Here is an 83,304-nt window from a genome sequence, read left to right on the forward strand (position 1 = left end):
CCACGACGACGTGCTGTTCCAGCCGGTGCTGACCGCGCGCAAGCGCTGACGGCGCTCAGCCGCGGCCGGCCGCCGCGGCGTGCAGGTGCGCGTCGGGCACCACGATCTCCATCAGCCGCTCCGGGTGCGCGATCGGCGTGAACTGGAACGCCGCGTACAGCCCGTGCGCATCGCGCGTGGCCAGCATGAAGCGGCGCAGGTGCTGCAGGTCCGGGTGGGCCTGGACCGTCTGCATCAGCCACTTCGACAAGCCCTGCCCGCGGTGCGCTTCGAGCACGTAGACATCGCACAGGTAGGCGAAGGTGGTGCAGTCGGTGACCACCCGGGCATAACCGACCTGTTCAGCGGCATCGTAAAGGCCGAAGCACAACGAATGCGCCGCCGCCCGCTCGACCAGCGCCCGCGAGATGCCGGGTGACCAGTAGCTGCGCGTCAGGTAGGCGTGGATGGCCTCGACATCCAGCCGCGCGGGGTCGGTCGAGATCTCGTAGCCACCCTGGCCCACCACCAGGGCCGGTGCGGCGCTCATTCGGCCAGCGGCGAGGTGATCGCCTCGATGCGCTCGATCACATCGGGGGTGAGCTTGTCGGCCACCGCGAGGGCGCCAAGGTTGCTGCGCAGCTGCTCGACCTTTGACGCGCCGGTGATCACGCTGGACACGCGCGGGTTCTTGCTGACCCAGGCGATCGCCAGCTGCGCGGTGGTGGCGCCGAGCTCGCGTGCGATCGGCGCCAGCTCGGCGACGGCGGCGTTCTTGGCGGCGTCGGTCAGGCCGTCGCGCAGGAAGCCCATGCTTTCCATCGCGCCGCGCGAGCCGGCCGGGATGCCGCTGCCGTACTTGCCGCTCAGCAGCCCCGAGGCGAGCGGGCTCCAGGTCGTCAGGCCCAAGCCCAGGTCTTCGTACAGGCGGGCGTATTCCTGCTCGACGCGCTCGCGGTGGAACAGGTGGTACTGCGGCTGCTCGACCACCGGCTTGTGCAGGTGGTGGCGCTCGGCGATCTCCCAGGCGGCGCGGATGTCGGCCGCGCTCCATTCGCTGGTGCCCCAGTACAGCGCCTTGCCCTGCGTGATCATGTCGCTCATCGCCCAGACGGTCTCTTCGACCGGCGTCTGCGGGTCGGGCCGGTGGCAGTAGACGAGGTCGATGTGTTCGAGGCCGAAGCGCTTCAACGAGCCGTCGATGGCCTGCATCAGGTACTTGCGGTTCAGCGTGTTGCGGCGGTTGACGGTCACCGCGTCGGGCAGGCCCCAGTAGAACTTGGTCGAGACGACGTAGTTCAGCCGCGGCCAGCCCAGGCGCTTGATCGCCTGGCCCATCAGTTCTTCACTGCGCCCGCCCGCGTAGGCCTCGGCGTTGTCGAAGAAGTTGATGCCGGCATCGAAAGCCGCGGCCATCATCTCGACCGCCGCGTCGACATTGACCTGGTTGTGGTAGGTGACCCAGGAGCCGAGCGACAGCTCGCTCACCTGAAGGCCGGCGCGGCCGAGGCGGCGGTAGCGCATGGGGGCAGCGGCGGGGGTGGGCATGGGGCGCTCCTTGTTCGACTCTGTCGTGAAGCGACAAGGTTAGCGTGACTGTGTGGCAGGACTGTGCGGTGTGGCCATTCGGCACGGCAGAGGCGCATTTGGAGAGCGAGCGAAGCGTCGCTCTTCTTCAAGTGGCGTGCGCGGATCCGGCTTGGCCGGGCCGCTGCGCGGTCTTGCAGACCGCGGCGGGCCAGTGGCCCGCCCCTTCGCCAGGCATGAAAGGTCCACTGGACCTTTCATGTCCGGGCTCAGCCCCTTCGGGGGGCAGCCCCCGGAAGGGGGCGTGGGGGCTCAAACTGCATCAGCCCAGGGGGCGGACAGCTGCATTGCGCCGTTGATGATGCCGACCATCGAATAGGTCTGCGGGAAGTTGCCCCACAGCTCGCCGGTGTTCGGGTCGAGGTCTTCGGACAGCAGGCCGACGTGGTTGCGCCGGGCCAGCAGTGCTTCGAAGGCCTCGCGCGCCTCGTCGCGCCGGCCGGTGCGGGCCAGTGCGTCCACGCGCCAGAAGGCGCAGACGTTGAACGCGGTCTCGGGCCGGCCGAAATCGTCGGGCGCTTCGTAGCGGCGCATGAAGGGGCCGTCGCACAGCGTGCGCTCCATCGCGTCGACGGTCTTCATGAAGCGCGGGTCGGACGCCGGCAAGAAGCCGACCTCGGCCATCAGCAGCACGCTGGCATCGAGCTCGCGGCCACCGAAGCTCTCGACAAAGGCCTGGCGCTCGTCGCTCCAGGCTTCGGTCAGGATGCGGTGGCGGATCAGGTCGGCCCGCTCGCGCCAGAAGGTCACCCGTGACGGCTGCTTCAGCACCTGGGCGATCTTGGCCAGCCGGTCGCAGGCGGCCCAGCACATCAGCGACGACGAGGTGTGGATGCGCGCGCGGGTGCGCAGCTCCCACATGCCGGCGTCGGGCTGGTCGTAGAGCGCGAACGCACGCTCGCCGACCTGCTCGAGCTGCGCGAAGTCGCTCGCATCGGCGCGGCGGAACAGCCGGTGGTCGTGGAAAGCCTGCGACGAACCGAGCACGATGTTGCCGTAGACGTCGTGCTGGAAATGCTCGAAGGCCTGGTTGCCCACGCGCACGGGCCCCATGCCGCGGTAGCCGGGCAGCTGCTTCTCGATCCGCTCGGTCAGCTGGCGTTCGAGGTCGATGCCGTACAGCGGCTGCACGTGGCCGTCGGCGCCGCGCACCACGTCGTGCATCCAGCGCAGGTAGTCTTCCATCGTGCCGACTTCCGACAGGCTGTTCAGCGCGCGCACGACGAAGAACGCGTCGCGCAGCCAGCAGAAGCGGTAGTCCCAGTTGCGGCCGCTGTTCGGCGCCTCGGGCAGGCTGGTGGTCATCGCGGCGACGATCGCGCCGGTCTCTTCGAACTGGCACAGCTTGAGCGTGATCGCGGCGCGGATCACCGCGTCCTGCCATTCGAGCGGCACCGCGAGCCGGCGCGTCCACTGCTGCCAGTGCAGCATGGTCTGCTCTTCGAAGTCGCGTGCGGTCTGCTCGATGCTGCCTTCGAAGGTCTCGTCGGGCCCGAGGATCAGGCTGACCGGCGAGTGCAGCGAGAAGAAGCGCTCGGCGGCGACATAGGTTGGCGGCGCGCTGGTGTTCAGCCGCAAGGTCTGGGCGGGCAGCACATAACGCAGATGATTGCTGCCACGTGTCAGCACCGGCGCCACCGCGCCCCATTCGCCGCGCGGCCGCACGATGAAGCGCACGCGCGGGTGGCCGTGCAAGGGTTGCACGCGGCGCACCAGCTGCGTCGGGCGGAACATGCGACCGTGGTGCCAGAAGCGCGGGCAGAAGTCGGTGATCTCGATCGCCTGGCCCTTGTCGTCGTACAGCCGGGTGCGCACGATCGCGGTGCCCGGCACATAGGCCTGCTCGCTGCGCACCATGTTCTCGAGCTCGATCGCCATCCGGCCGTCGGCGCGCTCGCCGGTGGGGGCGCCGAGCAGCGCGTGGAACACCGGGTCGCCGTCGAAGCGCGGCATGCAGCACCAGACGATGTCGCCCTCGCGCTCGATCAGCGCGCTGATGGCGCAGTTGCCCGTCAGGGCCAGGTCGAGCGTGCTTGTTCTTGATTCGATATGCATTGACACAAACCCAAACGCTTAAAAGGTGCGGATCGACCTACCCTGACCGACCCCGCCGAAGGCACCAGGCACGCCGATTGCCCCTGGTTGCCAATGTTCACCATGAAAACCCTTCGTCTCCAACTTCGCTTTCTGGTTCCGCTGTTGCTGACCCTCACAGTGGCAGCGCTGGTGGCGCTGCCATTGATGGACAGGCTGACGCTACGCTGGTTTGCGCGTGATCTCAACACCCGCGATGCGTTGGTGGCGAACACGCTGTCCGATGCGATCAACGAAGCCCAGGCTGACGGCAAATCCTGGCGCATCCAGTCCCTGTTTGACCGTGCCGTGCAAGACGAACGTTTGGTTGCGATTGCCTTGTGCGGCCCCGGCGGCGAGATGCTGCGCCGGACCGAGGGCTACCCCAGGACCCTCGGCTGCACCCGGGCGAACGAGCTGGCCGAGCAGGCCGTGCCACGGCTGCCGCTCGAATCCGGGTCGGTGCACGTGGGCGTGCAGCCGCTGAAGGCCGACGACGCTGACGGCAGCAGCCTGGTGCTGCTGCACGACATGAGCTTCATCGACAAGCGCAGTGCCGACACGCGGCGCTACCTGGTCGGCTTCATCGTGCTGCTCGGCCTGGCGATCGCGCTGATCACGGTGATCGTTGCGCAGATCAGCTGGCGCGGCTGGGTCTCGGGCATGCAGGGCATCTTGCGCGGCGAGGGGCTGCTGGTGCCGCTGTTGCCGCCGCCCGAGTTGCAGCCTTTTGCCAGCGAGGTGCGCGCGCGCCTGCGCGACCTCGAAGACGAATACCGCCGCGGCCTCGACCTCGTCACGGTGTGGAACCCCGAGCGGTTGCGCTCGCTGCTGCAGACGCAGCTGCGTGGTGACCAGGTCATCGTCGTGTCCAACCGCGAGCCCTACCTGCACGAGCGGCTCGACGACGGCCAGGTGATCGTGCGCCGCCCGGCCAGCGGCCTGGTGACCGCGGTCGAGCCGGTGATGCGCGCCTGCTCGGGCACCTGGATCGCGCACGGCAGCGGCAGCGCCGACCGCGACTTCGTCGACCGGCACGACCGCATCGCCGTGCCGCCGGGCACCAACGAGTATTCACTGCGCCGCGTCTGGCTGACCAAGGAAGAAGAAGAGGGTTACTACAACGGCTTCGCCAACGAAGGGCTGTGGCCGCTGTGCCACGTGGCCCATGTGCGGCCGGTGTTCCGCGAGGCCGACTGGCAGATGTACAAGCATGTGAACGAGCGCTTTGCCGACGCGGTGGCGGCCGAGGCGCGCGGCGACGACCCGGTGGTGCTGGTGCAGGACTACCACTTCGCGTTGCTGCCGGCGATGATCCGCGAGCGCCTGCCGCGCGCGACGATCCTGACCTTCTGGCACATCCCCTGGCCCAACCCCGAGTCGTTCGGCATCTGCCCGTGGCGGCGCGAGATCCTGCAGGGCATGCTGGGCAGCACGATCCTCGGCTTCCACACGCGCTTTCACTGCAAGAACTTCATCGAGACGGTCGACCGCAGCCTCGAAGCGCGCATCGAGCACGAGCACTCGACGATCTCGTTCCACGACAAGGAGACGCTGGTCGAGAGCTACCCGATCTCGATCGACTGGCCCGAGGGCGACCGCGGCTGGGCGCCGGTCGACGAATGCCGCCGGCGTGTGTTCGAGCGCCTGGGCCTGGGCCCCTTCACCTGCCTGGCGGTGGGGGTCGACCGCTTCGACTACACCAAGGGCATCCTCGAGCGGCTGCATGCGGTCGAGCGCCTGCTCGAGAAGCGGCCCGAGTGGGTCGGCAAGTTCGTCTTCGTGCAGGTTGCCGCGCCCACGCGCAGCGCGCTGGAGGAATACCGTGCCTTCCAGCAGCGCATCCACAGCGTGGCCGACCGCATCAACACGCGCTACGGCCAGCCCGGCTACCAGCCGGTGCGGCTGCTGGCCGAGCACCACGAGCACGAGGCCGTCAACGAGCTGTTCCGCGCCGCCAACATCTGCGTCGTCACCAGCCTGCACGACGGCATGAACCTGGTCAGCAAGGAGTTCGTCGCCGCGCGTGACGACGAACAAGGCGTGCTGGTGCTGAGCCGCTTCGCCGGTGCCGCGCGGGAACTGTCCGAAGCGCTGATCGTCAACCCGTACCACGTGGAAGAAACGGCCGATGCGCTGCACCTGGCCGCCACGATGCCGGCGGCCGAGCAACGCGAGCGCATGGCCAGCCTGCGCATGACGGTGCGCGAGAACAACGTCTTCCGCTGGGCCGGCCGCATGCTGGCCGATGCGGGCCGCTACCGCCTGCGCGAGCGCATTGCCGCCCGGGTGCAACGTCACAAGAACACCGACCTGGATGAAACGACTCTTCACGCCTGAAGGAGAAGCCGCGCTGCACGACACGATGCAGCGCCGCCCGCTGCTCGCCTTTGATTTCGACGGCACACTGGCCCCGATCGTCGCCCGGCCGGGCGACGCGCGTGTGCCGGCGCCAGTGGCACACCGCCTGCAACGCCTGGCCAACCGCTTGCCGGTGGCGGTGGTGTCCGGGCGCCAGGTGCAGGACGTGCGGCCGCGGCTGCTGTTCACGCCCTGGCGCGTCATCGGCAACCACGGCGCCGAGGACGAAGCCGAGCGCTCGGCGACAGACGCTGCGCTGGACCTGGCGCCAGCCCGCGAGCGGCTGAACCTCAGCGCCCACACCTTGCGCACCGCCGGCGTGGTGGTCGAAGACAAGGGGCTGTCGCTGGCACTGCACTACCGGCTGGCCAGCGACCGCGACGCGGCCCAGCGCGCGATCGCCGAGGTGGTGGGCGCCTTGCCGCCATCGCTGGCGGTGTTCGGCGGCAAGATGGTGGTCAACATCGTCGCCGCACAGGCGCGCGACAAGGCCGACGCGGTGGCCTCGCTGGTGGCCGCTAGCGGCGCCGACGCGGCGGTGTTCGTCGGCGACGATGTCAACGACGAGCCGGTCTTTGCGCGGCCCGAGCCGGGCTGGTTCACGGTGCGCGTCGGGCAGGACGACCCGGCCTCGCAGGCCCGCTACTTTCTCGACGGCCCGGCCGACCTGCCGCGCCTGCTGGATCGCATGCTCGATTCGCTGCCCGACACCTTTTTGGATCCGCTGGACGGGCCCTGACGCGCGGCACTTACGCGCGGCACCTGTCACAAAACGTATCAAGCGAGGGCTGGGCGCTTTAACGGCGCCCGATTTGGCCGATGGCGGGGTCGCCTGCCGATGACACCCGCTGCCCGCTCCCCCTTGTCCCGTGTCCGCCAGCCCCTGCTGTGGGGGCTGTGCCTGTCCGCGCTGGCGCCGCCGGGCGCCAAGGCGGCCGGTTGCATGAACATGCGCGGCGGCGAGCTGGTGATCAGCGCGTCCGACGACTGCGTGGCGCAGATGCGGCGCGACCCGGCCACCCGGCAACAGGTGGCCCGTCACATCAGCCGCCAGGTCGGCGGCCAGGCCGCCAACGGGCCCGTGGTCGCTGCCGCGGCCCCGGTGGCCACCCCCGCGCCGGCCGACCCGCGCAGCCACGGCCGCGGCCTGGACCACCCGCTGGCGCGGCTGTCGATGCTGAATTCGCAAAGCCGCTACCTGTGGTCGCTGGGCAACCCGGCGCCCGTCTACTACGGCCAGACCCAGGCGCGCTGAGGCCGGCCGACGCCGCGGGCGCTACCAGGCCCCGACGTTGGGCATCGAGGCCCACGGCTCGGCCGGCGCCAGCGCCTCGCCGGCCTGCAGCAGCTCGATCGAGATCTGGTCGGGCGAGCGCACGAAGGCCATCCGGCCATCACGTGGCGGCCGGCTGATCGTCACGCCGTGTTCCATCAGCCGGCGGCAGGCGGCGTAGATGTCGGGCACCGCATAGGCCAGGTGGCCGAAATTGCGGCCACCGGTGTAGACCTCGGGGTCCCAGTTGTAGGTCAGCTCGACCTGCGCCGCGGTGTCACCCGGCGCAGCCAGGAACACGAGCGTGAAGCGCCCGGCCGGCACCTCTTTGCGCGAGACGACTTCCAGCCCGAGCGCATCGCAGTAAAAACGCAGCGACGCATCGAGGTCCGTCACGCGGACCATGGTGTGCAAATACTTCATCCGGTGAGTCTCGCAAACCTGCGGCGGGCCTGCCAACGCCGGGGTCTCTGCCTGGCCCGAGCGATCAGGCCGCGTCGCGGCCGGCCGCGGCGAACGCAGCGCGCAGGCGCTGCAGCACGGCGCGGTTCAGCTCGCGGGTGTGGCGGTTCCAGCGGGCCGTGGCCTGCTGGATCTCGGCGTCGAGCTGGGCCGCGAGGGCGCGTTCGCCGTGGGTCACGGCCCAGATCGCGTACTCGGCGCGGGCTTCGAAGCTGCCGAAGCGTTGCACCGCCGATTCGAACTCGGCGCGGGCCTGGGCCGCCTGGCCGGCGCCGGCGAGCGCTCGGCCCAGCGCCAGGGTGATCGCTTCGGCGCGGAAGGCCGGGTCTTGTGCGCGGATCGCCTGCAGCTGGCTCACCGCCTGGGCGTGGCGACCGCAGGCGAGCCAGGCCTGCGCGGCGCCCCAGCGCATGTCCAGGTCGCTCGCGAACGGGCCTTTCAGGCAGGCCTCGTAATTGGTCGCGGCCTCTTCGGCCTGGCCGGCGTTCAGCAGCGCGGCGGCCAGGCGCATCTGGTGCTGCGCGGTCGGCGTGTAGTCGAAGGCGGCGCGGGCTTCGCGCAGCTCGCGCCCCGGGTCCAGCGCCTTGGCGGCGATGGTCACGGCCTTGCGGGCACCGCGGTCGAGCCGCGAATCGGGCAGGTAGATGGCGAAGAAGTAGACGATGCTGCCGAGCAGCGGGAACGAGAACAGGATGATCAGCCAGTACATCTGCTGGCCGCTGCGAACGACGTGGATCGCGAAGAAGATCGCGACCAGGATGTGAAGACCGAGGCCGACGAACGGCATGTGGAACCCTCCCAGGTGATGGCGCGACTGTGGCGCGCTCGGAGCGCCGTATTGTCGATGCGGCGCGGCCGGGGGCAAGCCCGGTGGCCCCTCTCAAGCCGGGGGTGGCGCGCGGCGCCGGGCGGGTGGTCTCAGGCGCTGCCGGCGGCCAGGGCCTTGAGCCGCAGCGAAGGATGCTCGGCGGCCAGGCGCTGCAGCGCCTCGGGCCAGGGCGCGTCGGCCGACTGGCAGTACAGCTGCCCGACGCCGGCCGGCGTGATCACGCGGGCCAGCAACGGGCTGTAGGCCTGGGCCCATTCGGCTTCGTCCAGCCCGCAGGCGGGGTCGATCTGCAGCAGCAGCGTGACGATGCGGTAGCGGCGGCCACCGGCCGCGTCGACGTCTTGCTGCAGCCACAGCGCCTGCCGCACCGCGTGGTCGGCGGCCAGCGCGTGCTGCAGGGCCCGCACCCGCCAGGCGTCGGCCTGCACCGGCTCGGCGCCGGCCCAGGCGTGGGTGTCGGCCTGCTGGCGGGCCTCGTTGCGGCGTTGCCGCGCATCGGCCAGCGACTGGCGGACTTGCGTGCTCAGCGGCGCCCGGCCAGGCATCGGCTCGAGCAGGCGCAGGCAGGCCGGCGCTTCGAGCCCGGCGCTGTGGCGGGCCGAGGCCTGCAGCCACAGCGTCGCCTCGGCCGCGTCGTGCCCCTGCCAGGCGACACCGCGCCAATACGCCTGCAGCGGCGGCACGGCGTCTGGCGTGCCGCCGTCGTCGGGCGGTGGTGGCAGGGCCTGGCCCAACGCATGGGCGCATTCGAGCCGGTGGTCGGCCACAGCGGCGCCGGGCTGGCGCAGCTCGGCGGCGCAGGCTTCGCGCCAGCTGGCCTCGGCGCGCCAGGCGCGGGCGTTGGCGGCCTGCCAGCGTTGCTGCTCGCTGTGCAGGCGCCGGGCCCAGGCGGGGGGGCTCCACCAGCGGGGGCCGGCGGTGTCCTGGGCGGGCACGGCGGGCAGTGCCGCGGGGGCTGGCCAGCCCAGGGCCTGCAGGCGCGCCGCGGCCGATGGGTGCGAGCGGCGGGCGTCGGTCTGGCGGGCGTGGCGCTCGGCATCGGCCTGCAGCGCGCGGGCCAGCTCGGCCGCGTCGACGGCGGCGCCCAGGCCCGGCGCGGCGCGGCGCCAGGGTGCCTGCGGCAACGGGCCGTCGCCGAAGGTCGGGGTGGGTTTCGACGAGGCCACCGCCAGGCGCAGCAGCGCCTCGCCCAGTGCCTGGGCCGAGGTGACCTCGGCGGCCCACGCGTCGGCTTCGAATTCGGCCCGCGCCGCGGCGTTGGCCGCCGGGCCGTCGAGCAAGGGGCCGAACCAGCGCGCGCCACCGGCGGTGCTGGCGCGCCAGCCGCCATCGGCGGCGCGGCCGCGCCAGACGCGCCGCCCGGCCTGCAGCAACCAGGCCATCCAGTAGCCGAACCAGCCGAAGTGACGCGAGAAGTGCACCATCTCGTGCGCCATCACCGCCTGCATCTGCGCCGCCGACAGGCCGGCCAGCAAGGGCAGGCCGAGCGCCAGCGTGCGGTGGCGCCGCCACGGGCGGCCGGGGTGCTGGTGCTCGATCGCCGCGGCACCCGGCTCGGCGATCAGCACCACGCGCTCCAGCCGCGGCATGCGCAGCCGGCCGGCGAGCGCATCGAGCACCTGCCACAGCGCAGGGGCTTCGTCGCGGCCGATCTCCTGGCCGGTGAGCGGGGTCGGGTGGTCCATCAGGTGGCGGGCGAGGGGCTCGCCGGCCGGCATGCCCGCGCCCGGTGGCCTGGGGCCGGCGTGGACAAGACGGCGCCGAAGTCGCCGAGCGGCATGAGCGGGTTCCCCTCTTTTCTTGTTCGTGGGTGTGCAGGGCACAAAGGTGGTGCCCTGCCCATCCACAGTATCGGCAGAATTGTCGATCGTTGTCGGCGCCGCGTGGCCCCCCAGTTCCCCGCATGGGGATGTCAGGGATATGTCAGCGCCCGACGGGGCGGTATGCACCTGTCGGGTGCAAGCCTCAAGGGGCGGTGGCCAGCGCGTACAAGCGCCCGTCGGTGCCGCCGACGTAGATGACGCCGTCGACCACCAGCGGTGTCGACAGGAACGAGCCGAGGCCGAACTGGCGCGCCGCGCCGATCGCCATCGCGTCGTGCCAGCCGCTCGGGAACAGCATCGGCGCGTTGAGCTGGCGCTCGCTGGTCAGGGCCCAGCCGAGGTTGGCCTGCGAGCCCTCGGTCTGGAAGTCCCACAGCAGCTCGCCGCTGGCCAGGTCACGCGCCTGCAGGCTGCCGTTGAGCACGCCCTGCAGCAACACCTCGCCGGCCAGGCTCGGCGACGCGAACATGTAGGCCGGCGCACGCTGCTGCCACACCGGCTGGCCGGTGGCCGCGTCCAGCGCGTGCACCAGGCTGCTGTCGGAGGTGGCGAAGTAGACCCGGCCGGCGTGGACCGCCGGCGAGGTGATGACCCAGCTGGCGCCGGTGGAGAAGCGCCATTTCTCTTGCCCGCTGCGGGCGTCGAAGGCGTAGAGGTTGGCGTCGCGGCTGCCGGTGTAGACGATGCCGCCGGCCACCGCGGGCGACGATTGGAAACCCTGCTGGTTGGCCATCAAGGGGTCCAGCCCGCCTTGCGCGTGCCACAGCTCGCGGCCGGTCTTCGCATCGAGCGCGTAGAAGCGGCCGTCCCAGCTGCCGACGAAGACGCGGCCGTCGGCGTAGGCGGGTGACGCGTGCACCACGTCGCCGGTCTTGAAGGCCCAGCGCTGCGTGCCGGTGGCGGCGTCCACCGCGTAGACCTGGCCGTCGCCGCTGCCGAAGATCACCAGGCCTTCGGCCAGCACCGGGCTCGACAGGTAGACATCGAACGGGTCGGCAAAGGTCTGGGTGCGCGGCTGCATGCCGTGCAGGCCTTTGGCCTCGAAGCGGCGCTCACCCTGGGTCGCGAATTTCCACTGAACTGCGCCGGTGGCCGCGTCCAGCGCGTGCAGCCGGCCGTCGTAGCTGACCACGTAGACGCGGCCGCCGCCGACCGCCGGGCTCGACGCGACCGGCCCACCGGTGCGGTGCATCCAGCGCTGGCGGCCGGTGGCCGCGTCGACCGCATACAACTGCCCGTCGTCGCTGCCGACATAGACGATGCCGTTGGCATAGCTGGGCGACGAGCTGATGCGGTCGCCGGTCGGGAACGTCCACCGGATGCGCGGCAGCGTGCGCGGCGCGGCGCTGGTCTGCACGCCCGTGTGGGCCGCATCGCCGCGAAAGCTGGCCTGCGCGACGGCCGGGCCGCAGGCCACGGTCAGCCCGGCGGCCAGCAACGCAGCCAGCGTGACCGCGACCACGGTGGTGGCCGACGACGGGCGATGCCGGTGAAGGGGGGGGTGTGTCATGAGCCGCTCCCGCTGCGGGCGTCGGCGGCGTCGCGCTGCAATTTCAGCGGCGCTTCGAACGGGCCTTGGAAGAAGCTGCCGTCGAAGGCGCCGGCGGCGGCGTCCCACCGCCCCTCGAGCCTGATGCCTGCGGCGCTGGCCTCGAGCGTGACGAAACGCTCACCGGCGTTGACGCGGTCGATCACCAGCTGCGAGTGGCGCTTGCCGACGATCAGCAGTTCGCCGGCGTGGGCACTCGGGTGGGTGGTGGCCTGCAGCGTCAGCGTGACCTCGCGTGGGTAGCCGCCTAACTCGTAACGTCCGCGCCAGTTGCCGGCCAGCGCGGCGGGCAGCGTGGTGCGCGCCGGTGGCGGGTCGACCTGCGCGTCGCCGCTGCGGCGCAGCGCCAGCACCGCGGAGTGGCCACCCTGGCGCCATTCGCCTTCGAGCTGGCCGCCCGGCTGCGGGCGCAGCACCAGCTGGGTCGGCAGCTCGCTGGGCGGGCCGCCGAACGCGCCGGCCGCATCGGCCTGCACGCTGCCGTCGGCGCCGACCTGCAGGCTGCCCAGCGGGGCCCCCTTGACGCCTCGGCCTGGCAAGGTCAACGAACCGGCCCACTCGCCCGAGGGGCCGGTGGCCAGGTCCAGCACCATGCGCTGCGGTGCGCCGGGGATGCGCGCTTCGCCTTCCCAGCGCCCTGCCGGGCCGGCCGCGGCCACGGCACCCAGTGACACCGCCAGCAGCGATGCGGCGAGCGGGGGGATGAGCGAAGGCGGCGGCGGCATCGGCGGTCTCCTGCAGGGCCCCGCCCCGGCGACATGGCGAGACGGCATGTCGCGCAGCGTAGGCAGGCCGGCAGGCGCCGTGCGCGCCGTGCGACGAAGCCGGCCCGCCGCGGCGCGAAGCCGGCCGGCGGCGGGCGAATCGGCCCGGCAACGTCAACGTCAACGTCAGCGCTGCCGCACGCCGGGGCCGGTCAAAGCGCGCGGCGCATCAGCCACTGGTGCAGCGCCTGCGGCGCGAAGCCGGCGCGCTGCAACGCGTCGCCGCCCAGGTCGGGCCGCTGCAGTGCCGGCACGCGCAGCGTGTGGCCGGGGTGGCGCGCCGCCAGGGCCTGCGCCAGGGCCAGCGCGCCCGGCTGGGCCGGGTCGAGGTCGACTAGGCTGTGGACGGCCACGGCCTGCTGCGCCGGCTGTTCGGCGAACACCAATTGCGCGTCGCCGTCGCGCCAGGCCTGCAGCGGCGCGCCGGCCGGTGCGGCCGCCGCAGCGACCCGCAACACCTGCGACGTCACCTGCAGCGGCAGGTCGGCGATGCGCGCGTCGGCGGCGTCCAGCCAGGCCCAGGCCTCGTCGAGCGTCACCGCCTGCACCGGCGGCGCTTCGCCCGCGGCGGGTCCCGGCGCCCGCTCATGGCCGCGCAGCGGGTGGATGGTCTCGAAGCCGCGGCCCTGGTACAGCCGCAGCGCCCGCTCGTTGGCCGCGAAGACCTCCAGCTCCAAGGTGCGGACACCGGCCTGGCGAGCGCGCGCAATGAAGTCGTCGAGCAAGGCCGGCGCCGCGCCGCTGCCCCGCGCTGCGGGCAGCGCCCCCATCGTGCCCAGGCGCCAGCGGCCGCGGACGGGCCGGGGCGCCACGAGCGCGAACGCGACCAGCGCGCCGTCGACCACCGCGGCGCGGCTCAGCGCCAGGTCAACGCCCTGGCGGGCCAGGAAGGCCGGCCACTGGGCCAGCGTCAGGTTGAACGGGCCGATCAGGTAGTCGGCAAACGCGGCGGTGAAGGCGGCGTGCCAGTCGGCGGGTGACCGCTCGGTCGCGGCCACGAGCGTGGCCGCCGTGGTGTGCGTGGTGTGGTGGGGCATCGCGGGGGTTGTCAGGTCGCGCCGCCGTCTGCCAGCACGCGCTGGTAGACCATCAGGTCGGCTTCGGAGAAGCAGCAGAACAGCACCTCGTCGATGCCGGCCAATGCCGGCTCGGCCAGGCTGCTGCGCACGGTGGCCGTGGCCACGCGGGCGGCCGGCTCCAGCGGGTAGCCGTAGATGCCGGTGCTGATGCAGGGGAAGGCGATGCTGCGCGCGCCCTTCGCCGCAGCCTGCTGCAGCGCGTGGCGATAACAGGCCGCGAGCAGGTCGGGCTCGCCTTGCAGGCCGCCGCGCCAGACCGGCCCGACGGTGTGCACGATCCAGCGTGCCCGCAGCCGGAAGCCCGGCGTCAGCTTGGCCTCCCCGGTCTTGCAGCCGCCCAACAGCCGGCAGGCGGCGAGCAACTCGGGCCCGGCGGCGCGGTGGATTGCGCCATCGACGCCGCCGCCGCCGAGCAGCGAGCTGTTGGCGGCGTTGACGATCGCGTCGGTGTCGAGCTGGGTGATGTCGGCGCGCAAGGCGCTCAGGCGGGCAGGCATGGCGTCAGTATCCCGCCGCCGGCCCGGTCCGGGTCAGGACAACAACCGCACCAGCGCCTCGGGGTGCAGCGCCCAGCCGGTCAGCCCAGCCAGGCCCATCAGCACGCCGAAGCCGGTCGGCACCAGCGCGACGAAGTACAGCGCCCACAGCTGCGTCAAGGCCGTGACCGCCAGCATCGCGATCGCGATCGCCAGCAGCGCGTCGCACAGGTCGAACTGGTCGTCGCGGTAGTTCAGCGCGTCGTAGTGGCGCTGGTCGTCCTCGGCCTGATTCTTCAGCTCATCCTTCTTGCGCGCCTGGTCGGCCCCAAGCTGCCGGTAGCGCTCGATCGCCTGGTCATAGGCGGCGGCCTGCGACGCACCGGCCACCGCCGGGCGGGCCAGCTCGAGCTGCACCGCGGTGGCTTCGGCCACCTCTTGCCGCAGGTTGCGCGCCTGGTAAAACGACCAGTGGTCGAGCTTGTCGGCCTGGGCTTGCTGCATCGCCTGGACGATGTTGTCGTCCTTGACCTTGCAAATGCCCATGAACGTGGCCAGCACGGCCACGGTGATCGCGACGGTGGCGTTCAAGCGGCTGCTGCGTTCGACAGCGTCGACCGCCTGTTCGACCAGGTCTTTGGGGTCGGTGTCCATCGGTGGAGAGGGGGTCTACGGGATGGCGCGCATGCTAGCGGGCCTGTGTTGCTGAAGTTTCAGCGCGGCGGTCACCTGCCGGAACTCACCACCGAATCACCGTGATGCCAGTGTCGTCGGCAATCGCACAGCGGCGGTTGGCGGCGTCCAGAGCCACCGGGGGCGGAATTTCGTTGCTCAGCAGGATGCTGCTCGTTTGCCGGCCGCTGCGGACGTCTGGCCAACTGCGGACCACGATGCCTGTCTTCAGTTCAATCAGGCGAGGATGGTCGTGCAGGGCGAGGACATGATCGTCGACGGCGAGGATTGTGCCGAGGCAGCCGACCGAACTGACGATCGTGGTGTCTGCTGGCCGTAAGGGTTCGATGATGCGCAGTTCCCCGGGCTTGGTGGGAGTGTCCTCGTCATCGATATCGCCCATCAGCCATATGGCGACGCGACCATCCGCCAGAAAGGTGGCCGAGCTACTGTCGGCCCATGCCTTCAGGTCGATGCCGCAGCCATCCAGCTGCCGGGGATCGGCCAGTGCAGCTTCGAGGTCATAGATCTGCACTTGGTCTATCGGATGCCACACCCAGCCTGCGCTGATGAGGAATCGACCGTCGGTGGAGACTGACAGCCGCGAATGAAAGAAGTCACCCGGCGTGCGTTGAACAGCATTGGTCAACACTTGGCCGGTTGCCAAGTCCTCGATCTCCAGCCGGCAGTAGTCATTCGGGCAATGCACCAGCACCTCCCGTCCCGAAGGAAGTCGGCCCAGAGCGATCGGGTACTCGTAGACCTCGGCGTGGTAATAGCTGCGATTGATTTCGCGCAGGATACGGCCGCCCTTCAGAACCAACCCCTTGGTTCCGAGGCGGGTGTAGATCACCGCGTAGCCGCTTTCCGGCAGCGTGAGTGCTGAATCGAACGCGAAGCCCCATCGGACGTAGCTCTCGATCGTGGAGCCATCGAGAAGATGGCGCCTGCCACCATCCACCCAATCGACCAGGTCGCCGTCTTCCCAGGCCAGGGATCGCACCCGGGACGCAGACAAACGCAAGGCGGATGCGGCTTTCATGTGGACGTCATCTGATGATCGAAGGCAGTGGCTGGACGAGGCTGCCCAGACGCCATCCGTGGCGACCAGGCGTCGCTGGGCGCGCGCTCCAGCAGCGCACACACCAGCGCACCGAGGTCGATGTCCATCGTGTAGCGCGCGGCCTCGGCGCCCGCGTCGCTGCGCTCGGCGCGGACCACGAAGTCGGAGAACGCCGCCCAGTCCTTGCCCAGTTGCTCGACGATGATGCGCGCCAGGTCGTAGGACAGCTTGTTGCCATCGTCTGGCCGGCGAAACGATTCACCGCTCCAGAACTGCTGGATCTCGGCCTCGCCCCAGAAGCCCTGGTGCAGGCGGTGCATCTGCTGCGGTGTGTGTTCGGACCGCTGCATGCCCGTCAAGCGGTGCTCGGTGTTCACGGCGATGCCTTCGTCGAGCCACAGCGGCAGCTTCAGGTGCGATAGCGCGGCGTGCGTCAGCTCGTGCACGATCACCGGCTCGATGCGCGACAGGTCGGCGCGGCAGGTCACGAAGTGTGGGCAGCCGGCGTCGATGAACATGCCGCCGCTGAAGGCCGATTCGCCTTCGCTCGCGTCGTACGCCGCGGTGTAGGGGTAGTAGTCGGCCTCGTCGTCGAAGACGACCAGGATGCTCTTGTGGCCGGTGCGAGGCGCGGCCAAAGGGCCCAGCACTTTGGCGATGCGGTGGCTGCTGCGAGCGACGAAGTCCGAGGTGGCCTTGGCCATGCCGGGGTCCAGTGTCGACAGCACGAAGGCGTCGTCGGTCTCGTGCAGGGTCGCGTAGGGCCCGAGCGCGTCGCGCAGATGCATCAGCCAGGCGCGCTGGCATTCGACCCGGGCGCGCTCGCGCTGCGCCTCGTCGCTGAACCCTGCCAGCCAATCCCCCACGACACCCCAGTCGAAGACCGGCCAGCCATTCGCGTCGCGCAGGCAGGTGTCCAGCGCCAACGCGCTGTGCCCGGCAGGCGCGACCGTGGCGGGCGCCGGCTCGGCCGGCGGCGGTGGCGGCATCTCGGAATCGATCAGCGGGGCGCGGTTTCGCAGGTGGCTGCGGACCATCAGCACGCCCATCAGCGGCACCAGCCAGATGGCCGCCACGAGCAGGCCCTTGTGATCCAGCGTCGGGCCGGCGTCCAGAACGCGCTGCGTCATCCAGATGTTGAGTCCGACCAGCACCAGCAGGAAGACGACAAACACGATCGAGATGCCCGAAGAAGAAATCGAAGAGCCGGAATTGTCGATGGCGTCTACGACGCGGCGCCGATGCCGAGCGTGAACGCCTCCTCGAACACCGAGTAGGCCGACAGGTCGGCATGCGCGAAGCGCAGCCGGCCGGTGGTTTGTCGCAGCGCGGCGAGCGCGGGGTCGCCGCGCGCGCCGGGCACCGGGATGCGCATGCCGTGGCCGTAGCGCATCAGGTCGGCCTGGCTCACGCGGCGTGGCAGGTCGGGGTGCAGTGTGTGGGCCAGGTCGCCGATCACGCGCTGGGCCCAGGTGCTGGCGCTGTCGTTCAGCAGTGCGCTGCGCTGGCTTTCGGGCAGTGCGTGGTAGACGGTCAACACGGTTGCCTCGCGCACCGGGTTGAGCGACTGGTGGCCGGCGTCGACATAACCCAGCGCCGTGGTGGACCCGGCCGCCGCGTATGCCAGGTTGTCCCAGCTGGGCGGTGCGCCGGGCCGGTCGAGCAGCGGGCTGTCCAGCTGCAGGTTGCTGACCAGCCACGGGGCATAACGGGCGTGTGATGCGGCTTCGGTCAGCGCCGGTGGCGGGTTGGCCAGCACCCGCGCGGCGATGAACAGCGGCAGCGCGACGATGGCGCGCGGCGCGGCCCAGGCTTCGGCCTGCCGCGTGGCCTCGTTCCAGACCAGCACGTTGACCTCGTGCCGGCCCTGTTCGACCCGCAGCACGGTGCGGCCGGTGTGGATGCGCTCGGCGTGGGGCGCGGCCAGCCGGCGCATCAGCCAGGCGTTGCCCTCGGGCCAGGTGAACAGGCCGCCGTCGATCGCCGGCTCGTCGTCGCCCGGCGCGCGAAAACCGTGCCGGCTGGCGAAGTAGTGGATGCCGGCCCAGGCCGAGACGGTGCCAAGGCCGGCGCCGTAGTCGTCGCGGCAGGCGTAGTCCAGGTAGGCCAGCAGCCGCGCGTCGTGCAGGCCCTCGGCCTGCAGCCAGGCGGCAAAAGTCTGCGCTTCGAGCGCGGCGTGGCCAGGGGTCCACGGCGCGCGCTGGGTCGGCAGCGCGAAGCCGAGCTCGCGTTGCAGCGCGGTGACGCGGGCGCCAAAGCGGCGGTACTGCGCGAGGGTGTCGGGGCGACCTTCGGCGCTGGCCAGCAGGCCGTCCTGCCAGGCGCCGTCGATGAACAGGCGCTCTTGCGGGCTGTGGCACAGGTGCCGCTCGTCAGGCACGCTGACACGGCGCAGCGGGTCCAGCCGCAGCAGGCCGATCTCGTGCAGCCAGTCGCTGACCTCGTGCGCGTCGGGCCCGGGCACCGGCAGGTAGTGCGCGCCGAGCGGGCAGCCGAAGGGGCCCATCGTGTGACCGCGGCTGTTGCCGCCGGCGTCGTCTTCCAGCTCCAGCAGCTGGGCATCGGCCACGCCGCTGTTGACCAGCGCGCGCAGCGCCGACAACCCGGCGATGCCGCCGCCCAGCACCAGGGCGCCGGCGCGGTGCTGGCTGCCCGGCGCGGGCAGGCTGCCGGACTTGGCCGTCAGGTCGCGCAGATGGTGGCCACGCTCATGGCCGGCGCCGACCCAGCGCGCCGGGATGTCGGCCAGCGCGCGCTCCCGGCCGCAGCCCACCAGCCAGGCGGCGGGTGCCGCGCCGGCGGCCCGCAGCACCGCGCGGCGGCGAGGGCCGCGGGGCGTCACAGGTGCACCTTGCCCCATTCTTCTTCGAAGGTGTGCACCAGCACCTGGTTCGACAGGCGGTTCGGCTCGGCCGGCACGCGCGCCATGTCGGGCGGAAAGTCCAGCAGCGCGTCCAGCCCCGGCAGCGTCAGGAAGCGCAGGCCGGCCGGCAGCGCGGCGGGCCGGTGCCAGGGCCGGCGGCTGGCGATGATGAAGCCCCACTCGCCGAAGCTGGGCACATGGGCGTGGTACGGCGTGGCCTGCAGGCCCACCGCTTCGACGGTCGCGGCCACGGTCCAGAAGCTCTTGCGGGCGATCAGCGGCGAGGTGGTCTGGATCACCGCGTAGCCGCCGGCCGCCAGGTGCTGGTCGACCAGCGCGTAGAAGCTGGTGGTGTAGAGCTTGCCGATCGCGAAGTTGCTGGGGTCGGGGAAGTCGATGATGACGACGTCGAACATCTCGTCGGGGTGCTGCTCGAGCCAGCCGAACGCATCGGCGTTGACGATCTTCAGCTTGGGGTTGGTCAGCGACCGCTGGTTCAGCGCGGTCAGCAGCGGCTGCTGGCTGAACAGCGTGGTCATGCGCGGGTCCAGCTCGACCAGCGTCAGCTGCTCGACGCTCGGGTACTTCAGCGCCTCGCGTGCGGCCATGCCGTCGCCGCCGCCCAGCACCAGCACACGCTTGGGCGCACCGTGCGCGGCCATCGCCGGGTGCACCAAGGCCTCGTGGTAACGGTACTCGTCTTTCGAATGGAACTGCAGGTTGCCGTTGAGGAACAGCCGCACGCCGCCCGAGCCACGGCTGACGACGATGCGCTGGTAGGCACTGGTCTCGCGGAACAGCACCGCCTCGCCGTAGAAGCGCTCCTCGGCCCAGGTCGTCAACCGCTCGGACTGGCCGAACGCGCCGGCCAGCACCAGCACCACTGCCGCGCAAGCGAACACGTGGCTGCGAAACCGCGGCAGCTCGCTGCGGAACATCCACAGCGCCCACGCCGCCACCGCGGCGTTCAGCAGGCCGAAGAACAGGCCCGTGCGCACCAGGCCCAGGTGCGGCACCAGCAGCAGCGGGAACGCCACCGCCACGACCAGCGCGCCGAGGTAGTCGAAGGTCAGCACCTGCGCGACCAAGTCCTTCAGCCCGTAGTGCTGGCTGAACTGGCGCTTCAGGATCCGCATCACCAGCGGGATCTCCAGCCCGACCAGCGTGCCGACCAGCCCGACGCCGCCATACATCAGGACGCGGAACGGGCCCATGCTGGCCGCCGGCAGGCTGGCGTGCGCGGCGAACAGCGCCGCCGGCATCAGGCCACCGGCCAGGCCGACCAGCAGCTCGATGCGCAAAAACTGCGCCACCAGCTGGCGCTCGATGAAGCGTGACAACCACGAGCCCAGCCCCATCGCCGCGAGGTAGCAGCCGATGACGGTGGAAAACTGCAGCACCGAGTCGCCCAGCAGGTAGCTGGCCAGCGCGCCGGCCGCCAGCTCGTAGACCAGCCCGCAGGCGGCGATGACGAAGACCGAGGCCAGCAGCAGCGCTTCGGCCGGCGCAACCCGCGCCGGCCGAAGCGGCGGGGGCGATTCAATCGAGGGGGTTGGCATGCAGCGGTTCGAGGGTTAGCGTTGGTGCATGGCGCAGCGGCTCAGCCACCCTTCCGCGGCGGGTCATCCGTGGGCCCGGCTGAGCGGTGCGCTGCACCGCTGGCGGTTGCAGCACGCCCACGCCCAGGTCGCGCAGCGCCGCGCCCAGCTGGCGCATTGGCTGGACGGTGTCGACGCGGCGACCTTCGAGCGCAACGGCTTCCTGGTCAAGCGCCATGTGCTGCCCGATGCGCAGTTCGAGGCCCTGTGCCAGCAGGTGCTGCACCAGCGCGCGCCGGCCCACGAGATGCTGCAGGGCGACACCGTGACGCGCCACATCGCCGTCGGGCCGGCCTTGTTGCAGGCGGCCCCCGCGCTGGCGGCGCTGTTGCAGGGGCGCTTGTGGAGCGGTCTGACGCGTTATGTCGCCGCGGCCGACCACGCGCCCGAGACCTTCGTGCAGACGCTGGTCACCCACACCCGGCCGATGGCGCGCGACCCGCAGACCTGGTTGCATGCCGACAGCCACCGGCCGCTGATGAAGGCCTGGTTCTTCCTGAACGACGTTGGCGACGACGAGGCCCCGTTGTGTTACGTGCCCGGCTCGCACCGCCTGACGCCGGCGCGGCTGGACTGGGAATCGCAGCACGCCGAAGAGGCGGCCGAGCGGGGCCGGCCGCCGGCGCCCCATGGGCTGTACCGGGTCGACAAGCACGAGCTGGGTTCGATGGGCCTGGGCCACCCGGCCCGGCTGGTGGTGCCGGCCAACACCTTGATCGTGGCCGACACCTTCGGCTTTCACAAACGCGCGCAGGCCAAGCGGCCGACGATGCGGGTCGAGCTGTGGGCCGGCGGCCACCGCCACCAGGGCGCGCCGGCCGGGCCGCTGGGCCACTGGGTGCAGCGCCTGGGCGGCCATCTCAACAACGGCCAGCACCACCATGCCGACCCGTGGCATGCCCGTGGCCCGACGCCGCCCGGCGTGCTGCCGCACTGGCGGCCGCAGGACGCGGCCTGCGACGACGCGCGCCACGGCGCTTACTGATCGCGAGACCGGCAACGCGGCGTCAGCCGTGGATCGCCGCGGCCACGATCAGGCCGATCGCGATCGCGGTCGAGCCGACGACGATCGCCAGCGCGACGTTCTTCTTCTCGCAAATCTCGCCCCACAGGTCATAGGGCGTGATCTTGTCGACGATGACAAAGCAGATCCAGAAGATCGCCACGCCCAGCAGCGCGAACAGCAACGAGCCGAAAAACACCTCGGGCTTCAGCCACTCGATTCCCATCATGTTGATTCCTTTACTTCACGCATGTGAATGACGTCTGCCGCGAGCCTCCCGATCAGGCGCGCGCAGCGCCGCCGCCCACCCAGCGGCGTGCGCGGATCCGGCTCTGCCGGTCCGCTGCGCGAGCCCCCTCGGGGGGCAGGCCCCGGAAGGGGCCGTGGGGGCCTCATTTATGCCCCCCGCCACCACTGGAAAAGCCACCGAACGAGCCGCCCCCGGTGCGGAAGCCACCGGACGAGCGCTGGTTGCGCAGGCATTGCTGGTATTCGGCACTGGCCTCGCCGAAGGTGGACTTCGTCTCGTCGCAGTCGTCGCTGCCGCAGCGCGACATCAGCACCACGACGACGATGACGACGATCAGGATGATCACGCCCTGGCTGAGGCCGCTGCCGCCGCTGGTCGACTTGGTCAGGCCCGACAGCGGGCTGCTGTCGCGCGACAGCGCGGCGCGGTCTGCCGGGCCGATGCGAAAGGCCGTGGCCACCGCCGACGCGTCGATCGCCTGGCCCAGCGACCACACCACCTCGGTCGGCCAGCGGCCTTCGGCGTCGGGTTGGCCTGCCGCCTGCGAGGTTTCTTCGCGCGACATCTTGGCGCCGCGCGGGCCGTCGTAGTCGGTGACGTCGGCCTCTTCGTCGCGCCGCACGCGCCAGTAGAACTCGCCTTGCACCCAGGTGACCTTGGCGCGGTAGCGGTAGCGTTGCTTGAAGTACTGGTCGTTCCAGTTGGCGCCGCGCGCGCTCACCTGCGGCACGCCGGTCATCGGCTTGACCCAGCTCCAGCCGTCTTCGGCGTCGACGAGGAAGGCGAAGCCGGCCGTGCGGTTGTACAGCAGGTACTCGCGCCAGAAGGTCTGCTCTTCCTCGTCGTCGCCGGGGCTGGGCAGGTCGCAGCGCTCCATGTAGCCGACGACCTGCCAGTCGAGCGGCTCTCCATCACCCAACGCCAGCTTGGCGGTGCGGCCGAGCGGGATCTGCGGCGCCAGCCCGCCGGGGCCCGAGTTGTTCTGCGCGTAGTAGGTCAGGTCGACGCCCACCGCGCCGGCGGTCGTCGACAGATCGACCACCGCCCGGCACTGCGGGCAGCTCATCGACTGGGTGGTCGACAAGGTCGGCGCCAGCGACGCACCGCAGCTCGGGCACGGCACCGTGCGGCCCTGCAGCGTCTTCTCGCTCGTTTCGCGCAGGCCACTCAGGGACAGCGCCGACAAGGCCACCGACTGGCCCACCGACCAGCTCGGCGCGGTCGGGTGGGTGTAGTCCAGCGTGCCCACCTCGCCCGCGGTGTTGCGCAGGTCGACGACGGTGAACTCGCCTTGCAGCAGCGGCGGCCGCGGCAGCTCGCCCTCGGCCGCCAGCAGCTTGGCCTGCACCACCGACGCCACGCTCCACGCATCGGCGCCGATCAGCCGGCGCTGGCCGGCGTGCAGCTCTTGCGGGGTCGGCAGGTCGGGCGGTGCGGCCAGGTCGAAGGCCAGCACATAGGCGCCGTTGTCTTCGCTCAGCCAGCCCGATCGCGGCGCGCCATCGGCACCGGCGGCATCGAACAGCACATGCCATTCGTTCCAGGTGCCGTCGGCGTAGGCATATTGCAGCCGCCCGACGACCGTGAACGGCACGCCCTGGTGCTTGCCGCGCACGCCCAGCTGCAGCGGCGAGTGGTCGTCGAAGAGCTCGGCCGAGACGCCGATGCGGCGTAGCGTGTCGCCGTCGCGCAGCACCGTCGAGCGGCAGAAGCTGCAGACCGCGCTGGCCGACGCCGCCGAGGCGAACTCGACCGGCGCGCCGCAGCCCGGGCACGCGGCACGCCACGCTCTTTGCGCACGTGGCGGAGGGCCAGAAGGTGGTGGTTCAGTGGCCAAGGATCAGACGAAAGTTTCGGGCACGAGGCCACCCATCCAGTGGCGTGCGCGGATCCGGCTTCGCCGGTCCGCTGCGCGAGCCCCCTCGGGGGGCAGCCCGCCGGAGCGGGCGTGGGGGCTCCAATTCCTAGACCAGTTTCTTGAGCAACTCGGCCTTCTTGGTATTGAACTCGTCCTCGGTCAGGATGCCTTTGCCCTTCAGGTCGGCGAGCTTCTCGATCGTGGCCATCACCTCGTCGGGGCGGATCGCCGCCGGCGCTGCGGCCGCGCTCGGCGGCGGCATCTGCGCCGCGCCGGCGTTCAGGCCCTGGCCGATCTGGTTGGCCAGCATCTGGCCCATCGCCATGCCGGCGCCCAGGCCCATCGCGTCGCCGGCGATGCCGCCGCCGCCCTGGCCCACGCCTTGGGCCATCGTCGGCAGCGCCTGCGCGGCCTGGTACTGCATGAACTGGCCCATGTTGTTGCCGACCATGCCCATGCCGATCTTCTGGTCGAGGATCTTCTGCAGCTCTTCGGGCAGCGACACGCTTTGCAGCGTCACGCCTTCGAGCTTCAGGCCGAGCGCCGCGAACGATGGCTCGGTGGCCTCTTTCAGCTGCTTGGCGAACTCGATCTGGTTCGCCGCCAGGTCGAGGAACGGGATGCCGCTGGCGGCGACCGCGTCGCTGATGTGCTGCAGCATCAGGCCACGCAGCTGGCCGTCGAGGTCTTCGACGGTGTAGCGGTCGCGCGTGCCCGAGATCTCGGTGTGGAACAGCTTCGGGTCGGCCACGCGGTAGGCGTAGTTGCCGAAGGCGCGCAGGCGCACGGCGCCGAAGTCCTTGTCGCGGATGGTCACCGGCTGCGGCGTGCCCCAGCGCTGGTCGATCTGCTGGCGCGTGCTGAAGAAGTAGACGTCGCTCTTGAACGGGCTCTGGAACAGCTTGTCCCAGTTCTTCAGGTAGGTCAGCACCGGCAGCGTCTGCGTCGTCAGCTTGTACATGCCGGGGCCGAACACGTCGGCCACGCGGCCTTCGTTGACGAACACCGCCATCTGGCTTTCACGCACCGTCAGCGAGCCGCCATACTGGATTTCGTTGCCGGCCATCGGGTAGCGCCAAGCCAGCGTGCCGTCGCCGCTCTCGGTCCATTCCAGGATGTCGATGAACTGTTTCTTGATGAAATCCATCAGGCCCATGGCGCTGTTCCCCCAATTGCAATGGCACGCCGGCCACTTGCCGGTGTGCGGCGAATAATACGCGCCACCTTGTGGGAAACCAGGGCCCCGACATGACGAACGAATCCGCCCCCCCCGATCACCTTGATCGCAGCCTGCCGGCGACCGCCCCGGTGCGGCTGGCCATCGTCGGCGCCGGCCCGGTCGGGCTGACGCTGGCGCTGTTCGCCGCGCGGCTGTGGCCGGCCGCCGAGGTCACGCTGTTCGACGCCCGGCCCGCCGGGCACGACGTGTCGGGCGACCCGCGCACACTGGCGCTGAGCCTGGGCAGCGTGCAGCTGCTGCAGCGGCTCGATGTCTGGCCGGCCGAGCAGGCGCAGCCGATCACCCGGGTGCATGTGTCGCAGGCGCCGCCCACGCTGACCGGCGTGCCGATCAAGCCCGAGCTGACGATCAACGCGCTCGACGAGGGCGTGCCGCAGCTGGGCGCGGTGCTGCGCTACGGCCAGGTCGTCGCGCCGCTGCAGCGGGCCTGGGAGGCCGAGTGCGCGGCGGCGCCGGCGCGCTGCCACTTTCGCCTCGGCACGCCGGTGTCGGCGCTGAAGCCGCTGCCGGACAAACGGGTCGAGCTCGATGCCGGCATCGCCGAGGTTTTTGATCTGGTGGTGGTGGCCGAAGGCGGTGTCTTCGCCGACCAGGCGCGCAAGGGCCTGACCCACGACTACGCGCAGACGGCCTGGGTCGGCAATGTGCAGCTGGACAACAGTGCCGCGCCCGGCCTGGCCTTCGAGCGCTTCACCCGCCACGGCCCGGTGGCGCTACTGCCGCTCAAGGCCGAGCCCGGCGACGCACCGACACGCCGGCGCGCGGCGCTGGTGTGGTGCGTGCCGCGTGACGACGACCCGGTCGCGCCGCTGAACGATCACCAGCGCCTGACGGTGCTGGCCACGCTGCTGCCCGAGGCGGCCGGCGTGCTGCGCGAGGTCGGGCCGCTGAAGTCGTTCGCACTCGGCCTGAACGCCGAGCGCACGCTGGTCGACGGCCGCCAGGTGCGCATCGGCAACGCCGCACAGACGCTGCACCCGGTCGCCGGCCAGGGCCTGAACCTGGGCCTGCGCGATGCCTTCACGCTGGTGCAGACATTGCGCGATGCGACGAACCTGGACAGCGCGCTGCGCCGCGTCGAGTGGTCACGCGCCCCCGACCGCTGGAGCATGATCGCGGCGACCGATTTCCTCGCCCGCAGCTTCACCTGGCAACTGCCCGGCCTGGCCGCGGCGCGGGGCCTGGGCATCGCGGCGCTGCAGGCGCTGCCTCCGGTGAAATCGGCACTGGCGCGGCAGATGATGTTCGGGCGGCGCTGAGGCCACCCGGCCCGCCATCGGCAGGAGGCTGCGCCCGCCGGCGCGTGGGGTCGCCGGTGACGACGATCAGCGATCCACGGCCGCGGTGAAGTCACTCAGCGGCAGGCGCAGGCCGCGCGGCCGGGCCTGGCCCCGGCCCAGGTCGACCGACAACGCCACTGCATCGGTGGTGTGCTGCAGCGACACGGCCTCGGTCGGCACCACCGGGCACCCCTTGGCGGCGCTGCGGCCCGGCAGGCACAAGGCGTCGGGCGAGGTGATCGGGTGGGCCTGCACGAGCGCTGCGGCCGGCGTGACGAGCAGCACCTGGGCCGCGCTGCCCTGCCCGTCGACGACGGCGAAGCGGGTGCTGTCGGCCGACCAGACCAGCGGCGACAGCCGGTGGTGCGCCTGGGCCGCGCCGACCCCCGTGTTGGGCCGCGGGCCGCTGGCCGTGTCGGCCGGCAGTGCCGCCCAGCCCACGTCACGCAGGGCCGAGCCGGTGGCGGCGAGGGTGGGCCGGTTGGCCTGCGCCGACTCGGCCGTGCGGTAGACGCGGTACTGGCTCTCTTCGCCCTGCACGCCGTGCGACGGGTAGAAGCGCTCGAACGCGACCAGGCTGCCGTCGGGCGAGATCGACGGCGCATAGGCCCAGAACTGGTCGGCCAGCTCGGCCCGGCGCCAGTCGACCACCAGCACCATGCTGGCCAGGGCGCTGTTCATCCAGCCGGTGACGATCAGGCGCTCGCCATGGCGCCGCAGCGCGGTGACTTGCTGCAGCTCTTCGGGCAGGGCCAGCGCATGGGCCGGGCCGCCGGCGGGCTGCAGGTCGAGCACGAGGGCGTCGCCGTCGCGCCGCGTGGCGGCACGCAGCTCGCTGTCGGCCAGCTGCAGCGGCGCAGCCTGCGCCGGCTGGAAGAGCCCGGCCGCGACACGCAGCGTGCCGTGCGCGGCGTGGGCCGGGGCTGTCGCCAGGCCGGCGGCAAAGGCGGTGGCCAGGGTCAGCGAGAGCCCGGCGCGGAGGTGGGTACGCAGCATGTGGTGGCTCCCCTTTGCTCAGTTGCGGATCGACCAGTAGTTGCCGAGGTCGCCCACGCTGTTGGACGTGCAGGCCTGGGCGCTGGCGTAGTGGTCGATGTGGCCTTCGGTGCCGTTGAAGTCACCACTGCAGGCCGGGCAGGTGTCGTGGCGGACACGGCCGCCGAAATGCGTGTTGTCGCTGGCCACCAGCTCGATCGGCCCGTTGCAGGGCACGCCGTAGTGGCGGGCCGTGGCGAGCGACGAGTCGGCGGTCAGCGGCACGTTGCACGCACCGCGCACGTCGGCCACCTGCAGGTACGAGTTGTCCTCGGTGGCGCCGGGGGGGAAGTGGCCGTCGCACGAGGTGGCCAGCGTGGTCGCCGCGCCCGCCTTCAGCGTGCCGTTGGTCAGCGAGACGCCGGTGCCGTTGAGGTTGACCTGGCGCGCAAAGCGGCTGCGCAGCGTGGTGGCGGTGAAGTTGCAGCCGGTCAGCGAGTCGACGACGAAGACGTTCGAGGTCGTCGCGCCGCAGGCCGATTCGTACGGTGTGTTGTATTGCGAGTAGCGGACGACGCCGAGCACGTTCCAGTTGGTCGCCGGCTTGTGCTTGGTCGTCAGTGCCTTCGGGCTCAGGTTCCAGGTGACGGTCAGCTTGTTGTACACCGACTTGCGCAGGGCCGGCCGGTCGATGCGCACGGTTGCGCTGCCGGGGCCGAAGCTGGTGCTGGTGGTCTGCGGCGCGGCGGACACCGGCGTGCCGCTGAACGTGGCGGTCACGGTGCCGGTCGAGCCGGTCGGGCCGAACAGGTTCAGCACCACGTCGCCGGTGTTGACCAGGTCGACCGACTGCACCTCGACGTGCGCCCTGGTGATATCGAAGTGTTCAGGCTGGGTGAAACTGGGCGAGGTCCAGGTCGCATCGAAGGCGTCGGTGAGGTTCTTCTCGTCGGCGTCGGTCCAGGTGTAGACCATGAAATTGAACGGGAACTGCACGCCCGGGCAGTCGCCGTTGCTCAGCGTGCGCATCACGATCTCGGTCGAGGTCGTGCCCCGGGTGGGCGGTGTGTTGACCGCCCAGCTGCCCGACACGCCGGTGCAGTCGACCCGGTTGTACTCGACCCAGCCGAGCAAGCGGGTGGCCGTGTTCGGCATCACCGTGGCGGTGCGGTTGGCCAGCGGGCCGTTGGCACCCGGGCCGGGCGCGACGCTGCTCGAGACGGCCGCCAGGCAGCGGCTGCCATCGGCGTTGCATTGCGCGAAAACGCTGGGGGACCAGGCCAGTCCGCTGCCGACAAGCAGGCACGACAAGACCCGGGCGTGTGAAATCGCCATGGTTGCTCCTCCCTGGGCGCCGCCGCCAGGTGCGACAGCGAGCCTCGGTTGTAGCGGGATGTGCACTTGGCGCCCAGCCTTGTTTACCTGCCGTCACGCTTGTTGCGAAAACAAGGGGCATAACCGGTTACGTGGTGGTGGCCGCGGTGCGCACCGAACCGGCATCCAGGGCCGGCTTTGACGCAGCGCAAGCTCGATGAACTTGGACCTCGCCGCGGGGCGTGGCTTGGCCGCCGGGGCCGATACTGAAACCTGTTGCCCTCATGGAGAAGACAGCCATGAACCCGCAGGACAAGGCCGTCCGCCCCTTGGTCTACTCATGCTCGGGTTGTTCGAGCGCCGCGCAGTTGACGAACCACCTGGCGCTTCGCCTGGACCGCGCCGGCGTGGCGGAGATGTCCTGCATCGCCGGGGTCGGCGGCGGGGTGCCCAGCCTGGTTCGGCGGGCGCAGGCGGCCGCGGCCTCGGGCCGGCCGGTGGTGGCGATCGACGGTTGCGCGCTGGCCTGCGCCAAGGCCTCGCTGCTGAGCCGTGATGTCGCCCCGACGCTGCACGTCCAGCTCGCCGAATCCGGCGTGCGCAAGAAGTACCACGCCGACTTCGACCTGGCCCAGGCCGACGAGATCTTCAGCCGTCTTGAAGTGCAACTGCGGGCGCTGACGGCGCGGCAGGCTGAGGCGTCGCCGACAGGCGCTTGACCGCCTGCACGAAGCGGCCCAGCGTTGCCGAGCGGGCACCGGGCGCCAGCCGGATGTCGATGAGCTGGAAGCGCCCCCGCGTTTCACTCGCCCGGGCGAGCGCATCGGCCAGCTCGCCGCAGGTCGTGACGAGGTGGCCGTCGCCACCGAGCCCTGGCGCCATCTGCGCGAAGTCCCAGCAGCCCAGGTCGTTGAAGCCGGCCTTGGGCTCGAACGCGCGCAGCATCTCCCAGCCGGCGTTGTTCAACACCAGCACGATCGGGTCCCAGCCGTTGCGGGCCGCGTTGCCCAGCTCCCAGCCGGTCATCTGGAAGGCCCCGTCGCCGACCAGGATGATCGGCCGCTCGCCGGTGGCGGCCTGGATGCCGAGCCCCGCCGGCACGCCGTAGCCCATGGTCGCGTAGTAGCCGGGCGCGACGAGCGCGGTCGGGCCGATGTCCATCGCGGTGAACAGGCAGTCGCCCACGTCGCAGGCCAGCGGCATGTCGCCTCGCTGTGTCAGCAGCGCATTGACCGCATCGGCCACGTCCGATGGCTGGACCCGGGCCGACCGGTCGGCCCGCGCCTGCACGGCCGGGGGCGGCGGGTTGGCGCGACGCGGCGCGGCGGGCGGGGCCGGCACGCGCGCCAGCAGCGCGTCCACCAGGGCCGACAGCGGCAGCTGCGGGTAGACATGGTGCCCCATCGTGACCTGGCCGCCTAACGCGAGAATGGCATGGCGAAAATCGATGCGGCGGGCCGACACCGCGAAGTTGGTGTCCGACACGATCACGCCCAGCAGCAGCAGGCCGTCGGATTCTTCGACCGCGGCCGACAACGCCGGGTCACCGGCCAGGCCGAGGTAGGTGCCTTCGGGCACGACATCGGCATGGGCCAGCAGGCCGCGGCCCATGAAGGTGGTGACCACCGGGATCGCCAGCCGGCGCGCCAGCTCGGCGACGCGGGCTTCGAGCCCGTAGCGCCGCACCTCGACGCCGACCATCAGCATCGGCCGTTCGGCCGCCCTCAGGCGCTGCAGCAGCTCGTCGGCGCAGGCGGCCAGGGCCAGCGCATCGGGCGTCTGGCGGGCGATCGGCGGCACCGCGCCGCAAGGCCGCAGCGGCATGTCGCGCGGGATCTCCAGGTACACCGGCCGCGACTCGCGCAAGGCGCTGTCGAGCACGCGTGCGATCAGCGCCGGTGCCTGGCGCGCATCGTCCAGCCGTGCCTGGTCGACGGTCAGCTCCGCGAACACGCGCCACTGCGAGTCGAGCGTCTTCACCTGGTGGTGCAGCATCAGGCCGCTGCTGGCCTCGTGGGCCGCCGGCGCACCCGACAGCACCACCAACGGCACCCGCTCGGCATAGGCCCCCGCCACCGCGTTGACCAGGTTGAAGGCACCTGCCCCATAGGTGACCGCGGCCACGCCCAGGCCACCGCGCGCGCGTGACGCGGCATCGGCGGCGAAGCCCACCGCGGGTTCGTGCGACAAGGTGTGCAGCGGCAGGCGGCCGCAGCGTTCGATCTCGAGAAACAGCGGCAGCGCGAAATCGCCCGGGATGCCGAAGACTTCGGTGGCACCGCGGCGCATCAGCGCGTCGAGCAGTCGTTCGGTGAGGTTCATGACCACAGTGGTCCGATCGCATCGAGCGTGTGCTTCGGGGTCAGGCCCATGTCCAAGTCTCCTTCCGATGGCCTGTGGGTGAGGCCTTCCTGAGCAGGCCGGCGTGGTGGCCGGCGGCGCGCCGGCCCAGAGGGCGGCGCGGGCATCAGGCACTGTAGGCAGCGGTCGGGCGGGTGTCCCTGACCCGCGTCAACATCGGGGCAGGCTGCGCCGGCGGGCGGTGCGCGCGTTGACGGGGCGTCAGGCCGGGCGCGATGCTCTCCAGGCGGGCGCCGACAGCTTGTACAGACAATGCGGCCGCACCCGGTGGCCCTCGGGCACGCCGGGGTGCTCGAAGACCTCGCCGGTGTCGACCAGGCCGATGCGGCGCATCACCGCCTGCGAGCGGGTGTTGTTCAGTGCCGTCATCGAGACGATCTCGTCGAGCCCGAGGCGCTCGAAGCCGACCGCCAGTGCGGCAAGCGCCGCCTCGGTGGCGAAGCCGTGGCCCCAGTGCGCATGGGCCAGGCGCCAGCCGACCTCGACGCAGGGCGAGAAGTGGAACTGGCGCTGCGGGATCGACAGGCCGGTGAAGCCGATGAACTCGCCGCTGTCGCGCCGCTCGACCGCCCAGTTGCCCCAGCCGCGGGTGGCGAAGGCGTTGATGCAGGCGTCGACCGTCGCGTCGCTGCGCTCGCGCGGGATCAGGCCGGGAAAGTGCTCCGTCACCCGCGGGTCGGCGTTCAGGGCGGCGAAGGGCTCGCGATCGCTGTCGCGCCACTGCCGCAGCCTTAGACGCGGAGTTTCCAATTCAATGGGTGCCATGGTGGTAGGTCTTGCCAGGTTTCTGGGCGCGCGAGGCGCCGCCCATGCCAAGCGGCGTGCGCGGATCCGGCTTTGCCGGTCCGCTGCGCGAGCCCCCCCGGGGGCAGGCCCCGGAAGGGGCCGTGGGGGCTTCATGTCTCGACCACTTTCAGGAACAGGTCGCGATCGGGGGCGAAATTGGCATACAGGGGCAGCAGCCCGCCGCCGATCGCGCGTGCGTCCGAGCCGATCGTGCCGGCCATCAGCTCGGGCCGCACCACGCCTTCCCAGCTGTAGCGCGACAACGCGCCGTCGACCTCGCGCAGCAGCGCGGCGAGCAGTGGGCGGGCCAGGTTGCCGTCGATGATCACGCCGTCCAGGTCGAGCAGGCAGGCTGCGCTGTTGGCCGCCAGCGCGACCGCGGTGCCGGCTTCGTGCAGCCAGGCACTGGTGTGCGGCAGCCACGGGTTGTCGAGTGCACGCTCGTCGCCGCTGGCGGCGACCTCCAGCCCGGCCTGGGCGTAGCGCCGCTCCAGCGTCAGCAGCGAGGCCACGCTCAGCAGCTGCGGTGGCGGCGCGCTGCTGCCGGCCGCGGCCAGGCCCAGCGGCAGCGAGCCGATCGCGCCGGCGTTGCCGTGCAGGCCGGCGCGCAGGTGGCTGTCGATCACCAGGCCGCCGCCGATGAAGGTGTCGACGAAGACATAGAGAAAACTCTTGACGCTGCGCCCGCGCCCGGCCACCAGCTCGGCCACGCACGCGGCCGCGGTGTCTTTCAGTAGCGTGACCTCGAGCCCGGTCTGGCGCTCGACCTCGCCGCGCAGGTCGGTGCGGTCCCACTCGTCGACCAGTGCCTGCGGAAAGCCCAGCAGCGATTGCCAGCCGCCCATCGACAAGGGCGCGGCGATGCCGATGCCCTGCACGCGTTCGCGGCCGGCGTCGCCCAGCCGCCGGGTCAGCCCCTGCACCCGCAGCACGATCTCGGCCAGCACCAGCGCCGGGTCGGGGAAGTCGTAGTCGCGGGTCGAGCGTTCGCGCACCCGGCCTTCGAAATCGACCAGCAGCACGTCGAGGTTGCGCCGGCCGACCTTGACGCCGATCGAGTAGGCGCCGTCCGGGTTCAGCGCCAACGGCACCGAGGGCTGGCCGACCTTGCCGCGCTGCGGCGCGCCCTTGAGCAGCAGGCCGTCGTCGAGCAGGCTCTTGGTGATCAGCGAGACAGTCTGCGCGGTCAGGTGCGTCAGCCGCGCCAGCTCGGCGCTGGGCAAGGCGCCGTGCAGGCGGATGGCCTGCAGGATCACCCGCTCGTTGTACTGGCGCAGCCCGCCCTGGCTGGAGCCGCGGGGGCGCAGCCGGGAGTCTTCGGGGTGAGAAGGAGGAGGGTCGATGGACATGGGTAGCACCCCGGGACACGTCGTCCTACGGGACCAGGGCTTCGCAGATCACGCCCTTCTTGAACAGGAAGTTGCCGTAAGGCTGCAGCTCGCCGGTCAGCACGATGGCCTGCGCGGCGCGCACGCGATCGTAAAACGCAAAACGCTCGGTGGCTTCGCACTGCTCGGGTTTCGCGTGGCCCGCCTCGGCCAGCCAGGCCAGCATGCGCCGCTGCAGCGCGCTGAGCGTGCCCTCGGGGTACTCGCTGACCTGCATGAACGCGACCGGCCGCGCCACCGCCGTGTCCAGCGGCAGCAGCGACAGCACCGCCCGGCTGGTGCGCTCGACGCCAGCGCCCGGCAGGTGCAGCACCGGCTTGCCCTGCGCCAGCGACAGCGCCGAGAAGTTCGCGTCGGCGATCACGATCTCTTCGCCATGGCCCATCTCGGCCAGCACCTTCAGCAGCGCGGGGGTCAGCAGGGGGTCGATGCCCTTCAACATGCTCGTTCCTTCATCGGGAGTCGCCGGCTCATGCCAGGCATTCGGCCGGGATCTGCTCGGGCGGCATCGCGCCGGTCATCACCGCCACGGTATCGCTCATGCTGATCTTCTTCGGGTTCAGGATCGCCGCGCGCTTGCCGAGCCGGGCGACGTGGATGCGGTCGGCGATCTCGAACACATGTGGCATGTTGTGCGAGATCAGGATCACCGGCAGGCCCTTGTCGCGCACGCGGCGGATCAGCTCGAGCACCATGTTGCCCTCCTTGACGCCCAACGCGGCGGTGGGTTCGTCCAGGATCACCACGTGCTCGGCAAAGGCCGCGGCGCGCGCCACCGCCACGCACTGGCGCTGGCCGCCCGACAGCGTCTCGACCGCCTGCGTCATCGAGCGGATGCCGACCTTCAGATCGGCCATGCGCGCGATCGCGGTGTCGAGCATCTTCTTCTTGTCGAGCATGCGCAGCACGTTGCCGAGGAACCCGTCGCGCCGCATCTCGCGGCCGAGGAACAGGTTCTCGGTGATCGTCATCGCCGGGGCCACCGCCAGGTCTTGGTAGCAGCATTCGATGCCGGCGCGGCGGGCGTCCATCGGGTTCTTGAAATGGATCGGCTTGCCGTCGAGCCGGATCTCGCCTTCGTCGGGGATCGTCGCGCCCGACAGCGCCTTGATCAGGCTGGACTTGCCGGCGCCGTTGTCGCCGATCACCGCCAGGATCTCGCCGGCACGCAGCTCGAAATCGGCGCCGTCGAGCGCGGTGACCTGACCGTAGCGCTTGACCAGGCCCTTGGCCTGCATCACGAGGGGTTGGGTGGCCATCATGGTCTCCTGATCAGCGGGCAGCTTTGCGCGAGAGTTGGTCGACCGTGACCGCCAGGATCACCAGGATGCCGGTGACCAGCACCTGGTAGACCGACGACACGCCCATCAGTGTCAAGCCGTTGCGCAGCACGCCGACGACGACCGCGCCGGCGAGTGAGCCCAGGATCACGCCGCGGCCACCGAAGAGACTCGTGCCGCCCAGCACCACCGCCGTGATCGCATCGAGGTTCTCGGTCTGGCCGGCGTTCGGGTCGCCGACGCCCGTGCGGGCCACCGCCAGCAGCGAGGCCAGGCCGTAGAACACGCCGGCCAGCACGTACACACCGAGCAGCACCCGCTCGGTCGGGATGCCGACCAGCCGCGTCGCCTCGGGGTTGTTGCCGACCGCGTAGACATGGCGGCCGGCGCCGGTCTCGCGCAGCCAGAACCACACGCCCCCGTACAGCGCGATCATCAGCACGACGCCGTACGACACCTGCGCGCTGCCGAGGCCGAAGGTGTTGCCGAGCCAGGTCATCGAATCGGGCAGGTCGGTCACCGTCTGCGCGCCCGAGTACAGCTGGGTGATCGCGAAGGCGATGTTGAAAGTGCCCAGTGTGACGATGAACGGCGGCAGCTTGATGCGCGTGACCAGCAGCCCGTTGAGCAAGCCGAACAGCGCGGTGACGCCGATGCCGGCCAGCACCGCAATCGGCGTCGGCAGCCCCATGTCGGCGACCAGCTTGGTCATCACGATGCTGCCCAGCGCCATCACCATGCCGCACGACAGGTCGATGCCGGCGGTCAGGATGATCAGCGTCTGGCCGATCGCGATCACGCCGACCACCATCACCTGCTGCAGGATCAGCGACAGGTTGCCGCCGCTGAAGAAGTGGTCGGTCGTGACCGAGAAGAAGACGCAGGCGATCAACAGCGCGATGAACGGGCCGAGCTGGCCGATCGGGGGAAGCTTGCTGGGGGTGCTGCTCACGTGAATGTCCTCGCGACAGGTTTGGAGGCCGCCCAGGCGATCAGCAAGGCGGCGTGGTCGGGACAGGCGGCGTCAGGCCGCCTGGTGCCCGAGCACTACTTCTTGCCCCAGCAGAGCTCGGTGCCGGTCTTCACGTCCTTGCTTTCGACACCGGCCACCGGGTTGGCGGCGATCAGCGTGACGCCGGTGTCGGTGTAGCCGCTGACCTTCTTGCCGGTCTTGGCATAGTCGACGCCGGCCTCGACGCCCATCGCGGCCATCTTCAGCGGGTACTGCTGCGAGGTCGCGGCGATCACGCCCTTGCCCACGTTGGCAATGCCTTCGCAGCCGCCGTCGACCGAGACGATGACCACGCCCTTTTCCTTGCCGGCCTTCTTCAGCGCGTTGTAGGCGCCGGCCGCGGCGGGCTCGTTGATCGTGTAGACGACGTTGACCTCGGGCGCCTTCTGCAGGCAGTTCTCCATCGCCGTCTGGCCCTTGGCACGGTCGCCGAAGCTGTCGGCCATGCAGACGATCGCGGCGTCTTTGCCGAGCTCGTTGGTCTTGGCGTCCGGCGCGGCCAGGCCGAAGCCCTTCAAGAAGCCGTTGTGGCGCTGCGCACCGACCGGGTGGCCGGGGAACAGGTCGAGCGTCACGATCTTGGCCGGCTTGCCGCCCAGCGCAGCCTTGGCGTACTGGCCGATCAGCACGCCGGCCTTGTAGTTGTCGGTCGCGAACAGGGCATCGGTGCCGTCAGCCGGGTCGGTCGGGCTGTCCAGCGCGATCACCATCACGCCCTTGTCGCGCGCCTTCTTGATCGCCGGCAGGATGGCCTTCGAGTCGCTGGGCGTGATCAGGATCGTCTTCGCGCCACCGGCGATCATGTTTTCCATCGCCGTCACCTGGCCGGCGTTGTCGCCGTCGGTCTTGCCGGCGCCGGTCAGCAGCTTCGCGCCCTTGGCCTTGGCGGCCTCGGCGGCGCCCTCCTTCATCTTGACGAAGAAGGGGTTGGTCTCGGTCTTCGTGATCAAGCCGATCACCGGCTCGTCGGCCGCGCGGGCGGCCTGCCAGGCCAGGGCAGACGCACACAGGGCGGCTGCCAGGGCGACCAGGCGCGTGGCGGACGGGGCGGCGGGGTAGCGGGTCATGCGGTGTCTCCTGCGGGTGTGGGTGGCGGTGCGGCAGCTGAAGCGTTTCAGCGTGGGTCGCATCGTATTAAATAAATCAAGTGGATTGATTAATGGAAAACCCCAGGCCCGGCGGCGGCGCCGGCACGGCATGCTGGCGCCCGACAAGCGGCGTCGGCGGTGGCCTTCGGAGGGCCGGGCGGATGCCGCCAACCCCCTGTCTCGAACCACATAAGGAAGCACTCACATGTTCGTTGTCTGCGGCGAAGCCTTGTTCGATGTGTTCGCCGCTGGCGACACACCCGCCGGCATGGCGCTCGATGGCCGCATCGGCGGCTCACCGTTCAACGTGGCGCTGGGGCTGGCCCGGCTGGATCAACCCGTGGCCTTCTTCGGCGGGATCTCGCAAGGGTTTCTCGGCGCCCGGCTGATGCAGGCGCTGCAAGACGAAGGCATCGCGACCCAGCTGGTGCAGCGGCTGGACGCACCGACGACGCTGAGCCTGGTCGGGCTGGACGCGCGGGGCGTGCCGTCGTACAGCTTCTACGGTGAGGGCTGTGCCGACCGCGTGCTGCCGCTGGCGGCGGCCGACGCGGTGCCCGACACCACCCGCGCGATCCACTTCGGCTCGTACGCGATGGTGGTCGAGCCGGTCGCGTCGGCCCAGCGCGCGCTGGCCGAGCGGCTGCACCGCCGCTGCGTCGTGGCCTACGACCCGAATGTGCGCACCAATGTCGAGCCCGAGCTCGGCCGCTGGCGCGAGACGATCGACTGGATGGCCGCCCGCACCCACCTGCTGAAGGTCAGCGACGAAGATCTCGCGCTGCTGTACCCCGGCGTGCCGCACGCCGAGCTGGCTGCGCGCTGGCGGGCCGCGGGGGTGGCGGCGGTGGTCGTCACGCTCGGCGGCGAAGGCGCGCGGGCCTACCTGAACGACGGCGAGCTGGCGATCGCGCCGGTGCCGACCACGGTGGTCGACACGGTCGGCGCGGGCGACACCTTCCAGGCTGCGATGTTGACCGCGCTGGCCGAGCGCGAGGCGCTGAGCCCCGAGGCCCTGCCGCAACTGCCGGGTGAGTTCTGGGCCGAGGTGCTGGGCTTTGCGGCGCGCGCCGCGGCCATCACCTGCGGCCGGCGCGGGGCCGACCTGCCGCGGCGGGCCGAGCTGGGCTGAGCTGGGCTGAGGGTCAGAACACCTTGGCGCCGCCGGCCGCGTCGACCAGGCGCTGCAGCAGCGCCTCGATCTGCACCCGCGCATCGCCCGACGGTGCCGAGCCGGCACGGGCCGTCCACAGCAGCAGGCCGGTGCCGGCATCGCTGACGCGCGCATCGGCGGCGTAAGCGGTGTTGGCACTGCTGCCGCCGATCGGCATCGACACGCCCAGCCCGACCGAGCTGCTGCGGCCGAAGCTGAAGCCGCCGAAGCCGATCGACAGGCCCGAGCCCGACGAGCCGGGGTCGTGGGCCTCGGGCCCGACGCTGGCCACCCACACCGCGCGCGCGCCGGCGGCGCGGGCCTCGGGCAGGTAGCGGCTGTCGTCGCGCGCCTGGGTGGCCGGCGGCGGGGCGGTGTCGGGCCGCAGCACCGGTGTCAGGCCACGGCTGCGCAATTCGGCCGCCAGTTTGTCCAGGCAGATGCGGCCCAGCACCTCTTCGGGCGCCTCGCAGGCGACCAGCACCTTGGCCCCGGCCAACGGTGTGTTGGCCAGCTGCGGCGATGACCATTGCGCGTCGACCGTGTGGGTGGCGCAGGCCACCAGCCCGAGGGTGGCGGCGACAGCGCCGATCGTCAAACAGCGGTTCATGGGCCCGACTCCGGCAAAGCGTGTTCCTGTGGGCCTTCCAGCATGCACCGAACCGGCGCCGGGTGGGTAACGTCACGTCACCCGCGCTGCCTTTCAGCGCAGCAGCCGCACCCGGATGTTGCGGAAGTGCACCTCGCTCTCGGGGTCGTGCCCTTGCAGCGCAAAGGTGCCGCTGGCCAGCAGCCGCTGCTCCAGGCCCTTGGGCCGGGCCGGGATCGCCTCTTCGGTGTAGTCGGCGACCAGCTGCTGGTCGATCCAGGTCTGCACATGCTTGCCGTCGACGCGCGTGGTCAGCGTGAACCACTGGCCGTCGGGCGCCACGACCTTCGGATAGTCCTGGATGCCCCACAGCCCGCCGGTGCGGCTGGGGTCGCGGTGCGAGTTGTTGACCTGCACCTCGTAGCCCTGGCTGGGCCAGCCGATCTCTTGCCACCGGGTGTGGAAGTACACGCCCGAGTTGGCCTTCGGGAAGGTCAGCACGTCGAGCTTCAGCTCGAAGTCCTTGAAGTCGTGGTTCGCCACCGGGCCGAGGTAGAACAGGTGCGAGCGGGGGCCCCGCACGACGATCGCTCCGTCCTTCACGCTGAACGAACCGGGCGCGTCGCTGGCGCGCCAATCGGCCAGCGACTGGCCGTCGAACAGCAGCTGCCAGCCGGCGGCCTTCTCGTCGGGGCTGAGGGTGTTCATGTCGGCTCCAAAGGCGGTCGAAAAAGACAGCGCGAGCGCAAGGCCCAGCGCGGCAACGGCAAGGCGAGGCATCAGCTGACTCCCACGATCTTCAGCACGGTGGCGGGCGGGCCGGCGAATTCGGCCGACGGGGTGTTGCCGGCGAAGCCCAGGTCTTTCGAGCCGGCCGGCGTGGTGTAGAAGCCGCCGGCGGTGAGGTCACGAAAACGGGCGAAGAACTTCGCCGCCTCGGCCCGCTCGGGTGCGGCCTGCTCGGCCCAGCAGATCGTGTCGCAGATCGTGCGTTGCTCGGCCTCGCTGGCCTGGTCGAAGCGGCGGCCGAAGCGGTGCAGGCACTCGGCGTCGAGCCAGGCCAGGCCCTGCAGGATCAGCGGCTTGTCCTTCGCTTGGTCGGGGTACGGCGCGCTGATCCATTCGTCGATGAACAGGTGCACCTCCAGCTCGGCGGCGCTGGGTGAGCGCTCGTCGGCCGGGATGATCAGCCCGCACAGCGCGGCGGCGCAACGGCGCTGCGCGGCGTTGAAGCTCAACGGCCAAAGCTCGCCGCTGCGGTAAGCCTTGACCAGCTTCGGGTCGGTGCCGTAGCCGCGCGCAGGCTTCTTCAGCGCCGGCGTCGCGCCGGCCGATGCGAGGCCCGGCAGCGCGGTGGCGGCGAGCATCCATTGCAGCGAATGGCGGCGGTCCATCGTCAGATCTCCTTGCGGCGAAGTTGCTCGACCAGGTGGTCGGCCGCGCGCCAGGCCAGCGCCATGATCGTCAGCGTCGGGTTCTTGTCGGCGTTCGACGCGAACGGCGCGCCGTCGGTGATGAACAGGTTCTTCACGTCCCAGGTCTGGCACCAGCGGTTGGTGACCGAGCGCTTCGGGTCGCTGCCCATGATCGCGCCGCCGACCTCGTGGATGATCGAGCCGCCGGCGGCGATCGCCTTGCGGCCGTCGAGCTCGGGCTGGCCATTGACGCGGCCGCCCATCGCCTCGATCACCTCGGCAAAGGTCTTCTGCATGTGCGCCGCTTGGGCGGCTTCGTGCTCGGACCATTGCCAGTGGAAACGCAGCACCGGGATGCCCCACTTGTCTTTCGTGCCCGGGTCGATCTCGCAGTACGACTGCTCGTTCGGGATCATCTCGCCGCGGCCGGCGAAGTAGACGAACGAGCCGTAGGTGCGCCGCACGTCTTGCTTGAAGCGCTGGCCGTAGCTGCCCTGGGTCAGCCATTCGAGCCCGGCGCCGGTGCCCAGGCTGGGCATGCGCCGGCCAGTGCTCAGCTCGATGTGGTAGCCGCGGGGAAAGCCCAGCCCGCTGCGCTGCCAGGCCTGGCCCTGGCGGCCGTACAGCCACCACGGTGCATACAGGTGCGAGCCGCCGGCGCCGTCTTCGTTGTGGGCGGGCAGGTCTTCGAGCAGCGGCACCTGGCCGTCGAGGTCGCTGCCGACCGTGTCCATCACATAACGGCCCAGCAGGCCGCTCGAATTGGCCAGCCCGTCCGGGAACGAGGCCGACTTCGAGTTCAGCAGGATGCGCACCGATTCACATGCACTCGCGGCCAGCACCACCGCGCGGGCGGTGACCGCCTCGTGCTTGCCGGTGGTCTTGTCGACGAAGCGCACGCCCGAGGCCTTGCCGGTGGTCTTGTCCAGCGTCACCTCGTAGGCCATCGCGTTGCAGACGATGTCCAGCTTGCCGCTGGCCAGCGCCGGCGGCAGGTGCACCGCCGGGCTCTGGTAGGTGGCCTTGATCGAGCAGCCGCGGCTGCACGGCGTGGCCCAGAAGCAGGCTGCGCGTTCGCGCATCGCCTGGGCGACCAAGCGCTGGGCGTTGGGGTTGCCCGGGTGCAGCTTGGCCGGCAGCGTCTGGTGGTCGAGCGCCTGGGTCAACACCGCGCGGTGGATCGGCACCACCGGGATGCCGAGCTTGGCCGCGCGCTGCTGGATCAGGCGTTCGCCGACGCGCGCGGCCGGCGCCGGCAGCAGGCAGCCTTCGGGCGAGTCGGGGGTGTTCTCCAGCCCTTCGTTCGAGCCGTAGACGCCGATCAGCATCTCGACCTTGTCGTAGTACGGGGCCAGCTCGTCGTAGCCGATCGGCCAGTCGAAACCGAGGCCGTCGCGCGAGTAGGGCTTGAAGTCGTAAGGGCCGTTGCGCAGCGCGATGCGGCCCCAGTGGTTGGTGCGGCCACCCAGCATGCGCGCGCGCCACCAGTCGAACTTCTGCGCCTCGTCGGCCGAGGCCTGGGTGTAGGGCTCGCCCGGCACGGCCCAGCCGCCGTCGATCGTCGCGTCGTAGAAGCCGAAGGGCTTGTCCGGCGTGCCGGCGCCGCGCAGCGGGGCGTCGGCGTAGCTCTGGAACATCGGCGTCTCGGTGGCCGGGTCGTAGTGGCGACCGGCCTCGAGCATCAGCACCTTCACGCCCTCCAGCGCCAGCGTGTAGGCGGCCTGGCCGCCGCCGGCGCCCGACCCGACGACGATCACGTCGTAGTCCCGCTGCAGCGTCCGCGGGGTCACGAAACCCATCACCCACTCCTTCCGGCATCGCCTGGCCGACTGTCGTGCGGCGCAGTGTGCCAGCGCGATGGCGGCGCTTTCGGGCCGGTTGCAGGGTGTTTCGTCGCGGCCGGTTTCAGGTCGAAGTTCAGCCGCTGCCGGGGTGCTACATCTGGCGCTTGATCCAGGCGTCGACCTGCTCGTCGAGGATCGCCAGCGGCAGCGCGCCGCCGCGCAGCACCACGTCGTGGAAGGCCTTCTCGGCCTCGGCGTTCCACTTCGCGCCGAGCGCCTTCTCGGCCCGGTCACGGGCCGCGCGGATGCTCAGCATGCCCACCTTGTAGGCCAGCGCCTGGCCCGGGTCGACGATGTAGCGTTCGATCTCGGCCACCACCTCGCCCTCGGCCATGCCGGTCTTGCCGAGCATGTAGTCGATCGCCTGCTGGCGGGTCCAGCGCTTGGCGTGGATGCCGGTGTCGACCACCAGCCGCACCGCGCGGAACATCTCGGCCTGCAGCCGGCCGAGGTCGCTGAAGGGGTCGTCCTTGTAGACGCCCAGCTCGGTGCCCAGCCATTCGGCATACAGCGCCCAGCCCTCCATGTAGGCGGTGAACGGCAGCACCTTGCGGAAGGTCGGCCCGCCCTGCTGCTCTTGCGACAGCGCGATCTGGAAGTGGTGGCCGGGCACGCCCTCGTGGATCGACAAGGTGCGCATGCCGAACTTGGGCAGCGCGCCCATGTCGCGCAGGTTGGCGTAGAAGACGCCGGGCCGGGTTCCGTCCATCGCCGGCGACTGGTAGTAGGCGCCGGGCGCCGTCTTCTGCTTGAACTCGGGCACCCGCTGCACCTCGATCGGCGCCTTCGGGCTCAGGCCGATCACCGCCCGCGAGCGTTCCAGCTGCTCGGCGATCATCCGGCTGTAGGTGGCCAGCGCCTGCTGGCGGCCGGCGTCGTCGTCCGGGTACAGGAACTGCGGGTCCTTGGCCAGCCGGCCCAGCGCCTGCGCCGGCGTCTCGCCGTCGCGCAGCTGCCCCTGGGCGCTGAGGATCGCCTTCATCTCGGCTTCGATGCGCGCCACCTCGGACAGGCCCAGGTCGTGCACCTGCTGCGGCGTCATGTTGCTGGTGGTCTCGTGGCGCACCCGGTAGGCGTAGTAGGCGTCGCCGTCGGGCAGCTTCCAGACACCGTCGTCGGTGGTGGCTCGCGTGAGCTGGCCCTCGAAAAAGGTGATCAGCGCTTGGTAGGCCGGCCGCACGACCCGGTCGACGACGTCGGGGCAGCGGGCTTTCAGCGCCGGCTTGTCGGCGGCGGTGACATCGGCCAGCGCGTCGACCTTGGTCGTGAAATTGACGCACAGCGGGTTCTCGGCCGCGGGCTTGCCGGCAAAGCCCCGCATCTCGGCCAGCACCCGCTCGATCACGAAGCGCGGCGGCACGATGCCCTTCTGCTCCCGCAGCACCAGGCCTTCTTGCACCTGGGCGAACTTGCGGCCGATCTCGCCCAGGCGTGCCAGGTAGTCGTCGGCGCCGCGCCGGTCGTCGATGCGGTGCTGGTTGATCAGGAAGTCCGGCGTCTGGCTCTGCACGCCGAACAGCTGGTTGACCGGGTAGTTGTGGAGCTGGAAACGCTCGCCTTCGAGCTGGCTCTCGATGAACCAGGTCAGCACCCGGGTCGACAGCCGCTGCTCCTCGGTCTGGCGGCCGAGGTCGTAGGCCTTCAGGTCGGCCAGGTTCTGGTGCCACTGCGCGAAATCACGCTCGGCCTTGGCCTGCGACTCGTCGTTCAGGTGGGCGTTGTGGCGGCGGTAGCCGAACTGCTCGGCGATGCCCATCATCGTCAGCAGCTCGGGGTTGTCGAGCATGAAGCTGACGAACACCTTCTCGTAGAAATGGTTCAGGCTGAAGGGCCGGAACCAGATCAGGTTGACGACGAAGACCGTGGCGGTCAACAGCCCGGCCGCCAACAGGCCACCGAGGGTGCGGAGGATGGTTTTGCGCATGGGGGCGCAGCTTAGGGCAACACCCGCCGCACCACCGGCGGTTTGCGATGAACCGTGGCCCCGGCGGCTCGAATCGCGCCTCAGCGCGCACGACGGCGGGCTCGCCGCCCGCTCACTTCAACAAGCCGGCGTTCTCGGCCGCGGCGCGGATGCTGTTGTAGTTCTCGGGCGAGGTCGGCACGAAGCGCGTCGCGCGCTGCAGCGCCAGGATCTCCTGCTGCGCCGGGTTGGCCGGGTCGAGCGCCAGGAAGGCCTTGCGGATCTTCTCGCGCAGCTCGGCCGGCATCGCGGCGCTCACGCTCCAGTTGTAGTCGTAGTACGGCGGCGTGGTGAAGAAGACCTTGACCTGGCTGGTGTCGACCTTCTTGTCGGCGACGAACTTCTCCCACACCGAGATGTTCAAGGCGCCCGCGTCGACCTTGCCCGAGGCGACCGCGGCGATCGTCGCGTCGTGCGCGCCCGAGAACGCGATGCGCTTGAAGTCGGCCTCGGGGTTCAGCCCCGCGGCCAGCAGCACGTGGCGCGGCATCAGGTGGCCCGAGGTGCTGGAGGCCGAGCCGAAGCTGACGGTGCGGCCCTTCAGGTCGGCCAGCTGCTTGATGCCGCTGCCGGCGTCGGTGATGAAGACCGAGCGGAACTTGGTGTCTTCCTCGCGCTGCACCAGCGGCAGCACCTGGCCGCCCGAGCGCACGTTGGCCTGCACGAAGGTGAAGCCACCGAACCAGGCCAGGTCGACCTTGCGGTTGACCAGCGCCTCGACCGCGGCGGCGTAGTCGGTGACCGGCGTCCACTCGACCTTCATGCCCAGCTGGGTTTCGAGGTAGCGGCCGAGCGGCGCGAACTTGCGCGCCAGCTCGGTCGGCGCCTCGTCGGGGATCGCGGTGACGCGCAGCACGGCCTGCGCCCACGTGGCCGGTGCGGCCAGGGCGGTGAGCAGCGCGGCGGCGGACAGCAGCCATGGGCGGCGGGTGAGGCGCAGGGGTGTCATGGGCAGAGGCTTTCGGTCACGTCGAGGTGGCCGGATTGTGGCCGCTGCCGCGGCGCGGTGGCGGCCGTGTGTTCAGGCCGTGTCGCGCATGCGCAGCGCACGCACCAGCGTGTTGCGCAGGCGGGCCGCATCGATCGGCTTGGTCAGGAAGTCGTTCATGCCGGCGGCCAGCGCCTGGTCCCGCTCGGACACCAGCGCCGCGGCCGTCAGCGCGATCACCGGCAGCCGGTTGGGCGGGTGGCGCTGGCGCAGCAGGCGGGTCGCTTCATGGCCGCTCATGCCGGGCATCTGCACGTCCATCAGCACCATGTCGAACGGCCGGCCGCGGGCCTGGGCGCGGTCGACCGCTTCGATCGCCTCCTGGCCGTCGCCGGCCTGCGAGACCTCGACGCCCCACTGCTCGAGCAGCGCCACCGCGATCATCATGTTGACCGCGTTGTCCTCGACCATCAGCACGCGCGAGCCGCTGATCGGGTCGGCGCCGAAGCCGCTGGAGCCAGAATCGAGCGCCTCGTCGTCGCCGGCGGGCAGCGGCAGCTCGGCCCAGAAGCAGCTGCCCTGGCCCGGCACGCTGACCACGCCGACCTCGCCGCCCATCTGCTCGGCCAGCTGGCGGCAGATCGACAGGCCCAGGCCGGTGCCGCCCACGCGCCGCGCGCGCGACACGTCGACCTGCGAGAAGGGCCGGAACAGCAGCGCCTGCTGCGACTCGTCGATGCCGGGGCCGGTGTCGGTGACCTCGAAGCGCAGCCGGCGCGCGCGCGACCACAGCACCGACAGCCGGATGCCGCCGCTCTCGGTGAATTTCAGCGCGTTGTTCAGGTAGTTGCTGAGGATCTGCCGCACCCGCACCGGGTCGCCGATGACCACCGGCGGCAGGTCGCTGTCCAGCTCGACCGACATCTCCAGCCCCTTGGTGTCGGCCAGCGAGCCGTAGGCCTGGTGCACCGTGCGCAGCAGCCCGTGCAGGTCGAACGGGATCTGGTCCAGGTGCATCTTGCCGGCCTCGATCTTCGACAGGTCGAGGATGTCGGACAGGATGCCCGACAGCGTCTCGGCCGAGTCGCTGATCTGCTCGATGTACTGGCGCCGGCGCGATTCGTCCACGCCCGGTTGCCGTGCCAGGCGCGCCAGCCCGAGCAACGCGTTGAGCGGCGTGCGGATCTCGTGGCTGGTGTTGGCCAGGAAGGCGCTCTTGGCGCGGCTGGCGGCCTCGGCGTCGTCGCGCGCCTTGGCCAGGGCCTGCTCGACCTGGCGCTTCTCGGTCACGTCCTCGGCCAGCCAGATCGTGCCGCCGCGGCCCGGGCCGGTGCCGGCCAGCGCCTTGGCCAGCAGCCGGCAGAGAAACACGCTGCCGTCGCGCCGCATCATCGGGCGCTCGATCTCGATCTGTTCGCCGCGGCCCAGCGCCGGGCCCACCTCGCGGCCCACCGCCTGGTGGTCGCCGGGGGTCGGCCAGACCACGCTGCCGTGCTGGCCGACGATCACGCCCGGCGGCCAGCCGAACATCTGCTCGAAGCGTGGGTTGACGAGGATGAACTGCTGGTCGCGCGTCAAGGCGATGCCCATCAGCGCGTTGTCGAGGATCGCCTCGCGCTCGAGCTGCGCCTGCTCGGCGGCGGTCACGTCGCGCGCGCTGATCACCAGGTAGTCGCGCCCGTCCATCGCGAACACCGCGGCCGACAGCAGCATCGTCAGCACCTGGCCGTTGCGGATGCGCATGCCGGCCGCGAAGTTCTGCGCATGGCCGTGCTCCTTCAGCGTGGCGACCAGGCGGTAGCGGTCGTCATGGTCGACCCACAGGCCGAACTCGACCGAGGTGTGGCCCAGCACCTCGGCGGCCGTCCAGCCGGTGATGCGCTCGAATGCCGGGTTGACCATCGTGTAGCGGCCGGTGGCCAGCTCGGTCAGCGTGATCAGGTCGGGGCTGGTCGACACCAGGTGCGACAAGAACGCCTCCGAGCGCTGGACCGCCTGCTCGGCCTCGCGGCGCTCGGTCTCGTCGGTGTAGATCGACAGCGTGGCCCGGCCATCTTCAACGTCCACCGGCGCGCTGCTGACCTGCACGATCAGCGGCTTGCCCTGGGCGGGCTGCAGGCGGTATTCGCTGGCCGGCAGCGTCTGCCCGAGCTGCAGGCCGTCGACCAGGCGCAGGCGGGCCAGGGCTCGCTCGCGGTCGTCGCCTTCGGCATATCGCTCGAGCAGGTTGCTGCCCAGCATCGAGTGCAGGTCCTGGTGGCCGAACAGCGCGACCGCGGCCGGGTTGGCGTCCATCACGATGCCCGCGCGGTGCAGCACCAGCGGCTGCGGGATGCGGCGGAACAGGTCGTGGAAACGGGTTTCGGTGGCCTTCAGTGCGTCGCGGGTGTGGACCTCGGCGCGGCGGTCGCGCAGCAGCACCCAGTGGCCGACGAAGTGGCCCAGCGCGTCGAAGCGCGGCACGCCACACAGGCTCAACGGGCGCAGGCCGCCGCGGCCGTCGGCCCAGTCGAGCTCGATCTCGGGCCAGGCCTCGCGGGCCTGCACCGCGCGGCGCAGGCGCTGCGCCACCTCGGGCGCCAGCTGGGCCTGCGCCAGGGCCCACAGCGCCTGGCCCACTTGCGGCGGCTCGGCGCCGAACAGCGAGTGTTCGCCGTGCGAGGTCGATTCGAGCACCTGGCCGCGCTCGTCGAGCTCGATGTAGGCGTGGGCGGTGACATCCAGCCAGTCGGCCAGGTGCTTGTTGGCACTGGCGGCGGCGGCGCCGCTGGCCGACACCGCCCGCCACAGCGGCCAGGCCGCGGCGCCCAGCGCCAGCAGCGCGCCGGCGGCGACCGCAACCGCGCGGGCCGGCGCCGGCCAGGCCTCGGGCAGCAGCCAGGCGAGCGCGCCGACGGCGGCGGCGGCCACCCCAGCGCCGATCAGGAAACGCTGGCGGGCGGTCGATGCGAACCCCTCCGGGGAAAGCCTGCCAGCCACTGGTACTGCCGTTGCGTGAAAGTGAGGAACGGACGAGTGTCCGCCGAAACCGGAGAAGCCCGTGATGGGGCTTCCCTCGGTGGTGCCGGTTTCAACCGCGCGCGGCATCCAGCTCGAGCCGGGTCGCGTCGGCCACCGCGCGGGCCCGGCTGGCGAAGTCTTCGCCGCTGCCGGCGTACAGCACCGCGCGCGACGAGTTGACGATGATGGGCGCGTCGGGCCGCCAGGCCGCCTTCACCGTCTCGGCGGCATCGCCGCCCTGGGCGCCGACCCCCGGGATCAGCAGCGGCAGCGTCGGCGCCAGCGCGCGCACCCGGGCCAGCTCGCGCGGGAACGTGGCCCCGACGACCAGGCCCAGCCGGCCATCGAGGTCCCACGCGCCGGCCGCCAGCTTGGCCACATGCTCGTACAGGTGGTCGCCGCTGGCCAGCACCTGGGCTTGCAGGTCGCTGCCGCCGGGGTTGGACGTGCGGCACAGCAGGATCAGGCCCTTGCCGTCGTACTTCAGGTAGGGCTCGATCGAGTCCTGGCCCATGAACGGCGACAGCGTCACCGCGTCGGCCTGGTAGCGCTCGAAGGCCTCGCGCGCGTACTGCGTGGCGGTCGGGCCGATGTCGCCGCGCTTGGCGTCCAGGATCACCGGCACCTCGGGCGCGACGCGGCGGATGTAGGCCATCAGCCGCTCGAGCTGGTCTTCGGCGCGGTGCGCGGCGAAGTAGGCGATCTGCGGCTTGAAGGCGCAGACCAGGTCCTTGGTGGCGTCGACGATGCGGGCGCAGAAGTCGTGGATCCGGCTGGCGTCGCCTTGCCACGGGGCCGGGAACTTCGCCGGGTCCGGGTCGAGCCCGACGCACAACAGCGACTGGTGGCGCGCACTGGCCTCGGCCAGCATCTTGGGAAAGTGCATGCGCCGCATTTTAGGGAGACGGGCCTGGGCCGCGCCCACCATCGGCGGCCGGTGGGCGACGCCGCCCTTGACGGCACGGCACGGGGCCGCCGCGAGAGGCCCCCGACGGCGCACCGCCCCGGTGCGTTTTCGTGCGTCAGGTCACGCGGAGTGACGCAATGATGTAACAGCTGGGGGCTAGTGTCCGGTTTGGCGGCCGGTTTGCGTATGTGTGGTTATGGCCGTCCTGAAATGGACAGGCCGTCTCACCCACCCCTGTCCCCGGAACCCAGATGCGAAACACTCTGCAAGACAAGCCCCACCGCCTGGTGACGTGGCTGACCTGGTCGCCGCTGCTGATGCTGGGCGGCTCGGTGATCGCTTCGGTCGTGCTGATCAGCGCCTGCATGGCGATGCTGTCGCCGGAGGCCGAGGCCTCGGCCAACGGGGGCCTGAGCGCCGCCCGCCCGCTGCCGGTGGTGGTGGCCACGCGCTGAGCGGCGGCTGCCGCCGCGGCGGGGTCAGCGCGCCGAATCGGCGTCGCGGAAGGCGCGTGTGCGCTCGGCGTCGGCCGGGTGGTCGGCCACCGCGATCGGCAGGTCGGTGAGGTCGGCGCCGCCCTGGCGCTGGCGCCAGGCCGCCAGGCGGTCGAACAGCACCACCATCTGGCTCGGCCGCACACCGTTGGCGCGCAACACCGCAATCGCCTCCTCGTCGGCCTCGCGTTCGAAATCGCGCGCATAGGCCTGCTGGCCCAGCACCGCCGGCACCGTGGCCAGCACGCTGGAAAAATCACCCACCACCAGGCCCGCCAAGCCGGCCAGCAGGCTGGCCTGCACGACGGTGCGCATGCCGTGGCGGTGCCGCACATGGCCCAGCTCGTGGGCCAGCACGCCGGTGGTCACGTCGGGCGCGTCGGCCAGCAGCTCGGCCAGCTCATCGGTCAACACCATCTGCCCGCCCGGCAGCGCGAACGCATTGGGGCCGATCTTCATCCGCCCGGCGCTGCGAAAGTGCAGCGTGTAGGCCGGCCGTGCGTCGGCCGGGTAGGCCCGCTCGACCGCGGCGGCGAACGTGCGGCGGATGGCGGCCTGGCGATCGGCGCTGAGCTGGCTCTTGTTCAGGCCCTCGCGGTCGAACGACGCCAGCGCCTGCTCGCCGACCGTCTGGTCGAGCGAGGCCGGGATCGCGGCCAGTGCGGCGCGGCCGATCCACGGCACGCCCCATTGCCAGGCCGACACGGCCACCAGCACGCAGGCCAGCAGCGCCCACAGCACGCCGCGCCAGCTCTGCATCCAGCGCACCACCCAGGGGTCGCGCAGGCCTTGGGCGCGGGTCCAGGCGTCCCAACCGGCGCCGTCGCCATGGCTGATCAGGCCGTGCTGCGGCAGGTACATCAGCCGCGCGCCGTGACGCTGCCGTTCGGGCCAGCGCAGCTGGCGGCGCGGCACGCGGCGGCTGACCCCGGCGCCTTCGATCAGCAGGTCGCCGTCGTCGATGCGCAGCGTGACGGCCTGGGCCACCGGGCGCTGGCCATCGAAATACTCGGTGGCCAGGGGTGGCGTGGCGGGGGACGGGGTGGTCGTGTTCACAGGCCCATGTCGATGCCGAAGAAGTCACCGGCGGCGTCGCCGGTGGCGTCGCCGGTGGCGTCATTCTGGCCGCCGTTGGCGCCGGCCTGCCACTGCGACAGGTCGCCATCGAGGTCGACGCTGATCGCCGACAGGCGCAGGCGCGCCATCGCGATCGCGGCGAACGGCCAGTACAGGCCGAGCGTGCAGATCACCAGCACGAGGTTCTTCAGCGTCAGCTTGCCCAGCGGCCACAGGCGCAGTGCGCTGTGGCACTGCAGCGCCTGCGAGCGGGTGTGGCCCCACACCAGGTTCTGCAGCCGCGACTGGCCGTAGGGCAACAGCAGCAGGAAGTACGGCAGATAGAAGCCGAGCGCCAACAGCACCAGAGCCACCGCGCCCGGTGCGCGGCCGCGGCCGGGGGCGGCGTCGACAAACGCACCGGCCATCACCAGCGCGGCGAAGATGCCGCTGGCCACCAGCATCACCAGCGCAACGCCCAGCAGCTTCAGCGCATAGACATAGAACCGGCCGGGGCCGGCGTCCAGCTGCGTCTGCTCGCCGGCATAGCGGTAGTGGCCATGCTGGTAGCGCTTGATCCACGCCAGCGACAAGGGCATCACCAGCAGCATCGCGGCGAACGACAGGCCCACCAGGGCCATCACGCCGGCCGGCGGCGCGACGGGCGCGGCGCTGTCGGCGTCCGGCCGGGGCATCAACAGGCCGGCCGCGAGAAAGCCGAGCCACGGCACGACGGCCGGCAGCATCGCCCGGTAGGCGCCGCCCAGGTCGCCGCTGAAGCCGAAGCGCAGACCGCGCCAGCTGGTGTTGGCCAGGCGGAACTGCAGCGAGGCGCGCCACAGCGCGGGCCACAGCAACGCGAAGCAGACCAGCGCCACGCCGGCGGCCACCGGCGAGAAACGGCCCGACACGAAGTAGACGCCGCCGAACAGCAGCATCAGCAGGTAGCCGCGCAGCATCTTCCACGGGTTGCCGTGAAAACCCAGCGGCTGGCCGCCGACGAGCGTGTTGCCATGGAAGTAGGCCAGGCGGCGCGCCTTGGCGAACGGGCGATAGAGGCTGAGCGTGACGATGCTCAGCAGCAGGTTGACCAGCCAGATGCGGAAGTACTCGCTGCCCGAGCCGGTGAACTCGACGCTCAGGCGCTGCGGGCCGCTGGCCGGCGGTGCATCGAGCAGGCTGGGTTGGGTGGGGGCGAACGGTGCGGGCGTGTGGGCCCCACCGCTGCCGTCGGTGTTGTGGTCGTGCATGAGTCCTCCCTCGGTGCGCACATTTCTTGGTGCGCCGAGTGTAGGCAGTTCACGCCCTGCTGCCCTCAGCGGTTTTGCTCAGTGACCGGGCGCGGGCCGCGCACGGCCACTCAGCCGATGCGCTGCGCCAGCGTCGCGGCCAGGCCGGTGTAGTCGGCCGGTGTCATCGCCAGCAGGCGGGCCTTTTCTTCGGCCGGCAACTTCAGCGCCGGGTCGTTGATGAAGCCCTGCATCAGCTCGCGTGTCATCGGCTTGCCGCGCGTGAACGCCTTCAACTGCTCGTAGGGTTGCGGCACGCCATGGCGGCGCATCACCGTCTGGATCGCCTCGGCCAGCACCTCCCAGGCGCCGTCCAGGTCGGCGGCCAGGGCCTCGGTGTTCAGCTCGAGCTTGTCGAGCCCGCGCGCCAGCGAGTCGTAGCCCAGCACCGCGTAGCCCAGCGCCACGCCCATGTTGCGCAGCACGGTGGAGTCGGTCAGGTCACGCTGCCAGCGGCTGATCGGCAGCTTTTGCGACAGGTGCGTCAACAGCGCGTTGGCCAGGCCGAAGTTGCCCTCGGCGTTCTCGAAATCGATCGGGTTGACCTTGTGCGGCATCGCCGACGAACCGACCTCGCCTTCCTTCAGGCGCTGCTTGAAGAAGCCCAGCGAGATGTAGCCCCAGACATCGCGCGACCAGTCGATCAGGATCGTGTTGGTGCGCGTGACCGCATCGAACAGCTCGGCCATGTAGTCGTGCGGCTCGATCTGGATCGTGTAGGGGTTGAAGACCAGGCCCAGGCGCTGCTCGACGACCTGGCGCGAGAAGGCCTCCCAATCCTTGGTCGGGTAGGCGACCAGGTGCGCGTTGTAGTTGCCCACCGCGCCGTTCATCTTGGCCAGCAGCTTCACGTCGGCGATGCGGGCCCGCGCGGCGTGCAGGCGCGCCACCACGTTGGCGATCTCCTTGCCCACGGTGGTCGGGCTGGCGGTCTGGCCGTGCGTGCGCGACAGCATCGGCACCGCGGCGAAGGCCTTGGCCATCTCGGTCAGCTTGGTGACGATCTTGTCGATCGCGGGCAGCACCACCTCGGTGCGCGCGGCCTTCAGCATCAGCGCGTGGCTGGTGTTGTTGATGTCTTCGCTGGTGCAGGCGAAATGCACGAATTCGGACGCCGCCTTCAGCTCGGCCTGATTCTCCAGCCGCGACTTCAGCCAATATTCGACCGCCTTCACATCGTGGTTGGTGGTTTTCTCGATGTCCTTGATCGCTGCCGCATCGGCTTCAGAGAAGCGCACCACCAGGCCGCGCAGCAGGCCGCGCGCCGCTTCGGAAAAAGGCGGGAAACCCTCCAGGCCCGCGTCGGACAACGCGATGAACCATTCCACTTCCACCTGAACGCGGCGGTGCATCAGCCCGAATTCAGACAGCAGCGGGCGCAGCGACGCCACCTTCGGCGCGTAGCGGCCATCGAGCGGAGACAGGGCCATCAGGGTCGAGAGGGGGTTGGGCATGGCCATGGCTGCGGCAAGTCCTTTGATTCGTTGGGATGCGGCGCTCGCCCGTGGGCGGCCGCATTCGAGGCGGTCCGTCATTTTAGGGGGGCGACCCGGCCGACGAAGCCGCATGGCGCGAGGGGTGCTTCGATAGAATCGTTCACCAAGGGAAGTCCACACACCACATGAAACTGATCGGCTCCTACACCAGCCCCTATGTGCGCAAGGTCCGCATCGTGCTGGCCGAAAAGAAGCTCGACTACCAGTTTGTGCTGGAAGACGTCTGGGGCGGCGATGCGATCCTCGCGGCCAACCCGCTCGGCAAGGTGCCGTGCCTGGTGATGGAAGGCGGCGAGGCGGTGTTCGACTCGCGCGTGATCGTCGAATACGTCGACACCCTGTCGCCGGTCGGCAAGCTGATCCCCGCCAGCGGCCGCGAGCGCGTCGAGGTGCGCACCTGGGAGGCCTTGGCCGACGGCTTGCTCGACGCCAGCATCCTGGCGCGGCTCGAGATGCACTGGGCCGGCCGCACCGAAGCCCAACGCAGCCAGGCCTGGGCCGACCGCCAGATGACCCGCGTCGACGCGGCACTCAAAGCCATGAGCCGCGGCCTGGCCGACAAGCCGCACTGCACCGGCATCCACTTCACGCTGGCCGACATCGCCGTCGGCTGCGCGCTCGGCTACCTCGACTTCCGCTACCCGGCCATCGACTGGCGCGCCGAGCACGCCAACCTGCACAAGCTCTACGACAAGCTGGCCGCCCGGCCGAGCTTCGTCGACACGGTGCCGCCGGCGGCCTGATCCGCCGCGCATCGGTGCGTCGCGCGCACGGGTGCTCAACAAGATGATGGGAAACGTGCTGGCCCCGGGCTCGCCCGCCTGGCGAGGCCACAGGGCCGCACCTACACTGCCGGGCCATCAAGGAGGAGAACACGCCATGCCCCGTCAACCCAAGACCCTTCAGCGCCCGACCGGCGCCTTCATCGGCGCCTCATGGGCAGCGCTGTTCGTCGGCGCGGCGACCTACCTCTTCGGCCTGTGGAACGCCAACATGGCGCTCAACGAGAAGGGCTACTACTTCACCTTGCTGATGTATGGCCTGTTCTCGGCCGTGTCGCTGCAGAAGTCGGTGCGCGACCGTCTCGAAGGCATCCCGGTCACTGGCATCTACTTCAGCCTGTGCTGGTTCTCGCTTGGCTTGTCCGTGGCGCTGCTGGCGATCGGCCTGTGGAACGCGACCCTCAGCGCGAGCGAAAAAGGCTTCTACGCCATGGGCTTCTTGATGAGCCTCTTTGCCGCGGTGGCGGTGCAGAAGAATGTGCGGGATGTGGCGCTGCTGGCCGGTGTCGCCGTAGAAGACGGCGGCGACACGGTGGGATCTTGATGGCTCTCAACGTGAGCCTGCACAAACTGTTGACATCCCCCCAGTAGGGGGGGTGTGCTCCAAGCCGACGTTCCCTAGACTGGTACCCGATAGGCGCACGCCACGCAGCACGTGGCGGCATGCCCGGCATGAGGGGCCGGTTCACATACCAGAGGGGGAGGGCTTGGATTGCAATCCATTGCCACAACAGTCGACGGCGAAATCGCTTCGGCTTCAATAGACGCTGCCCAAGAAGACCTTGGCGCCAACAACGTCAGTCAGTCAGCCGGATTGAAGGCAGCGCTACCAGCGCTGTGCCTCATCGCCCGCCTGCATCAGGTGGCTGCCGAGCCTGCGGCCTTGGCGCACCAGATGGGCCTGGGCCCGTCGTCATCGGTCACCACGCCGGATCTGCTTCGCGCCGCCCGCCACATCGGCCTTCGGCCCAAGCATCTTCGGGCCGAATTGTCTCGTCTCGCACTCACACCGCTGCCGGCGTTGGCGCTGATGAAAGACGGCAGCGTGGCGGTGTTGGCGCAGTGCGATGGTCAGCGTGTGCTTCTGCAGCGCTTCGAGGCAGATGCCTCACCGCCCTCCCCGCCGCTGATCGAGCCGATCGAACGCTTTGCTGAGCAGTGGACGGGCGAACTGGTGCTCATCGCCAGCCGGGCATCTCTGGCTGGTGAATTGCGTCGCTTCGACTTTTCCTGGTTCATCCCGAGCCTGGTGAAGCACCGCCGCCTGTTGCTGGAGGTGCTGGGTGTCTCGCTGCTGCTGCAACTCTTCGCCCTCGTCTCGCCCCTGTTCTTTCAGGTCGTGATGGACAAGGTGCTGGTCCACCGCGCAGACAGCACGCTCAACGTGCTGGTGATCGGCCTGGTGTTCGTGGTGGTGTTCGAGTCGATCCTGACGGCGTTGCGAACCTACGTCTTCAGCCACACGACCAGTCGCGTCGACGTGGAGTTGGGGGCCCGGCTGTACCGCCACCTGCTGCAGTTGCCGTTGGCGTACTTCCAGGCCCGCCGCGTCGGCGACACCGTCGCGCGAATGCGCGAGCTGGAGAACATCCGCTCGTTCCTGACCGGCAACGCACTCACGCTGGTCCTGGACCTGGCGTTCTCGTTCGTGTTCATCGCGGCCATGTTGTTCTACAGCGTGCCGCTGACCTTGGCGGTCTTGGCCACCCTGCCCTTGTACGCCGGCATCAGCCTGCTGCTGGTCCCTGTGCTGCGCCGTCGGTTGGACGAGAAGTTTGCCAGGGGCGCCGAAAACCAGGCACTGCTGGTCGAAACGGTGACCGCCGTACAAACGGTAAAGGCGGGCGCGTTGGAGCCACAAATGGCCCGCCGTTGGGACGATCAGCTGGCCGCTTATGTGTCAGCCAGCTTCCGGGCCAGCAACCTCGCCAGCTTGGGGCATGAGTCCATCCAGCTCACCTCCAAACTGGCGAACGCAGCGCTGTTGTGGATGGGGGCTCACCAGGTCATGAGCGGTACGCTCACCGTCGGCATGTTCGTCGCATTCAACATGTTCGCCGGGCGGGTGTCTCAACCGGTATTGCGCATCGCGCAGATGTGGTCCGACTTCCAGCAGACAGGTTTGTCGATGCGACGGCTGGCGGACGTGCTGGACACGCGCGGTGAGTCTCTCGCCAATGGCGCGGCGGCCGTGCCCACATTGCAGGGCCAGATCCAGTTCGAACGCGTGAGCTTTCGCTACCGGCCGGATGCGCCGCCCGTGTTGAATGAACTCACCCTGGCACTGCGCCCTGGTGAGGTGCTGGGCGTGGTCGGCCGCTCCGGTTCTGGCAAGAGCACGTTGGCCAAGCTGGTTCAGCGCCTGTATGTGCCCGAACAAGGCCGCGTACGTGTGGATGGGCTGGACCTGGCGCTGATCGACCCCGCGGCACTGCGCCGCCAAATCGGCGTGGTGCTGCAAGAGAACCAGCTCTTCAACCGCAGCGTGCGCGAGAACATCGCGATAGCCGACCCGGCCGCACCGCTGGCCCGTGTGATTGCCGCTGCCAAGCTGGCCGGCGCGCACGAGTTCATCAGCGAGTTGCCCGAGGGCTACGACACCTCGGTGGGAGAGCAAGGCACGCGGTTGTCGGGTGGACAACGCCAGCGGATTGCCATTGCCCGCGCACTGTTCACCGACCCGCGCATCCTGATCTTCGATGAGGCCACCAGCGCGCTGGACTACGAAAGCGAGGCGGCCGTGCACGCCAACATGGCCGCCATCTGCAAGGGCCGCACCGTCATCATCATTGCCCACCGGTTGAGCGCTGTACGCGGAGCTAACCGCATCATCGCCTTGCACGAGGGCCGCATTGTCGAATCAGGCAACCATGCCGAGCTGCTGAAGCATGGCGGCTTGTATGCCCACTTGTGGCGCCTGCAGTCGGGTCCAGTAGATGCAGCGCCGCGCCAAAGCGAGTCGGGGGCGCGCCCATGAGCACGTCACCAGACTTGACGGCCGTTGACGGCGCCGCACCCGTGGCTGCACCAGCACGTCTGCGCCACCCCGTTGTTGAACTGCTGGCCCGCCATCTGCAAGTTCTGCGCGCTGCCTGGGGCCTGCGCAAGGAGCTGGACGGTGCGAAACGGCTGCCACACGAGGCGCAATTTCTGCCTGACCGCCTGGCCCTGCAAGAAACGCCGCCGCATCCCGCACCCCGTTGGGCTGCGCTGGCGATTGCCGCCTTCTTCTTGCTGGCACTCGGCTGGAGCATCCTCGCCGAAATCGACGTGGTGGCCACGGCCACCGGCAGGCTGGTGGTGAACGATCACACCAAGCTGGTCCAACCACTGGAGCCGGGCATCGTGCGCGCCATACACGTGCGCGAGGGCAGCCATGTGCAGGCGGGGGATCTGCTCATCGAGCTGGACGCCACGGCGCCGGGCGCCGACGGCGACACCGTGCGGGCCGAGCGAGCCGCGGCAGAGCGCGAAATGCAGAGCACCTCGGCGCTGCTCGCCGCACTGGCGTCAGGCAACCTGCAGTTCGCCCAACTGTCGCCCACTGCCACCGCCGTGGCGCAAGCCGAGTGGGCTGACATCCGCGCGCGCCAGGCCCAACTGACGGCCGAGGCGGCGCAGCGCCAAGCGGAGCTGGGCACCAACAGCGAAGCCATCGCCAAGCTCCAAGCCACCGTGCCGCTGGCGCGCCAGCGCGAGGCCGACATGCAAGCCTTGCAAGCCCAGGGTTTCGTGGCTGGCCACGCCAGCCAAGACCGCACCCGCGAACGCATCGAACTGGAGAGCGACCTCGCCACGCTGCGTGCACGTCGGGCAGAGACCGAGGCGGCGCTCGCCGAGCGTCAGCAAGCCCGTGCCACCCATCTGGCTGAAACCCGCCGCACGCTGAACGAGCGTCTCGCGCAAGCACGCGAGAAGCTGGCCCAGTTGGCCCCGCAAGCCACCAAAGCCGAACAGCGCCAGCGCATGGCGCGCCTGGTGGCCCCAGTGGCCGGCACCGTGCAGCAACTGGCCATCCATACCGAAGGCGGCGTGGTCACCGAAGCGCAACCCTTGATGGTCATCGTGCCCGACGACGCCGCTCTCAGCGCGGAGGTGACGCTGGAGAACAAGGACATTGGTTTCGTGCAGTCCGGTCAGGAAGCGGCCATCAAGCTCGAGACCTTCAACTTCACACGTTACGGCACCGTGCCTGCTGTCGTGTCACAGGTCAGCGCTGACGCAGTCATCGACGAAAAGCGAGGCCCGCTCTACACGGTCACGCTCTCGCTGAACAGCAAGCACATGCGCGTCGACGGCAAGGCAGTTCCCTTGGCTCCGGGAATGACGCTGAGCGTCGAGATCAAGACCGGCAAGCGACGGGTCATCGAGTATTTGATGAGTCCGTTGCAGCAGACGGCGAACGAGAGCTTGCGTGAGCGATGAGGTTCATGCGCGCATCGGCGGGAAAGATCGCTCTCGGGAGCGACGGCGCCGGCCCAATGGTTGATGGCGGAGTGAGCATCGAGGCGCCCTGGGCGCTGCGCGGACCATACCTCGAAAGCGAGGGATGGGACCGCCAAGCCGGCCGTGAGAATGCCCGGTTGCACGGTAGATCGCTGCTGCACCAAGAATGAGGAGACGTCGGAAATGTTGACAGGGACCCCACTGGATCTAACCCCTTTCGGGGACGTTCTTCGCTGGATCGGAAATGCAGCAATCTCGCTGTGGCTGTTGGCCACGGTGTGGTGGGTCGTATCTCGCGTGGGCAAACGCAAGACGACGCGAGAAAAGTGGTCCAGCGGGGCGAAGGTGCTGTGCGTGATGCTGGGTATTCCTGCCGCCCTCATTGGCTGGCGCGCTTTCGACGTGTGGAAGGAGCGCACGGAATTTCGAGCTCGCTATGAAAAGGCCGACACGCTGTTCAAGAAGCGCTGCGAAACGGCGGGCGAGTTCATCTACAAGACCGTTCCCGATGTAAAGGGTGTGGCGTGGATGAAGTGGCGCGACGGCAGTGGCAAGAATGATGTCGACTACCAATACGGTCTGTATGACCCGTACGGCCGGGACTGCGGCGATGAGTCCTGCATCAAGCAATTGCTGCGCTCGACGTTTGTGGTCCCCAATCGCGACTTGAACAAGCTGCGCTTGCCGGAAAACGGATATGAGTTCGTGGAGGCTGCGGACTCGCGCGATAGCCAGCGTTATCGATACGTAGCAGGGGTATTCGCCACCGGCAAGCGGTCGCCCGAGGACCGCGCGATCGCCACGCGCAACGACCGCGGCGTCGATCCAGGTGAAGACATCTTTGACTTTGCCATGCAGCGTCGGGCCATCGTCAACTTTTCCGCGCGATACGGCATCACCTGGGACGACGTGTCCACGCGAGAAGACCGGGAGAACTGGATTGCCGGCGGAACGACCAGCGTGATCGATTTGCAGACCAATGAAGTGATCGCGAGGCGCGTGGGCTACATGATGGACCGGGGATTGGGCTCGACCGCCGGCTTTAGGGATCCGTGGTCGTTCGCTGCCCACAACAGTTGCCCGGCGGCCCCTGCTGACGCCAATACCGATTCCGGCCTTGCGCCGCGGCATGCCGAGAAGACGGCGTTCCTATTCAAAGTCCTTCAGCCAACGAGAGGAGAGGCTCGATGAACAACACAATTGCCGACTATCAGACCTATGTGAACCTGCAGATGTTTGCAGAGGCCACGGGAATCACCGGAACCGAGATCCCGACAGGGCTGGGAGATTGGGCCGACAAGGGCAACGAGCGTGCGAGTCGAACGCCTCTGGAAATCTCTCGGCAGATGGTCGACCAAGGCTGGGTGATCGCAGATCACAAGAAGAACACGGGAACCGGATTCAGCGGGACGCTCTTCTACAACACTCGCACTCACGAATACGTCATGAGCTGCCGTTCGACCGAGTTCATCGACGACGCAGTGCGGGACAACAAGGCGACCAACGACCTCGAAATCAAGGCGACGGGTTTCGCCGTAGGGCAGTTGGCCGATCTTGAGAAGTGGTACGCGGAGAAGGTCAGACCGCTTACCGGTGGCGCAAATTTGACGGTCACGGGGTACTCCCTGGGTGGCCATTTGGCGACTGCATTCGAGCAGATGCACCGCTCTGAGGTGGGCAAGGTCTACACGATCAATGGCGCGGGCGTCGGGCAAGTCCTACCTGGACATACGTTGAAAGAGGTTATCGACCTCTTCGAGAGCAAACGAGATCCCGCTAGTGATCTTGGCTACTTGTTCACGACGCCAGCGGCGAAGGCACTCTATGAGGAATTGCGCCCGATCTTGCAGAAGGGCGGGAAGCTGACCAACGAAGTCTTGGTGCGGTCCGGCGCAATGGGCAGTCCGACGGTGATCACCGACGCGTTGGGCAACGTGATCTACACACAGCAGCCGCCGGCCGATTGCGAACTTCTGCACAACGCACTCAGCAGGATCAAGGCCATTCAAGACGAGATCGACTATGTCGCCGGAATTTCCAACTCGCCGGGTAAGGCACCGAAACAGATCTCGGCGCCGGAAATCGAAGGTTTGAACCTCAATTACCAAATCGCAGCTCTTTACGCGACTACGTTTACGCACGGCCTGACGGTTTCGCAGAACGCCGAGAACCTATGGGAGAACCGCGGCCCTCGGGATGAAGTTCGAGACAACATTGTGGACATACTGGCCGATTCTCGCTGGTCCGCCGTGTCGCACTCGAACTACCACCACGGTACAAGCACTCCCGTCTTTATCGAGGACCAGCCGGACGCCAGAGGATTGGTCGTTACAGGAGCGCTGTTTGAGTCATTGTGGAATCTTGGTGTCAAGCTGCTGGTCGACAACTTCAGCAAAAATGATTTCGGCGACACGCACAGCTTGGTGTTGTTGCAGGACTCCTTGGCTGTGCAACAGGCGCTTGCAAAGCTAGACCCCGCGCTCGCCGGAAGCCTCGCCGCGTTGAGCAGTGTGCTCAAGTCGGCGTCAAACAGCTCGCCAGCGTCGCACTTTCCGACGCAAGGGCAGTGCGATGGTGACACGCTCGAGAGCGCGGTCGACGGGCTGACACGCCTGCTGGTCAACCCGCTGGCCAAGCCGACCGACAGCAAGCTGTACAACGACTCAGAACATCGCGATCGAAACGAAGGTGGCACGTGGGCGTCGATTGACGACCGCAATCACACTCTGCACGCGTCCTTGAGCGCGCTGGTGGCCAGTGACGCATTCAGAGCCATACAGGGACAGGTGCAAATGTTGCCTGCGTCAATAGACCTGGCCGGGCGGGCGATTGACGATTTTTCGGCATTGGCATGTTTGCTGTCGGGATCACCGATCACCATCAAGCCCAATGAGGGGGCGTTGCCAACGCAGGTGGTAGAGCTTGCACTGGCGAAGGTCTGGGGAAATGACTACCAGAATTGGGTTGGAGATCACCAACTGTCTGACAAGCAGCGTGAAGCCGGCTTGGCCAACTTCAGTTTCGAATACCTTCAGGATCGGGCTGCGTACCTCACCGCAGCGGTGCAAGCCAACCTAGCCAATGCGCCTGCCACCGCTGTTTCAGCGATTCTTCCTCAAGCCATCCTCGCAAGCGATGTGTCCACAGGCCGTGAAGTCACTGTAATTGGCCGGCACCCGCCCGTCCTCATTCAGTTTGGCTCCAGCGACGCGGAATCCCTGGGGCCACTCAACGACCCAGAGGGCGACAACAGTCAGCACCTCTATGGCGGTGCAGGCGCGGACACGGTAACCGGCGGCCAGGCGAACGATCGGCTGGAAGGCAACGCTGGGGACGATGTGCTCAATGGCCAGCGAGGCGATGACACGCTGACCGGTGGTTTCGGCAAGGACACATATGTCTTTGACGGAAGCTACGGTCTTGACGTGGTGATTGATAGCGACTGGGAAGGCGGCATTCGCGTCAACGGCCAAGTCATTGCCGAGACCCGCTGTGCAGGCAACAGCCGCTGGGTCGCTAAGCTGGGGGACGGCAAGCTGCTGGTGCTGGAAGTCATCGATGATTCGCGGTCGCTCACCGGCAAGAGCCTTTCTATTCACGCAGAGACGGGCTTCGACGGCAACGCCATCATTGTGCGGAATTTCGACCTTGACCAAGGTCTGAGCGACGAAGGCTACTTGGGCATCAAGCTGGAGCCCCAGCGAGCCCTGGTGATCGCCGCCGCAAGCAGCGGTACGTCGTTGGCTCCGCTGGACAACGGGGGAGGCCCGTTCGACGTCGACAACGCGTGGGACTTCAACAAAGACAACGTCCAGACCGTCAAAGCCGAGGCCGCCGAGCGCACCGGGCAGAACTTCACCATCTACCTGAACCAGGGCGCCAGCGAAGGCGACACCTTGACCATCAAGGTCGCAGGTAGTGCGGGCAAAACCAAGCTGATTGCCGACGGCAAGGTGATCGAGATCAGCGGCGACACGGTGCTGGAGCTCGAGGAGGGTCAGACCGAACTGAGCTTCGCCCTGATCGGGGCCGATGCGATCGACGCTGACAAGACCTTGCATGTGACGGCCACATGGCAGAGCACGGCGGCGCTTGGCATGAACCGGCTCGCCGCCGCACCAGCGGAAAGCAACGCGCTGGACCTGACGCTGAAGGACAACGGCGCGGTGGTGGGGCAGTACTTCGGTGACGTCCGCGCACCGATCGATGACAAAGGTCGCTACGAATGGGAGAAGACAACCTGGCAGCCGTTCCTGGGCGGGTACCTGGAGCATGGCGAAGCTGAGGCTGGTTTCAACGATGTCATCTCCAGCAACGGGGGACAGCGAGTCGACGAGATGGACGGCAAGGGCGGCAACGACGCGCTGGACGGTGGAGGTGGCAACGACCAGATCAAGGGCAGCGATGGCAATGACCTGCTGGCCGGCGGAGCAGGCCACGACTACCTCCAGGGCGGCGACGGCAACGATGTCATCTTGTCGTCTTCAACGCTGGCCGTGTACTCGCCGGTGAACACCCACGACCCTGATTGGGCGGCGGTTGGTGGCCTGAAAGCCTGGGCGAAGGCCGAAACCTGGGGCGTTTATGACCCTTACGTCGGTGGCGCGATACGGCCGACCTACCAGCAGCCCGACGGTACCGAATACTCCGCGGTGTCTGGCGATGCGAAGGACACCAGCGGCGACGTGGTCGAAGGCGGCGCGGGCAACGATCTGGTCGCCGGCAGCTGGGGCGACGATGCGATCTTCGGCGACACGGGCGACGACAACCTGCGCGGCCTGGCAGGCGACGACGCCTTGTCCGGCGGCGCCGGTGACGACTGGATGGCCGGCGACGGCATCGACTATGCCGGCCACATCGAAACGGTGATGGGCGCCGATCAGGGCTATGACCAGATGGATGGTGGCGCCGGCAACGACACCATGAGCGGCGACGCTATGGACGATGCACTGACGGGTGGCGACGGCAACGACGAGATGTACGGCGACTGGTCGCTGTTCGTGTGCGACTTCGACAGGCTTGACGGCATCTATCACGGTGACGATGAACTGGACGGCGGGGCTGGCGACGACAAGATCTCGGGTGACGGCGGGCATGACACGCTGATCGGCGGCCTGGGCAGTGACACGTTGCGCGGCGATGCTGCCTTCACCGGCGATGACGCACTCGACGGGCAATACCACGGGATGGATTCGCTCGATGGTGGCGAAGGCAATGACAAGCTGTATGGCGATGGCGAGGCCGACTGGCTGGAAGGCGGCGATGGCAACGACCAATTGCTGGGTGACTCCAAAGACACCAAAGTGGAGTTTCACGGTAGCGACTCGCTCGACGGCGGCGTCGGCAACGACACCTTGCAAGGCGACGGTGGAAACGATTGGTTGTTTGGTGGCGAAGACGCGGGTGACGACCAGCTACGCGGTGACTCGGACGACATCGATGGTGCAGACCACGGGGCGGACACGCTGGACGGCGGGGATGGCGCCGACCTGCTGACGGGTGACGGCGGCCAGGACTCGTTGATCGGCGGCGACGGTAACGACCAGCTGTATGGCGACAACGCAACGCTGGCTGGCCAGCACCACGGTGCAGACGTCTTGGAAGGTGGTGCCGGCAATGATCAGCTGACAGGTGGCGGCAAGGCCGACACGCTCGATGGCGGTGAGGGCGACGACCGGATGTGGGGCGACGACGCCTCGCTCGGGCAGGAATTCCATGGCAACGACGACATGGACGGAGGTGCTGGCAACGACACCCTGCAAGGCCAGTGGGGCGACGACACCGTCCTCGGGGGCGAAGGCGATGATTGGGTCGCTGGCGGCGATGAATCGAGCATCGACGGCACCTCCACCATGGGCGGGGATGACGCCGTCTTCGGCGAGGCCGGCAACGACACGGTGCTGGGCGGCTTGGGCAATGACACGCTCAGCGGCGGTGACGGCGACGATGTGCTGGTAGGTGGCGTTGGCGACGACGTGCTCGAAGGCGGTTCGGGCTCCGATGTCCTGATGGGCGGTGAAGGCAACGACAGCTACTACATCGACACCACCGGCTTGACGATCGGTGTGGCAGAGCGAATCAGCGACACCGAAGGCAGCAACTCCATCTACATCCGCGGTTCGGCCACGCAGGTCGACGAATCGGGCGGCGACCTGACGCTGACCTTCGGCGAGGGTCAGCAGTTGATCATCGAAGGGGGGCTGAAAGGCGGTGCCAGCGAGCTGTACTTCGTGGGCGACAGCAGCCAGGGCGAGACCCAGTCCGCCCAGGCCGCGCAGACCAATGACGCCACTGGCTTTGCCGAGTGGCTGCAGCTGAACTTCTGGAAGCCGGTGAGCCTCATCGCTGCAACCGGCACATCGGCGTTGTACGGCGGCTCGGGCAATGACACGCTGACGGCCAGCACGGGCACGATCACGCTGAACGGCGGATGGGGTGATGACCAGTACTTCGTTAAGAAGGCCGGGCAAGTCGTCGTCGAATATGACCACGGTGGCGTGGACAAGGTCACGTCGGACGTGTCCTTCACGCTGGGGGCCGCTATCGAAAACCTGGTTCTCACTGCCACAGCCGGCAGCCTTTCGATCGCGACCGGCAACGCGATGGACAACGAGATCACAGGCAACAGCAGCTCCAACAAGCTGTACGGCCTGGATGGCAATGACACGCTGGACGGTGGCTTGAGCACCGACACGATGGAAGGCGGTGCGGGCAACGACACCTACGTCCTGAGTTCGACCAGCGACATCGTGACGGAGGCCCTGGATGCCGGCAACGACACCATCAAGATCGGTACCAGCGCTTCGCTGCTCAACATTGCCAACGTCGAGAACTTGACGCTGACCAGCGGCACAACCGGCACCGGCAATGCGCTGAACAACGTGCTCACCGGCAACACGTCGAGCAACCAGCTCTACGGCAGAGAGGGCAACGACACACTGGATGGCGGCGCCAGCACCGACACGATGGAAGGGGGCCTGGGCGATGACGTGTATGTGATGAGCAGCACGAGCGACAAGACGACGGAGCTGGCGGGCGGAGGCAACGACACGGTGCAGTTCGCCGGCACGGTCGACTTGACGCTGGCCCAGTTTGCCAACATCGAAAACGCCACCTTGCTCGAAGGCACCGGTACGTTCAACCTCATCGGCACCACGGGTGACAACGTGCTGATCGGCAACACCAGCGCCAACACGATCACCGGCAACGCGGGCAAGGACACGCTGATTGGTGGCGGCGGCGAAGACGTGCTGCAAGGCGGCGCCGACGACGACACCTACTTCGTCGACAGCGAAGGCGACCAGATCGTGGAGGCGACCGGCGCTGGCACCGACACCGTTCTGTCAGCAATCAGCTGGACCCTCGGCGCCACGCTGGAAAACCTGACCCTGGCAGGCGGTGCCTGGGTCGACGCCATCGGCAACGCCAACGTCAACACCCTCACCGGCAACGACGGCAACAACGTCCTCAACGGCCAAGCCGGCAACGACGTCATGATCGGCGGCCTGGGCGACGACACCTACAAGATGGATGCCGGTGACACGCTGACCGAGCAGGCCAACGGCGGCGCGGACACGATCGTCTTCGCCGGCACGCTGGACCTGAGCCTCCCGCAGTACGCCAACTTCGAAAACCTGACGCTCGACGGCTCAGGCAACTTCAGCGGCACCGGCAATGCAGCGGCCAACGTCATCACGGGCAACGCCGGCATCAACACGCTGAAGGGCGGTGAGGGCAGCGACACGCTCGATGGTGGTCTCGGCAACGACGCGATGGAGGGCGGTGCTGGCGACGATACCTATGTGATGGACTCGCAAACCGACCAACTCACCGAAGCGGCCGGCCAGGGCATCGACACCGTGCTCGCGGCGTTCGATGTCACGCTCTCCGGCTCGTTTGGAGCCGTCGAGAACGTGACGCTGACCGGCACAGGAGATTTCAGTGCCACCGGCAACACCGCCAACAACCGGCTGGTGGGCAACAGCGGCAAGAACACGCTGGCCGGTGATCTGGGCGCGGACACCCTGGTCAGTGGTGGTGGTCAAGACACCTTGAAGGGCGGCAAGGGCGACGATATCTACCAGCTGAGCGATGCTTCGGCCTCGGTGCAAGAGTTGTCCGGCCAAGGCCTCGACACGGTGGAAACCTCGGTCACCCTGAGCGGTGCGCTTGCCGGCTTCGTGGAGAACCTGACACTCGTCGGCGACGCCGCCATCAACGGCACCGGTAACACGCTGGACAACTCCATCGCCGGCAACGCCGCCAGCAACGTCATCGATGGCGGTCTTGGCAACGACGCGATGCGTGGCGGGGCCGGCGACGACACCTACATCCTCAACGCTGCCGGCGACACCGTCACGGAGTTCGCCAACGAAGGCACCGATATCGTCAAGGTCGCTGCCTCGTGGACGCTGACCGACAACGTCGAGAACGGCGAGCTGACCTCCACCGGCGCCTTCACCCTGACGGGCAACGCGCTGGACAACGTGTTGAAGGACAACGGCGGCGGCGACGACAAACTCGTCGGTGGCGCCGGCAACGATGTCTATGAGCTGACCACGGCGGGCGTCACGGTGAGCGAGCTGGTCGGCGGTGGCACGCAGGACACTGTCAAGCAGTGGTTTTCGAGCGGCGGCAACCTGGCCAACGAGGTGGAGAACCTGGTGCTGCTCGGCACCGCCAAGACGGGAAAAGGCAACGCGCTCGCCAATCAGCTGATTGGCAATGACAGCGACAATACCCTCACGGGGCTGGCCGACAACGACACCTTGTTCGGCGGCGGCGGCAACGACAAGCTGATTGGCGGCGCGGGCGACGACCTGTACGTCTTCGGCACCGGTGACACCATCACCGAACTCGCCAACGAGGGCGTGGACACTGTGCAGTCCGAGATCTCGGCGAGCCTGGCCGCCTTGTCCACCCAAGTCGAACGGCTGGAGTTGACCGGCAGTTCGGCGATCGACGCCACGGGCAATGATCTGGACAACGAACTCGTCGGCAACGACGCCAACAATCGGCTGAATGGTGGCGCGGGTGTGGACCGGCTGGAGGGCGGCGCAGGAAATGACACCTATGTGGTGGATTCTCTGAGCGATGTGATCGTCGAGGGGTACGGGCAAGGAGCGGACTCGGTAGAGAGCACCATCTCCTTCAGCCTGGATTCGCTGAACGAAGTCGAGAACCTGGTGCTCAAGGACTTGGCTGTCGAAGGCACGGGCAACGATCTGAACAATCAGATCACCGGCAATGGACAGGCCAACACCTTGCGCGGCGGCGCGGGTGACGACACGCTCGATGGTGGGGCAGGCGTGGATGTCCTCGACGGCGGCGCAGGCAATGACACTTACATCATCGGCGCTGCAGGCTTGCAGCAGCAGGCCCGGCCGCGCATCCCGGTCTTCGAATACGAAGACTTCGCCTTCAACCCGTGGCGAGCGGGTGACGGGCTGTGGACGCATCGGCGCGTCGCCATTCCGGTAGACCGTGCGCAGGTGTCGCCCGACGGGCAGTTGGCCGCCCAGGACACCATCAACGAGCTGGCCGATGGTGGCATCGACACCGTCAAAGCGAGCGTCACCATCAACGCCCTCGGCGACAACATCGAAAACCTGGTGCTGACCGGCGCTGGCAAGCTGAACGGAACAGGCAACACGCTGAACAACCTGATCACAGGGACCACGGGCGACAACATTCTGTCTGGGCTGGGGGGCAACGACACGCTGGACGGGAACGGCGGAACGGATCAGCTCAAGGGTGGCGCCGGCGACGACACCTACGTCCTGCACAGCACCAACGACGTGGTGACTGAGGTCTCCGACGCAGGCACCGACACCGTCGAAGCGAACTTCACCATCTCCACCAACTTGGCCAGCTACGTCGAGAATCTGACGCTGACCGGCGTGGCGAACATTGATGGCAACGGGAACGCGCTGGACAACCTGCTGACCGGCAATGACGGCAACAACCGGTTGGACGGCAAGGCTGGCAACGACCGGATGATCGGAGGCAAGGGCGACGACACCTACGTGCTGAGTGCGCTGGGGGATCAGGTCGTCGAGCAAGGGGATGGCTACGGCAATGACACCGTGGAGGCGGGATTTACGCTGACGCTGACCGACGTCAAGTACACGAATATTGAAAACGTCTTGCTCACTGGCGGCAACATCGCCATCGATGCGACCGGCAATGACGGTAACAATCGACTGACTGGCAACAAAGGCGTCAACAAACTCGTGGGCGCCGGTGGCAACGACACCCTCGACGGTGGCTTGGCCAACGATGTGCTTGATGGCGGACTCGGTGACGACACCTACGTGCTCGACACCGTCAATGACACGGTGACGGAGGCTGTCAATGCCGGCACTGACACCCTCAGCGTGGCTTTCAGCATCAGCCTGCTGGACGCCAAGTTCGCGAACGTCGAGAACATCACCCTCACGGGCTCGCAGGCTATCGCCGCCACCGGTAACTCTGGCATCAACACCCTGACCGGGAATGACGCGGCCAACGTACTCGATGGCGGCCTTGGGGTCGATGTCATGGCAGGTGGAAAGGGCGACGACACCTATGTATTGAGTGAAACCACGGACCGTGCCAATGAAAACGCCAACGAAGGCACCGATACCATCACCAGCGGGACCATCACGCTGAACCTGTTGAATACCTGGTTTGCCAACGTCGAGAATGCGACGCTGACGGGCAGCGCCAACCTTTCAGTCACCGGCAACGCGGGCGCCAATGTGTTGACGGGCAATGCTGGTGCGAACAGCATCGGTGGCGGCGATGGCAACGACACGCTGATTGGCGGCGCAGGCAGCGATCAGTTGTTCGGCCAAGCGGGTAACGATGAGCTGATCGACGACTTAGGTGCGGCAGACACGCTCGAAGGCGGGGCTGGGACCGATGTGTATCGAGTGGGTGCCGCATCGGCGCCGGGGGCCACACGCAAAGTGCAGGTTTGGGGCCACAGCGAGGGTGACGTCGTTTGTTTGGCTGCAGGCATCCTGCCCGAACATGTGACGAAGAAGGTGGTCGGGTCAAGCCTTGTGCTTGAGATTCACTCACCGGCGATAGATCTGCAAAGCTTCACCATCGAGTTGGCGAACCAATACGCTGCCGATGGCTTGAGCCAGATCTCAGAGGTGCGCTTTGTCTCCGCTCCGGACGTTGTTTGGGCGGGCGGCGATCTCAATGGCGTGAAGCAGGTAGGTACGGCGGGCGACGACGTTTTGCAAGGCTCTACGTCCAACACGGTGCCCGACATGCTGTTGGGGCTGGACGGCAATGACAGTTTGTATGGCTTCGAAGGTAACGACACCCTGATCGGTGGCCGCGGCAACGACTGGATGTGCGGGCATGACGGCAACGACGTCTTTGAAATAGGGGCGGATGCCGGCAATGACTTGGTCTGGGAGCACGGAGACGACGGGCAGGACACCGTTCGCTTTGTGGAAGGGATCCGACCCGCCGACCTGCAGCTGTTTCGCTTGGGCGGAGACCTGGAAGGGCAGCTCAATGCCGAAGATTCGCTGGTGTTCAGGAATGCCATGACAGGTGCCGAAACGTGGTTGCGTGAGTTCTTCCAGCTGGACGGGACCTGCTCTGTCGAACGTTTTGAGTTTTCAGACGGCACGGTTTGGACCTACGCTGACATCCTCGCCCGGGTCGGCACGGCACCTACCGTGGACGCCATGGTGGGTACGGCGGGTGACGACGTGTTCGTGGTCGACGACGTGTACGACACCGTGCAGGACAACAAGTGGGGCGACCATGACACCATCCGATCCAGCATCTCGTTGACAGTGCCAGCGAACGTCGAGCGTCTGGAGTTGACTGGCGTACTCGACCTGTGGGCCTACGGCGACTCGGGCTTGGGCCGAACCGAACTGGTCGGTAACGACGGTGACAATCTTCTGGATGGCAAGGATAACCAGGACACCATGGCTGGCGGACTGGGGGATGACACCTACGTCGACCGCGATTCCACCCCTGGCGGGGAGTACTCACCCGCGCCTGACCACATCATTGAAGCCGTCGATGCAGGGCACGATGTGCTCAAGACCAACCATGCCTACCGTGACCTGGAAGCCAATGTCGAGGACATGATCGTCCAGTACGACACTTACTACGTCTTCAATCGCGGCGACGATGAGCGCTTCGATCGTGAATACCACGGCAATGCTCTGGGCAACTACATTCGCATTGACGTGGACGACTCCGTGCGCAGCCGTGTGGACGGTGGTGCAGGTGCAGACACTATGGTTGGCAGCAGCGGCAACCAGACGTTCACCGTGGACCGGTTGGAAGATTCGGTCGTCGATGTGAATGACCACGACCATGACTATGTATCCACCAACATCACGTATACGTTGCCCGGCCACATCGAGGGCCTGCTCCTGACGGGGACCACCGCGGTGTCAGGTTACGGTACTGATGCCGCTAACCTGATGGACGCGACCGCCAACTCTGCCGCGAATCACCTCTACGCAGGTCTGGGCGATGACGTCTATAGGCTCGGTGCGGGCGACGTGGTACACGAGTCAGCCGGCCAGGGCTTAGACACGGTCGTACTGACCAGCGCCTCAATCGTGGTCGACGGCGTGGTGAACGTGAGCACGTTTGCGAATTGCGAGCGCCTGGTGCTCGATTTCCAGGTCGAGGGAGACATCGTCGTTACAGGTGACGGCAACGCCAATGCGATCAGTGGCCCAGCGGGCTCTTTGCAGGCTTGGCAGGCTCAAGTTGTTCTGGACGGTGGCGCCGGCGACGACTTACTGGTCGATCAAAACAACCCCGGCTACGGGCAGGCAACACTCTCGGGAGGCGCAGGCAACGACACCTTGGTCAGCGGCGTTGGTAGGGATTGGTTGGATGGTGGCGCAGGAAGCGATACCTACGAGCTGGGGCAAGCCGCGGGGCAATACATTCGATTGGGGCGGGGCTCAGGCAGCGACGTAGCAACGTTGTTGGACAGCCGGCTGTGGGACTGGACCCATCAGGTGGATCCCTACAACGATGGTCGCGTCCTGCCGTCTGCCCAGGCCCAGTCGTCGACAGCGATGGTTGTGCAGTTGGATGCCGATATCGACACGGCGACGCTCAGGTTCAATCGCAGCGGAAGCGCGCTCGCCATCTCGCTCGGGGGTGCTGATCAGCTCGAGGTGCGCTCGTTCTTCGAAAGTGACACCAGCAACAATGTGGTGTCGTCCGTAGGCTGGCTGCAGTTCGGCGGCGCCTTCATCGCGGGCGAGCAAATGGCGAAAGCGGTCGGCAAGAGCAGCTACTCCACGGCTACCGCAGGGGACGACCTGCTCATCGCTGTGACAGGCGTTGGCGCAACACAATCAGGCGGTGATGGCAACGACTACATTGCAGGCGGTGCAGTGGCGCAGCAGCAAGAAGGCGGCAAGGGTCGAGACACACTGGTGGCCGGTGACGGGAACGACACGTTGGTGGGCGGCACGGGCAATGACGTTCTCTGCGGGGGGCGCGGCTCTGACCGTTATGTGTTCTCGGCTGGATGGGGGCACGACACGCTCAACGAATCGAACATGCTTGGATTTGGCGGCGTAAACAGTTCTTCGCGACTCGAAGTGGATGGCGCGCCGAACGTGATCGCTTTCGACAGCTCTGTTTCGGAATCTGATCTGACGCTGGAGTGGGATTGGGCGGGGGGGCTGTACATTCGTAACAAGACTGGAGATGAAATCTTTGTCAGTCAAGACAGCTTGAGCGGGGATTCTGACCCCGATACCAATACGAATGCCTTCATCGATCGCATCGAGTTTGCCAATGGCACGGTGTGGGACCGACACAAGATCGAGACGGTTTGGCGCACTGTCGAAGGGACCGCAGGTGACGACAATCTGCACGACAACGCTGAAGGTAACCTGGTCCTTGGCTACGGTGGCAATGACACGTTGACAGCTGACTTCGTTCAAACGGAGTTGTACGGCGGGGATGGAGACGACACGCTGACGACCACGGTCGACAGCGGTCCATTCGGGGACCGAATCTACATGTATGGAGAAGCTGGCAACGATTCGATCACCGGTGGAGCGTTCTACGACTGGCTGGACGGGGGCACCGGCACCGACACGATGAGCGGCGGCGAGGGCGATGACGACTATTACGTTGACATTGGCGCCGACCTCGTTATCGAGGCATCGAACGGTGGCTACGACAGCGTGTACGCGACCTGCTCGGTCAGTCTGGCCAGCAACGTCGAATGGCTTCAGCTGGAGTCAAGCGGTGGTGCGATCAACGGCACAGGCAATGCGCTGAACAACTGGATCGAGGGCAATGAGTTCGCCAATTCGCTGATCGGAGGCGCCGGCAGCGGGCGGGACACTTTGATTGGTGGCGCTGGCAACGATACGTTCGAAGCTGGCGGTGTCGACATGATTGCCGGCATGGATACGATGATTGGCGGGACGGGCGCCGATACGTACTACTTCACCGCGCCGGCAGCTGCGAGCGACACGATCCAGGAATTCGACAGCGATGGCGTGGGTGAGACTTCCGCAGTGCATGACAAAGTGTGGTTTGGCAACAAGGCACTGGACGCTTTCTACTTTTGGAGAGACGGCGATGATCTGCTGGTGACCTGGAAAGACAGCCAGTATTCCGGCAGCAAGCTGCGCATTGACGACTGGTATCTCTCGACGGACTACCAGGTCGAAGAGTTCGTGTTCGCCAACGGCAGCATGACGAAGACGGCGGCCGAGATCGAAGCATTGGCCAAACCCTATCCTGGCACCAGCCTGATGAGTGAATCGCCGGGACGCCGTCGATTCGGCGACCCGAGCAGTGAGTTGTTGTTGGACCAGAACGGTGGACATCGGCATCCGCTCGACGCGTCTCGTCTGATCCAGGCCATGGCCTGCTTCGATTCGTCAGGAGCGCTTCATGCATCGAGCGCTCATCTGCCGTGGGCCGAGCCGTTGGTGGGTCGCCCTGTAGACGTGGCAGTGCACACGCTGCTGGTCTGACGGCTGCGGGCTTATGGCGGCGTCGGTGCAAAAGCGTCCGGCGTGGCCATCGGCCAGTAGATCCCAAACACCGCGTGTGGCCACGGCGCCTCGCCGCGCTCGGCCGCCAACAACTCACCCGGCTTCAGAAAGCTCAGGTGATGGGCCAGCAGCCGCACCTGGTCGCCGGCGATGCGGCGCACGATGTGGTTGGCGCTGATGTCTCTGGGGTGGGTCAGGCCGGCGGCTTGGACCAGCTCTTGCAGCGCATGCATCGTGTTCTGGTGAAAACGCCAGACGCGTTCGGTCTTGTCGCGCACGACCAAGGCGCGTTGGCGGATGGGGTCTTGCGTCGTCACGCCGGTCGGGCATTCGCCGGTGTGGCAGTTCTGGGCCTGGATGCAGCCGAGGGCGAACATGAAGCCGCGGGCCGAGTTGCACCAGTCGGCGCCGAGCGCCATCGCGCGGGCGATGTCGAAGGCACTGACGATGCGGCCGGCGGCGCCGATCTTGACCTTGTCGCGCAGGTTCAGGCCGACCAGCGTGTTGTGGACCAGCAGCAGGCCCTCTTGCATCGGCGCGCCGACATGGTCGGTGAACTCGAGCGGTGCCGCGCCGGTGCCGCCTTCGGCCCCGTCGACGACGATGAAGTCGGGCGTGATGCCGGTCTCGACCATCGCCTTGGCCAGTGCGAACCATTCCCACGGGTGGCCGATGCACAGCTTGAAGCCCGTCGGCTTGCCGCCCGACAGTGTGCGCAGCTTGTCGATGAACTGCAGCATGCCGACCGGCGTCGAGAACGCGCTGTGGGCCGATGGCGAGATGCAGTCGACGCCCTCGGGCACCCCGCGCGCGGCCGCGATCTCGGCCGTCACTTTTGGGCCGGGCAGCACGCCGCCGTGGCCAGGCTTGGCGCCTTGTGACAGCTTCAGCTCGATCAGCTTGACCTGCGGCGACACGGCGTTGGCGGCGAAGCGCTCTTCGCTGAAGCTGCCGTCGTCGTTGCGGCAGCCGAAATAGCCGGAGCCGATCTCCCACACCAGGTCGCCGCCGTGCTCGCGGTGGTAGCGGCTGATCGAGCCCTCGCCGGTGTCGTGCATGAAGCCGCCCTTCCGTGCGCCCGCGTTCAGCGACATGATGGCGTTCGCACTCAACGCGCCGAAGCTCATCGCCGAGATGTTGAACACACTGGCGCTGTAGGGCTGGGCGCAGCCCTCGCCGATCGTCACGCGAAAGTCATGGCCGGCCAGCGTGGTGGGTTGCAGCGAATGATTGATCCACTCGTAGCCTTCCTTGTGCACATCCAACTGGGTGCCGAACGGGCGCTTGTCCGGGTCGCCCTTGGCGCGCTGGTAGACCAGGCTGCGCTGCTGGCGCGAAAACGGCGCAGCCTCGTTGTCGCTCTCGATGAAGTACTGGCGGATCTCGGGCCGCACGAACTCGAGCAGGTAGCGCAGGTGCCCGATGACCGGGTAGTTGCGCAGCACCGCGCGCGGTGTCTGCCGCAGGTCGCGCAGGCCGATCACGACGCCGAGCCCGCCGATCAGCGCCACGGCCTTCCACTGGCCGAAGCCGACCCAGGCGAAGCCGCCCAGCAGCAGCATCAAGGCACAGGCCAGCAGCGCCAGGTAGCGGATCGGGACGTGGCGGTTCAGGGCGATCAACCAGGCGGGCATGCGATGGCCTTTTCTGCTTCAGCGCGTGCTGCGCCGCCCGCATGCTATGCGCAAGAGCCGGCGGCACGGGCCACCTGTCGCGGGCCGAACCGGCCACGTGCGCCGCCTGTTGATAATCGCCGCCACGATGCTTCCACTATTTCACGAGCGGCGCAGGGCGCCCGCGTTGCTGCGCAGGCAGCGTGGCGCCCTGGCCTGGCCGACCTGGGCCGACTGGCGCGGCGGGCGCAACTGGCGCGCCTGGGCGTTGCTGGGAGGCGCGGGGTTGGTCGTCGCTGCGTTGGTGCTCGGCGTGGCCATCGCGCTCACGCTGCCCAACCTGCCGGCGCTCGACCGCGTCACCGACTACCAACCCCGCCAGCCCTTGACGGTGCTGACGCGCGACGGCGTCGAGATCGCGCAGTTCGGGGCCGAGCGGCGCATCTATCTGCCGATCGCGCAGGTGCCGAAGCGGCTGCAAGACGCGGTGATCGCGATCGAGGACACGCGGTTTCGTGACCACAGCGGCATCGATTGGCGCGGCGTGGCGCGTGCGGCGCTGGCCAATCTGCGGGGGCGCCGCGAGGGCGCCTCGACCATCACGCAGCAGGTGGCGCGCAACTTCTTTCTGTCGCAGCGCCGGACCTTCGAGCGCAAGTTCAAAGAGGCGCTGCTGGCGATGCGCATCGAGCGCCAGCTCAGCAAGGACGACATTCTCGAGCTGTACCTGAACCAGATCTACCTCGGTCACCGCGCCTACGGTTTCGGCGCGGCGGCGCGCACCTATTTCGGCAAGCCGCTCGACAAGTTGTCGGTGGCCGAGGTGGCGATGTTGGCGGGGCTGCCGCAGAACCCGAACGGTGCCAATCCGATCACCAACTTCAACGCCGCGCAGAACCGCCAGCGCCAGGTGCTGGGCCGCATGCGCGACCTGGGCCAGATCACCGACGACGAGTGGAAGGCCGCGCGCGACGAGAAGCTGCTGATCCGATCGCAGCTGTCGGTCGAGGTGCACGCAGAACACGTGGCTGAAATGGCGCGCCGGGCGGTGGTCGAACGCTTCGGCGAGCAGGCCTATACCAAGGGCTACAAGGTCGTCACGTCGCTGGTCGCGGCCGAGCAGCAGGCGGCCTGGGCCGGTGTGCGGCGCAGCCTGCTCGAGCACGAGCGCCGCCAGCCCTGGCGCGGCCCCGAAGACAACGAAGACCTGCCCGATGACGGCAGCGATGCCGAGCAGGAACGGGCCGCTGCCCAGGCGCTGAAGGAGCACCGCGACGACGAAGAGTTGCGCGTCGCGATCGTGCTGCATGCCGCGCCGAAAGAGCTGCAACTGCAGCTGGCCAGCGGCGAGCAGATCAAGCTCGCGGGCGAAGGGCTGCGCTGGGCGTTGCCGGCGCTGTCGCCCAAGGCCAAGGCGTCGCTGGCGATCAAGCGTGGCGCGATCGTGCGGGTGCAAAAGCTCGACAAGGTCGGCTGGGCGATCGCCCAGTGGCCCGCGGCCGAAGCGGCGTTCGTCGCGCTGGAGCCGACCAACGGCCGCGTGCGGGCGCTGGTCGGCGGCTTCGACTTCGCGCGCCAGCCGTTCAACCACGTGACGCAGGCCTGGCGCCAGCCCGGCTCCAGCTTCAAGCCTTTTCTGTATTCGGCCGCGCTGGAGCATGGCGTGATGCCGGCCACGCTGGTCAACGACGCCGAACTGGCGCTGCCCGATGGCACCGGCCCGACCGGCTGGCGGCCGCAGAACTCCGACGGCCAGTTCGACGGCCCGCTGACGTTGCGCCAGGCGCTGGCGCGCTCGAAGAACGCGGTCAGCATCCGGCTGCTGCAGCACATCGGCATCGACACCGCGCGGGCCTGGGCCGCGAACTTCGGGCTCGACCCCGACAAGCAGCCCGACAACCTGACCATGGCGCTGGGTGCCGGCAGCACCACGCCGCTGCAGCTGGCCGGGGCCTACGCGATGATGGCCAACGGCGGCTGGCGCGTCACGCCGCAGGTCATCGAGCGCATCACCGACGCCGACGGCAAGCTGGTCTACGAGGCGCCGGCCGCGCCGGCCCTGGAAGAAGACGCCCGCGTGCTGCCGGCGCGCAATCTGTTCATCACCCGCCGCCTGTTGCACGAGGTGGTCACCAGTGGCACCGCGGCGCGCGCGCATGCGGCGCTGCCGCGCGACGACCTGTACGGCAAGACCGGCACCACCAACGACGCGGTCGATGCCTGGTTCGCCGGTTTCCAGCCCGGCGTGGTCGGCATCGCCTGGGTCGGCTACGACGAGCCCCGGAGCCTGGGCAGCCGCGAATCCGGCGGCGGCCTGGCACTGCCGATCTGGCTCGACTACATGCGCGTCGCGCTGGCCCATGTGCCGGTGGTGGCCGACCCGGCGCCCGAAGGTGTGACCCAGCGCGACGGCGAGTGGGTCTACAGCGAATGGGCCGAAGGCGGCGCGGTCGAGCGCATCGGCTTCGAGGCAGAGGCCTTGGCGCCGGCCGGTGCGGCGTCATCGCCGCCGGCTCCAGCGCCAACGCCAACCCCCGCCGCATCGAGCGCCATGCCGGTGTTCAACCCCTGAGAGGTTGAGAGTCTTTCACCCATGCCCGCCTTGCGCGCCAAAACGCCCCGCCTCTTCGTTGCAAATGCTCGCCATAGCCCGAGCTATGGCTGTGCTTTGCGCCTCGATCCGGCGCGCCTTGACGCGCCTTTCGGGCACGGCCGAAAAACTCTCAACCTCTGAGGCGATGGAACCAATCCGGCCCCGCCGGCGTCTGTGTGTGGCACAGGCCGGGGCCGCCGAGGCTTGGGCCGACTCACCACCTCTTGTCACCCCAACCAAACCACTTGCCATGCAACGACGCCTTTTTGCCTTGACCGCGCTGGCCTCGCTGATCGGGTTGAGTGCTTGCCAGAAGCCCGCCGGCACGACCGCCTCCCCCGCTTCAGCCAACGCGCCGGCCACCACACCCACCGCGGCGGCCAGCACCGCCGGCGCCAACGACCCAGCGATCAGCACCGCGCAAGACGCCTATGTGCTGGCGGCCACCGGCAATGGTTTCAGTACCGGCCCGATCATGTCGTCGCACACGGCCTACGTGTTCTTCGACACCACCTGCCCGCATTGCGCCCACCTGTGGCAGAACGCGCAGGCCGTGGCCGGGCAGCTCAAGGTCGTCTGGATCCCGGTGGCGTTCCTGCGCCCGCAGTCGCTGTCGCAAGGCGCCACGATCCTGTCGGCCGCCGACCCGATCGCCGCGATGAACGAGAACGAGGCCAGCGTGGCCAACCACGGCAACGGCATCACCGTGGCGGCATCGCTCGACGACGAGGTCATCGCCAAGGTCAAGGCCAACACCTCGATGTTCAAGCAGCTCAACTCGGACAGCGTGCCGCTGATCGTCTATCGCAATGGCAAGACCGGCGAAGTCGGCCAGCATGCGGGCGCCGTGACCGGCCCCGAGTTGCTGGCCCTCGTGGGGCTCTGATCGGTTGCGTCAGGCGGCGGCCAGCGTGGCGGTGCTGATCACACCGCCGCCCAGGCAGACCTCGCCGTCGTACAACACGGCCGACTGCCCCGGCGTGACGGCCCACTGCAGCGCATCGGCTGCAAAGTCCAGCCGCAAGTGGTGGGCCGTGGCCTCGGCCACGGTGCAAGGCGCATCGGCCTGGCGGTAGCGGGTCTTGGCCGCGAGGGGGCTCGGCGCCGGGGCGGCGCCCGCGACCCAGCTCAGGTCGTCGGCCTGCAGCGAGCGGTATTGCAACCACGGGTGCTCGTGGCCCTGCACGACGATCAAGGTGTTGGTCGCCAGGTCCTTGCGGGCCACATACCAGGGCGCGTGCTCGCCACCGCCGCGCGCAGCCTTCTTGTCCTTCACGCCGCCGATGCCCAAGCCCTGGCGCTGGCCGAGCGTGTAGAAGCTCAAGCCCACGTGCTCGCCGAGCTTGCGGCCGCGGTCGTCCTTGATCGGGCCGGGCGCGTGGCTCAGGTAGCGGTTCAGGAACTCGCGGAAAGGCCGCTCGCCGATGAAGCAGATGCCGGTCGAGTCTTTCTTCTTCGCGTTCGGCAGGCCGATCTCGGCGGCGAGGCGGCGCACCTCGGTCTTCGGCAGCTCGCCGACCGGGAACAACGTCTTCGCGAGTTGCGCTTGCGTGAGCCGGTGCAGGAAGTAGCTTTGGTCCTTCAGCGGGTCCAGGCCCTTGAGCAGCTCGACTCGGCCGTCGGAGTCTTCGCGCACGCGCGCATAGTGCCCTGTCGCGATCTTCTCGGCGCCCAGGCGCATCGCGTGGTCGAGAAAGGCCTTGAACTTGATCTCGGCGTTGCACAGCACGTCGGGGTTCGGCGTGCGGCCGGCTTGGTACTCGCGCAGGAACTCGGCGAACACGCGGTCCTTGTACTCGGCCGCGAAATTGACGTGCTCGATCTCGATGCCGATCACGTCGGCCACCGAGGCGGCGTCGAGAAAGTCCTGCCGCGACGAGCAGTACTCGTCGTTGTCGTCGTCTTCCCAGTTCTTCATGAAGATGCCGACGACCTCGTGGCCCTGCTGCTTCAACAGCCATGCGCTGACGGCCGAGTCGACCCCGCCCGACAGGCCCACGACCACGCGCTGCTTTTGCTGATTCACCTTCACACCCGAGCTGGACAACTCGCTGGATTGTCCGTCGAAGGGCTTGGCCTCGTGGCGCCTGGGCGCTTGTCGAGGCGATCAGGTGGCCGGATGGCCGTACAGGCTGGCGTCGGCATGCAGCAGCGACAGCGGTGCCCGCACGCCGGCCAGGTGGTGTTCGATGCACTGCATCACCAGCGGGCTGCGATGGCGCTCGGGGCAGGCGCGCAGCTCGGCCGGCGTCAGCCACAGCGTGCGCTGCACCGGCTCGTCCAGCGCGCGGCCGGCGATCGCCTCGCCGACCTCGCCGCAGATCGCGAAGCGCAGGTAGCTGATGTCCTCGCCGCTGCGCGCGTGGCGAAAGCGCGCCAGGTAGGCGCCGACCAGGGCCTCGGGGTGGAACGGGCGGGCGGTTTCCTCCAGCACCTCGCGCACCACGGCATCGACCAGCGATTCGCCCGGGTCCAGGTGGCCGGCCGGGTTGTTCAGCCTCAGGCCTTCGGCCGTCATCTCTTCGACCAGCAGGTAGCGGCCGTCTTGCGCGACGACGGCGGCGACCGTGACGCTGGGCTTCCAGCGGACCTTGTTGTCTCCCATGCGACGAATCTTAGAGCCTGACCCCAAGCCCTCATGACGCCTTCGGCTGGTAAGCTCGCCGCCGGACAATCGCGTGGCCTGCCATGACGGGCCGCTTCCCGGGTCAAGAGGAGAGTTCCATGCTGATCGGCGTTCCGCTCGAGACGGTGGCGGGCGAGTCCCGCGTCGCCGTCACCCCCGAGACGGCGAAGAAGTACGTGGCCCAGGGCCATGCCGTGAAGGTCCAGTCGGGTGCCGGTGTCGCTGCCAGCGCCACCGATGCGGCCTACGAAGCGGTGGGCGCGCAGATCGTCGACCGTGCCGCGGCTTTCGCTGCCGAGCTGGTGCTGAAGGTGCAGCGCCCCTCGGCCGACGAACTGGCGCTGATGAAGCCCGGCGCCGCGCTGGTCGGCATGCTGAACCCGTTCGACAAGGACGGCCTGGCGCAATTGGCCGCGGCCGGCGTGACCAGCTTCGCGCTCGAGGCCGCGCCGCGCACGACCCGCGCGCAGAGCATGGACGTGCTGAGCAGCCAGGCCAACATCGCCGGCTACAAGGCCGTGATCATGGCCGCCGACAAGTACCAGAAGTTCTTCCCGATGCTGATGACGGCCGCCGGCACCGTGAAGGCGGCGCGGGTCGTGATCCTCGGCGTCGGCGTCGCCGGCCTGCAGGCCATTGCGACCGCCAAGCGCCTGGGCGCGGTGATCGAGGCGTCCGACGTGCGGCCTTCGGTGAAAGAGCAGGTCGAGTCGCTCGGCGGCAAGTTCATCGACGTGGCCTACGAGACTGCCGAGGAGAAAGAAGCCGCCGAAGGCGTGGGCGGCTACGCCAAGCCGATGCCGCCGAGCTGGCTCGAGCGGCAGAAGGTCGAGGTGGCCAAGCGCGTGGCGATGGCCGATGTGGTGATCTCGACCGCGCTGATTCCGGGCCGCGCCGCGCCGGTGCTGGTGACCGAAGAGATGGTCAAGTCGATGAAGCCGGGTTCGGTGATCATCGACATCGCCGCCGGCAAGGGCCCGACCGGCCCGAACGGCGAGGCCGGCGGCAACTGCCCGCTGACCGAAGCCGGCCGCACGGTCGTCAAGCACGGCGTGACGATCGTTGGCGAGACCAACCTGCCGGCGCTGGTGGCGGCCGATGCGAGTGCGCTGTATGCCCGCAACGTGCTCGATTTTCTGAAGCTGGTGCTGCCCAAGGACGGCGGCTTCCAGGTGCCGATGGACGACGACATCGTCGCCGCCTGCCTGATGACGCGTGACGGCAAGGTGCTGCGCGCATGAAACGCTTCGTCGCTGCCTGGTTGGGCGCGATGGTGGTCACGGGCGGGTGGGCTGCGCCGGCCGACACGGTGGTCGACGTGGCGCGCGCCACCGTGCAGCTGCCGGCTGGCGAGTGGGTCAGCCTGTCGCGCAACCAGGTCGACGCGGTCAAGGTCAACGACCAGCGGTCGATCCCGGCCGAGGTGCTGACCTTGGCGCTGGTGCAGGGCAGCCGGCTCGACGCGCTGGTGACCATCACCGCCACCGCGGGTGGGGCCGGCGGCTTCGTGCAGTGGTCGGGCGACTGCAAGCCGACCGACGCGGGCCTGTGGGCCGTGCGCCCCAACGGCGCCAACCCGGACGACATGGAATGCGCCTATGCCAGCGCACCGTTCCCGGCCGAAGACATGTTCGGCGACGAGACCGCGTGGGGCCGGGCGGCCCGTGCGCGTGGCCTGAGTGCGCCCGACGAGATGGTGATGGCGTCGGCCGAAGTCGGCAGCCGCATGGGCGCGCTGATGTCGGTCGAGGTGCTGGCCGATGTCGACTTCGCCGGCGCGCCCGGGCCGCTGGCGGCGCCCGCCGCCGACACCTTGCCGTCCAACGTGGACGACCGCCACGCGGCCTTTGCGCTGCAACTGGCGCAGCGTGTGCGCGACTGCGTCTATTCCATCCGCGGCCGGATGGACTTCCCGCCGATCACCTTCATTTCCGCCGCGCCCCCTGAAGTGCGCATCGCCCGCCTCGACCCCTGACGAAGAGCAAGAGCTGCCATGGAAACTGTTTCGCCCACCCTCATCAACCTGATCATCTTCGTGCTGGCGATCTACGTCGGCTACCACGTGGTCTGGACCGTGACGCCCGCGCTGCACACGCCGCTGATGGCGGTGACCAACGCGATTTCGGCCATCGTCATGGTCGGTGCGATGCTCGCCGCGGCGCTGACCGAAACCACGCTGGGCAAGAGCATGGGCGTGCTGGCGGTGGCGCTGGCCGCGGTCAACATCTTCGGCGGCTTCCTCGTCACGCGGCGCATGCTGGAGATGTTCAAAAAGAAGACGCCGGCCAAGGCCAACGAGGGGAAGTGATCATGAGCATGAACCTCGTCACGCTGCTGTACCTGATCGCCAGCGTCTGTTTCATCCAGGCCTTGAAAGGCCTGTCGCACCCGACCACGTCGATCCGCGGCAACGTCTTCGGCATGACCGGCATGGCGATCGCGATGCTGACCACCGCGGCGCTGATCGTGAAGCTGGGCGGCGGCATCGGCCTGGGCATGGCCTGGGTGCTGCTGGGCCTGGTGGTCGGTGGTGGTTATGGCGCCTGGCGCGCCAAGACCGTCGAGATGACCAAGATGCCCGAGCTGGTGGCCTTCTTCCACAGCATGATCGGCCTGGCCGCGGTGTTCATCGCGATCGCCGCGGTGGCCGAGCCCTGGGCCTTCAACATCGTCGCCAAGGGCGAGCCGATCCCCGGCGGCAACCGCATCGAGCTGGCGCTGGGCGTGTTCATCGGCGCGGTCACGTTCTCGGGCTCGGTGATCGCCTTCGGCAAGCTCAGCGGCACCTACAAGTTCCGCCTGTTCCAGGGCAAGCCGGTGGTGTTTGTCGGCCAGCACAAGCTGAACGCCGCACTGGGCCTGGCCGCGGCCTTCTTCTGCTTCGGCTTCTGGCACTCGCAAAGCGCGATGGACTTCGGCCTGATCACTGCGCTCGGTTTCGCGCTCGGCGTGCTGCTGATCATCCCGATCGGCGGCGCCGACATGCCGGTGGTGGTGTCGATGCTGAACAGCTACTCGGGCTGGGCCGCGGCGGGCATCGGCTTCTCGCTCAACAACTCGATGCTGATCATCGCCGGCTCGCTGGTCGGCTCGTCGGGCGCCATCCTCTCGTACATCATGTGCAAGGCGATGAACCGCTCGTTCTTCAACGTGATCCTGGGCGGCTTCGGGGGCGACACGGCCGCGGCGGCCGGCGACCAGCAGCAGCGCAGCGTCAAGAGCGGTTCGGCCGACGACGCGGCTTTCATTCTCGGCAACGCCGAAACCGTGGTCATCGTGCCGGGCTACGGCCTGGCGGTGGCGCGCGCGCAACACGCGGTCAAGGAGCTGGCCGAGAAGCTCACCCACAAGGGCATCACCGTCAAGTACGCCATCCACCCGGTGGCCGGGCGCATGCCGGGCCACATGAACGTGCTGCTGGCCGAGGCCGAGGTGCCTTACGACCAGGTGTTCGAGATGGAAGACATCAACGGCGAGTTCGGCCAGGCCGACGTGGCCATCATCCTCGGTGCCAACGACGTGGTGAACCCGGCCGCGCTGCAAAAGGGCTCGCCGATCTTCGGCATGCCCATCCTCGAGGCCTACAAGGCCAAGACCGTGATCGTCAACAAGCGCTCGATGGCCGCCGGCTACGCGGGCCTGGACAACGAGCTGTTCTACATGGACAAGACGATGATGGTCTTCGGCGACGCCAAGAAGGTCGTCGAGGACATGGTCAAGGCGGTGGAATAAGAGGCCCCCACGGCCCCTGCCGGGGCCTGCCCCCCGAGGGGGCTCGCGCAGCGGACTGGCAAAGCCAGCTCCGCGCACGCC

At 68.7% G+C, this 83,304-nt stretch carries 62 protein-coding genes (1 of these 62 only partly in view); 21 read left to right on the plus strand and 41 right to left on the minus strand.

What is annotated here, in order from left to right:
• Positions 1-49 carry the 3' end of a class I SAM-dependent methyltransferase gene (locus ACE3SG_RS07725; protein WP_374563808.1) on the plus strand. 704 nt of this gene lie to the left of the window's left edge, so 49 of the gene's 753 nt are visible here — the last part of the coding sequence; its start codon lies beyond the left edge, outside the window; it ends in the stop codon at positions 47-49.
• A gap of 6 nt (positions 50-55) precedes the next feature.
• Here ACE3SG_RS07725 and ACE3SG_RS07730 read toward each other — a convergent pair whose 3' ends face one another.
• From ACE3SG_RS07730 to ACE3SG_RS07740, 3 genes are all read right to left on the minus strand, one after another.
• Positions 56-529 carry a GNAT family N-acetyltransferase gene (locus ACE3SG_RS07730; RefSeq protein ID WP_374563810.1) on the minus strand — a complete coding sequence of 158 codons (474 nt, stop codon included), beginning with the start codon at positions 527-529 and terminating at the stop codon, positions 56-58.
• Complete coding sequence (locus ACE3SG_RS07735; RefSeq protein WP_374563929.1) at positions 526-1,503, minus strand: potassium channel beta subunit family protein; 978 nt, start codon at positions 1,501-1,503, stop codon at positions 526-528. Before ACE3SG_RS07735 ends, ACE3SG_RS07730 begins: the two co-directional genes overlap by 4 nt.
• A 315-nt stretch (positions 1,504-1,818) precedes the next feature.
• Complete coding sequence (locus tag ACE3SG_RS07740; protein WP_374563812.1) at positions 1,819-3,621, minus strand: glycoside hydrolase family 15 protein; 1,803 nt, start codon at positions 3,619-3,621, stop codon at positions 1,819-1,821.
• A 102-nt stretch (positions 3,622-3,723) separates the two neighbouring features.
• Between ACE3SG_RS07740 and ACE3SG_RS07745 the strand changes: the two genes are divergently transcribed.
• The 3 genes from ACE3SG_RS07745 (at position 3,724) to ACE3SG_RS07755 (ending at position 7,255) form a co-directional block, all read left to right on the plus strand.
• Positions 3,724-5,979: a trehalose-6-phosphate synthase gene (locus ACE3SG_RS07745; protein ID WP_374563814.1), complete on the plus strand. Its 2,256-nt coding sequence runs from the start codon at positions 3,724-3,726 to the stop codon at positions 5,977-5,979.
• Positions 5,957-6,739: a trehalose-phosphatase gene (gene otsB, locus ACE3SG_RS07750; RefSeq protein ID WP_374563816.1), complete on the plus strand. Its 783-nt coding sequence runs from the start codon at positions 5,957-5,959 to the stop codon at positions 6,737-6,739. Before ACE3SG_RS07745 ends, otsB begins: the two co-directional genes overlap by 23 nt.
• 123 nt (positions 6,740-6,862) lie before the next feature.
• Positions 6,863-7,255, plus strand: coding sequence for a hypothetical protein (locus ACE3SG_RS07755; RefSeq protein ID WP_374563818.1), 393 nt, complete (start codon positions 6,863-6,865; stop codon positions 7,253-7,255).
• A gap of 21 nt (positions 7,256-7,276) precedes the next feature.
• Here the strand turns inward: ACE3SG_RS07755 and ACE3SG_RS07760 are convergent, their stop codons facing one another.
• The 12 genes from ACE3SG_RS07760 to ACE3SG_RS07815 form a co-directional block, all read right to left on the minus strand.
• Positions 7,277-7,696 carry a VOC family protein gene (locus ACE3SG_RS07760; protein ID WP_374563820.1) on the minus strand — a complete coding sequence of 140 codons (420 nt, stop codon included), beginning with the start codon at positions 7,694-7,696 and terminating at the stop codon, positions 7,277-7,279.
• Between the two features lie 64 nt (positions 7,697-7,760).
• On the minus strand, positions 7,761-8,522 hold the full coding sequence (locus ACE3SG_RS07765) for a hypothetical protein (protein WP_374563822.1): 762 nt from the start codon (positions 8,520-8,522) through the stop codon (positions 7,761-7,763).
• 131 nt (positions 8,523-8,653) lie between these two features.
• On the minus strand, positions 8,654-10,249 hold the full coding sequence (locus ACE3SG_RS07770) for a M48 family metalloprotease (RefSeq protein ID WP_374563824.1): 1,596 nt from the start codon (positions 10,247-10,249) through the stop codon (positions 8,654-8,656).
• A 280-nt stretch (positions 10,250-10,529) separates the two neighbouring features.
• On the minus strand, positions 10,530-11,897 hold the full coding sequence (locus tag ACE3SG_RS07775) for a PQQ-binding-like beta-propeller repeat protein (RefSeq protein WP_374563826.1): 1,368 nt from the start codon (positions 11,895-11,897) through the stop codon (positions 10,530-10,532).
• Entirely contained in the window at positions 11,894-12,661 is a 768-nt protein-coding gene (locus ACE3SG_RS07780) for a hypothetical protein (RefSeq protein ID WP_374563828.1), read from the minus strand. The genes ACE3SG_RS07775 and ACE3SG_RS07780 overlap by 4 nt, the downstream gene beginning before the upstream one ends.
• A gap of 191 nt (positions 12,662-12,852) precedes the next feature.
• Positions 12,853-13,737: an N-acetyltransferase family protein gene (locus ACE3SG_RS07785; RefSeq protein WP_374563830.1), complete on the minus strand. Its 885-nt coding sequence runs from the start codon at positions 13,735-13,737 to the stop codon at positions 12,853-12,855.
• Positions 13,738-13,748: 11 nt separating this feature from the next.
• Entirely contained in the window at positions 13,749-14,276 is a 528-nt protein-coding gene (locus tag ACE3SG_RS07790; protein WP_374563832.1) for an O-acetyl-ADP-ribose deacetylase, read from the minus strand.
• Between the two features lie 33 nt (positions 14,277-14,309).
• Complete coding sequence (locus tag ACE3SG_RS07795; RefSeq protein WP_374563833.1) at positions 14,310-14,909, minus strand: DUF4337 domain-containing protein; 600 nt, start codon at positions 14,907-14,909, stop codon at positions 14,310-14,312.
• Between the two features lie 85 nt (positions 14,910-14,994).
• Positions 14,995-15,969: a hypothetical protein gene (locus ACE3SG_RS07800; RefSeq protein WP_374563835.1), complete on the minus strand. Its 975-nt coding sequence runs from the start codon at positions 15,967-15,969 to the stop codon at positions 14,995-14,997.
• Positions 15,966-17,165: a hypothetical protein gene (locus ACE3SG_RS07805; RefSeq protein ID WP_374563837.1), complete on the minus strand. Its 1,200-nt coding sequence runs from the start codon at positions 17,163-17,165 to the stop codon at positions 15,966-15,968. The genes ACE3SG_RS07800 and ACE3SG_RS07805 overlap by 4 nt, the downstream gene beginning before the upstream one ends.
• A gap of 50 nt (positions 17,166-17,215) precedes the next feature.
• On the minus strand, positions 17,216-18,832 hold the full coding sequence (locus tag ACE3SG_RS07810; RefSeq protein WP_374563839.1) for an FAD-dependent oxidoreductase: 1,617 nt from the start codon (positions 18,830-18,832) through the stop codon (positions 17,216-17,218).
• A complete protein-coding gene (locus ACE3SG_RS07815) occupies positions 18,829-20,412 on the minus strand; it encodes a polyamine aminopropyltransferase (protein WP_374563841.1) in 1,584 nt (527 codons plus the stop codon). The genes ACE3SG_RS07810 and ACE3SG_RS07815 overlap by 4 nt, the downstream gene beginning before the upstream one ends.
• A 28-nt stretch (positions 20,413-20,440) precedes the next feature.
• Here ACE3SG_RS07815 and ACE3SG_RS07820 point away from each other — a divergent pair, with 28 nt between their 5' ends.
• Positions 20,441-21,436 carry a phytanoyl-CoA dioxygenase family protein gene (locus ACE3SG_RS07820; RefSeq protein ID WP_374563843.1) on the plus strand — a complete coding sequence of 332 codons (996 nt, stop codon included), beginning with the start codon at positions 20,441-20,443 and terminating at the stop codon, positions 21,434-21,436.
• A gap of 22 nt (positions 21,437-21,458) precedes the next feature.
• Here the strand turns inward: ACE3SG_RS07820 and ACE3SG_RS07825 are convergent, their stop codons facing one another.
• From ACE3SG_RS07825 to ACE3SG_RS07835, 3 genes are all read right to left on the minus strand, one after another.
• Positions 21,459-21,680 (minus strand): DUF350 domain-containing protein, encoded by a 222-nt coding sequence (locus tag ACE3SG_RS07825; RefSeq protein WP_374563931.1) that lies wholly within the window; start codon positions 21,678-21,680, stop codon positions 21,459-21,461.
• Positions 21,681-21,846: 166 nt separating this feature from the next.
• Positions 21,847-23,400, minus strand: coding sequence for a DUF4178 domain-containing protein (locus tag ACE3SG_RS07830; protein WP_374563845.1), 1,554 nt, complete (start codon positions 23,398-23,400; stop codon positions 21,847-21,849).
• A 268-nt stretch (positions 23,401-23,668) separates the two neighbouring features.
• Complete coding sequence (locus ACE3SG_RS07835; protein ID WP_374563847.1) at positions 23,669-24,718, minus strand: SPFH domain-containing protein; 1,050 nt, start codon at positions 24,716-24,718, stop codon at positions 23,669-23,671.
• A gap of 92 nt (positions 24,719-24,810) precedes the next feature.
• Here ACE3SG_RS07835 and ACE3SG_RS07840 point away from each other — a divergent pair, with 92 nt between their 5' ends.
• The gene (locus ACE3SG_RS07840; protein ID WP_374563849.1) at positions 24,811-26,061 is read left to right on the plus strand and encodes an FAD-dependent monooxygenase; all 1,251 of its coding nucleotides are present in this window, start codon (positions 24,811-24,813) and stop codon (positions 26,059-26,061) included.
• Between the two features lie 66 nt (positions 26,062-26,127).
• Here ACE3SG_RS07840 and ACE3SG_RS07845 read toward each other — a convergent pair whose 3' ends face one another.
• Both ACE3SG_RS07845 and ACE3SG_RS07850 read right to left on the minus strand, forming a co-directional pair.
• Complete coding sequence (locus ACE3SG_RS07845; protein ID WP_374563851.1) at positions 26,128-27,078, minus strand: hypothetical protein; 951 nt, start codon at positions 27,076-27,078, stop codon at positions 26,128-26,130.
• Between the two features lie 18 nt (positions 27,079-27,096).
• Positions 27,097-28,392: a hypothetical protein gene (locus ACE3SG_RS07850; RefSeq protein WP_374563852.1), complete on the minus strand. Its 1,296-nt coding sequence runs from the start codon at positions 28,390-28,392 to the stop codon at positions 27,097-27,099.
• Between the two features lie 278 nt (positions 28,393-28,670).
• On the opposite strand from ACE3SG_RS07850, the gene ACE3SG_RS07855 reads away from it, so the two are divergent.
• Positions 28,671-29,090 (plus strand): putative zinc-binding protein, encoded by a 420-nt coding sequence (locus tag ACE3SG_RS07855; RefSeq protein WP_374563854.1) that lies wholly within the window; start codon positions 28,671-28,673, stop codon positions 29,088-29,090.
• Here ACE3SG_RS07855 and ipdC read toward each other — a convergent pair.
• The 7 genes from ipdC to ACE3SG_RS07890 all read right to left on the minus strand — a co-directional run bounded on the left by ipdC (position 29,020) and on the right by ACE3SG_RS07890 (position 36,265).
• The gene (ipdC, locus tag ACE3SG_RS07860) at positions 29,020-30,693 is read right to left on the minus strand and encodes an indolepyruvate/phenylpyruvate decarboxylase (RefSeq protein WP_374563856.1); all 1,674 of its coding nucleotides are present in this window, start codon (positions 30,691-30,693) and stop codon (positions 29,020-29,022) included. The genes ACE3SG_RS07855 and ipdC overlap by 71 nt on opposite strands.
• A 240-nt stretch (positions 30,694-30,933) precedes the next feature.
• Positions 30,934-31,497 (minus strand): GNAT family N-acetyltransferase, encoded by a 564-nt coding sequence (locus ACE3SG_RS07865; protein WP_374563858.1) that lies wholly within the window; start codon positions 31,495-31,497, stop codon positions 30,934-30,936.
• Positions 31,498-31,628: 131 nt separating this feature from the next.
• The gene (locus ACE3SG_RS07870) at positions 31,629-32,867 is read right to left on the minus strand and encodes an ROK family protein (RefSeq protein ID WP_374563859.1); all 1,239 of its coding nucleotides are present in this window, start codon (positions 32,865-32,867) and stop codon (positions 31,629-31,631) included.
• A 25-nt stretch (positions 32,868-32,892) separates the two neighbouring features.
• A complete protein-coding gene (locus ACE3SG_RS07875) occupies positions 32,893-33,348 on the minus strand; it encodes an RbsD/FucU family protein (protein WP_374563861.1) in 456 nt (151 codons plus the stop codon).
• A 28-nt stretch (positions 33,349-33,376) separates the two neighbouring features.
• Complete coding sequence (locus ACE3SG_RS07880; RefSeq protein WP_374563863.1) at positions 33,377-34,165, minus strand: ATP-binding cassette domain-containing protein; 789 nt, start codon at positions 34,163-34,165, stop codon at positions 33,377-33,379.
• A gap of 13 nt (positions 34,166-34,178) precedes the next feature.
• Positions 34,179-35,138, minus strand: coding sequence for an ABC transporter permease (locus ACE3SG_RS07885; RefSeq protein ID WP_374563865.1), 960 nt, complete (start codon positions 35,136-35,138; stop codon positions 34,179-34,181).
• A 95-nt stretch (positions 35,139-35,233) separates the two neighbouring features.
• The gene (locus tag ACE3SG_RS07890; RefSeq protein ID WP_374563867.1) at positions 35,234-36,265 is read right to left on the minus strand and encodes a sugar ABC transporter substrate-binding protein; all 1,032 of its coding nucleotides are present in this window, start codon (positions 36,263-36,265) and stop codon (positions 35,234-35,236) included.
• 226 nt (positions 36,266-36,491) lie between these two features.
• Here ACE3SG_RS07890 and ACE3SG_RS07895 point away from each other — a divergent pair, with 226 nt between their 5' ends.
• Complete coding sequence (locus tag ACE3SG_RS07895) at positions 36,492-37,418, plus strand: carbohydrate kinase (protein ID WP_374563869.1); 927 nt, start codon at positions 36,492-36,494, stop codon at positions 37,416-37,418.
• Between the two features lie 13 nt (positions 37,419-37,431).
• On the opposite strand, the gene ACE3SG_RS07900 is transcribed toward ACE3SG_RS07895, so the two are convergent.
• From ACE3SG_RS07900 to pyrF, 8 genes are all read right to left on the minus strand, one after another.
• Positions 37,432-38,049, minus strand: a complete 618-nt coding sequence (locus ACE3SG_RS07900; RefSeq protein WP_374563870.1) for a hypothetical protein — start codon at positions 38,047-38,049, stop codon at positions 37,432-37,434.
• Between the two features lie 93 nt (positions 38,050-38,142).
• Positions 38,143-38,736, minus strand: coding sequence for a DUF1080 domain-containing protein (locus ACE3SG_RS07905; RefSeq protein ID WP_374563872.1), 594 nt, complete (start codon positions 38,734-38,736; stop codon positions 38,143-38,145).
• A 71-nt stretch (positions 38,737-38,807) separates the two neighbouring features.
• Positions 38,808-39,422, minus strand: a complete 615-nt coding sequence (locus ACE3SG_RS07910) for a gluconate 2-dehydrogenase subunit 3 family protein (RefSeq protein ID WP_374563874.1) — start codon at positions 39,420-39,422, stop codon at positions 38,808-38,810.
• A 2-nt stretch (positions 39,423-39,424) separates the two neighbouring features.
• A complete protein-coding gene (locus ACE3SG_RS07915) occupies positions 39,425-41,242 on the minus strand; it encodes a GMC oxidoreductase (protein ID WP_374563876.1) in 1,818 nt (605 codons plus the stop codon).
• A gap of 136 nt (positions 41,243-41,378) precedes the next feature.
• Positions 41,379-43,211 carry a DUF885 family protein gene (locus ACE3SG_RS07920; RefSeq protein ID WP_374563878.1) on the minus strand — a complete coding sequence of 611 codons (1,833 nt, stop codon included), beginning with the start codon at positions 43,209-43,211 and terminating at the stop codon, positions 41,379-41,381.
• A 112-nt stretch (positions 43,212-43,323) separates the two neighbouring features.
• The gene (locus ACE3SG_RS07925) at positions 43,324-44,199 is read right to left on the minus strand and encodes a putative selenate ABC transporter substrate-binding protein (RefSeq protein WP_374563880.1); all 876 of its coding nucleotides are present in this window, start codon (positions 44,197-44,199) and stop codon (positions 43,324-43,326) included.
• A gap of 72 nt (positions 44,200-44,271) precedes the next feature.
• Entirely contained in the window at positions 44,272-47,088 is a 2,817-nt protein-coding gene (locus ACE3SG_RS07930) for a PAS domain S-box protein (protein ID WP_374563882.1), read from the minus strand.
• Positions 47,089-47,248: 160 nt separating this feature from the next.
• On the minus strand, positions 47,249-48,064 hold the full coding sequence (gene pyrF, locus ACE3SG_RS07935) for an orotidine-5'-phosphate decarboxylase (protein WP_374563883.1): 816 nt from the start codon (positions 48,062-48,064) through the stop codon (positions 47,249-47,251).
• 272 nt (positions 48,065-48,336) lie between these two features.
• Here pyrF and ACE3SG_RS07940 point away from each other — a divergent pair, with 272 nt between their 5' ends.
• Positions 48,337-48,540: a hypothetical protein gene (locus ACE3SG_RS07940; RefSeq protein WP_374563885.1), complete on the plus strand. Its 204-nt coding sequence runs from the start codon at positions 48,337-48,339 to the stop codon at positions 48,538-48,540.
• Between the two features lie 24 nt (positions 48,541-48,564).
• On the opposite strand, the gene ACE3SG_RS07945 is transcribed toward ACE3SG_RS07940, so the two are convergent.
• The 3 genes from ACE3SG_RS07945 to purB form a co-directional block, all read right to left on the minus strand.
• Positions 48,565-49,635 carry a M48 family metallopeptidase gene (locus ACE3SG_RS07945; RefSeq protein ID WP_374563887.1) on the minus strand — a complete coding sequence of 357 codons (1,071 nt, stop codon included), beginning with the start codon at positions 49,633-49,635 and terminating at the stop codon, positions 48,565-48,567.
• Positions 49,632-50,885 (minus strand): YjgN family protein, encoded by a 1,254-nt coding sequence (locus tag ACE3SG_RS07950; protein WP_374563889.1) that lies wholly within the window; start codon positions 50,883-50,885, stop codon positions 49,632-49,634. The genes ACE3SG_RS07945 and ACE3SG_RS07950 overlap by 4 nt, the downstream gene beginning before the upstream one ends.
• Positions 50,886-50,995: 110 nt before the next feature.
• Positions 50,996-52,378 (minus strand): adenylosuccinate lyase, encoded by a 1,383-nt coding sequence (gene purB, locus ACE3SG_RS07955; RefSeq protein WP_374563891.1) that lies wholly within the window; start codon positions 52,376-52,378, stop codon positions 50,996-50,998.
• Positions 52,379-52,545: 167 nt separating this feature from the next.
• Between purB and ACE3SG_RS07960 the strand changes: the two genes are divergently transcribed.
• From ACE3SG_RS07960 to ACE3SG_RS07985, 6 genes are all read left to right on the plus strand, one after another.
• Positions 52,546-53,163, plus strand: coding sequence for a glutathione S-transferase N-terminal domain-containing protein (locus ACE3SG_RS07960; protein ID WP_374563893.1), 618 nt, complete (start codon positions 52,546-52,548; stop codon positions 53,161-53,163).
• Between the two features lie 136 nt (positions 53,164-53,299).
• Entirely contained in the window at positions 53,300-53,746 is a 447-nt protein-coding gene (gene yiaA / locus ACE3SG_RS07965; RefSeq protein ID WP_374563895.1) for an inner membrane protein YiaA, read from the plus strand.
• Between the two features lie 168 nt (positions 53,747-53,914).
• Positions 53,915-56,179: a type I secretion system permease/ATPase gene (locus ACE3SG_RS07970; RefSeq protein ID WP_374563896.1), complete on the plus strand. Its 2,265-nt coding sequence runs from the start codon at positions 53,915-53,917 to the stop codon at positions 56,177-56,179.
• Positions 56,176-57,627, plus strand: coding sequence for an HlyD family type I secretion periplasmic adaptor subunit (locus ACE3SG_RS07975; protein ID WP_374563898.1), 1,452 nt, complete (start codon positions 56,176-56,178; stop codon positions 57,625-57,627). The genes ACE3SG_RS07970 and ACE3SG_RS07975 overlap by 4 nt, the downstream gene beginning before the upstream one ends.
• Positions 57,628-57,831: 204 nt before the next feature.
• Positions 57,832-58,839 (plus strand): hypothetical protein, encoded by a 1,008-nt coding sequence (locus ACE3SG_RS07980; RefSeq protein ID WP_374563900.1) that lies wholly within the window; start codon positions 57,832-57,834, stop codon positions 58,837-58,839.
• Entirely contained in the window at positions 58,836-72,638 is a 13,803-nt protein-coding gene (locus tag ACE3SG_RS07985) for a calcium-binding protein (RefSeq protein WP_374563902.1), read from the plus strand. The genes ACE3SG_RS07980 and ACE3SG_RS07985 overlap by 4 nt, the downstream gene beginning before the upstream one ends.
• Positions 72,639-72,649: 11 nt before the next feature.
• On the opposite strand, the gene ACE3SG_RS07990 is transcribed toward ACE3SG_RS07985, so the two are convergent.
• Positions 72,650-74,293: an FMN-binding glutamate synthase family protein gene (locus tag ACE3SG_RS07990; RefSeq protein WP_374563904.1), complete on the minus strand. Its 1,644-nt coding sequence runs from the start codon at positions 74,291-74,293 to the stop codon at positions 72,650-72,652.
• A gap of 127 nt (positions 74,294-74,420) precedes the next feature.
• Here ACE3SG_RS07990 and ACE3SG_RS07995 point away from each other — a divergent pair, with 127 nt between their 5' ends.
• Positions 74,421-76,844 carry a penicillin-binding protein 1A gene (locus ACE3SG_RS07995; protein ID WP_374563906.1) on the plus strand — a complete coding sequence of 808 codons (2,424 nt, stop codon included), beginning with the start codon at positions 74,421-74,423 and terminating at the stop codon, positions 76,842-76,844.
• A 271-nt stretch (positions 76,845-77,115) separates the two neighbouring features.
• Entirely contained in the window at positions 77,116-77,751 is a 636-nt protein-coding gene (locus tag ACE3SG_RS08000; RefSeq protein WP_374563908.1) for a thioredoxin fold domain-containing protein, read from the plus strand.
• 9 nt (positions 77,752-77,760) lie between these two features.
• Here ACE3SG_RS08000 and mnmA read toward each other — a convergent pair whose 3' ends face one another.
• Together mnmA and ACE3SG_RS08010 are read right to left on the minus strand one after the other, a co-directional pair.
• Entirely contained in the window at positions 77,761-78,891 is a 1,131-nt protein-coding gene (mnmA, locus tag ACE3SG_RS08005; RefSeq protein WP_374563909.1) for a tRNA 2-thiouridine(34) synthase MnmA, read from the minus strand.
• Between the two features lie 81 nt (positions 78,892-78,972).
• A complete protein-coding gene (locus tag ACE3SG_RS08010) occupies positions 78,973-79,470 on the minus strand; it encodes an NUDIX hydrolase (RefSeq protein ID WP_374563911.1) in 498 nt (165 codons plus the stop codon).
• Positions 79,471-79,589: 119 nt separating this feature from the next.
• Here ACE3SG_RS08010 and ACE3SG_RS08015 point away from each other — a divergent pair, with 119 nt between their 5' ends.
• From ACE3SG_RS08015 to ACE3SG_RS08030, 4 genes are read left to right on the plus strand one after another with little or no spacing between them, the layout of a single operon-like run.
• Positions 79,590-80,732, plus strand: coding sequence for a Re/Si-specific NAD(P)(+) transhydrogenase subunit alpha (locus ACE3SG_RS08015; RefSeq protein ID WP_374563912.1), 1,143 nt, complete (start codon positions 79,590-79,592; stop codon positions 80,730-80,732).
• The gene (locus tag ACE3SG_RS08020) at positions 80,729-81,466 is read left to right on the plus strand and encodes a hypothetical protein (protein WP_374563914.1); all 738 of its coding nucleotides are present in this window, start codon (positions 80,729-80,731) and stop codon (positions 81,464-81,466) included. Before ACE3SG_RS08015 ends, ACE3SG_RS08020 begins: the two co-directional genes overlap by 4 nt.
• Positions 81,467-81,484: 18 nt before the next feature.
• Entirely contained in the window at positions 81,485-81,799 is a 315-nt protein-coding gene (locus tag ACE3SG_RS08025) for an NAD(P) transhydrogenase subunit alpha (RefSeq protein ID WP_374563916.1), read from the plus strand.
• A 2-nt stretch (positions 81,800-81,801) separates the two neighbouring features.
• On the plus strand, positions 81,802-83,223 hold the full coding sequence (locus ACE3SG_RS08030) for an NAD(P)(+) transhydrogenase (Re/Si-specific) subunit beta (protein ID WP_374563918.1): 1,422 nt from the start codon (positions 81,802-81,804) through the stop codon (positions 83,221-83,223).
• Positions 83,224-83,304: the final 81 nt, after the last annotated feature.

It is taken from the genome of Ideonella sp. (assembly GCF_041914305.1).
Lineage (GTDB): Bacteria > Pseudomonadota > Gammaproteobacteria > Burkholderiales > Burkholderiaceae_C > Ideonella.

What these genes read in the sequence shown, in the direction of transcription:
- ACE3SG_RS08030 (WP_374563918.1), top strand. Translation starts at nt 81,802, where the DNA reads ATGAGCATGAACCTCGTCACGCTGCTGTACCTGATCGCCAGCGTCTGT.
- ACE3SG_RS07920 (WP_374563878.1), bottom strand. Translation starts at nt 43,211, where the DNA reads ATGCGCAAAACCATCCTCCGCACCCTCGGTGGCCTGTTGGCGGCCGGG.
- otsB (WP_374563816.1), top strand. Translation starts at nt 5,957, where the DNA reads ATGAAACGACTCTTCACGCCTGAAGGAGAAGCCGCGCTGCACGACACG.
- ACE3SG_RS08020 (WP_374563914.1), top strand. Translation starts at nt 80,729, where the DNA reads ATGAAACGCTTCGTCGCTGCCTGGTTGGGCGCGATGGTGGTCACGGGC.
- ACE3SG_RS07855 (WP_374563854.1), top strand. Translation starts at nt 28,671, where the DNA reads ATGAACCCGCAGGACAAGGCCGTCCGCCCCTTGGTCTACTCATGCTCG.
- purB (WP_374563891.1), bottom strand. Translation starts at nt 52,378, where the DNA reads ATGCCCAACCCCCTCTCGACCCTGATGGCCCTGTCTCCGCTCGATGGC.
- ACE3SG_RS07925 (WP_374563880.1), bottom strand. Translation starts at nt 44,199, where the DNA reads ATGACACCCCTGCGCCTCACCCGCCGCCCATGGCTGCTGTCCGCCGCC.
- ACE3SG_RS07820 (WP_374563843.1), top strand. Translation starts at nt 20,441, where the DNA reads ATGGCGCAGCGGCTCAGCCACCCTTCCGCGGCGGGTCATCCGTGGGCC.
- ACE3SG_RS07745 (WP_374563814.1), top strand. Translation starts at nt 3,724, where the DNA reads ATGAAAACCCTTCGTCTCCAACTTCGCTTTCTGGTTCCGCTGTTGCTG.
- ACE3SG_RS07825 (WP_374563931.1), bottom strand. Translation starts at nt 21,680, where the DNA reads ATGGGAATCGAGTGGCTGAAGCCCGAGGTGTTTTTCGGCTCGTTGCTG.
- ACE3SG_RS07765 (WP_374563822.1), bottom strand. Translation starts at nt 8,522, where the DNA reads ATGCCGTTCGTCGGCCTCGGTCTTCACATCCTGGTCGCGATCTTCTTC.
- ACE3SG_RS07780 (WP_374563828.1), bottom strand. Translation starts at nt 12,661, where the DNA reads ATGCCGCCGCCGCCTTCGCTCATCCCCCCGCTCGCCGCATCGCTGCTG.
- ACE3SG_RS07915 (WP_374563876.1), bottom strand. Translation starts at nt 41,242, where the DNA reads ATGGGTTTCGTGACCCCGCGGACGCTGCAGCGGGACTACGACGTGATC.
- ACE3SG_RS07950 (WP_374563889.1), bottom strand. Translation starts at nt 50,885, where the DNA reads ATGCACGACCACAACACCGACGGCAGCGGTGGGGCCCACACGCCCGCA.
- ACE3SG_RS07890 (WP_374563867.1), bottom strand. Translation starts at nt 36,265, where the DNA reads ATGACCCGCTACCCCGCCGCCCCGTCCGCCACGCGCCTGGTCGCCCTG.
- ACE3SG_RS07770 (WP_374563824.1), bottom strand. Translation starts at nt 10,249, where the DNA reads ATGGACCACCCGACCCCGCTCACCGGCCAGGAGATCGGCCGCGACGAA.
- ACE3SG_RS07875 (WP_374563861.1), bottom strand. Translation starts at nt 33,348, where the DNA reads ATGTTGAAGGGCATCGACCCCCTGCTGACCCCCGCGCTGCTGAAGGTG.
- ACE3SG_RS07905 (WP_374563872.1), bottom strand. Translation starts at nt 38,736, where the DNA reads ATGAACACCCTCAGCCCCGACGAGAAGGCCGCCGGCTGGCAGCTGCTG.
- yiaA (WP_374563895.1), top strand. Translation starts at nt 53,300, where the DNA reads ATGCCCCGTCAACCCAAGACCCTTCAGCGCCCGACCGGCGCCTTCATC.
- ACE3SG_RS07975 (WP_374563898.1), top strand. Translation starts at nt 56,176, where the DNA reads ATGAGCACGTCACCAGACTTGACGGCCGTTGACGGCGCCGCACCCGTG.
- ACE3SG_RS07785 (WP_374563830.1), bottom strand. Translation starts at nt 13,737, where the DNA reads ATGCCCCACCACACCACGCACACCACGGCGGCCACGCTCGTGGCCGCG.
- ACE3SG_RS07850 (WP_374563852.1), bottom strand. Translation starts at nt 28,392, where the DNA reads ATGGCGATTTCACACGCCCGGGTCTTGTCGTGCCTGCTTGTCGGCAGC.
- ACE3SG_RS07960 (WP_374563893.1), top strand. Translation starts at nt 52,546, where the DNA reads ATGAAACTGATCGGCTCCTACACCAGCCCCTATGTGCGCAAGGTCCGC.
- ACE3SG_RS07835 (WP_374563847.1), bottom strand. Translation starts at nt 24,718, where the DNA reads ATGGGCCTGATGGATTTCATCAAGAAACAGTTCATCGACATCCTGGAA.
- ACE3SG_RS07865 (WP_374563858.1), bottom strand. Translation starts at nt 31,497, where the DNA reads ATGGCACCCATTGAATTGGAAACTCCGCGTCTAAGGCTGCGGCAGTGG.
- ipdC (WP_374563856.1), bottom strand. Translation starts at nt 30,693, where the DNA reads ATGAACCTCACCGAACGACTGCTCGACGCGCTGATGCGCCGCGGTGCC.
- ACE3SG_RS07900 (WP_374563870.1), bottom strand. Translation starts at nt 38,049, where the DNA reads ATGAACCGCTGTTTGACGATCGGCGCTGTCGCCGCCACCCTCGGGCTG.
- ACE3SG_RS07735 (WP_374563929.1), bottom strand. Translation starts at nt 1,503, where the DNA reads ATGCGCTACCGCCGCCTCGGCCGCGCCGGCCTTCAGGTGAGCGAGCTG.
- ACE3SG_RS07795 (WP_374563833.1), bottom strand. Translation starts at nt 14,909, where the DNA reads ATGGACACCGACCCCAAAGACCTGGTCGAACAGGCGGTCGACGCTGTC.
- ACE3SG_RS07995 (WP_374563906.1), top strand. Translation starts at nt 74,421, where the DNA reads ATGCTTCCACTATTTCACGAGCGGCGCAGGGCGCCCGCGTTGCTGCGC.
- ACE3SG_RS07800 (WP_374563835.1), bottom strand. Translation starts at nt 15,969, where the DNA reads ATGAAAGCCGCATCCGCCTTGCGTTTGTCTGCGTCCCGGGTGCGATCC.
- ACE3SG_RS07985 (WP_374563902.1), top strand. Translation starts at nt 58,836, where the DNA reads ATGAACAACACAATTGCCGACTATCAGACCTATGTGAACCTGCAGATG.
- ACE3SG_RS07840 (WP_374563849.1), top strand. Translation starts at nt 24,811, where the DNA reads ATGACGAACGAATCCGCCCCCCCCGATCACCTTGATCGCAGCCTGCCG.
- ACE3SG_RS08010 (WP_374563911.1), bottom strand. Translation starts at nt 79,470, where the DNA reads ATGGGAGACAACAAGGTCCGCTGGAAGCCCAGCGTCACGGTCGCCGCC.
- ACE3SG_RS07980 (WP_374563900.1), top strand. Translation starts at nt 57,832, where the DNA reads ATGTTGACAGGGACCCCACTGGATCTAACCCCTTTCGGGGACGTTCTT.
- ACE3SG_RS07815 (WP_374563841.1), bottom strand. Translation starts at nt 20,412, where the DNA reads ATGCCAACCCCCTCGATTGAATCGCCCCCGCCGCTTCGGCCGGCGCGG.
- ACE3SG_RS07870 (WP_374563859.1), bottom strand. Translation starts at nt 32,867, where the DNA reads ATGTCCATCGACCCTCCTCCTTCTCACCCCGAAGACTCCCGGCTGCGC.
- ACE3SG_RS07740 (WP_374563812.1), bottom strand. Translation starts at nt 3,621, where the DNA reads ATGCATATCGAATCAAGAACAAGCACGCTCGACCTGGCCCTGACGGGC.
- ACE3SG_RS08000 (WP_374563908.1), top strand. Translation starts at nt 77,116, where the DNA reads ATGCAACGACGCCTTTTTGCCTTGACCGCGCTGGCCTCGCTGATCGGG.
- ACE3SG_RS07730 (WP_374563810.1), bottom strand. Translation starts at nt 529, where the DNA reads ATGAGCGCCGCACCGGCCCTGGTGGTGGGCCAGGGTGGCTACGAGATC.
- ACE3SG_RS07775 (WP_374563826.1), bottom strand. Translation starts at nt 11,897, where the DNA reads ATGACACACCCCCCCCTTCACCGGCATCGCCCGTCGTCGGCCACCACC.
- ACE3SG_RS07910 (WP_374563874.1), bottom strand. Translation starts at nt 39,422, where the DNA reads ATGGACCGCCGCCATTCGCTGCAATGGATGCTCGCCGCCACCGCGCTG.
- ACE3SG_RS07880 (WP_374563863.1), bottom strand. Translation starts at nt 34,165, where the DNA reads ATGGCCACCCAACCCCTCGTGATGCAGGCCAAGGGCCTGGTCAAGCGC.
- ACE3SG_RS07895 (WP_374563869.1), top strand. Translation starts at nt 36,492, where the DNA reads ATGTTCGTTGTCTGCGGCGAAGCCTTGTTCGATGTGTTCGCCGCTGGC.
- ACE3SG_RS08015 (WP_374563912.1), top strand. Translation starts at nt 79,590, where the DNA reads ATGCTGATCGGCGTTCCGCTCGAGACGGTGGCGGGCGAGTCCCGCGTC.
- ACE3SG_RS07845 (WP_374563851.1), bottom strand. Translation starts at nt 27,078, where the DNA reads ATGCTGCGTACCCACCTCCGCGCCGGGCTCTCGCTGACCCTGGCCACC.
- ACE3SG_RS08025 (WP_374563916.1), top strand. Translation starts at nt 81,485, where the DNA reads ATGGAAACTGTTTCGCCCACCCTCATCAACCTGATCATCTTCGTGCTG.
- pyrF (WP_374563883.1), bottom strand. Translation starts at nt 48,064, where the DNA reads ATGCACTTTCCCAAGATGCTGGCCGAGGCCAGTGCGCGCCACCAGTCG.
- ACE3SG_RS07790 (WP_374563832.1), bottom strand. Translation starts at nt 14,276, where the DNA reads ATGCCTGCCCGCCTGAGCGCCTTGCGCGCCGACATCACCCAGCTCGAC.
- ACE3SG_RS07990 (WP_374563904.1), bottom strand. Translation starts at nt 74,293, where the DNA reads ATGCCCGCCTGGTTGATCGCCCTGAACCGCCACGTCCCGATCCGCTAC.
- ACE3SG_RS07940 (WP_374563885.1), top strand. Translation starts at nt 48,337, where the DNA reads ATGCGAAACACTCTGCAAGACAAGCCCCACCGCCTGGTGACGTGGCTG.
- ACE3SG_RS07760 (WP_374563820.1), bottom strand. Translation starts at nt 7,696, where the DNA reads ATGAAGTATTTGCACACCATGGTCCGCGTGACGGACCTCGATGCGTCG.